This is a genomic window from Microbispora rosea (assembly GCF_900156315.1).
GTDB lineage: Bacteria > Actinomycetota > Actinomycetes > Streptosporangiales > Streptosporangiaceae > Microbispora > Microbispora rosea.
In genome coordinates this window covers 1-106,643 of the sequence record NZ_FTNI01000034.1, presented here as the reverse complement: position 1 = coordinate 106,643, position 106,643 = coordinate 1, and the positions used below count along the sequence as shown (strand labels likewise).

General features: G+C 71.7%; 96 protein-coding genes, 2 rRNA genes and 1 pseudogene. 68 read left to right on the top strand and 31 right to left on the bottom strand.

The annotated features are described in order from the left end of the window. From BXA11_RS35070 to BXA11_RS42680, 3 genes are all read left to right on the top strand, one after another. Positions 1 to 159, top strand: a 23S ribosomal RNA gene (locus tag BXA11_RS35070); the annotation flags it as partial. Positions 160 to 224: 65 nt separating this feature from the next. Beyond that, positions 225 to 341, top strand: a 5S ribosomal RNA gene (rrf, locus tag BXA11_RS35065). 1,848 nt (positions 342 to 2,189) lie between these two features. Next, positions 2,190 to 3,254: a tetratricopeptide repeat protein gene (locus tag BXA11_RS42680; protein ID WP_204053646.1), complete on the top strand. Its 1,065-nt coding sequence runs from the start codon at positions 2,190 to 2,192 to the stop codon at positions 3,252 to 3,254. Positions 3,255 to 3,375: 121 nt separating this feature from the next. Here BXA11_RS42680 and BXA11_RS35055 read toward each other — a convergent pair whose 3' ends face one another. Continuing rightward, positions 3,376 to 4,302, bottom strand: a complete 927-nt coding sequence (locus tag BXA11_RS35055) for an MBL fold metallo-hydrolase (protein ID WP_076441520.1) — start codon at positions 4,300 to 4,302, stop codon at positions 3,376 to 3,378. Between the two features lie 104 nt (positions 4,303 to 4,406). Here BXA11_RS35055 and BXA11_RS35050 point away from each other — a divergent pair, with 104 nt between their 5' ends. Then, positions 4,407 to 4,946, top strand: coding sequence for a single stranded DNA-binding domain-containing protein (locus BXA11_RS35050; protein WP_076441518.1), 540 nt, complete (start codon positions 4,407 to 4,409; stop codon positions 4,944 to 4,946). Here BXA11_RS35050 and BXA11_RS35045 read toward each other — a convergent pair. Then, positions 4,921 to 6,147 carry a DUF1015 family protein gene (locus tag BXA11_RS35045; protein ID WP_231513830.1) on the bottom strand — a complete coding sequence of 409 codons (1,227 nt, stop codon included), beginning with the start codon at positions 6,145 to 6,147 and terminating at the stop codon, positions 4,921 to 4,923. The genes BXA11_RS35050 and BXA11_RS35045 overlap by 26 nt on opposite strands. Before the next feature lie 177 nt (positions 6,148 to 6,324). On the opposite strand from BXA11_RS35045, the gene BXA11_RS35040 reads away from it, so the two are divergent. Together BXA11_RS35040 and BXA11_RS35035 are read left to right on the top strand one after the other, a co-directional pair. Further along, entirely contained in the window at positions 6,325 to 6,666 is a 342-nt protein-coding gene (locus BXA11_RS35040; RefSeq protein WP_231513829.1) for a tetratricopeptide repeat protein, read from the top strand. Between the two features lie 20 nt (positions 6,667 to 6,686). Continuing rightward, positions 6,687 to 7,691 (top strand): HAD-IIA family hydrolase, encoded by a 1,005-nt coding sequence (locus BXA11_RS35035; protein ID WP_076441516.1) that lies wholly within the window; start codon positions 6,687 to 6,689, stop codon positions 7,689 to 7,691. A gap of 279 nt (positions 7,692 to 7,970) precedes the next feature. Here the strand turns inward: BXA11_RS35035 and BXA11_RS35030 are convergent, their stop codons facing one another. Beyond that, on the bottom strand, positions 7,971 to 8,318 hold the full coding sequence (locus tag BXA11_RS35030; RefSeq protein WP_030507352.1) for an SCP2 sterol-binding domain-containing protein: 348 nt from the start codon (positions 8,316 to 8,318) through the stop codon (positions 7,971 to 7,973). 515 nt (positions 8,319 to 8,833) lie between these two features. On the opposite strand from BXA11_RS35030, the gene BXA11_RS35025 reads away from it, so the two are divergent. The 13 genes from BXA11_RS35025 (at position 8,834) to BXA11_RS34965 (ending at position 22,857) form a co-directional block, all read left to right on the top strand. Next, positions 8,834 to 9,055 (top strand): hypothetical protein, encoded by a 222-nt coding sequence (locus tag BXA11_RS35025; RefSeq protein ID WP_076441514.1) that lies wholly within the window; start codon positions 8,834 to 8,836, stop codon positions 9,053 to 9,055. A 166-nt stretch (positions 9,056 to 9,221) separates the two neighbouring features. Further along, a complete protein-coding gene (locus tag BXA11_RS35020) occupies positions 9,222 to 10,031 on the top strand; it encodes a TlyA family RNA methyltransferase (RefSeq protein ID WP_076441512.1) in 810 nt (269 codons plus the stop codon). A gap of 34 nt (positions 10,032 to 10,065) precedes the next feature. Next, positions 10,066 to 11,004, top strand: coding sequence for an NAD kinase (locus BXA11_RS35015; RefSeq protein ID WP_076441510.1), 939 nt, complete (start codon positions 10,066 to 10,068; stop codon positions 11,002 to 11,004). Between the two features lie 182 nt (positions 11,005 to 11,186). Beyond that, complete coding sequence (recN, locus tag BXA11_RS35010) at positions 11,187 to 12,956, top strand: DNA repair protein RecN (RefSeq protein ID WP_076441508.1); 1,770 nt, start codon at positions 11,187 to 11,189, stop codon at positions 12,954 to 12,956. Between the two features lie 481 nt (positions 12,957 to 13,437). Beyond that, positions 13,438 to 14,634: a putative cytokinetic ring protein SteA gene (gene steA, locus BXA11_RS35005; RefSeq protein WP_076441536.1), complete on the top strand. Its 1,197-nt coding sequence runs from the start codon at positions 13,438 to 13,440 to the stop codon at positions 14,632 to 14,634. Beyond that, a complete protein-coding gene (locus BXA11_RS35000; RefSeq protein WP_076441506.1) occupies positions 14,631 to 15,608 on the top strand; it encodes a copper transporter in 978 nt (325 codons plus the stop codon). Before steA ends, BXA11_RS35000 begins: the two co-directional genes overlap by 4 nt. 52 nt (positions 15,609 to 15,660) lie before the next feature. Next, positions 15,661 to 16,614, top strand: a complete 954-nt coding sequence (locus BXA11_RS34995; RefSeq protein ID WP_076441504.1) for a hypothetical protein — start codon at positions 15,661 to 15,663, stop codon at positions 16,612 to 16,614. Positions 16,615 to 16,708: 94 nt separating this feature from the next. Beyond that, positions 16,709 to 18,367: a murein biosynthesis integral membrane protein MurJ gene (murJ, locus tag BXA11_RS34990; RefSeq protein WP_076441502.1), complete on the top strand. Its 1,659-nt coding sequence runs from the start codon at positions 16,709 to 16,711 to the stop codon at positions 18,365 to 18,367. Between the two features lie 46 nt (positions 18,368 to 18,413). After that, complete coding sequence (locus BXA11_RS34985) at positions 18,414 to 19,526, top strand: glycosyltransferase family 4 protein (RefSeq protein WP_076441500.1); 1,113 nt, start codon at positions 18,414 to 18,416, stop codon at positions 19,524 to 19,526. 295 nt (positions 19,527 to 19,821) lie between these two features. Then, complete coding sequence (locus tag BXA11_RS34980; protein WP_063754591.1) at positions 19,822 to 20,835, top strand: TerC family protein; 1,014 nt, start codon at positions 19,822 to 19,824, stop codon at positions 20,833 to 20,835. A gap of 138 nt (positions 20,836 to 20,973) precedes the next feature. Then, positions 20,974 to 21,633 (top strand): phosphatidylserine decarboxylase, encoded by a 660-nt coding sequence (locus BXA11_RS34975; protein ID WP_076441498.1) that lies wholly within the window; start codon positions 20,974 to 20,976, stop codon positions 21,631 to 21,633. Then, complete coding sequence (gene pssA / locus BXA11_RS34970; RefSeq protein ID WP_076441496.1) at positions 21,620 to 22,459, top strand: CDP-diacylglycerol--serine O-phosphatidyltransferase; 840 nt, start codon at positions 21,620 to 21,622, stop codon at positions 22,457 to 22,459. Before BXA11_RS34975 ends, pssA begins: the two co-directional genes overlap by 14 nt. A 101-nt stretch (positions 22,460 to 22,560) precedes the next feature. Continuing rightward, complete coding sequence (locus BXA11_RS34965) at positions 22,561 to 22,857, top strand: hypothetical protein (RefSeq protein ID WP_030507339.1); 297 nt, start codon at positions 22,561 to 22,563, stop codon at positions 22,855 to 22,857. A gap of 63 nt (positions 22,858 to 22,920) precedes the next feature. Here BXA11_RS34965 and menC read toward each other — a convergent pair whose 3' ends face one another. The 4 genes from menC to BXA11_RS34945 all read right to left on the bottom strand — a co-directional run bounded on the left by menC (position 22,921) and on the right by BXA11_RS34945 (position 27,310). Beyond that, on the bottom strand, positions 22,921 to 24,021 hold the full coding sequence (gene menC, locus BXA11_RS34960) for an o-succinylbenzoate synthase (protein ID WP_076441494.1): 1,101 nt from the start codon (positions 24,019 to 24,021) through the stop codon (positions 22,921 to 22,923). 67 nt (positions 24,022 to 24,088) lie between these two features. Continuing rightward, on the bottom strand, positions 24,089 to 25,495 hold the full coding sequence (locus tag BXA11_RS34955; RefSeq protein ID WP_076441492.1) for a GntT/GntP/DsdX family permease: 1,407 nt from the start codon (positions 25,493 to 25,495) through the stop codon (positions 24,089 to 24,091). A gap of 297 nt (positions 25,496 to 25,792) precedes the next feature. Beyond that, positions 25,793 to 26,437 (bottom strand): MBL fold metallo-hydrolase, encoded by a 645-nt coding sequence (locus BXA11_RS34950; protein ID WP_076441489.1) that lies wholly within the window; start codon positions 26,435 to 26,437, stop codon positions 25,793 to 25,795. A 12-nt stretch (positions 26,438 to 26,449) separates the two neighbouring features. Then, on the bottom strand, positions 26,450 to 27,310 hold the full coding sequence (locus tag BXA11_RS34945; protein WP_076441487.1) for a maleylpyruvate isomerase family mycothiol-dependent enzyme: 861 nt from the start codon (positions 27,308 to 27,310) through the stop codon (positions 26,450 to 26,452). A gap of 272 nt (positions 27,311 to 27,582) precedes the next feature. Here BXA11_RS34945 and uvrA point away from each other — a divergent pair, with 272 nt between their 5' ends. Then, positions 27,583 to 30,423 (top strand): excinuclease ABC subunit UvrA, encoded by a 2,841-nt coding sequence (gene uvrA / locus BXA11_RS34940; protein ID WP_030507334.1) that lies wholly within the window; start codon positions 27,583 to 27,585, stop codon positions 30,421 to 30,423. Positions 30,424 to 30,588: 165 nt separating this feature from the next. Further along, positions 30,589 to 31,029: a Rieske (2Fe-2S) protein gene (locus BXA11_RS34935; protein ID WP_143734697.1), complete on the top strand. Its 441-nt coding sequence runs from the start codon at positions 30,589 to 30,591 to the stop codon at positions 31,027 to 31,029. A 155-nt stretch (positions 31,030 to 31,184) separates the two neighbouring features. Here the strand turns inward: BXA11_RS34935 and BXA11_RS34930 are convergent, their stop codons facing one another. Continuing rightward, on the bottom strand, positions 31,185 to 31,898 hold the full coding sequence (locus BXA11_RS34930) for a TetR/AcrR family transcriptional regulator (protein ID WP_076441483.1): 714 nt from the start codon (positions 31,896 to 31,898) through the stop codon (positions 31,185 to 31,187). 53 nt (positions 31,899 to 31,951) lie between these two features. On the opposite strand from BXA11_RS34930, the gene BXA11_RS34925 reads away from it, so the two are divergent. The 10 genes from BXA11_RS34925 to BXA11_RS34880 all read left to right on the top strand — a co-directional run bounded on the left by BXA11_RS34925 (position 31,952) and on the right by BXA11_RS34880 (position 42,905). Continuing rightward, on the top strand, positions 31,952 to 33,160 hold the full coding sequence (locus BXA11_RS34925; protein ID WP_076441481.1) for an FAD-dependent oxidoreductase: 1,209 nt from the start codon (positions 31,952 to 31,954) through the stop codon (positions 33,158 to 33,160). A 203-nt stretch (positions 33,161 to 33,363) separates the two neighbouring features. Continuing rightward, the gene (uvrC, locus tag BXA11_RS34920; protein ID WP_076441479.1) at positions 33,364 to 35,400 is read left to right on the top strand and encodes an excinuclease ABC subunit UvrC; all 2,037 of its coding nucleotides are present in this window, start codon (positions 33,364 to 33,366) and stop codon (positions 35,398 to 35,400) included. 314 nt (positions 35,401 to 35,714) lie between these two features. Then, on the top strand, positions 35,715 to 36,584 hold the full coding sequence (gene rapZ, locus BXA11_RS34915) for an RNase adapter RapZ (RefSeq protein ID WP_030507329.1): 870 nt from the start codon (positions 35,715 to 35,717) through the stop codon (positions 36,582 to 36,584). Between the two features lie 222 nt (positions 36,585 to 36,806). Then, entirely contained in the window at positions 36,807 to 37,766 is a 960-nt protein-coding gene (locus tag BXA11_RS34910) for a gluconeogenesis factor YvcK family protein (RefSeq protein WP_076441476.1), read from the top strand. Positions 37,767 to 37,829: 63 nt separating this feature from the next. Next, complete coding sequence (gene whiA, locus BXA11_RS34905) at positions 37,830 to 38,810, top strand: DNA-binding protein WhiA (protein ID WP_030507327.1); 981 nt, start codon at positions 37,830 to 37,832, stop codon at positions 38,808 to 38,810. A 346-nt stretch (positions 38,811 to 39,156) separates the two neighbouring features. Beyond that, positions 39,157 to 40,161 carry a type I glyceraldehyde-3-phosphate dehydrogenase gene (gene gap, locus BXA11_RS34900; protein WP_030507326.1) on the top strand — a complete coding sequence of 335 codons (1,005 nt, stop codon included), beginning with the start codon at positions 39,157 to 39,159 and terminating at the stop codon, positions 40,159 to 40,161. Further along, a complete protein-coding gene (locus BXA11_RS45080) occupies positions 40,161 to 41,348 on the top strand; it encodes a phosphoglycerate kinase (RefSeq protein WP_030507325.1) in 1,188 nt (395 codons plus the stop codon). The genes gap and BXA11_RS45080 overlap by 1 nt, the downstream gene beginning before the upstream one ends. Then, the gene (gene tpiA, locus BXA11_RS45075; protein WP_076441474.1) at positions 41,349 to 42,128 is read left to right on the top strand and encodes a triose-phosphate isomerase; all 780 of its coding nucleotides are present in this window, start codon (positions 41,349 to 41,351) and stop codon (positions 42,126 to 42,128) included. A 123-nt stretch (positions 42,129 to 42,251) separates the two neighbouring features. Further along, on the top strand, positions 42,252 to 42,482 hold the full coding sequence (secG, locus tag BXA11_RS34885; RefSeq protein ID WP_076441471.1) for a preprotein translocase subunit SecG: 231 nt from the start codon (positions 42,252 to 42,254) through the stop codon (positions 42,480 to 42,482). 75 nt (positions 42,483 to 42,557) lie between these two features. After that, positions 42,558 to 42,905 (top strand): RNA polymerase-binding protein RbpA, encoded by a 348-nt coding sequence (locus tag BXA11_RS34880; protein ID WP_076441469.1) that lies wholly within the window; start codon positions 42,558 to 42,560, stop codon positions 42,903 to 42,905. Positions 42,906 to 43,089: 184 nt separating this feature from the next. Here BXA11_RS34880 and BXA11_RS34875 read toward each other — a convergent pair whose 3' ends face one another. Continuing rightward, on the bottom strand, positions 43,090 to 43,977 hold the full coding sequence (locus tag BXA11_RS34875) for a LysR family transcriptional regulator (RefSeq protein WP_076441466.1): 888 nt from the start codon (positions 43,975 to 43,977) through the stop codon (positions 43,090 to 43,092). A gap of 116 nt (positions 43,978 to 44,093) precedes the next feature. Between BXA11_RS34875 and BXA11_RS34870 the strand changes: the two genes are divergently transcribed. Further along, positions 44,094 to 44,987: an MBL fold metallo-hydrolase gene (locus BXA11_RS34870; protein WP_076441463.1), complete on the top strand. Its 894-nt coding sequence runs from the start codon at positions 44,094 to 44,096 to the stop codon at positions 44,985 to 44,987. Between the two features lie 48 nt (positions 44,988 to 45,035). Here BXA11_RS34870 and BXA11_RS34865 read toward each other — a convergent pair whose 3' ends face one another. Further along, the gene (locus BXA11_RS34865; protein WP_076441460.1) at positions 45,036 to 46,640 is read right to left on the bottom strand and encodes an amidohydrolase; all 1,605 of its coding nucleotides are present in this window, start codon (positions 46,638 to 46,640) and stop codon (positions 45,036 to 45,038) included. Positions 46,641 to 46,651: 11 nt separating this feature from the next. Then, entirely contained in the window at positions 46,652 to 48,049 is a 1,398-nt protein-coding gene (locus BXA11_RS34860; RefSeq protein ID WP_076441457.1) for an NAD(P)/FAD-dependent oxidoreductase, read from the bottom strand. Between the two features lie 197 nt (positions 48,050 to 48,246). On the opposite strand from BXA11_RS34860, the gene BXA11_RS34855 reads away from it, so the two are divergent. Continuing rightward, positions 48,247 to 49,323 carry a GNAT family N-acetyltransferase gene (locus BXA11_RS34855; RefSeq protein ID WP_076441454.1) on the top strand — a complete coding sequence of 359 codons (1,077 nt, stop codon included), beginning with the start codon at positions 48,247 to 48,249 and terminating at the stop codon, positions 49,321 to 49,323. A gap of 78 nt (positions 49,324 to 49,401) precedes the next feature. Here BXA11_RS34855 and BXA11_RS34850 read toward each other — a convergent pair whose 3' ends face one another. Beyond that, positions 49,402 to 49,863, bottom strand: a complete 462-nt coding sequence (locus tag BXA11_RS34850) for an Lrp/AsnC family transcriptional regulator (RefSeq protein ID WP_030507316.1) — start codon at positions 49,861 to 49,863, stop codon at positions 49,402 to 49,404. A 108-nt stretch (positions 49,864 to 49,971) separates the two neighbouring features. Here BXA11_RS34850 and BXA11_RS34845 point away from each other — a divergent pair, with 108 nt between their 5' ends. Further along, complete coding sequence (locus BXA11_RS34845; protein ID WP_076441452.1) at positions 49,972 to 50,598, top strand: LysE family translocator; 627 nt, start codon at positions 49,972 to 49,974, stop codon at positions 50,596 to 50,598. A 54-nt stretch (positions 50,599 to 50,652) separates the two neighbouring features. After that, on the top strand, positions 50,653 to 51,597 hold the full coding sequence (locus BXA11_RS34840) for a hypothetical protein (protein ID WP_076441449.1): 945 nt from the start codon (positions 50,653 to 50,655) through the stop codon (positions 51,595 to 51,597). Between the two features lie 210 nt (positions 51,598 to 51,807). Here BXA11_RS34840 and pgl read toward each other — a convergent pair whose 3' ends face one another. The 6 genes from pgl to tkt all read right to left on the bottom strand — a co-directional run bounded on the left by pgl (position 51,808) and on the right by tkt (position 60,175). Continuing rightward, on the bottom strand, positions 51,808 to 52,587 hold the full coding sequence (gene pgl, locus BXA11_RS34835) for a 6-phosphogluconolactonase (RefSeq protein ID WP_030507313.1): 780 nt from the start codon (positions 52,585 to 52,587) through the stop codon (positions 51,808 to 51,810). Further along, the gene (locus tag BXA11_RS34830) at positions 52,584 to 53,507 is read right to left on the bottom strand and encodes a glucose-6-phosphate dehydrogenase assembly protein OpcA (RefSeq protein WP_076441447.1); all 924 of its coding nucleotides are present in this window, start codon (positions 53,505 to 53,507) and stop codon (positions 52,584 to 52,586) included. Before BXA11_RS34830 ends, pgl begins: the two co-directional genes overlap by 4 nt. A 61-nt stretch (positions 53,508 to 53,568) precedes the next feature. Next, entirely contained in the window at positions 53,569 to 55,242 is a 1,674-nt protein-coding gene (gene zwf / locus BXA11_RS34825; protein WP_083744797.1) for a glucose-6-phosphate dehydrogenase, read from the bottom strand. Between the two features lie 46 nt (positions 55,243 to 55,288). Beyond that, the gene (locus BXA11_RS34820) at positions 55,289 to 56,914 is read right to left on the bottom strand and encodes a glucose-6-phosphate isomerase (RefSeq protein ID WP_076441445.1); all 1,626 of its coding nucleotides are present in this window, start codon (positions 56,912 to 56,914) and stop codon (positions 55,289 to 55,291) included. Between the two features lie 5 nt (positions 56,915 to 56,919). After that, positions 56,920 to 58,023: a transaldolase gene (gene tal / locus BXA11_RS34815; RefSeq protein WP_076441443.1), complete on the bottom strand. Its 1,104-nt coding sequence runs from the start codon at positions 58,021 to 58,023 to the stop codon at positions 56,920 to 56,922. Between the two features lie 10 nt (positions 58,024 to 58,033). Next, positions 58,034 to 60,175: a transketolase gene (tkt, locus tag BXA11_RS34810; RefSeq protein ID WP_076441440.1), complete on the bottom strand. Its 2,142-nt coding sequence runs from the start codon at positions 60,173 to 60,175 to the stop codon at positions 58,034 to 58,036. A 213-nt stretch (positions 60,176 to 60,388) separates the two neighbouring features. On the opposite strand from tkt, the gene BXA11_RS34805 reads away from it, so the two are divergent. Next, the gene (locus BXA11_RS34805) at positions 60,389 to 61,342 is read left to right on the top strand and encodes a heme o synthase (protein ID WP_030507307.1); all 954 of its coding nucleotides are present in this window, start codon (positions 60,389 to 60,391) and stop codon (positions 61,340 to 61,342) included. Positions 61,343 to 61,753: 411 nt separating this feature from the next. Here the strand turns inward: BXA11_RS34805 and BXA11_RS45855 are convergent. Continuing rightward, a pseudogene (locus tag BXA11_RS45855) lies at positions 61,754 to 62,237 on the bottom strand (MMPL family transporter). Positions 62,238 to 62,452: 215 nt separating this feature from the next. After that, on the bottom strand, positions 62,453 to 62,953 hold the full coding sequence (locus tag BXA11_RS34790; RefSeq protein WP_143734696.1) for a hypothetical protein: 501 nt from the start codon (positions 62,951 to 62,953) through the stop codon (positions 62,453 to 62,455). Positions 62,954 to 63,331: 378 nt separating this feature from the next. Between BXA11_RS34790 and BXA11_RS34785 the strand changes: the two genes are divergently transcribed. Genes BXA11_RS34785 through BXA11_RS45545 form a run of 3 tightly spaced genes read left to right on the top strand, consistent with a single transcriptional unit; the run spans position 63,332 to position 64,606 of the window. Continuing rightward, entirely contained in the window at positions 63,332 to 64,240 is a 909-nt protein-coding gene (locus BXA11_RS34785) for a LysR family transcriptional regulator (RefSeq protein WP_076441434.1), read from the top strand. Between the two features lie 10 nt (positions 64,241 to 64,250). Beyond that, complete coding sequence (locus tag BXA11_RS42675) at positions 64,251 to 64,472, top strand: hypothetical protein (RefSeq protein ID WP_143734695.1); 222 nt, start codon at positions 64,251 to 64,253, stop codon at positions 64,470 to 64,472. A gap of 5 nt (positions 64,473 to 64,477) precedes the next feature. Continuing rightward, on the top strand, positions 64,478 to 64,606 hold the full coding sequence (locus BXA11_RS45545) for a hypothetical protein (RefSeq protein ID WP_275409700.1): 129 nt from the start codon (positions 64,478 to 64,480) through the stop codon (positions 64,604 to 64,606). Positions 64,607 to 65,246: 640 nt separating this feature from the next. Here BXA11_RS45545 and BXA11_RS34780 read toward each other — a convergent pair. The 3 genes from BXA11_RS34780 to BXA11_RS34770 form a co-directional block, all read right to left on the bottom strand. Next, positions 65,247 to 66,248, bottom strand: a complete 1,002-nt coding sequence (locus BXA11_RS34780; protein WP_076441432.1) for a zinc-dependent alcohol dehydrogenase family protein — start codon at positions 66,246 to 66,248, stop codon at positions 65,247 to 65,249. 2 nt (positions 66,249 to 66,250) lie between these two features. Next, on the bottom strand, positions 66,251 to 66,649 hold the full coding sequence (locus tag BXA11_RS34775; protein WP_076441430.1) for a nuclear transport factor 2 family protein: 399 nt from the start codon (positions 66,647 to 66,649) through the stop codon (positions 66,251 to 66,253). A gap of 137 nt (positions 66,650 to 66,786) precedes the next feature. Next, the gene (locus BXA11_RS34770; protein WP_204053648.1) at positions 66,787 to 68,337 is read right to left on the bottom strand and encodes a N,N-dimethylformamidase beta subunit family domain-containing protein; all 1,551 of its coding nucleotides are present in this window, start codon (positions 68,335 to 68,337) and stop codon (positions 66,787 to 66,789) included. Between the two features lie 140 nt (positions 68,338 to 68,477). Here BXA11_RS34770 and BXA11_RS34765 point away from each other — a divergent pair, with 140 nt between their 5' ends. Together BXA11_RS34765 and BXA11_RS34760 are read left to right on the top strand one after the other, a co-directional pair. Beyond that, a complete protein-coding gene (locus BXA11_RS34765) occupies positions 68,478 to 69,956 on the top strand; it encodes a PrsW family intramembrane metalloprotease (protein WP_204053649.1) in 1,479 nt (492 codons plus the stop codon). 201 nt (positions 69,957 to 70,157) lie between these two features. After that, positions 70,158 to 71,249, top strand: coding sequence for a lytic polysaccharide monooxygenase auxiliary activity family 9 protein (locus BXA11_RS34760; protein WP_083744794.1), 1,092 nt, complete (start codon positions 70,158 to 70,160; stop codon positions 71,247 to 71,249). A 383-nt stretch (positions 71,250 to 71,632) separates the two neighbouring features. On the opposite strand, the gene BXA11_RS34755 is transcribed toward BXA11_RS34760, so the two are convergent. Then, positions 71,633 to 72,361, bottom strand: a complete 729-nt coding sequence (locus tag BXA11_RS34755; protein ID WP_239104980.1) for a SanA/YdcF family protein — start codon at positions 72,359 to 72,361, stop codon at positions 71,633 to 71,635. Positions 72,362 to 72,367: 6 nt separating this feature from the next. Continuing rightward, positions 72,368 to 73,375 (bottom strand): COX15/CtaA family protein, encoded by a 1,008-nt coding sequence (locus BXA11_RS34750; RefSeq protein ID WP_076441428.1) that lies wholly within the window; start codon positions 73,373 to 73,375, stop codon positions 72,368 to 72,370. 163 nt (positions 73,376 to 73,538) lie between these two features. Between BXA11_RS34750 and BXA11_RS34745 the strand changes: the two genes are divergently transcribed. Continuing rightward, on the top strand, positions 73,539 to 74,246 hold the full coding sequence (locus BXA11_RS34745; RefSeq protein WP_076441426.1) for a GntR family transcriptional regulator: 708 nt from the start codon (positions 73,539 to 73,541) through the stop codon (positions 74,244 to 74,246). 10 nt (positions 74,247 to 74,256) lie between these two features. On the opposite strand, the gene BXA11_RS34740 is transcribed toward BXA11_RS34745, so the two are convergent. The 3 genes from BXA11_RS34740 to BXA11_RS34730 form a co-directional block, all read right to left on the bottom strand. Beyond that, positions 74,257 to 75,168 (bottom strand): EamA family transporter, encoded by a 912-nt coding sequence (locus tag BXA11_RS34740; protein WP_076441424.1) that lies wholly within the window; start codon positions 75,166 to 75,168, stop codon positions 74,257 to 74,259. Between the two features lie 151 nt (positions 75,169 to 75,319). Further along, on the bottom strand, positions 75,320 to 76,033 hold the full coding sequence (locus tag BXA11_RS34735; RefSeq protein ID WP_083744801.1) for an ABC transporter permease: 714 nt from the start codon (positions 76,031 to 76,033) through the stop codon (positions 75,320 to 75,322). 56 nt (positions 76,034 to 76,089) lie between these two features. Further along, positions 76,090 to 77,046, bottom strand: coding sequence for an ABC transporter ATP-binding protein (locus tag BXA11_RS34730; RefSeq protein ID WP_076441422.1), 957 nt, complete (start codon positions 77,044 to 77,046; stop codon positions 76,090 to 76,092). Positions 77,047 to 77,384: 338 nt separating this feature from the next. Here BXA11_RS34730 and BXA11_RS45540 point away from each other — a divergent pair, with 338 nt between their 5' ends. The 18 genes from BXA11_RS45540 to BXA11_RS34640 all read left to right on the top strand — a co-directional run bounded on the left by BXA11_RS45540 (position 77,385) and on the right by BXA11_RS34640 (position 94,965). Then, positions 77,385 to 78,140 (top strand): helix-turn-helix transcriptional regulator, encoded by a 756-nt coding sequence (locus BXA11_RS45540; protein ID WP_083744800.1) that lies wholly within the window; start codon positions 77,385 to 77,387, stop codon positions 78,138 to 78,140. Continuing rightward, a complete protein-coding gene (gene sufB, locus BXA11_RS34720; RefSeq protein WP_030507291.1) occupies positions 78,137 to 79,549 on the top strand; it encodes a Fe-S cluster assembly protein SufB in 1,413 nt (470 codons plus the stop codon). The genes BXA11_RS45540 and sufB overlap by 4 nt, the downstream gene beginning before the upstream one ends. Then, on the top strand, positions 79,549 to 80,673 hold the full coding sequence (sufD, locus tag BXA11_RS34715; RefSeq protein ID WP_076441418.1) for a Fe-S cluster assembly protein SufD: 1,125 nt from the start codon (positions 79,549 to 79,551) through the stop codon (positions 80,671 to 80,673). The genes sufB and sufD overlap by 1 nt, the downstream gene beginning before the upstream one ends. Continuing rightward, positions 80,670 to 80,999, top strand: a complete 330-nt coding sequence (locus tag BXA11_RS34710) for a non-heme iron oxygenase ferredoxin subunit (protein ID WP_030507289.1) — start codon at positions 80,670 to 80,672, stop codon at positions 80,997 to 80,999. Before sufD ends, BXA11_RS34710 begins: the two co-directional genes overlap by 4 nt. A 6-nt stretch (positions 81,000 to 81,005) precedes the next feature. Then, a complete protein-coding gene (gene sufC / locus BXA11_RS34705; protein WP_076441416.1) occupies positions 81,006 to 81,758 on the top strand; it encodes a Fe-S cluster assembly ATPase SufC in 753 nt (250 codons plus the stop codon). Continuing rightward, positions 81,758 to 83,020: a cysteine desulfurase gene (locus BXA11_RS34700; RefSeq protein ID WP_076441414.1), complete on the top strand. Its 1,263-nt coding sequence runs from the start codon at positions 81,758 to 81,760 to the stop codon at positions 83,018 to 83,020. Before sufC ends, BXA11_RS34700 begins: the two co-directional genes overlap by 1 nt. A 3-nt stretch (positions 83,021 to 83,023) precedes the next feature. Further along, the gene (sufU, locus tag BXA11_RS34695; protein ID WP_030507286.1) at positions 83,024 to 83,461 is read left to right on the top strand and encodes a Fe-S cluster assembly sulfur transfer protein SufU; all 438 of its coding nucleotides are present in this window, start codon (positions 83,024 to 83,026) and stop codon (positions 83,459 to 83,461) included. A gap of 67 nt (positions 83,462 to 83,528) precedes the next feature. Further along, a complete protein-coding gene (locus BXA11_RS34690; RefSeq protein WP_030507285.1) occupies positions 83,529 to 83,918 on the top strand; it encodes a metal-sulfur cluster assembly factor in 390 nt (129 codons plus the stop codon). A 485-nt stretch (positions 83,919 to 84,403) separates the two neighbouring features. Continuing rightward, positions 84,404 to 86,065: a DEAD/DEAH box helicase gene (locus BXA11_RS34685; protein ID WP_076441412.1), complete on the top strand. Its 1,662-nt coding sequence runs from the start codon at positions 84,404 to 84,406 to the stop codon at positions 86,063 to 86,065. Between the two features lie 246 nt (positions 86,066 to 86,311). Then, on the top strand, positions 86,312 to 88,135 hold the full coding sequence (locus tag BXA11_RS34680; protein WP_076441410.1) for an alpha/beta fold hydrolase: 1,824 nt from the start codon (positions 86,312 to 86,314) through the stop codon (positions 88,133 to 88,135). A gap of 289 nt (positions 88,136 to 88,424) precedes the next feature. Next, entirely contained in the window at positions 88,425 to 89,390 is a 966-nt protein-coding gene (locus BXA11_RS34675; protein ID WP_030507282.1) for an acetylxylan esterase, read from the top strand. A gap of 161 nt (positions 89,391 to 89,551) precedes the next feature. Continuing rightward, positions 89,552 to 89,815, top strand: a complete 264-nt coding sequence (locus tag BXA11_RS34670; protein WP_030507281.1) for a phosphoribosyl-ATP diphosphatase — start codon at positions 89,552 to 89,554, stop codon at positions 89,813 to 89,815. A 61-nt stretch (positions 89,816 to 89,876) separates the two neighbouring features. Continuing rightward, positions 89,877 to 90,722, top strand: a complete 846-nt coding sequence (gene hisG, locus BXA11_RS34665; RefSeq protein ID WP_030507280.1) for an ATP phosphoribosyltransferase — start codon at positions 89,877 to 89,879, stop codon at positions 90,720 to 90,722. 55 nt (positions 90,723 to 90,777) lie between these two features. Beyond that, positions 90,778 to 91,344, top strand: a complete 567-nt coding sequence (locus BXA11_RS34660; protein ID WP_143734694.1) for a hypothetical protein — start codon at positions 90,778 to 90,780, stop codon at positions 91,342 to 91,344. A 121-nt stretch (positions 91,345 to 91,465) separates the two neighbouring features. Then, on the top strand, positions 91,466 to 92,350 hold the full coding sequence (locus BXA11_RS34655) for an ABC transporter ATP-binding protein (protein WP_030507278.1): 885 nt from the start codon (positions 91,466 to 91,468) through the stop codon (positions 92,348 to 92,350). Positions 92,351 to 92,352: 2 nt separating this feature from the next. After that, positions 92,353 to 93,090, top strand: coding sequence for an ABC transporter permease (locus tag BXA11_RS34650; protein ID WP_076441408.1), 738 nt, complete (start codon positions 92,353 to 92,355; stop codon positions 93,088 to 93,090). Positions 93,091 to 93,196: 106 nt separating this feature from the next. After that, positions 93,197 to 94,363 (top strand): sensor histidine kinase, encoded by a 1,167-nt coding sequence (locus BXA11_RS34645; protein WP_076441406.1) that lies wholly within the window; start codon positions 93,197 to 93,199, stop codon positions 94,361 to 94,363. Beyond that, positions 94,360 to 94,965, top strand: coding sequence for a response regulator transcription factor (locus BXA11_RS34640; RefSeq protein WP_030507275.1), 606 nt, complete (start codon positions 94,360 to 94,362; stop codon positions 94,963 to 94,965). Before BXA11_RS34645 ends, BXA11_RS34640 begins: the two co-directional genes overlap by 4 nt. A 13-nt stretch (positions 94,966 to 94,978) precedes the next feature. Here the strand turns inward: BXA11_RS34640 and BXA11_RS34635 are convergent, their stop codons facing one another. Next, positions 94,979 to 96,316, bottom strand: coding sequence for an EAL domain-containing protein (locus tag BXA11_RS34635; RefSeq protein ID WP_239104981.1), 1,338 nt, complete (start codon positions 96,314 to 96,316; stop codon positions 94,979 to 94,981). Between the two features lie 118 nt (positions 96,317 to 96,434). Here BXA11_RS34635 and BXA11_RS34630 point away from each other — a divergent pair, with 118 nt between their 5' ends. From BXA11_RS34630 to BXA11_RS34610, 5 genes are all read left to right on the top strand, one after another. After that, a complete protein-coding gene (locus BXA11_RS34630; protein WP_076441404.1) occupies positions 96,435 to 97,142 on the top strand; it encodes an acVLRF1 family peptidyl-tRNA hydrolase in 708 nt (235 codons plus the stop codon). A 149-nt stretch (positions 97,143 to 97,291) separates the two neighbouring features. Then, the gene (locus BXA11_RS34625; RefSeq protein ID WP_030507272.1) at positions 97,292 to 98,890 is read left to right on the top strand and encodes an ABC-F family ATP-binding cassette domain-containing protein; all 1,599 of its coding nucleotides are present in this window, start codon (positions 97,292 to 97,294) and stop codon (positions 98,888 to 98,890) included. A gap of 115 nt (positions 98,891 to 99,005) precedes the next feature. Continuing rightward, the gene (locus BXA11_RS34620; protein WP_030507271.1) at positions 99,006 to 99,221 is read left to right on the top strand and encodes a helix-turn-helix domain-containing protein; all 216 of its coding nucleotides are present in this window, start codon (positions 99,006 to 99,008) and stop codon (positions 99,219 to 99,221) included. Between the two features lie 201 nt (positions 99,222 to 99,422). Next, positions 99,423 to 100,277, top strand: a complete 855-nt coding sequence (locus BXA11_RS34615) for an enoyl-CoA hydratase/isomerase family protein (protein WP_083744798.1) — start codon at positions 99,423 to 99,425, stop codon at positions 100,275 to 100,277. Positions 100,278 to 100,499: 222 nt separating this feature from the next. Further along, positions 100,500 to 102,386, top strand: a complete 1,887-nt coding sequence (locus tag BXA11_RS34610; RefSeq protein WP_076441401.1) for an ABC transporter ATP-binding protein — start codon at positions 100,500 to 100,502, stop codon at positions 102,384 to 102,386. A 28-nt stretch (positions 102,387 to 102,414) separates the two neighbouring features. Here BXA11_RS34610 and BXA11_RS34605 read toward each other — a convergent pair whose 3' ends face one another. Then, the gene (locus BXA11_RS34605) at positions 102,415 to 103,293 is read right to left on the bottom strand and encodes a sulfotransferase family protein (protein ID WP_076441399.1); all 879 of its coding nucleotides are present in this window, start codon (positions 103,291 to 103,293) and stop codon (positions 102,415 to 102,417) included. 31 nt (positions 103,294 to 103,324) lie between these two features. Here BXA11_RS34605 and BXA11_RS34600 point away from each other — a divergent pair, with 31 nt between their 5' ends. From BXA11_RS34600 to BXA11_RS34590, 3 genes are all read left to right on the top strand, one after another. Then, positions 103,325 to 104,287, top strand: a complete 963-nt coding sequence (locus BXA11_RS34600) for a S66 peptidase family protein (protein WP_083744792.1) — start codon at positions 103,325 to 103,327, stop codon at positions 104,285 to 104,287. Between the two features lie 44 nt (positions 104,288 to 104,331). Beyond that, positions 104,332 to 105,237 carry a hypothetical protein gene (locus tag BXA11_RS34595; RefSeq protein WP_239104982.1) on the top strand — a complete coding sequence of 302 codons (906 nt, stop codon included), beginning with the start codon at positions 104,332 to 104,334 and terminating at the stop codon, positions 105,235 to 105,237. Positions 105,238 to 105,305: 68 nt separating this feature from the next. Then, positions 105,306 to 106,196 (top strand): GNAT family N-acetyltransferase, encoded by an 891-nt coding sequence (locus BXA11_RS34590; RefSeq protein WP_076441397.1) that lies wholly within the window; start codon positions 105,306 to 105,308, stop codon positions 106,194 to 106,196. On the opposite strand, the gene BXA11_RS34585 is transcribed toward BXA11_RS34590, so the two are convergent. Then, the coding region (locus BXA11_RS34585; protein ID WP_143734693.1) for a glycoside hydrolase family 15 protein at positions 106,181 to 106,643 on the bottom strand (463 nt) is incomplete at its 5' end. The two genes, BXA11_RS34590 and BXA11_RS34585, sit on opposite strands and share 16 nt — an antisense overlap.

Genomic DNA, 106,643 nt, shown 5'->3' with positions numbered 1-106,643 from the left:
CCGCTGAAAGCATCTAAGCGGGAAGCTCGCCTCAAGATGAGGTCTCCCACCACCTTGTGTGGGTAAGGCCCCCTAGAGATGATGGGGTTGATAGGCCGGAAGTGGAAGCGCAGTAATGTGTGGAGCTGACCGGTACTAATAGGCCGAGGACTTGACCATATTATGCTCGCGTTCACTATGTGATCTCAGAGACAGCAACCGTGTGGTTGTGTGTTTCGTGGGGTTACGGCGGTTATGGCGGTAGGGAAACACCCGGTTACATTCCGAACCCGGAAGTTAAGCCTGCCAGCGCCGATGGTACTGCACCGGGGACGGTGTGGGAGAGTAGGACGCCGCCGGACAATCTTTTGGAAGGGCCGCCCTGATTAGGGCGGCCCTTCTGCATTTATAGGGCGATGTCTTCACCACGCCGAACCCGTGTCCACGAGAGACGAACGCTCCGGTCGGGGCCCGGGCGGTGGTGACGGCGCGCTAGGCTGGCAATGCCGGGCCACCCCACGGGTGGCCTTCGTCGCTTCGGACGAGAAGCGAAGGCTGCGGCGGACGCGATCCCAGCGGACCTGCGGCGTCAACAACATGTCTTCCCTGGAACTCATCGGGCATGGGGCGGATCCCCAATAGTCAGGACAGCGGGAAGACGGAGCCCTGCGGCCGGCGAACCGGACGCGGTGAGCAAGCAACAGAGGACAGAAGTGAACAGAGAAGACGGGCGCGACGGCGCGGGCCGTGGCGAAGACAACCGCGAAGAGAACAGAAACCGGGCTGAGCGCGCCGGAGGATTCCGCGGTAATGGAGGAAGCGGCGGCTTCGGCGGTCGTTATGGACAGCGGCGAGAAGGCTTCCGAAGCGATCGCGGCGAGCGCGGCGAGCGCCCGTTCCAGTCCGACAGGCGCGGCTACCGCGATCAGGGTGGACCGTCCGGGGGGCGCTCCGGCTCGCGTGATCGTGACGACAGGCCGACCGGCTCGTATGGGGATCGCGACAGGCGCGGCGGCTACCGTGACCGGGATGACCGCGGTCGCCGTCCTTTCGGCAGCGGGGATCGCGCCGGTGGCCGTACCGACGATCGCGGCGGATACCGCGACCGCGACGGGGGCCGGAGCTTCGAGCGCGGTGGTGAGCGGCCGCGTGGGGCCGGCGGCTCCGAGGGGCGCAGGGAAACCGGGGGCGGCGAAGGACGCAGGGAACGCGTCTATCAGGACCGCGACTCCTTCCGCACCGATCGGCCGCGCCGCTCCTTCGGGGAGCGCGACGGCTTCCGAGGCGGACAGGGCTCCCGGGATCGCGAGGATCGTGGCGGACGTCCGTTCCGCTCCGACGACCGCGGCAGCCGGCCCTACGGTGAGCGCCGCACCGATCGGCGGGAAGGCGGCGGCGGGTACGGAGACCGCCCGCAGCGCCAGGGCGGCGGTTTCGGCGGGCGCTACGGCTCCCGCGAACGCGACGGCCGCGAGGGCCGAGAGAATCGGGAGGGCCGGGAGGGCCGCTCGTTCACGCCTCGGAACGACCGCGACGACCGGGGCGGCTTCGGCAGTCGTCCGCCGCGGCGTACGGACCAGGAGCGCGGTTACGGCCGTGACGACAGAGGCGGAAGCGGGTTCGGGCAGGATCGTCCCCGGCGTCCGTATGGAGATCGAGGCGGCGATCGGGGTGCCGATCGGGGCTTCGGGGGCCAGGAGCGGCCGCGGCGTTCGTTCGGCGACCGCGACGGCAGAGGCGACCGCGACGGCAGAGGCGGCGAGGACAGGCCCAGGCGTCCCTACGGAGACCGGCAGGACACCGGTGGCGACCGCTACCGCGATCGGGACTCGTTCCGGGACGGGCCGCGCCGTACGCCGGGGGACAGGCCCGGAGGATCCTCCCGGGACCGCGACGACAGGCGTTCGGGCCGCGACCGTGAGGAAGGGCCTCGGACGTTCCGCGGGCGTGAGTCGGGCTCCGGCGACCGGCCACGGCGCCAGTTCGGCGGCGACCGCGGCGACCGCCCGTTCGGCAGGGATCGTGACGAGTCCAGGCCGTTCAGCGGCGACCGCGGCGCGGCGCGTCCCTTCAGCCGCGACGATCGGGGCGGCAGCCGTAGCCGCTACGGCAGGCCGGACGAGCCGAGGACGCGGGAGGAGATTCCGCCCCTCGACCCCGACATCACCCCGGACGAGCTGGACCGGGAGGCGCGTGCGGAGCTTCGCTCGTTGCCGAACGACCTGGCGGACCTCGTGGCGAGCCACCTCGTGGCGGCCGCCCGTGCGCTGAGCGCGGAGGACCCGGAGAAGGCCTACGAGCACGCCAAGGTGGCGCGTCGCTTCGCGGGCAGGATCGGCGTGGTCCGCGAGGCCACCGGGATCGCCGCCTACCACGCGGGTCAGTACGCGGAGGCGCTGGGCGACCTGCGGGCCGCCCGGCGGATCACCGGTTCGGACGAGTACCTGCCGATCATGGCGGACTGCGAGCGTGGGCTCGGGCGTCCCGAGCGGGCGCTCGACCTCGTCCGGTCGCGTGAGGCCGAACGGCTGGACCGCGCGGGCAGGATCGAACTGGCCATCGTGGAGTCCGGGGCCCGTCGTGACCTCGGGCAGCACGACGCCGCAGTGATCACGCTGCAGCGGGTTCCTGAGTTGCGCGACCCTCAGCCGAAGCCGTGGTCGGCGCGGCTCGCCTTCGCGTACGCGGACGCCCTGGCCGACGCGGGGCACGAAGAAGCGGCGACCGACTGGTTCGCCCGTGCCATGGGATTCGACGAGGACGGCGAGACCGACGCGGCCGAGCGCTACGCCGAGCTGACCGGCGGACTGATCGAGGACCTGGAGGAGGATTTCGACGAGTCCGGTGACGAGCCCGGTGACCTCCTGGACGACCTCGCCGACGATGAAGAGGAAATCGGAGACGAGGCCATCCGAGAGGCGGTCAAGGACGAGGACGAAGACGAGGCGCAGCCCGCCGGCGATCCCCGGGACGACGACCTCTCGGACGAGGACGATCTGACCGACGGTCAGGCGGACGGCGGTCCCACGGGCGACGACGTGGCTGCGACGCCCGCCGTCGGCGAGGCGCCCGCACCGGTGGCACTTGTGGCGGCACCCGCACCGGGTGGTGAGGAGACGCGCGACGCCGATGACGCGGCCGAGCGGCCCTCCGCCACGAGCGGGCCGTCCTACGGCCCCGCGTTCATAGAGCCGGACTTCGGCGACGCGCTCGACGGCTCCGAGGACGCCGAGGATGCCGAGGACGCCGAGGATCGGACGAAGCGCCAGCCCTGATGTCTCGAACGGGCGCCGCGTCGGCGGCGCCCGTTCACTTTTTCCCCGGGGAAGGCCCCCCGGGGGAAGACCACGCCGCAGAGTCGGCCTCTCCGGAATCGCGTTCCGAGGGGGTCGGGAGTCAGCGCGGGGCGCGATCCAGCCAGTGCATGATCCCCGCGACGTTCGACGGCGCGCCGCTCAGCAGCTCGAACTGCTCGGCGGTGGCCTCGTCGGCGCGCAGCGCGGCGTACCGCTCCCGCGTCCGGTCGCGCACCATGGCGACAGCGTGATCGAGGTCGAGTCCCTCCGCCCTTGCCCGCTTGGTGAGGTCCACCCAGATCCGGAGCTCCTCAGCCGACCGTTCGAGGGTCGAGGGCACGTCCTCCACCGGTCCGTAGTGGCTGAACAGCAGCCGCTGCGGTTTCAGGGCCGTGAACAGCGCGATCGAGCCGAGGGCGACGTCGAGATCGAAGTCCGGCGGCGGCGTTGCGGGCCGCAGGTCCCCGGTCTCGGGCAGATACACCCCGGCGGCGTCGCCCACGTACAGGTCACCGGTGAGCGAGTCGAGCAGGCCCACGTGGTGTTTGGCGTGGCCGGGGGAGTAGTGGCTCGCCAGGGTGCGGCCGTTGCCCAGATCGATCGTCCCGGTGTCGCCCAGGGCCCTGATGCGGGCCGCGTCGGTCGGCGCCAGGGTGCCGAACAGCACGTCGAGCTTGTCGCCCCAGACCATCTTGGCGCTCGCCATGAGCCGGGAGGGGTCGGCGAGATGGCGGGCGCCCTTCTCGTGGACGACGATCTCCGCGGACGGGTAGTAGTTCGCGATGTCGCCCACGCCGCCGGCGTGATCCAGGTGGATGTGGGTGACCACGACGGTCGCGAGGTCGTCCGGTCCCACCCCGAGGGAGGACAGGGCGTCCCTGACCACGGGGGCCGAGGTCGAGGTGCCCGTCTCGACGAGGCAGGGGCGGTCGCCGAGGATCAGATAGCCCGCGGTGATGCCGGAGTAGCCCGCCATCCGCGTGTCGATCTCGTAGACGTCGCCGCCGAGCGGAGTCACGTTGTCCACAGGACACTCCTGAAACTAGAACCGGTATTCACAGAATGGCATTCAGCACCGCACCGGCCCAACCTGGTCACGCATAGTGATCTCCACGGCAGAGAGGAGTTCACATGCACCGCAACGAGGTGGTGCTGGCCGGGCGGCTGTCCATGGAGCCGGCACATCGGGAACTGCCGAGCGGAGCCCTGCTGACGCAGTGGCGGCTCGCGGTCCGCAGACCGGCAGGCCGCTCGGGCCGTCAGCGGTCGGACGCGATCGAATGCGCGACGATCGACGACGGCGTGCGCGGCATGCTGGCCGGATGGCAACTCGATGATCTGGTCGAGGTGGAGGGCGCGCTGCGCCGCCGCTGGTGGCGTGGCGGCAGCCGCTACGAGATCGAGGTCCGTACGGCACGCCGCGTCGAGCCGGCCGCGCCCCGCGGCAGGCCACCACGCAGGACAACGCCGCACGCCGACGACGGCGCCGCCGCCGGGGTTCGGGAGGCCGTTGATGCCGCTGAGGCGGTCGATGCCGTCAAGCCCGAAGCGGTGTCCTCCGGCGACGGCGCCGTCGGCTCCCCGGCGGCGTCGTCCTGCGACCACCAGGGCGACGCCGTTTCGGCGGAGCCCGCCGACGAGGTGGTCAGTCAGTGGCGAAGGTCCGCATGACCAGGCCGGTGCGGGGCTTGGGGCCGAACGAGGTCGACTTGCGGGGCACCCGCTCGCCCTGCGACGCGACCGTGAGGACGTCTTCCGTGGACAGCGGATTGAGCAGCACCGCCGTCCCGCCGAGCCGGCGCGCCCTCTCCACGGCGGCGAGCGGGTCGTGGTGCACGACCATCACCGACTGCTCGCTGTCGGTGATCCCCCACACCCTTGGCAGGAGGAACGTCGTGAGGACCGAGGTGTCGAGCATCCGCCACCGTGGGGACTGCTCGGGCGGCATGGCGTGCTCGACCTGCATCGGGTCGGGATCCGTCAGCAGATGGGCGGGTCCGTCGCCGGCGAGCACGAAGGCGGGGCCGGTCGCGGTGGCGAGCCCTGCCAGGGCGTCCTCGACCAGGGGGAACTCCTGGACCTGCCACGCGCCCTTGGCCCGGGCGGCGGCCTCCTGCAGGGGCAGCCCCGGGATGACCCGGTGGATGGCCCTGAGGTCGGGCGGGTATGCCGTGGAGTCGACCAGGTACGCCAGGCCGTAGTCCCAGGGACCGGGTCCGATGTGGTCCTTCTGCAGCGCCTGATAAGTGGCGTAACGATGGTGGCCATCGGCGATCAGCGCCTGACGATCGCGCAGGTCCTCCGCGACGGCTTCGATCTCATGGGGGTCGGTCACCGCCCAGAGCCGGTGGTGCACGCCCTCACGGGTCCGGACGTCCATGAGGGGGAAACGCTGTGTGGCCACGTCGTCGACGAGCCGGGAGGCGGTGCCGCCGCCTTCGTACAGCAGGAAGATCGGTTCGAGGTTGGCCTGCGTCGCCCGCATCAGGGCGAGCCGGTCGGCGACGGGCTCCGGCAGGACGTTCTCATGTGGAAGGATCGCGGTCGACCCGACCCCGACGCATCCGATCAGGCCCCGCTGCAGAAAACCGACCCCGCTCTGCTCGTACACGTACAGCCCGGGCAGGGAGTCGACCGTCAGCACTCCATCGGCAAGCCACTCGCTCAACGCGGCGCTCGCCTCACCGTAGTGGCTGATCCCGGGAAGGATCAGGCGCACTGCGTTGTTCGGATGACGACTGAGCAGTTCCCGCAGTTCTTCAGGGGAGATGAGATCGTACGGCGGGGAGGTGACAGCGCCCAGGTCGTCCACCGCGTAACGGACGCCGTGGAACGGACGTAGCACCAGTCCCGCCCGTTCAGAACTCTCCATACCGGGCATGTTGCCATAAGTGCCCGGACTCCCCGACGCTGCGGTGCCCGGTTGCTTGTGAAATCGGAGTGCAGGAGGGCTTACCCCATGATCGAAGGACGAAACGAGGCCTCTGCTTCTTCCAATGATCCGGGCGGTACGCCTTCCGGCGGTGTCTATGAGTGGTTCAAGCGTGGCATGAAACTGCTCGAGGAGGGCAGTCCGGCCGCCGCGGCGGCGATCCTGGAGCACGCCGTGCGGGCCGAACCCGACTCGCGCAGCCTCCGCGAGGCACTCGCCCGGGCCCAGTTCAACTCGAAGCGCTACGACGAGGCCGCCGGCAGCTTCCGCTGGATCGTCGACGCCAACCCCGCCGAGGACTACGCCTACTTCGGTCTCGGCTTGTCACTGTGGCGCAGCGGAGACATCGAGGGGGCGCAGGAGCCCCTCGCGGTGGCGGTGGCGATGCGCCCCGACCTGCGGCACTACGTGTCCGCACTGAAGCAGGTCAGGGCCACGCTGCGGGCGAGGCAGGCGTGACCGTAGGACATACTTCCGCCATGTCAGAAACCACCGGCGTGCTCGTTGACGCCTACGACACGCTGCTGCTCGACCTCGACGGCGTCGTCTACCTCGGCAAACACGCGGTCCCCCAAGCGCCGGAGGCGCTGGTGAAGGCCCGGGACCTGGGCGTGCGGCTCGCGTTCGTGACGAACAACGCGTCCCGCACGCCGGGGGCGATCGCCCAGCACCTCAGCCATCTGGGCATTCCGGCGGCCCCGCAGGACGTGGTGACCTCCGCGCAGGCGGCGGCCCGGCTGGTCGCCGAGCACGTGCCGGCGGGCTCCGCCGTCCTGGTGGTGGGCGGCATGGGACTGCGGATGGCCCTGCGCGAGCACGGCCTGCGCCCTGTGACCACGGCCCTGGACGCACCCGCCGCCGTGGTGCAGGGCATCGCCGACAACCTGTCCTACGGGCTGCTCTGCGAAGGGGCGCTCGCCGTACGTCAGGGGGCGTGGTTCGTCGCGGCCAACGGCGACACGACCATGCCGACGGGCCGGGGCGAGCAGCCCGGGAACGGCTCGATGAGCCGCGTGATCGCCACCGCGGCCGGCGTCGAGCCCGTGGTCGCGGGCAAGCCCGAGCCGCCGCTGCACCGTGAGTCGATGATCCGCACCCGCGCCGAGAGGCCGCTGATCGTCGGCGACCGGCTCGACACCGACATCGAGGGCGCGACCCGGGCCGGTGTCGACAGCCTGCTCGTGCTGACCGGTGTCGCCACTCCTCTCGACGTGCTCACCGCCGCGCCCCATCACCGTCCCACCCACATCGCCGCCGACCTGTCCGGCTTGCACGCCCCCGTGGTCCCCGTAGTGCGTGGCTCAGGCGGATGGACCTGCGGCGGATGGACAGCCGTGTGGCAGGACGGCGAGCTCACGCTCACCGGGGAGGGCGACCCCGTCGAGGGGCTGCGTGCGGCGAGCGCCGCCACCTGGGACGCGGTGGGGGACGGCCAAGCGGACGAGGGCGCGGTGAAGGCCGCCCTGGCGGCGCTCGGCCGCTGATGATCGGCACGGGTGGCCGCCCTCGGGCTCACGCGCCGGACCACGGCGTGACGCCGGGGTGGCCGCCACGATCTGGTAACGCGTTTCGAGGTCCGTACCCCCGCATGGCGTGCGGCGGCGGCCCGGCGTGGCATGTCGCCGAAGGGCCGGCGTCGCATGCGACTCCGGACCCGGCACGGCGTGCGGCGAGGGCTCGGCGAGGCTGGCGTGGCCTGAGGTAGAGGGCCCGGTGCGGTGGCGCGTCGCCGGGTTCCGGTGGGAGTGGTCAGATGAGAGCGGTCAGAGGAGTTTGCGCAGGCGTAGCAGGTCGCCGAGGCTCGCGTCGATCTTGACCCGGCCGCCTAGCAGCGCGCGGCCCATGTCGAGTTCGCCGTTGACCATCGAGACCAGGTCCTCGCTCTTGAGCGTCAGCTTGACCTCGGCGGGCCGGCCGTCATCCGGGGGCACCTCGTCGAATTGGTCGAGCCCACCGCGGTGGATGCGGCCGTAGAAGGTCACGCCGAGGTCGGAGATCCGGCAGGCCAGCCGGCGTTCGACCACGTGCTTGGCACGGTCCTCCTCGCTCACCTCGTCGAACTGCTCGACGAGTTTGTCCAGCGCCGCCCGGCATTCCTCGACGGTCGCCATGCGCCTGCCTTTCTCCTCGCGGACCGTGTCTTCTCGCGGACCGGGTCTCCTTGTGAACCGCGCACGGATCATCGGTCGACGATGTGATTCCCCTGTACCTACCGACAGTAGCTTTCCACGGACGGCCTGCGCGAAATCCGCTTCGGGTCATGGGACGGCAACAGCACGAGTTCGGCGGTCCGCGAGCCGTAGATTTCGCGACCAAAGGGACGGCGAGCTGAGCAGGGCCCTCCTCCGGGCACGTGAGGCGAGATCATGCGGCGGAACGTTCGCGGCCCTGCGGAACGGGCGGACGGCGCACGACCGTCGGTGGGGTCCGATAGCGTCGAGGCGACCAGCGCCGCAGGGGCTCGTACGGGTGGGCCGCGCGGCATGGCCGCGTGCGCCGTCCGTGCGACGTCCGGGGCCCGGGCCGGCGGAAGCCGGGCCGAAGCCCGGGCGCGAGCGTGGGGCCGCGCACGGGGAAGCGCGACTGTGAAGCGTGACGGGGCAGCTGATCGGAGCAGGAAGGGACCATGACGGACAGCGGGATCGCGGCCGGGGAACATTACGCCTCGGGCGCCGACGGCGTGCAGGCCGCGTTGTCGCCACTCGGACGGCTGGCTCACGCGCCGGTGTCCGAGCACGTGGGCGTCTTCGAACAGGTCCTCGCCGGCCTCGAGGCGGTGCTTGCGTCCGTGGAGGATGCCGGCGAGCGGCAGCCCGAGGCACACGGCGGCCGGGACGGCGATCAGTGAGCGCCATGGCAGCGCCCACGGGCGCCGCGGGCCGGGCGTGGACGCGGGTCCGCACGGCTGAGGGCACAGGCCGGGCTTGGGCGCGGGTTCGTACGGCTGGCGATGGCGCGGGCCCGGCGCGGGCGCGGGTCCATACGGCTGGGGACGCCGCGGCGGGGCGGGCCCGGTGAAGCGCGTCCGGCTGGACAGCGAGCTCGTGCGCCGCGGGCTCGCCCGGTCCAGGGAGCAGGCGGCCCAGCTCATCGAGGCGGGCCGGGTCAGCGTCGGAGGCCGGGTGGCGGGCAAGGCGGCCACCCAGGTGGACACCGCGGCCCCCATCGTGGTCGCCGAGACGGCCGAGGGCCCCGATTACGTGTCCAGAGGCGCCCACAAGCTGCTCGGCGCACTGGACGCGTTCGAAGGGCTCCGCGTCGTGGGGCGCCGGTGCCTCGACGCGGGCGCCTCGACCGGCGGCTTCACCGACGTGCTGCTCAGGCACGGCGCCGCCCACGTGCTCGCGGTCGACGTGGGATACGGCCAGCTCGCCTGGTCGCTGCGTACGGACGAGCGGGTCACGGTGATGGAGCGGGTGAACGTCCGCGACCTGACGCCGGAGATGGTGGGTGAGCCGCCGACGCTGATCGTCGGGGACCTGTCCTTCATCTCCCTCCGGCTCGTCCTCCCGGCCCTGGTGCGCTGTGCGGCGGAGGTGGCGGAGTTCGCCATGCTGGTCAAACCGCAGTTCGAGGTCGGCAAGGAGCGTGTGGGCTCGGGAGGCGTCGTACGCGACCCGGCTCTGCGGGCACAGGCGGTGCGGGACGTCGCGGCGGCGGCGAGCTCGCTCGGCCTGACGGTGAAGGGCGTGACGGCGAGCCCGCTGCCGGGGCCGTCGGGGAACGTGGAATACGTTCTGTGGCTCGGGAAGGGACCGGGACACGATCCCGTTGCCGATGTGGACGCGGCCGTCGACACGGCGGTGGCGGAGGGGCCCCGGTGAGCGCGGGCGGCGAGGCGTGGAGACGATGAGCACGATGAGCACGGGCGGCACGGCGGGCGACCGGGCGGATGCCAAGAGGACCGTCCTGGTGACGGCGCACACGGGCCGGGAGGCGGCCGTGCGCAGCGCCCGCCTGGTCATGGAACGGCTGATCGAGGCGGGCATCAACGTCCGGGTGCTCGACGAGGAAGCCGAGGAGCTGGGTTGCGCCCATGTCGAGGTGGTCCCGGAGAACGCTGCGGCGCTGGAGGGAGCCGAGCTGATCATCGTCCTCGGGGGTGACGGCACGCTGCTGCGCGCCGCCGAACTGGCCCGCCCGGCAGCGGTGCCGCTGCTCGGCGTGAACCTGGGGCACGTGGGCTTCCTCGCCGAGGCCGAGGTGGAGGACCTGGCGTCCGTGGTGGACCTGGTGGCCGAGGGCCGCTACGAGGTCGAGGAGCGCATGACGATCGAGGTCGTCGTGCGCCTGAACGGGTCGGTTCTCGCGCGGACCTGGGCGCTCAATGAGGCGTCGGTCGAGAAGAAGGACCGCATGCTGGAGGTCGTCGCGGAGATCGACGGCCGCCCGCTGTCGCGCTGGGGGTGCGACGGCGTGATCTGCGCGACCCCCACCGGATCGACCGCGTACGCCTTCTCGGCCGGAGGGCCCGTCGTCTGGCCCGAGGTGGAGGCGCTGCTCCTGGTGCCCAACAGCGCTCACGCCCTGTTCGCCCGGCCGATGGTGGTGTCGCCGAAGTCCACGCTCGCGCTGGAGATCCTCCCTGACACCAGCGCCGGTGTGCTGTGGTGCGACGGCCGCCGCCGCTTCGACATCCCGCCCGGCGCCCGGGTGGAGGTCCGCAGGGGCGAGGCGCCCGTAGGGCTGGCCCGCCTGCTCGGTGTGGAGACCACCGGGGCGCCCTTCACCGACCGCCTGGTCGCGAAGTTCGGCCTGCCGGTGCAGGGCTGGCGGGGCCGCGTCCGCTCCGGCTGACCCTGGAGACGCCGCGATCCACAGCGGGTTGTGGCGGTTGGTGGTGATATGCCGGATGAGCTGGGCTTTCGCGTCCACAGATTCTCGTTCGGGTCGCGGCCCGGACACGCTGTCCTCGAAAATCTTGACGAGTTACGCGTAGGATCTCTGGCGAGTTCGGTCGGCGAAAACGGGAGGGACCAGTGCGGCCACGGGTCGAGGAGGTCCGCATCCAGGGGCTCGGCGTGATCGACGAGGCCGTACTGGAGCTGTCACCGGGATTCACCGTCGTCACGGGTGAGACCGGGGCCGGCAAGACGATGGTCGTCACCGGTCTCGGCCTGCTGTTCGGAGGGCGGGCCGACCCGGCCAGGGTCAGGCCGGGCGCCGACAAGGCGCTGATCGAGGGCACGCTCGTGATCGAGCCCGGCGGTCGCGTAGCCCAGCAGGTCGCCGACGTCGGCGGCGAGGTCGAAGACGGGCAGCTCATCATCTCCCGGTCGGTCTCCGCGGAGGGCCGCTCCCGCGCCTGGCTGGGCGGCCGTGCCGTGCCGGTGGGCACGTTGACGTACATCGCCGACGACCTCGTGGCCGTGCACGGGCAGATGGACCAGCAGCGGCTGCTGCAGCCCGGCAGGCAGCGCGCGGCGCTCGACCGATACGCCGGCGACGAGCTGGTCAAGCCCCTTCGGGCCTACGAGCAGGCATACAAGCGGCACAAGCAGGTGGGGGAGCTGCTCCATGAGCTGACCGTCAAGGCCAGGGAGCGGGCGCAGGAGGCCGACGTGCTGCGGTTCGGCCTCGAGGAGATCGAGAAGGTCGAGCCCAGGCCAGGCGAGGACGCCGAGCTGAAGGAGGAGGCCGAGCGGCTCTCCCACGCCGACGCGTTGCGCACCGCCGCCACGACCGCGCATGCGGCGCTGCTCGGGGATCCGATGTCGAGCGCGCAGGACGTGCAGGACGCCGTGTCGCTGCTCGGTCACGCGAAGACGGCCGTGGAGTCCGTACGCGACTTCGATCCCGCGCTCGCCGGGCTCGCCGATCGCCTGGCCGAGGCCGGTTATCTGGTCTCCGACGTGGCGACCGAGCTGGCCGCGTACGCCGAGTCGGTCGAGGCCGATCCGGCGCGGCTGGCCGCGGTGCAGGAGCGCAGGGCGGCGCTGAACGGGCTCATGCGCAAGTACGGCGAGGACGTCAGGGCCGTGATCGCATGGGCGCAGCGGGCCGCCGAGCGGCTGACGGAGCTCGAAGGCGACGACGAGCGCATCGAGGAGCTGACGCGGGAGCACGGCGAGCTCACCGAGCGGCTGGGCGAGCTGGCCGGTGAGCTGACCGCCATCCGCACCGTCGCCGCCGACCGGTTCGGCCAGGCGGTGACCGAGGAGCTGACCGCGCTCGCCATGCCGCACGCCCGGGTGAGCGTGGCGATCACCGCCACCGACGGCTTCGGCCCGCACGGTGTGGACGAGGTCGAGCTGCGGCTGGCATCCCATCCCGGTGCGCCACCACTGCCGCTGACCAAGGGCGCCTCCGGCGGCGAGCTGAGCCGGGTGATGCTCGCCATCGAGGTGGTCTTCGCCGGTGCCGACCCCGTTCCGACGTTCGTGTTCGACGAGGTCGACGCGGGCGTGGGCGGCAAGGCGGCCGTGGAGATCGGCAGGCGGCTGGCCAAGCTCGCCAGGACGGCGCAGGTCATCGTGGTGACCCATCTGCCGCAGGTGGCGGCCTTCGCCGACCAGCATCTCGTGGTCGAGAAGGCGAGCGACGGCAGGGTCGTCCGCAGCGGCGTCGTGACCCTCGACCGGGAGGGCCGCGAGCGGGAGCTGTCGCGGATGCTCGCCGGGCTGGAGGACTCGGAGCTCGGCCGGGCGCACGCCGCCGAGTTGCTGTCCATCGCCGCCGCCGACAAGGCCGCCTGGGAGAAGGCGTCCTCGGGGACGGCCAGGCGCTCGGGCCGCCGCGCCGCAGGCTGAGGCTCCGGGTCCGCCGGCCGAGGGCCGCGGTGCTCTGTGCCGTGCTGAGGCTTTGAATCCGCCGGGCTGAGGCTTCGGGTCCGCCGGCCGCGGGCCGAGGGCCGCGGTGCTCTGTGCCGTGCTGAGGCTTTGAATCCGCCGGGCTGGGGCCGCGGATCTGCCGGGCCGCGGGCCGTCCAGTGCCGGCTGGGGGCCCCGCCGTGGGCGGACCTGCCGTCTCTCCCACCGCCGGCCCGCCCAGCGCGTACACTCGGCGGGGCGCGCGCGGGGGTGACGTTTGGAGCAGGGCGCGGCGGGAAGCAGTCAAGCCCCGGAACGAGGGGGCGGAGGAACAGGGGGCGACGGCGTCGCGGAAGGTGTGCGTTGACTCGGCTGCCCTCGGTCGGCGCACCTCGGCAACATCCCTGACTTGCAGTGACAATTCAGACGAGCCGTGGGGTGTGGAAGCGTGGCGGTCGCCGCCTCTGGCAGGATGGTCATGATGAAGGTCCCGAGCTTGAACGTTCCGGGCCTCCGCCGCAGGAAGGCTGACGGCCTTCCCGGGGTGACGGCAGTGGCGAGAATCGACAGACGGACGAAGAGGCTGACCAAGCGCCTCAAGCCCGGAGAAATCGCGATTATCGATCACGTCGACATCGACCGGGTCAGCGGGGAGGCTCTCGTCGCGTGCGGTGTGGCGGCCGTGGTCAACGTCGCCGCGAGCATCAGCGGGCGTTACCCCAACCTCGGGCCGCAGATCCTGATCGACGCGGGCATCCCCCTCATCGACAACGCGTCGCCGGAACTGTTCGAGCGCATCGCCGACGGCGACGTGATCCGCGTCCACGACGGCATGGTCTACCTCGGCGAGGAACTGGTCGGAAAGGGGCAGCCGCAGACCGCCGAGAGCGTCGAGGCGGCCATGACCGAGGCTCGCGCGGGCCTCGCCGTCCAGATCGAGGCCTTCGCCGCCAACACGATGGAGTACGTCCGGCGCGAGCGCGACCTCCTGATCGACGGGGTCGGCGTGCCCGATATCCGCACCTCCCTGGAGAACCGCCACGCCCTCATCGTGGTGCGGGGTTACCACTACAAGGAGGACATCGCCACGCTCCGGCCGTACATCCGCGAGTACCGTCCGGTGCTGATCGGTGTGGACGGCGGGGCGGACGCGCTCCTCGACGCCGGGTACGTGCCCGACATCATCGTGGGCGACTTCGACTCCGTCTCGGAGAAGGCGCTGTGCTGCGGCGCCGAACTCGTCGTCCACGCCTACCGCGACGGGCGGGCGCCGGGGCTCGAGCGGGTGCGCAAGCTGGGCCAGGAGGCGGTCGTGTTCCCCGCGACCGGGACGAGCGAGGACATCGCGATGCTCCTGTCCGACGACAAGGGCGCCACGCTGATCGTCGCGGTCGGCACCCACTGGACGCTCGACGAGTTCCTGGACAAGGGCAGGTCGGGCGCGGCGAGCACCTTCCTCACCCGGCTGCGGGTGGGCAGCAAGCTCGTGGACGCCAAGGGCGTGAGCAGGCTCTACCGGAGCCGGATCTCCACGTCCTCCCTTTTGCTGCTCGTGGCCACCACGCTGGTCACGATCGGTGTGGTGCTCTCGGTATCGCCGATCGGCCAGGTGTGGCTGAACGGCCTGCGCGTGGCCTGGAACGGCTTCATCTTCTGGCTGGTCGGACTCTTCTCGTGATCGATTTCCGTTATCACCTCGTCTCGATCGTGGCGATCTTCCTCGCGCTCACGGTCGGCATCGTGCTGGGCAGCACCGTGCTCGAGCCCACGTTCTTCAAGTCGGCCGAGGAGATGACCGCGTCGCTGCGGCAGGCCAACGAGAAGTACCTGACGCAGATATCGCAGCTGCAGACGCGTGAGGAGGGCGGCGACTCGCTGGTCACGACCCACCTGCCGGACCTCGTGCGCGGCCAGCTCGCGGGGGAGCGCGTCGTGCTCGTCGAGGCTCCGGGCGCGTCGGCCGCCCTGCGCGACCCGATCGAGAAGCTCGTCACGAGCGCGGGCGCCGTCTACAGCGGCAGGATCAGCCTGACCGACAAGTTCGTCGACGCCGAGCAGGCGAGCGTGCTCGACGGGCTGGCGACCAACCTCGCCCAGGCCGGCACCACGTTCCCCGACGGGGCCACACCGTACGACAAGGCCGCCGCGATGCTCGCGGGCGCGATCGTGACCAACGACCGCACGCAGGCGGGCCGGGCCAATCCCGCCGCCACCGGCGTGCTGGAGGCGTTCCAGGCGGGCGACTTCCTCACCCTCAACGGCGACCCCGGGCGGCGGGCCACGCTGGCCATCGTGCTCGCGCCCACCCAGCCGTACGAGGGGGAGGACGCCGACCGGCAGACGAACGCGCTGGTCTCGGTCGCCGCCGGCCTCGACGGCGGCGCTCTCGGCACGGTCCTGGCGGGCACCGTCACCGCCTCCGCCAACGGCGGCGTCATCGCGGCGCTGCACGACACCGGCGGCGTGGCCTCGGCGGTCTCCACCGTTGACACGGTCGATTTCGCCGCGGGCCGTGTCGTGGTGGTCTACGCTCTGCGGGAGCAACTGGCCGGCCGTTCGGGCTCGTACGGCGTCGGCAGCGGTGCGACGGCGTTCGAGCCCGCGGTGACCGCGCCCAGCCAGACCCCCACCCCCGCGGCGGGCCGGGGCTGAGCCGCCGGTCGGCGCATCACGCCTGACGAACACGTAGAGAAGGGCAACAGCCGTGGCCAGAGGTCCCCAGGCAGGCACCCGCGCCGCCGCGGTGCTCGGAGCCGCCGTCGGCGCCGCGCTCGGCGCGGTCGCCGCGCGCGCCGCCTTCGCCGCTTTCCGGCGCCGTCCGCCGATCGGCGACGAGAAGACCGCAGACGAGTACTGGACCCGGGTCAACCACCGGGGCGAGCCGGTCACGCTGCTGGAGGGTCCCGCGTTCGCCGCGGGCGCCGTCGCCGCCTCCGCTCTCGCCCCCGGCCTCCCCGCGCGGGCCCGCGCGGCCGCCGTGCTCGCCGGAGCGGGCAGCGGCGTCCTCGGCGCGTACGACGACCTGTTCGGCACGACCTCCTCGAAGGGCTTCAAAGGCCACCTGGCGGCACTGGCGCGCGGCGAGGTGACCAGCGGAGCGGTCAAGATCCTCGGCATCGGCGCGACCGGGCTCGCCGCGGCGGCGCTCTCCCCTCGTGACGTCCGGAGCGGGAACGTTCTGGCGCGGTCCCTCGACACGCTCGTCGACGGGGCGCTGATCGCCGGCAGCGCCAACCTGGCCAACCTGTTCGACCTGCGACCCGGTCGCGCGATCAAGGTGGGGCTGCTCGCCGGGGCTCCCCTGCTGGCCGCCTCGATCGCCGGCCCGTACGGCCCGCGCTCCCGTCAGGCCGCCGCGCTGACCGCCGTCCCGCTGGGCGCGGCGGCGGCGCTGCTGCCCGAGGACCTGGGCGAGCGGGCGATGTTGGGCGACGCCGGGGCGAACGCGCTCGGCGCGCTGCTCGGCCTGGCGGCCACGGCCCGGCTGGGCAGGGCCGGCCGGATCGCCGCCCTCGGTTTCGTCGCCGCTCTCACCGCCGCCTCGGAGAAGGTCAGCTTCACCAAGGTCATCGCCGGCAACCGGGTGCTCAACCGCCTGGACATGCTCGGCCGCCGCGCTCCGCAGACCACCCCAGGAACGCCGGGGTCGCGTGGGTGACCTGCACGACCAGGGCCGCCCGCGGAGCCGTACGGCATCGGCATGGGTGAGCGGCGTGGATGAGTGGCATCGGTAAGCGGCATGGGTAAGCGGCATGGTTAGACGGCTCGGGGCGGGGATCGCGGGGGCGGCGGTCCTCATCGGGGTCATCACGGTCCTGGCGCGGGTGACCGGCTTCGCCAAGCAGTTGGCGTTCGCGCGCACGGTCGGCACGAACTGCCTGGCCACCGCCTACTACACGGCCAACAACGTGCCGAACATCGTCTTCGAGGTCGTGGTGGGCGGCGCGCTCGCCGGGATGGTCGTCCCGGTGCTCGCCGGCGCCGCCGCCAGAGCGGACGGCGAGGCGCGTGCGGAGGTCGGCCGGATCGCCTCCGCGCTGCTGACCTGGGTGGTCGTGCTGCTGGTGCCGCTCGCGGCGCTGACCGCCGTGGTCGCGGCGCCGGTGGCGCGGATGCTGGTCGGCTCCGAGATGAGGGGATGCGACATCGGCCAGGTCGCCGCCGTGGCCGCGCGCATGCTGGTCGTCTTCGCCCCGCAGATCCCGTTGTACGGCATGGCCGTGGTGCTCTACGGCGTGCTGCAGGCCCATCGACGGTTCTCGGGGCCGGCGCTGGCGCCGCTCGTGTCGAGCGTGGTGGTCATCGTCGCCTACCTGGCCTTCGGGCCGCTCAGCGGCGGCCACAGGGACCCCGCGACCGTGCCCGCGCCGGCCGAGATCGCGCTGTCGGCGGGAACGACGCTCGGCGTGCTGGCCCTGGTCGTCACCGTGGTGGGGCCGGCGTGGCGGCTCGGCCTGCGGTGGCGGCCCACGCTCCGCTTTCCCGAGGGCGTCGCCGTACAGGTGCGGCGGCTCGCCCTGGCCGGGCTGAGCGCGCTGGTCGCCCAGCAGGCCGCGGCGGCGATCCTGATTCCCGTCGCCAACCGCGTCGGCGGGGGCGCGTTGCCCGCCTACAACTACGCGTGGGCGATCTACCAGGTGCCGTACGCCGTGCTCGCGGTGCCCATCGCGACCAGCGCCTTCCCCGCGCTCGCCGCGCGGGCGCAGGCCGGCGACGAGGGCGAGGGCTTCGCGGCGCTGGCGGCGCGGACGACCCGCGCGGTCGTGCTGGTCTGCGGCCTGGCGGCCGGCGCGCTCGCCGCGGTCGCGGTGCCGGTCGCGCACGTCTTCCTCGCCCAGGCCGACACCGAGGTCGCCGCGGCGGAGTTCGCCCGGGGGATCGCGCTGTTCGCGCCGGGGCTCATCGGGTATGGCCTGGTGGCCCACCTGAGCCGGGTGCTGTACGCCGCGGGACAGGGCAGGGCGGCGGCCAGGGGACAGGTCGCCGGGTGGCTGGTCGTGGCCGTGGCTCAGGTGGCGTTCGTCCTCGTGCTGCCGGACGGCTGGGGCCTGGGCGGGCTCGCGCTCGGCCAGGCGACCGGCATGACGGTGGGGGCCGGGCTGCTGCTGGCCTCGGTCGTGCGGGCGCGAGGGGCGCGGGCCGTCCAGGGCGTCCCGCGGGCTGTCCTGGGCGCCCTGCTGGGCGGCGGTGCGGGTTTCCTCGCGGGCGTGGCGGCCGCCCGGCTTCCCCTGTCGGGCGAGGGCCCGTGGGGCGGACTCCTGACGGCCGCCGTGGCCGGTCTGGCGGCCGTGGTCGCGGGGGTCCTCGTCACCGCGCTCGTGGACCGCCGGGACCTGACCGCCGCCCTGTCCGGAGTGAGGCGCGGCAGAGGCGCGAGCCCGGCGGCCCCGCCCGCCGAGGAGTCGGTATGAGCGAGCGGACCCGTAGACCGCTGCGAGCCGGAGGTGAGGAGAGGGCATGAGTCGCATCGTGCTCGTGCTGGGATCGAGCGTGGGCGGCGTGGCCCGGCACGTGCGGATGCTCGCCGGCGGGCTCGTCACACGGGGGCACCGGGTGCTGGTCGCGGGTCCCGGCGACACCGAGGAGACGTTCTCCTTCACCGCCACCGGCGCGGGCTTCGCCGAGGTGGACATCGCCGACAGGCCGCACCCCGCGCACGACCTGCGGACCGCCCTGCGCCTGCGCAGGCTCGCCCGCGGCGCGGACGTAGTCCACGCCCACGGCCTGCGGGCGGGCGCGCTGGCCGCACTCGCCCTCGTCGGGGCGCGGGGATGGCCGCGACTCGTGGTCACCCTGCACAACGCGGTCACGGCGGGCGGCGCGATCGGCGCGGTCTACCGGCTGCTGGAACGGATCGTCGCCCGGCGGGCGGACCGCGTTCTGGCGATCTCGCCGGACGTCGCGGAGCGCATGCGGGCCAGAGGCGCCAGGGGAGTGGACCTCGCGGTGGTGCCCGCGCCGCCGCTCGCCGAACCCGCCCGCCCGGCCGAGGACGTGCGGGCCGAGATCGCGGCCCGGCTGCCCGGCGCCGCGGACGCGCCGCGGACGCTGCAGGAACGGCCGATCGTGCTCACGGTCGCCCGCCTGGCCCAGCAGAAGGGCCTGGAGACGCTGCTCGACGCGGCGGCCGGGCCCTACAAGGGGGACCCGGTCTTCGTGATCGCGGGCGACGGGCCGCTGCGCGAGGAGCTGCAGGCCCGCGTCGAGGCCGAGGAACTGCCCGTGGTCCTGTACGGCTGGGCCGAGCCGGCCGACCTGCTCCAGGTCGCGACGGCGGTGATCGTGCCCAGCAGATGGGAGGGGCAGCCGCTGAGCGTCCAGGAGGCGCTGCGGGCGGGCAGGCCGATCATCGCGACGCGGGTGGGCGGCGTGCCCCGGATGGTGGGCGAGGCGGCCCTGCTGGTGCCCCCACAGGACCCCGGCGCACTGAGCCGCGAGATCGGCCGCCTGCTCGGTGATCCCGCTCTGGCCGCCCGCCTCGCGGAGGCGTCCGTACGGCGCGGCCGGGAACTGCCCGACGAGGACGCGGCGCTGCGTGCGGTGCTCGCGGCGTACGGGCTGGCGTCGTAGCGGCGACTTCGTGATGGCGACCATGGGTACCGGGAGGGTGCGACCACCCTCTCGCGCCGGTGACACAAGACCGTCGGGCTGGTGAGTCGCCTCCTGTTCTCGCCGATGACCGCCGATGTTCCGGCGAGGATTAGGTGAGGCTAAGCCTGATCCATATACTGGACGGGTTGGGGGGGAGTATCCCTTCGCGGCGGTTCCGTCATCACGGTGTCAGCACCCGGGGCCGTCGGTCCGCCGTGCGCGTACGGGCGGGAGAGACCTCCGGCAGTGTGTTCAGCGCGCGCCGGAGGTAGTCGTGGTACATGCGCCCTTGTGGTTGTGGGCCCTGGTCATCGTTGGTCTCGTCATCGTGGTCGCCGTTGATCTGTGGATCGTCGATCGTGGTGAACCACGTGAGTTCTCGATGCGGCAGGCGGGCATCTGGGTGGGCTTCTACGTCTGCCTGGCCGTGTTGTTCGGCATCGGGTTAACGATTTGGGCCGGAGCCGGGACAGGCGGGGAGTTCTTCGCGGGCTATCTGACGGAATACAGCCTCAGCGTCGACAACCTGTTCATCTTCTACATCATCATGACCCGCTTCGGGGTGCCCCGGATCTACCAGCACAAGGTCCTGCTGGTCGGCATCGTCCTGGCGCTCGTCATGCGTGGGATCTTCATCGCCATCGGCGCCGCCGCGCTGAGCCGCTTCGGCTGGCTGCTGTACGCGTTCGGGGCCTTCCTCATCTACACGGCGTACACGCTGGTCAGGGACCACAACAAGCAGGACGAGGAGTTCAACGAGAACATCCTCCTGCGCTGGGCCCGGCGGGTCTTCCCGACCACCCCCGACTACGTCGGCTCCCGGGTGACCGTTCGGGTGGACGGCAGGCGCATGGTGACGCCGATGCTGATCGTGATGATCGCCATCGGCACCACGGATCTGTTGTTCGCCCTCGACTCGATTCCCGCCATCTTCGGGCTCACGAAGGCGGCCTTCATCGTGTTCTCCGCGAACGCGTTCGCCCTGATGGGACTGCGTCAGCTCTACTTCCTGCTCGGCGGACTGCTGCAGCGGCTGGTCTACATCAGCTACGGATTGGCGTTCATCCTCGGTTTCATCGGGGTTAAGCTGATTCTTGAAGCACTTCACGAGAACGAGGTCTCCTGGGCCCCGCAGGTCCCCATCTGGGTATCGCTGGCGGTCATCGGGGTGACCATGGCCGTGACCACCGTCGCCAGTCTCATCAAGGCTCGCCGCGACGACAGGACCATTACTCCGGCAGAAGCCTCTCAGACGGAGGCGTCTCAGGCGGAAGCCCCGCAGGGCTAGCGAAACGGGCACTCACCCTGTTTGCTTGTTCTCGTTGTGCCACGCATTGACTGCCGGATCGGTAATATCGATCGCTAGCTCGCATGCCGGTCCATAGTCGCCAGAAGAGTACAAAGGTCATCTGTGTCCAACGAATCGTTGCCCCGCGGCCCTGAATCCGGGATCGCGGGAAGTGCCCGGGGCCGGGTCAGGCTCGCGCGCGGGGTGTCCCCGTGGCTGGCTCCGACCGCCGCGGCGGCAGCCGTCACCGCCGTTCTCACCCGCAGGTCGCCCCGGTGGGCGCTGGCCGCGGCGCCGCTCGCCGCCCTCACCGGCGGGATGCTGTGGTTCTTCCGCGACCCCGAGCGCGCGCTGGGCGAGGGCAGGCTCATCTCGCCCGCCGACGGCGTCGTGCAGAGCATCGACCCGTGGCCGGACGGCCGCACCCGGGTAGCGATCTTCATGAGCCCGCTCAACGTGCACGTCAACCGGGCGCCCGCCGACGGCATGATCACCTCGGTCGAGCACGTGCCCGGCGGCTTCGTGCCCGCGTTCAACAAGGACAGCGACAAGAACGAGCGCGTCGTCTGGCATTTCGACACCGCGCTCGGGGACATCGAGATGGTGCAGATCGCCGGCGCCGTCGCGCGCCGCATCGTGCCGTACCTGTTCGCGGGCGCCAAGGTCGCCCAGGGCGAGCGGGTCGGACTGATCCGTTTCGGCTCCCGGGTGGACCTCTACCTGCCCGAGGGCATCAGGCCGGCGGTCACCGTCGGCACCCGGACCGTCGCGGGGGTGACGCGCCTTGACCACGTCTGACCTCGGAGCCGAGGCCTCCTGGCCGGTGGAGGGGGTGGATGAGGAGCCGCGCGGGCCCGTAGGCAAGGCCTTCCGCCTGTCGGCCGCCGACTCCCTCTCGCTCGGCAACGCACTCAGTGGGTTCCTCGCCGTCTGTGTGCTCGCCTGGTCGGCGATCAGCGACCTGCAGGCCAGCGGCAAGTTCGCCCCCGACCCGCGCTTCTTCGGCACGGCCGTGGTGCTGCTGCTCATCGGCGCGACCTGCGACCTGTTCGACGGCCTGGTGGCCAGGAAGTTCCGCGCGTCCGCGATGGGCGCCGAGCTGGACAACCTCGCCGACGTGATCAGCTTCGGCTTCGCGCCCGCCTTCATGGTGGTGATCTGGGCCGGCTTCTCCGGCAAGCTCCCGCTGTGGCTGGTGCTGTGCGCGGCCGGGTCCGTGCTGCTCGCCGGCGTCGTACGGCTGGCCCGCTTCGCCTGCGTGAAGACCAAGAGCGGCGACTTCATGGGCCTGCCGATCCCCATGGGCGCGATGACCGTGGTGTCGATCGTGCTGCTCTTCCAGCCGAACTACGTCACGCTCGCCGCCATCTTCGGCGTGGCCTGGCTCATGGTGAGCCGCATCGAGTACCCCAAGCCCAAGGGCAATCTGGCCGCCGTCGTGCTGGCCTGGATGCTGATCAACGTCGCCTGCCTGATGATCTGGGCGGCCGGTCTCGCGGGCGGCGACCAGCTCATCAAGGTGGGCGCCACGATGCAGATCGCGATCGTGTCCGCCATTCCGCTTCGCGTTCTCATGTTCAAACAGCAGCAGCGCAGGGAACGACGCTCGGAGAACGCGGGCTGACGTCGTCGCACGGACAGGGCCCCGGTCGGCTGGGGCCCGCCACCTTGGGCCCGGGCCAATCACGTGGAGAAAACGCCTAGTCCAATGGAGCCCTGGTCGCCATGCCTCGTGAGCACACCCGGACGTACTTCCTCGGCAAACTAGCCCGGGAGCTTGAGCTGCGCGGCCTGGAGGCGTCCCTGCGCCCCGACCCGCCGTCGCTCAAGGTCCGCGACCCGGACGCGGCGCTGTTCACCGAGACCGTGGACTGCGTCGCGATGTCGGACGGCTGGTTCTACCGCTGGTCCTGGGGCGACGTGGTGGAGAGCGCGGAGGAGCCCGCGCTCGCGGCCGACCGCATCGTGAAGGTCTTCACCACCGGCGAGCCCCGGCCGCACCCTGCTCTCGGCGACGCCTGACGGGTCGCAGCCTGCTCTGGGCGACGTGCCCTGGCCTCGGCGACGTCTGACCGGTTCTGGGCGTCACAGCCGGATCCACTCCGTCGCCGTGGTGACCTCGTCCAGAATGTCCGGTACGGGGTCCACGCCCAGCCCCGGGCCGTCGGGAACGTCGAGGTGCCCGCCGTCCAGCTCGAACGGCGGCGTCACGTCGGTGTGGAAATAGCGCCGCGAGGCGGAGGTGTCGCCCGGAAGCGTGAAGCCGGGCAGCGCGGCCAGCGCGACGTTGCCCGCCCGTCCGATCCCGGTCTCCAGCATGCCGCCGCACCAGACCACGACGCCGTGTGCGCGGCACAGGTCGTGGATGCGCCGGGCCTCCAGATAACCGCCCACCCGCCCCGGCTTGATGTTGACCACCGAGCACGCGCCGAGGCTGACGGCCGCCGCCGCGTGGGCGGCCGACTCGATGGACTCGTCCAGGCAGATCGGCGTGCGAATCGACCGGGCGAGCCGGGCGTGCTGCACCAGGTCGTCGTCGGCCAGCGGCTGCTCGATGAGCAGGAGGTCGAAGTCGTCCAGCCGGGCCAGATGACGGGCGTCCGCGAGCGTGTAGGCCGCGTTGGCGTCCACCTGGAGCAGCAGCTCCTCCCCGAACCGCTCCCGGACGGCGCGGACCGGTGTCACGTCCCACCCCGGCCCGATCTTCAGCTTGACCCGTACGTACCCCTCCTCGACGTACGCCCCGACGGTGTCGAGCAGTTCGGCCACCGAGCCCATGATCCCGACAGAGACGCCGCAGGGGACGCGGTCGCGGGTGGCGCCCAGGTAGCGCGCGAAGGACTCACCGGTGATCCGGAGCGACGCGTCGAGCACCGCGGCCTCCAGCGCCGCCTTGGCCATCCGGTGGCCCTTGAACGGCGCGAGGGCGGGACCGACGGCCTGGGGGTCCAGGTCGCGAGGGAGCGCGGGGATCAGGAAACGCCGCAGCACGTCGGCCGCCGCGTCCACGTACTCCGACGAGTACAGCGGCTCGGACATCGCCACGCACTCGCCCCAGCCCTCGGCCTCCGGCGTCACGACCCGCACCAGTAGGACGTCGCGGCTGGTCTCGGTGCCGAACGACGTCCGGAACGGCGCGACGAGCGGCATCGCGATCCGGCGCAGTTCGATTCCAGTGATCTCCATGAGGTGCCCGGGCTCCAGGGGTAGGACGGTGTGCGCCGACCACTATACGGACGCCCTTTCGCGGTCCTCAGATCACCAGCCCGAGCAGGAGCACGCAGCAGAACGACACCACCGAGATGATCGCCTCCATGACCGACCAGCTCCTGATCGTCTCGCCCACGGACATCCCGAGGTACTCCTTGACCAGCCAGAACCCGGCGTCGTTCACATGGGAGAAGAACAGCGACCCGGCGCCGATGGCGAGCACGAGCAGAGCGACGTGGGCGGGGGAGAGCCCGGCCGCCAGCGGAGCGGCGATCCCGGCGGCGGAGATCGTGGCGACCGTGGCCGAACCGGTGGCCAGCCGGATCCCGACGGCGATCAGCCAGCCGAGCACGAGAACGGGCACGTTCGCGCCCTGCGCGGCCTCGCCGATGACCTTCCCGACGCCTGAGTCGACCAGGGTCTGCTTGAATCCTCCGCCCGCGCCCACGATGAGCAGGATCCCGGCGATCGGCGGCAGCGAGTCGGCGATCGCCGAGGAGATCCGGGCCCGGCCGAAGCCGGCGGCGCGGCCCAGCGTGAACATCGCCACGATCACGCCGATCAGCAGGGCGATCAGGGGAGTGCCGAGGACCTCGAACACGGTCCGTACGACGTGGCCCTCCGGCAGGACGATCTCCACGACGGCCCGGCCCAGCATCAGCAGGACCGGCAGCAGGATCGTGGCCACCGTGACGCCGAACCCCGGCCGGGGCCGGTCTCGGTCCTCCGGTTCCGTGTCCTCGGAATCCTGAACCTGCTCGCGTTCGAGGCGTTCTGGCGGTGCCGGCCGCACCCATCGGGCGGCGAACCTGGCGAACAGCGGGCCGGACACGATCACCGTCGGGATCGCCACCAGCAGGCCCAGCCCGAGCGTGAGCCCGAGGTCGGCCTTGAGCGTGTCGATCGCGACCAGCGGCCCGGGGTGCGGAGGCACCAGGCCGTGCAGGACGGACAGGCCCGCCAGGGCGGGCATCGCGATCAGCAGCAGCGGACGGCCACTGCGCCGGGCCACCAGCAGGATGACGGGGATCAGCAGGACCAGTCCGATCTCGAAGAACATCGGCAGCCCGATGAGCACCGCGATGAGCGTCATCGCCCACGGCAGGGCGCGGTCGCTGCTGCGCCGCAGGATGCCGTCCACGATCTCCTCGGCCCCGCCCGAGTCGGCCAGCAGCTTGCCCAGCATCGCCCCGAGGGCGATGAGCACGCCGACGCCGGCCACGGTCGAGCCGAGCCCGGCGGAGAAGCTGTCGATCAGCTTCTCGGGGGCCATCCCGGCCACGAGGCCGAGCACGCCCGAGCCGAGCGCGAGGGCGAGGAACGGGTGGGTCCGCAGCTTCGTGATCAGCAGCACGATGACCGCGATGCCGGCCAGGGCGGCCACGATGAGGCGGGTGTCGTGACCGCTCCACGCGGCCGCGCTCGCGAGGGGGGTCACGAGGGGGGTCATCCGGGGCTCCTCCGACGGTCCGTACGGTAGCCGCTGCCCCGCAGGAGCTCCCCGAATCATCCGAACGAAATCATGCCGCCCCGGATCATGTGCTGCCCGACCCCACGGCCCCGGGATCGCGGGGGTCTGGGCTCACGTGGTTCCGGAGCGCGGGACGGTCAGGCGGCGTGGTTCGCGCGGTCGCGGCTCGCGGGGGTCCCGGCTCGCGCGGTCCCGGAGCGAGGCAACCGCGGGGCGCGGGGACGAGCCGGCGCCCGCGCTGGGCCGCCGGTCGTCCGGGTGTGCGTCAGGCGTACGTCACCAGCCGCGGGCCTTCCATTCGGGCAGATGCGGCCGCTCGGCGCCGAGCGTGGTGTCCTTGCCGTGGCCGGGGTAGACCCACGTCTCGTCGGGAAGCCGGTCGAAGATCCGTTCCACCACGTCCGTGAACAACTGCTCGAACCGCGCCGGGTCCTTCTGCGTGTTGCCGACGCCGCCGGGGAACAGGGAGTCGCCGGTGAACAGGTGGCGGTCCTGGTAGAGCAGCGCGATCGAGCCGGGGGTGTGGCCGCGCAGGTGGATGACGTCCAGCGTCACCACGCCGACGGTCACCCGGTCGCCGTGCTCGACCTCCCTGGTGACCTCGACCGGCAGCTCGGGGGCGTCGAGAGGGTGGGCGACCGTCTGCGCGCCGGTGGCGCGGGCGACCTCCTTCAGGGCGCCCCAGTGGTCGGGGTGCCGGTGGGTGGTCACGATCGAGCTGATCGGCATGTCGCCGATCAGCTCGATCAGCCGGTCGGGCTCGGCCGCCGCGTCGATCAGCAGCCCGTCGCCGGTCTCGGTGCACCGGAGCAGGTAGGCGTTGTTGCCGAAGCCGCCGACCTCGATCTTCGAGATCGTCAGCCCGGGGACCTCGCGTACGTCGGCGGGTCCGCCCTTGGTGACGTTTCCGGTATAGGTCATGATCGTTCCTCTCTAGTTCCCGGCGGGCGGCCAGGACGACGGTGGTTCGGCGGGCAGTCCCGCCGGGGACGTTCTCGGCCAGGGCGGCGGGGAGGGCAGCTTCCCGGCGGCGTCGCGCCGGACGCCGGCATCGGGAGCGTCGTGCCGGAGGCGGGCATCGGGGGCGTCGTGCCGGATGTGTCCGCGCGGCGCGGCGAGTCGCAGGCCCGTGCCGTCGGTCCTGCCCGCGAACCAGGCCAGCAGCTCACGCGGTGTGCCCTCCACGGCCGGTCCTTCGCCGAGGCCGGTCCACGTTCTCAGGACCTCGCCGGTGCCCGGATCGAGGGCGACGACTTCGCCCACCGGGCTCTCGTCGCCGAGCCAGAGCATCGTGTCGTACAGCTCTCGTCTCACGTACGTCTCGGGCCAGTCGGCCCATCCGTAGCCTGCCCCGAGGTCGGCGTGGTGCACCTCGACCTCCCTGAGCCGGCGGATCGGGACGTACCAGGCGGGGTGGTCGGGCGGGTGCATTCCCGAGACCGGCGTGGTCCACGCCTGAGCGGGCGTCTGCCTGAGGGCCGCGGCGAACCGCTCCGCGCTGTCGCGGAGGTCGGCGAGCTGTTCACCGGCCGGTCGGCCGGCGCCCGCCTCGATGCCGGCCTCGCGGGCCCGCGCCGATGCGTACTGCGGCGTCCGCACGCCCGTCCGTGCCCAGGTCAGCAGGTTGACGCAGCTGTCGGCGTTGCGGGCGACGTGCGTGAGCACGTGTCCCCTCGTCCACCCGGGCAGCAGGGACGGCGCGCGGAGATCCTCGTCGGTGAGGCGGGCGACGGTCGCCAGCAGGCGTTCGGTCGCCTCGGCCAGCTCCCGCTCGGTCTCGTCGATAACGGACATGGGAAGAATGATGGACCCTGGAGTCCCGTGCCGCCGTCCTCCTAACCGCGCGGGAAGAGGACGGCGTGACCGGCGGTTGTATGAGCAGGGGTTTCGCGCGGATGCCGGGCGCGGGTTTGACGAAGCTCATACCCTGGTTCACGGAGCGTGTCCCACGGAAGCACGCGGGGCCGCCCTCTCCGGCCGCCGGACGATGCCCCCCGAAATTGTCGGTGGCTCTGGATAGCCTGCCCGTGCACCTCCATTCACCTCATCGACCTATCGGGACCACCGTGGCTGACCGCCTGATCGTGCGTGGCGCACGCGAACACAACCTCAAAGACGTCTCGCTCGACCTCCCGCGAGACGCTCTGATCGTCTTCACGGGGCTCTCGGGCTCCGGCAAGTCCAGCCTGGCCTTCGACACGATCTTCGCCGAGGGGCAGCGCCGGTACGTGGAGTCCCTGTCCGCGTACGCCCGGCAGTTCCTGGGTCAGATGGACAAGCCCGATGTTGACTTCATCGAGGGCCTTTCCCCGGCCGTCTCCATCGACCAGAAGTCCACCAGCCGCAACCCCCGTTCGACCGTCGGCACGATCACCGAGGTCTACGACTACCTGCGTCTGCTCTGGGCGCGCATCGGCAAGCCGCACTGCCCGCAGTGCGGACGCCCGATCGCCCGCCAGACGCCGCAGCAGATCGTGGACCGTGTGCTCGAACTGGAGGAGGGCACCCGCTTCCAGGTCCTCGCCCCGATCATCCGCGGCCGCAAGGGCGAGTACGCCGAGCTGTTCCGCGAGCTGCAGACCAAGGGCTACGCCCGCGCCCGCGTGGACGGCACGATCGTGCGCCTGGAGGAGCCGCCCACCCTCAAGAAGTACGAGAAGCACGACATCGAAGTGATCGTCGACCGGCTGTCGGTCAAGGAGAGCGCGCGGCGCAGGCTCACCGACTCGGTGGAGACCGCGCTGCAGCTGTCCGGCGGCACGATCACGCTCGACTTCGTCGACCTCCCCGACGACGACCCCAACCGTGAGCGTTTCTATTCCGAGCACCTCTACTGCCCCTACGACGACCTGTCGTTCGAGGAGCTGGAGCCCCGGTCGTTCTCGTTCAACTCGCCCTTCGGAGCCTGCCCGGAGTGCACCGGCCTCGGCACCCGCATGGAGGTCGACCCCGACCTCCTCGTGCCCGACCCCGAGCGCACGCTCGGCGACGGCGCGATCAGCCCGTGGGCGAACGGCCACACCAGCGACTACTTCGTACGGCTCCTGGAGGCGCTGGGCAACGCGCTCGGCTTCGACCTCGACACCCCGTGGGAGCGGCTGCCGAAGAAGGCGCAGAAGGCGATCCTGCACGGCCACGACGAGCAGGTCCACATCCGCTACAGCAACCGGTACGGCAGGCAGCGGTCCTACTACACCGAGTTCGAGGGCGTGATCCCCTGGGTCCAGCGCCGGCACGCCGAGTCGGAGAGCGACGCAAGCCGTGAGCGGTTCGAGGGCTTCATGCGCGAGGTGCCCTGCCCGGCGTGCAAGGGCCGCCGCCTCAAGCCGGTCTCGCTGGCCGTGACCGTGGGGGACGCCTCGATCGCCGAGGTCTCGGGGATGTCGATCGCCGACTGCGCCAAGTTCCTGTCCGGCCTGCGGCTGTCCGAGCGGGACATGCACATCGCCGAGCGGGTGGTCAAGGAGATCAACGCCCGGCTGGGCTTCCTGCTCGACGTCGGCCTCGACTACCTCACGCTCGACCGGGCGGCCGGCACGCTGGCGGGCGGCGAGGCGCAGCGGATCCGCCTGGCCACCCAGATCGGCTCCGGCCTGGTCGGCGTGCTGTACGTGCTGGACGAGCCGTCCATCGGCCTGCACCAGCGGGACAACCAGCGCCTGCTCGAGACGCTGATCCGGCTGCGCGATATGGGTAACACGCTGATCGTGGTCGAGCACGACGAGGACACGATCGCCGCCGCCGACTGGGTGGTCGACATCGGCCCCGGCGCGGGCGAGCACGGCGGCCAGGTCGTCGTGTCCGGCACCGTGCAGGACCTGCTCGCCAGCGAGGAGTCGCTGACCGGTGCGTACCTGTCGGGCCGCAAGGCGATCACCGCGCCGGAGATCCGGCGCCCGCGGGACAAGAAGCGGCAACTCGTCGTGAAGGGCGCCCGTGAGCACAACCTGAAGGGGGTGGACGTCGAGTTCCCGCTCGGCGTCTTCACCGCGGTCACCGGCGTCTCGGGGTCCGGCAAGTCCACGCTGGTCAACGACATCCTTTACGCCGCGCTGGCCAAGGAGCTGAACGGCGCGAAGACCGTGCCGGGACGGCACTCCCGGGTCGTCGGCACCGATCTGGTGGACAAGGTCGTCCACGTCGACCAGTCGCCGATCGGCCGCACGCCGAGGTCCAACCCGGCGACGTACACGGGTGTGTTCGACCACGTGCGCAAGCTGTTCGCGGCCACGACCGAGGCGAAGGTCCGCGGTTATCTGCAGGGCCGGTTCAGCTTCAACGTCAAGGGCGGGCGCTGCGAGGCGTGCTCCGGCGACGGCACCATCAAGATCGAGATGAACTTCCTGCCGGACGTCTACGTCCCCTGTGAGGTCTGCCACGGCGCCCGGTACAACCGGGAGACGCTGGAGGTCCACTACAAGGGCAAGACGATCTCCGAGGTCCTCGACATGCCGATCGAGGAGGCGCTGGAGTTCTTCGAGGCGATCCCCGCGATCCGCCGTCACCTGCAGACGCTGAACGACGTCGGTCTCGGTTACGTACGGCTGGGCCAGCCCGCGACCACGCTGTCCGGCGGCGAGGCGCAGCGGGTGAAGCTCGCCTCCGAGTTGCAGCGGCGTTCGACCGGCCGCACGGTGTACGTGCTGGACGAGCCCACCACCGGCCTGCACTTCGAGGACATCAGGCGGCTTCTCGGCGTGCTCAACCGGCTCGTGGACGCCGGCAACACGGTGATCGTGATCGAGCACAACCTCGACGTCATCAAGACCGCCGACTGGATCGTCGACATGGGACCCGAGGGCGGGTCCGGCGGCGGCAAGGTGATCGCCGCCGGCACGCCCGAGGCGATCGCCCGGGTCGAGGAGAGCCACACCGGCACGTTCCTGCGCAAGATCTTGGGCGTATGAGTATTCGTCTCATTATTTCTCCCTACTCTTCTCCTTCCGACCGCGTCACTCTGAACCGGCCACGGGGTGATGGCCGTACCTGAGGACACACGGGGTGACGCGTCGCGCAGGGGAAGGACCCGGGGCCGTGGACGTCCCGGGCCGCCGCATCAGGGAAGGATGAGCATGACGGATACGACACGCCGGGCCGTGATCTTCGGTGCCGGAGGCGCCGGGCTGGCCGTGGCGCTGAGCGCGTGCGGCGCCTCCGACGGGGACATGACGGCGTCGGCGGACCAGGACGGGTCCCAGGGCGGCCAGTCTCAGGCGGCGCAGGGCGGGGGCGAGCTCGCGAAGACCTCCGACATTCCCGAGGGCGGCGGCAAGGTCTTCAAGGACCAGGATGTCGTCGTCACCCAGCCGGCGGCCGGCGAGTTCAAGGCGTTCAGCGCGACCTGCACCCACCAGGGCTGTCCGGTCGGCAGCGTCTCGAACAATGAGATCGTCTGCCCGTGCCACGGCAGCAGGTTCAGCGCCAAGGACGGCTCCGTGACGAACGGCCCGGCGGCCAGGCCGCTCGCCGAGAAGAAGATCACGGTGAGCGGCGACAGCATCACCCTCGCTTGACGGCTTGACGGCTTGACGGGTCCGCCGTCTGGGCAGGTCCGGTGCCCGCCCGGCGGGTGACGGGGAGAGCACCTCTCGCCTGAGGGCGCCGAGGGACACCGCCGTCCGTCATCGCGCGGAAGCGTGCGCGATGGCGGGCGGCCGCCCCTCGAATGTCAGCCGGAAATCCGGAACGTCACGCCGGCCGGCCGGGCGAGTCTGGCGGCCACCGCGTCGAGGACCCAGTCCAGCCCGGTGGCGAAGGACACCTCGGCATCCACCTCGTTGCCATCGTGCACGAACCTGGCCAGCGCCGGGAAGCGGCCCGTGGCCAGCAACCTCCTCACATGCGGGCCGGAGGCGTGCTGCCACTCGCGTTCCGACAGGCCCGAGGCACGCTCGGCCCGCAGGTTCGCTATCTCGCGCCTGATCGCGCCGGTGAAGTAGGCGTTGACGGTCTCCACGGCGCGCATGACGGTATCGAGGTCGGTGAGGCCGTCGAAGACGGCCAGCGTGGCCTCGGTCACCGCGAGGGCGTTCGGGCCCAGGGCCGGACGCCCGCCGAGCAGGTCGGCCAGCCATTCGTGACGGAGACAGGCCTGCCTGGTGCGGTGGGCGAGGACGCGCAGCACCTCTCGCCAGTCGCCGGGCTGTTCCTCGGGGAGGATCTCGGCGTAGACCTCGTCCACCATGAGGTCGAACAGCTCCTCCTTGGTGGAGATGTATCCGTACAGCCGCATCGGGCCGACGTCCAGCCGGGCGGCGACCTTGCGCAACGACACCGCTTCCAGCCCGCCCTCGTCGGCCAGCGCGACGGCGGCGGCGACAATGCGCTCCCGGTCGAGCGGCGCGGGGCGAGTCGGCGGCTCCGGCCGGTCCCACACAGTCATGCGTACATCGTACTGTTGCGATACAGCGTCTCGTCAAAATACAGTGTATCGACATGAGACATCGTATCGCCGTGATCGGAGCCGGCCCCGCCGGCCTCACCTTCGCCCGCGTCCTGCACCGCCACGGTCACTCCGTCACGGTCTTCGAACGCGATCCCGCCCCCGACGCCCGTCCTCCGGGCGGCACGCTGGACCTGCACGAGCGGCTCGGCCAGCTCGCGCTGAGCAAGGCGGGGCTGCTGGCGGAGTTCCAGGCGCTGTCCCGTCCCGAGGGGCAGGCCATGCGCATCCTGGACACGGACGGGTCCGTCCTCCGTGACTGGCAACCCCGTCCTGATGACCACGCCAATCCCGAGATCGACCGCGGGCAACTCCGTGACCTGCTGCTCGGCCCCCTGGACGTCCAGTGGGGGCGGGGCGTGACGGAGGTGGTGCCGGGGGTTCCAGGCGGCGTGCTGGTCCGTTTCGCGGACGGGCGACAGGAGACCTTCGACCTCGTGGTCGGCGCGGACGGCGCCTGGTCCCGGGTCCGCCCGGCGGTCTCGTCCGTGACGCCGCACTACACCGGCGTCACCTTTGTCGAGACCTCCCTGGACGACGTCGACACCCGTCACCCCGACCTCGCCCGGTTGATCGGCGACGGTTCCATGGCCGTGTACGGCGTGAACCGCGGCCTCGTCGCCCAGCGCAACAGCGGCGGCCACGTCAAGGTGTACGCCCAGTTCCGCGCGCCGCTGGACTGGCACGCGAACCCGGACCGGCATCCGAGCCCGGACCGGCGCGCGGACACGGACGCGGACTTTGACGCGGACACGGGCGCGGGCCTGGAGGCGGGACCGGATCCGGTCGGCGCGGAGGCCGTGCGAGCACGTTTGCTGGCGCTGTTCGAGGGCTGGGCCGCTCCGGTCCTCGACCTCCTCCGCCGCGGCGCCGCATTCGTCCAACGCCCCCTATATGTCCTGCCCGTGTCCCACACCTGGGCCCACGTCCGAGGGGTGACGCTCCTGGGCGACGCCGCCCACCTGATGCCCCCGTTGGGGCTGGGCGCGAACCTTGCGATGCTGGAGGGCGCCGAACTCGCCGAGTCCGTCGCCGCCGCCTCCGGCTCCGGCGATCTGGACGAGGTCGTCCGCGCCTTCGAGGAACAGATGTGGGCGCGGGCCGGCAGGTGGGCGAAGATGACGACCGCCGGTCTGGAACGCCTCGTGAGCCCGGACCCCGCCGAAGCCGTCGCCCTATTCGACGAAGTCCACGCATCCTGACCGCCGGCCGGCCGCGAGAGGACCCGCACCGGTGGCTCGTCACGGCTTCACCGGCTCACCGGGCAGACCCTCGACGAGGTCGTCGCCGGAGTCGGCTGACGCCTCCTCCTTGATCTACAACGTAAAGGCCGCGGGTCGCGTCACCGTGACCCGGCTCCGTCGGCGACGGCGGGATTGTCGGTGTAGGCCAGTAGTCTTTGGGTGTGGCGGATCCGGCAACTTATCGACCGGCGCCCGGATCGATCCCTGAGTCGCCAGGCGTCTATCGCTTCCGCGACCCGGCCGGCCGGGTGATCTACGTGGGCAAGGCGAAGAGCCTGCGGCAGCGGCTCAACTCGTACTTCGCGGACTTCGCCGGACTGCACCCGCGGACGCAGACCATGCTGACGACCGCGGCGTCCGTGGACTGGACGGTGGTCGGCACCGAGGTCGAGGCGCTCCAGCTCGAATACTCCTGGATCAAGGAGTTCGACCCCCGGTTCAACGTCAAGTACCGCGACGACAAGTCGTACCCGTACCTGGCCGTGACGATGGGGGAGGACTTCCCCCGGGTGCAGGTGCTGCGCGGGGCCAAGCGGAAGGGCACCCGCTACTTCGGCCCCTACTCGCATGCCTGGGCCATCCGGGAGACCGTCGACCTGCTGCTGCGCGTCTTCCCCGTGCGGACGTGCTCGGCGGGGGTCTTCAAGCGGGCGGGGCAGATCGGGCGGCCCTGCCTGCTGGGATACATCGACAAGTGCTCCGCGCCCTGCGTGGGCCGGGTCACCCCCGAGGAGCACCGCGCCCTCGCCGAGGACTTCTGCGACTTCATGGCCGGCAACACCGGCCGCTTCATCAAGCGGCTGGAGCGCGAGATGCGCGAGGCGGCGGCCGTGGAGGAGTACGAGCGGGCCGCGCGGCTCCGCGACGACGTCCAGGCGCTGCAGCGGGCCCTGGAGAAGCAGACGGTCGTGCTCGGCGACGGCACCGACTGCGACGTGATCGCCCTCGCCGAAGACCCGCTCGAGGCGGCGATCCAGGTCTTCTACGTGCGTGGCGGCCGGATCCGCGGGCAGCGCGGCTGGGTGGTCGACAAGGTCGAGGAGGCCACCCCCGGCGAGCTGGTGGAGCAGTTCCTGCTCCAGATGTACGGCGAGGCGACGATCCCCCGCGAGATCCTCGTCCCGGCGCGGCCCCCGGACGAGGCCGCGCTGATCGAGCTGCTGAGTGAGCAGCGGGGTTCCCGCGTCGACCTGCGCGTTCCCCAGCGCGGTGACAAGAAGAGCCTCATGGAGACGGTGGAGCGCAACGCCAAGGAGTCGCTCGCCCAGCACAAGCTGCGCCGCGCGAGCGACCTGACCACGCGCAGCCGGGCTCTGCAGGAGATCGCCGACGCCCTCGATCTCGACCAGGCGCCGCTGCGGATCGAGTGCTACGACGTGTCGCACATCCAGGGCGAGAACGTCGTCGCCTCGATGGTGGTCTTCGAGGACGGCCTGGCCCGCAAGAGCGAGTATCGCCGCTTCTCCATCAGGACCGGGGAAGGCGACGTCGCTTCGATATACGAGGTCATCTGCCGGCGCTTCAAGCGCTACCTGGAGGAGCGGGCCGCGACGGGCGAGCTGGACGCGGGGACGGACGACGAGGCAGGGCGCGACGCGACAGGGCACGGCGGAGACGGGTACGACGCGAACGGGCACGGCGGAGACGGGTACGACGCGAACGGTTACGGCGCGGCCGGGCGCGGCGGCGCGGCGACGCCGATCGACCCGGAGACCGGCAGGCCCCGCAAGTTCGCCTACCCGCCCAACCTCGTGGTGGTGGACGGCGGCCCGGCGCAGGCGGCGGCGGCCCAGCGTGCCCTGGACGAGCTCGGGATCGACGACATCGCGGTGTGCGGGCTGGCCAAGCGGCTGGAGGAGGTCTGGCTGCCCGGCGACGACCAGCCGGTGATCCTGCCGCGCAGCAGCGAGGGGCTTTACCTGTTACAGCGCGTCCGTGACGAAGCACATAGGTTCGCCATCACCTACCATCGGACGAAGAGGTCGAAATCGCTCAAGGAGAGCGCGCTCGACCACGTGCCGGGTTTGGGCCCGGCACGCCGTCAGGCCCTGCTGCGGCACTTCGGCTCGGTGAAGCGGCTGCGGGAGGCGAGCGCGGAGGAGATCCGTGAGGTCCCCGGCATCGGCCGCGCGACCGCCGAGGCGATCGTCGCGGCACTGCGCGGTGAGAGCCCGTCCCCCGCGGGGCAGGGGTCGTGAGGTGCTCGCGCGAGCACCTCGGCAGGTCCCGCCCCGGCCCCGGCCAGAAGGCAGGGCGCAGAAGGCAGGGCGCAGCGGGCAGGGTGCGGTGGGCAGGGTGCGGTGGGCAGGGTGCGGTGGGCAGGGCGCCGTGGGAGTCGCCCGGCGTGGCGGTGGCGCGATCAGATGAAGAGGTGTCATGCTCCGGCACCAGAGGCCCCTCCCGCGGGGAAGCGGCCCGACCCCCGGCGGGCGGGCCGGCCATCCCCGCGCGGGATGGCGGACGGGGCTGACATTGGGTGAGCGGACATGGGCGGCAAGGCGGTGAGCGGGCGATGAGCACGACTGAGCCGGCATTCGTGGTGATCACCGGAATGTCGGGGGCGGGGCGCAGCACCGCTGCGAAGGCTCTGGAGGACCTCGGCTGGTTCGTGATCGACAATCTGCCGCCGGGGCTGCTGTCCTCACTCGCCGAGGAGGCGGGCCGGGTGAACATGGCGACCGACCGCGTCGCCGCCGTGGTCGACGTGCGCAGCCTCGCCTTCACCACCGACCTGAACGCGGCGATCGAGGAGCTCGACGGGCGCGGTGTCGGCGTCCGGGTGGTGTTCCTTGAGGCCAGCGACGAGGAACTGGTCCGCAGGTTCGAGAACGTCCGGCGTCCCCACCCCCTCCAGGGCGACGGGCGCCTCGTCGACGGCATCGACCGCGAGCGCGGCATCCTGCGCGAGGTCCGTGCCAACGCCGACCTCGTCCTCGACACGTCCCTGCTGAACGTCCACGAGCTCCGCAAGAAGATCGTCTCGTTCTTCGGCGGCGAGGACCGCCCGGGGCTGAAGGTGAACGTGGTGTCCTTCGGCTACAAGTACGGTCTGCCGGTCGACGCCGACCTCGTCGTGGACTGCCGGTTCCTGCCCAATCCCCATTGGGTGCCGGAACTGCGGCCCTTGAACGGGCTCGACGCTCCCGTGCGCGACTACGTGCTCAGCCAGCCCGGGGCCAAGGAGTTCCTCGACGGATACGAGGAGGTCTTCGGCGTCGTGGCCGCCGGATACGCGCGAGAGGGCAAGGGGTACGTCACTCTCGCGGTGGGCTGCACCGGAGGCAAGCACCGCAGCGTCGCGATGGCCGAGCAGCTCGGCGCGCGCCTGCGCGAGCGCGGCATGGACGTCCAGGTCAGCCACCGGGACACGGGCCGCGAGTGAGGGCCCCCGCCCGGGCCGCCGACGGGCGCGCGGACGCGACCGCGTCCGGCGAGTGCCGGCAGGCGCCGGGGCCGGGCCGATCGGCACGACATGAGCGCCACGGCTCCGCAGAGCGGTGCTCGCGGCGAGGCGAGGAGGACGATGAAGGACCCCGCCCCGGAAGAACCCGCAGACCCCTCCGTCCCCGATCCCCCGCGGAAGTCCCCTACCCCCGGCCAATCGATGCCTCCTCCCAACCTCGAGACCGCCGCGAGGGGCCCCAAAGTCGTCGCGCTCGGCGGCGGCCACGGCCTGTACGCCTCCCTGTCGGCCCTCAGGACCGTCACCGACGACCTGACGGCGGTGGTCACGGTCGCCGACGACGGCGGCTCCAGCGGGCGTCTCAGACGCGAGCTGGGGGTTCTGCCGCCCGGTGACCTGCGGATGGCGCTCGCGGCCCTGTGCGGCGACGACGAGTGGGGTCAGACCTGGAGCGAGGTCGTCCAGCACCGTTTCAGGAGCGAGGGCGAACTGCACGGCCACGCCGTCGGCAACCTCCTCATCGTCGCGCTCTGGGAGCTTCTCGAAGACCCCGTGGTGGGCCTGGATTGGGTGGGCCGGCTGCTCGGCGCGCACGGCCGCGTGCTGCCCATGGCCTCCGTGCCGCTCGACATCCAGGCGGAGGTCGAGCTGGACGGGACGGTCACGACGGTGCGCGGGCAGGTCGCCTGCGCGCTGACGCCCGGACGGGTGCGCTCGATCTCGCTGCTGCCATCCGACCCGCCCGCCTGCCCCCAGGCGGTCGAGGCGATCGAGACGGCCGACTGGGTGGTGTTCGGGCCGGGCTCCTGGTTCACCAGCGTGCTGCCGCACCTGAAGGTGCCCGAGCTCGCCCGGGCGCTGCACGAGACGAGCGCGAGGCGGCTGGTGATCCTCAACCTCGCGCCGCAGGCGGGGGAGACCGACGGCTTCTCGCCGGAGCGGCACCTGGAGGTGCTCGGCGAGCACGCCCCCGCACTGGTCGTCGACGCGGTGATCGCCGACGGCGGTGTGGTGGCCGACCCGGGGGCGCTGGAGAAGGCGGCCGGGTCGATGGGCGGGCGAGTCGTTTTGGCCGATGTGGCCGCCCATGACGGATCTGCGCGGCACGACGGACCACGTCTTGCCGCTGTCCTGGATGAGATTTTCCGTGAGAAGCGGTGATTGCGTACTCACTCGGTGCGAGAGACTGACGGGCAGAGTCTGTCTGGGGGAGGACACGAGCTGATGGCCATGACGGGTGTGGTGAAAGACGAGCTGAGCCGCCTTCCGGTGCTCAAGCCCTGCTGCCGCAAGGCGGAGGTCTCGACGCTGCTGCGGTTCGCCAGCGGGCTGCACCTGGTGGGCGGGCGCATCGTGATCGAGGCCGAGCTCGACACCAACGCCACCGCTCGCAGGCTGATCAAGGACATCGGCGAGGTCTTCGGGCACAAGGCCGAGGTGCTGGTCCTGGCCCCCGCCGGTCTCCGCAAGGGCTCGCGCTACGTCGTGCGCGTCTACAAGGACGGCGAGGCGCTGGCCCGGCAGACCGGCCTCATCGACAACCACGGCCGGCCCGTACGCGGTCTGCCCCGGCAGGTCGTCTCCGGGGCCACCTGCGACGCAGAGGCGGCGTGGCGGGGCGCGTTCCTCGCGCACGGCTCGCTGACCGAGCCCGGCCGGTCGATGTCGCTGGAGGTGACCTGTCCCGGGCCGGAGGCGGCGCTGGCCCTGGTCGGCTCGGCTCGGCGGCTCAAGATCCACGCCAAGGCCCGCGAGGTGCGCGGCGTCGACCGCGTGGTCGTGCGCGACGGCGACGCGATCAGCGCGCTGCTGACCCGGCTCGGCGCCCACGACAGCGTGCTGGCCTGGGAGGAGCGGCGGATGCGCCGCGAGGTGCGGGCCACCGCCAACCGCCTGGCGAACTTCGACGACGCCAACCTGCGCAGGTCGGCCAGGGCCGCCGTCGCCGCCGGCGCGAGGGTGCAGCGGGCGCTGGAGATCCTCGGCGACGAGGCCCCCGAGCACCTGGTGATCGCCGGCCGGCTGCGGGTGGAGCACAAGCAGGCGTCGCTGGAGGAGCTCGGCCAGATCGCCGACCCGCCGCTGACCAAGGACGCCATCGCCGGGCGCATCCGGCGGCTGCTCGCGATGGCCGACAAGCGCGCCCAGGACCTCGGCATCGCCAACACCGAGGCGAACCTCACCGCGGACATGCTGGCGCAGTAGCGACCCGCTCGCCCGTCCCGGCCGCCGGGACCGCGCGCCGTGGCCGCCCTTCCTGCCGCGCCGCTCCTCCCGCAGCCCGGCCCACCGCCTGATCGTGCGGCCGGGGGAGGGCCCGCGGAAGGAGTGCGGCGGCCGCGCCGCCACGGTCCGGGGAGGGCCGCGGAAGGGGTGTGACGGGGCCGCCGCGGCACGGGAAGGACCCGCTCACCGGCTCGTCCGGCCTTACACGCCGTCAAAGCGTGGCCCGGTGGTCTACACCAATTTGGGTCCGATAAGGTCTGTCATTGAGGTTTAACACAGCCCTGGCGCCGGTACCCGGCGCACGACGTACGAGGAGATCGGATCCGTGAGCATCCGCGTAGGCGTCAACGGCTTCGGCCGTATCGGCCGCAACTTCTGGCGCGCTGTGGCGGCCAGCGGCAAGGACATCGAGGTCGTCGCCGTCAACGACCTCACCGACAACGCCACGCTGGCCCACCTGCTGAAGTACGACAGCATCCTGGGCCGCCTGCCGTACGAGGTGAAGGCCTCGGCGGACGAGATCACCGTTGACGGCAAGGCGATCAAGGCGTTCGCCGAGCGCGACCCCGCCAAGCTGCCCTGGGGCGACCTCGGCGTGGACGTCGTCGTCGAGTCGACCGGTCTGTTCACCGACGCCACCAAGGCCAAGGTGCACGCCGACAACGGCGCGAAGAAGGTCATCATCTCCGCTCCGGCGAAGAACGAAGACGTCACGATCGTCATGGGCGTGAACCACGAGAAGTACGACGCGGCCGCTCACACGATCATCTCCAACGCCTCCTGCACCACCAACTGCCTGGCCCCGATGGCCAAGGTCATCAACGACACCTTCGGTATCGAGAAGGGTCTGATGACCACCATCCACGCCTACACGCAGGACCAGAACCTGCAGGACGGCCCGCACAAGGACCTGCGCCGCGCCCGCGCCGCCGCGCTGAACATCGTCCCGACCTCCACCGGCGCCGCCAAGGCCATCGGCCTGGTCCTGCCGGAGCTGAAGGGCAAGCTCGACGGCTACGCGCTGCGCGTGCCGATCCCGACGGGCTCGGCCACCGACCTCACGGTCGAGGTCGGCCGCGAGACCACCGTCGAGGAGGTCAACGCCGCGCTCAAGGCCGCCGCCGAGGGCTACCTCAAGGGCTACCTCAGCTACACCGAGGACGAGATCGTCTCCAGCGACATCGTCACCGACCCGTCGTCCTGCATCTTCGACGCCGGCCTCACCAAGGTCATCGGCAACCAGGTCAAGGTCGTCGGCTGGTACGACAACGAGTGGGGCTACTCCAACCGCCTCGTCGACCTCATCGAGTACGTGGGCGCCTCCCTCTGATGATCGGGATCGACGAGCTCGACGTGAAGGGCCGGCGCGTGTTCGTGCGCGCCGACCTCAACGTCCCCCTCGACGGGGAGACGATCACCGACGACGGTCGCATTCGCGCGTCGGTGCCCACGATCAAGAAGCTGGTCGAGCGCGGCGCGAAGGTCGTCGTCGCCGCCCACCTCGGCCGTCCCAAGGGCTCCGTCACGCCGAAGTACTCGCTCGCCCCGGTCTCCCGGCGGCTGGCCGAGCTGCTCGGCGAGGACGTGGCGTTCGCCACCGACGTGGTCGGCGAGTCCGCGCAGAGCGTGGTGGCGGGCCTGCAGGACGGGCAGGTCGCCCTCCTGGAGAACCTGCGCTTCGAGCCGGGCGAGGAGTCCAAGGACGACGCGGTCAGGAGCGAGTTCGCCGGCAAGCTGGCCGCCCTCGCCGAGCTCTACGTCGGCGACGGCTTCGGCGCGGTGCACCGCAAGCACGCCAGCGTCTACGACCTGCCCAAGCGGCTGCCGCACGCGGCGGGCGACCTGGTCCTCGCCGAGGTCGAGGTGCTGCGCAAGCTCACCGAGGACCCGGCCAGGCCGTACGTCGTCGTGCTGGGCGGCGCGAAGGTCTCCGACAAGCTCGGCGTGATCGCGAACCTGCTGTCCAAGGTGGACCGCCTGCTCATCGGCGGCGGCATGGCCTACACGTTCCTGAAGTCCCAGGGGCACGAGGTCGGCAAGTCGCTGCTGCAGGAGGACCAGATCGACCAGGTCAAGGGCTTCCTCGAAGAGGCGGCCTCGCGCGGGGTCGAGCTGGTGCTGCCGGTGGACGTGCTGGCCGCCACCGAGTTCGGCGCCGACGCGCCATACGAGGTCGTGGACACCACCGCGATCCCGGCCGACCGCGAGGGCCTGGACATCGGCCCCCGCACCCGGGAGCTGTTCGCCTCGAAGCTGGCCGACGCCCAGACCGTGTTCTGGAACGGCCCGATGGGCGTGTTCGAGTTCGACGCGTTCTCCGGCGGCACCCGTGCGGTGGCCGAGGCGCTGGTGAACTCCAAGGCGTTCACCGTGGTCGGCGGCGGCGACTCGGCGGCGGCCGTGCGCAGGCTCGGCCTGCCCGAGGACGGCTTCTCGCACATTTCCACCGGTGGCGGCGCGAGCCTCGAGTACCTCGAAGGCAAGACGCTGCCCGGACTCGCGGCGCTGGAGGAGTAGATGGCTCGCAAGCCGCTGTTCGCCGGCAACTGGAAGATGAACCTCAACCACCTCGAGGCCATCAACCTGGTGCAGAAGCTGGCGTTCACGCTGACCGACCGCGACTACGACAAGGCGGATGTCGCGGTCATCCCGCCGTTCACCGACCTGCGCAGCGTGCAGACGCTCGTGGACGCCGACAAGCTCCGCATCGTCTACGGCGCGCAGGACCTGTCGGCGCATGACTCCGGGGCGTACACCGGGGAGATCTGCGGGAGCATGCTGAGCAAGCTCGGCTGCACGTACGTGCTGGTGGGGCACTCGGAGCGGCGGGAGTACCACGGCGAGGCCGAGGCGCTGTGCAACGCCAAAGTCAAGGCCGCCTTCCGGCACTCGCTGACGCCCATCCTGTGCATCGGCGAGGGGCTGCCGGTGCGCCAGGAGGGCCGCCACGTCGAGCACACGCTGGCGCAGCTCGACGGTGCGCTGGAGGGCGTGCCCGCCGAGCAGGTGAAGACCATCGTGATCGCTTATGAGCCGGTCTGGGCGATCGGCACCGGCGAGGTCGCCACGCCGAAGGACGCCCAGGAGGTGTGCGGCGCAATCAGGACGCGACTCGCCGAGCTTTACGGTGACGATGTGGCCTCTGTTGTCCGTATCCTTTACGGTGGCTCGGTGAAGTCGGGCAACGTCGCCGGCATCATGGCGGAGGCCGACATCGACGGCGCTCTCGTGGGAGGGGCCAGCCTCGACGCGGGAGAATTCGCCAAGATCTGCCGATTTGGCGAGACCGCCGGCTAGCTGAGCCGTTTAGGGGGTGCGACTTGACACCAGGACGTACCCTCGAAGAACACAATTGAATCGTCACGCCGATGGCATCGTGCACACGCGTCGTGCACGCCCGGACATAGGAACAGGTCTACGGTGACAATCGGAATCTCCATCGCCCTCATCCTGTCGAGCGCTCTGATGGTGCTGCTCGTCCTGCTCCACAAGGGCAAGGGCGGCGGCCTGTCCGACCTGTTCGGAGGCGGGTTCTCGTCCTCCTTCGGCGGTTCGTCGGTGGTGGAGCGCAACCTGGACCGCCTCACCATCATCACCGGCATCGTCTGGTTCGTCTGCATCATCGCGCTGGGCCTGCTGCTCAAGCCGTAGCGGACGGCCTCCGGCCACGCGTGACAGAGATTCACCTCCCCCCGTCCGCGGGGCGATCGAGCAAGGAGTTCATCGGTGGGTAGTGGCAACGCGATCCGTGGCAGCCGAGTCGGCGCCGGCCCCATGGGAGAGGCCGAACGCGGCGAGGCCGCCCCCCGTGTGCGGGTCTCGTTCTGGTGCGCGAACATGCACGAGACGCGCCCGAGCTTCGCCAGCGACGCGGCCGTCCCCGAGTTCTGGGACTGCCCGCGGTGCGGGCTGCCGGCCGGGCAGGACCAGTCGAGCCCGCCTGCTCCGCCGAAGAACGAGCCGTACAAGACGCACCTCGCGTACGTGAAGGAGCGTCGCAGCGACAAGGACGGCGCGCAGATCCTCGCCGAGGCGCTGGAGCGGCTGCGCTCCTCCTCCCGCCCGATCTACTGAGGGCTTCTCGGTCAGGGCCCTTCCCCGCTGCCGGCGGGGAAGGGCCCTGACGTTTTTCCCGCGTCGGTCGTGCCGTGGACATCGGCGAGTGTGAGCGGGGCGCGATGCACTGCGTCCGTCTTCACGCCATGTGCGCCTGGACGTGCCTCGGCTGCGCACCCGCCGCTCAGGGCCCGCAGGGCCGTCACGGATGCGCCGGCTCCCGGTTCGCGGAGCGGTACACAGCCGTGGCGATGTGGGTGAACGAGCGGATCAGCGGGTTGGCGTCGGCGCTGTTCCAGGCGAGGACGAGGCGGCTGGGCGGCATGTCGGCCAGCGGCACCGACGTGAGCCCCTCGGGCAGCGCGTGGGCCGCCGGCGCCAGCCCGACCGTGCCGTTCCACAAGACGGCCTGCAGGCACTCGTGGACGGTGCGCACCACCGGGCCGTCCCTGAGCTCGCCGCCGGGCGTGACGGCGTTCCAGTAGGCGCGCCAGACGGGATCGGTGCCGTCGGGCAGGCGGAACCAGGGGCGATCGGCGAGATCGCTCAGCCGCAGCATCTCGCGGCGGGCGAGCGGATCGTCGGCCCGCAGGACCACCCCCATGGGGTCGGAGCGCAGCAGGCGGGTGGTGATCCCGGTGTCGTCGAACGGCTCCCTGGTGAGCGCGACGTCGACGAGGCCGGCCCGAAGGCCCGTGGTCGGATCGGTGAAGTCGGCCTCACGGACGCGGACCCGGACTGCGGGATGACGCCGGCGGAAGGCCGCGGCGATCTGGGCTCCGGCTTGTTCGGCGCTGTCCGCGAGAGTGCCGATGGTCAGGGTGGCGGCGCCGGCCGCGGCGGCGACCCGGGCGCGCACCCGTTCGGCCTGCTCCAGCAGTGCGCGTGCCTCGTCGTAGAGCGCGGCGCCGGCGGCGGTCGGCGTGACGCCGGTGGGCGACCGGTGCAGCAGGAGGGCGCCGAGGTCGGTCTCCAGTTGCCGGACGGCGCGGCTCAGCGGCGGCTGGGTCATGTGGAGGCGTGCGGCGGCCCGCCCGAAGTGACGCTCCTCGGCGACCGCCACGAAGTAGCGCAGCGAGCGTAGATCCATCACCGGCGACGATACCGGCACGGTATCGGGCGTGCGCAACCGGTGTTGGACGCTGCGGAACATCCCGTAATGGACTGGAGCGGCCCGATTGTCAGTCTTTCCGAGGAGCGGACGTCATGTCGGAACACGTGCTGCCCGAGCCCGTCGTACGGATCGAGGAGGTGCGGGAGCTCGCCCGCGACCTGGTGGTGATCCCCAATCGCCGGGTGCAGCTGGTGCCCAACATCGGGGTCATCGGCGGCACGCACTCCGTGCTGGTCGTCGAGACCGGAATGGGCCCGCGCAACGCCGAGACCGTGCTCGGGTTCGCGGCGGAGTACGCGGCGGGCCGCAGGCTGTACCTGACCACGACGCACTTCCACCCCGAGCACGCGTTCGGGGCGCAGGTGTTCGCCGGGCAGGCGACGTTCCTGGTCAACCGGGCGCAGGCCGAGGACCTGGCGGCGAAGGGGGCCGCCTACCTCGACATGTTCAGAGGGCTCGGCGAACCGGTCGCGCGACAGCTGGAGGGCGTCGAGATCGCCACCCCGGACGTCGTCTACGACGACGCGTACGACCTCGACCTGGGCGGCCGGGTGGTGCGGCTGCTCGCCACGGGCCGGGCGCACAGCAGGGGCGACCAGGTGATCACCGTCCCCGACGCCGGGGTGATGTTCACCGGCGATCTCGTGGAGGCCGGGCAGTTCGCCATCTTCCCCTGGTTCCCCCCGCACGACACCGACGTGTCCGGCACCCGGTGGATCAGCGTGATGCGGCGGCTGGCCGGCGCGTCGCCGCGGGTGGTGGTGCCGGGCCACGGCGACGTCGGCGGCCCGCAGCTGCTCGCCGACGTCCGCGACTACCTCGAACTGCTGCGCGACGAGACCTGGGCGCGGCGGGACTCGGCCGTGGGCGAGCAGACGATCGTCGAAGAGGTCAGGGCCGTCATGATCGAGCGGCACCCGGAGTGGGCCGGCCGGGAATGGATCGAGAAGGGCGTCGGCTGCCTGTGCGCCGAGCACCCCGCATGACGCGGGCGGCCGGCCCGCCTGAGGTTCACCCGGAGGCGTTCGTCCCGGTCACCCGTGCACCGGCTCGCCGTCGAGGAACGTCATGACGACCTCGGTCGTCCAGATGTCCTTGGGATCGAGGGCGAAGGGGTCGCGGTCGAGCACGACGAGGTCGGCCGGGCGGCCCTCCTCGATCACCCCGGCGGGGGAGCGGTTGATCCAGGCCGAGCCCTCGGTGTAGGCCGTCATGATGGTCCGCAGGTCGAGGCTCTGCTCGGGCAGGAACGGGGTCTGGGCCGTGGGGTACGTCGCGTGGACGGAACCGCCCGGCTCGGTGCGGTTGACCGCCACGTGCATGGCCTCCAGGGGGTTCGCCGAGGAGACCGGCCAGTCCGAGCCCCCGGCGAAGCGGGTGCCGTGCCGTACGAGGTCGGCGAAGGGGTACTGCCAGGAGGCGCGCTCCTCGCCGAGGTAGGGGATGCAGAGCTCGTCCATCTGCAGGTGGTGGGTGGCCCACAGTGCCTGGAGGTTGGCCGTCACGCCGAGCTCGGCGAAGCGGGGCACGTCCTGCGGCGTGATGATCTGCACGTGTGCGATGTGGTGCCGGTTGGCGGGGTCGGTGCCGGTCAGCGCGTCGAGCGCCTCGCGCACGGCCCGCTCGCCGATGGCGTGGAAGTGCACCTGGAAGCCCAGGGCGTCGAGCTCCTTGACGTATCCGCCGAGCAGGGCCGGGTCGATGTACGACAGGCCGGTGCCGCCGCAGCGGCAGTAGGGCTCGATGACGGCGGCGGTGAAGTTCTCCGGGATGCCGTCCTGCATGATCTTGATCGAGGTGGCGCGGAACCGGTCCAGGCCCGCGGCGGACGCGCGCCGTTCGACCAGGCTCGGGATCTGCTCGGCGCCCTGCGCGCGGTCCCACCACAGGGCGCCGACCACGCGCGCCTTCAGCCGCCCGGAGGAGGCCGCGGAGATGTAGGTGGGCAGCTGGTCGTCCGACCCGGCGTACGACCCGACGATGGCGTCCTGCCAGCCGGTGATGCCCAGAGAGAACAGGTGGGCCTGCGCGTCCATCAAGGCGGCGTCGACGTCCGCCGGGGTCGGGCGGGGGGTGAGCAGGCCCACGAGGTCCATGGCTCCCTCGTGCAGCACGCCGCTCGGCGTGCCGTCCGGGTCGCGCTCGATGCGACCGTCCGCGGGGTCGGGGGTGTCCTTCGTGATGCCGGCGAGCTCCAGAGCCCGCGTGTTGACCCAGGCGGCGTGGTGGTCGCGCTGCACGAAGTACGCCGGCCGGTCGAGGAAGTCGAGCTGGGACCGGTGGGGGAGGCCGCCGGGGAAGGCCGACATGTCCCAGCCGCCGCCGTCGATCCACTCCTTGCCCGGATTCCCGGCGGCATAGGCGGCGATCTTCGCGGTGTAGGCGTCGAGCCCGTACACCTCGGCCAGGTCGCACTTGGCCCGCTCCAGCCCCGCCTGCACGGGGTGGATGTGGGCGTCGGTGAACCCCGGCGTCAGCAGGCCGCCGCCGAGGTCCACCGGCTCGGCGTCCGGCGCCAGCCGTACGAGGTCGGATTCGGCGCCCACGGCGGCGATGACGCCGTCGCGGACGAGGACCGCCTCGGCGAACCCGCCGGGGACGAAGGCGCGGCCGCCGCGGAACAGGAGGGAGGAGCTCACAAATCAGCCTTTCAGTGCCCAGTGATCTTGTCGGCGATCCTGGCCAGTACGGACGTCCTGGTCATGCCCCTGCGCTCCCGGGCGTCGGCCAGGCGGTAGAGACGGTACATCGAGTGGACGCCGAGCCAGCGCAGGGGCTCGGGCTCCCAGGCGCGCACCCGCCGGTCCACCCACGGCATCCGGGTCAGCTCGGTGTCGCGGCGCAGCACCAGGTCGCACAGCGTGCGCCCGGCGAGGTTGGTGGTGGTGACGCCGTGGCCCGTGTAGCCGCCCGCCCAGCCGAGACCGGTCGCCGGGTCCACGTGGACGGCCGAGCACCAGTCGCGCGGCACGCCGAGCACGCCCGACCAGGCGTGCTCCACCCTCGACCCCGCGACGGCGGGGAAGAAGGAGACCAGCAGGTCCCACAGGGCGTCCACGGTCCAGTCGTGCGTGCGCCCCCGCTCGTCGACCCTCGACCCGTACAGGTAGGGCCGGCCGCGCCCGCCGAAGGCGATGCGGTCGTCGGCCGTCCGCTGGGCGTACATGTAGTAGTGCGCCATGTCGCCGAGCAGCTCACGGCCCTGCCAGCCGATCTCCGCCCAGACCCCCTCGGGCAGCGGCTCGGTGACGATCATGGAGCTGTTCATGGGCAGCCAGTCGCGGTGGTGACCGGCGATGGTGGCCGTGAATCCCTCGGTGCAGCGCAGCACGTGGTCCGCCCGCACGGTCCCGTACGGCGTGACGGCCCGGCCGGGCGCGATCTCGGTGACGGGGGTCTGTTCGCAGATCTCGACGCCCAGGTCCCGTACGGCCCGCGCGAGGCCGCGGACGAGCTTGGCCGGCTGGATCCTGGCGCAGTGCGGGCTCCAGGTGGCCCCGGTTGCTCCCGCGACCCGCAGCCGGTCGTCCATCTCGTCGCGGGTCAGCAGCCGGACGTCGGCGGCGTCCCAGCCCCAGGCGCGCTGGCCCGTCAGCTCCTCGCGCAGCCGCAGGTCCTGCGCCGGGCCGCGGGCGACGGTGAGCAGGCCGCCCTTGACGATGTCCGCGTCGATGCCCTCTTCGCCGGCGACGCGGATGACCTCGTCGACGGCCTCGAACATGGCGCGCTGCAGCCGCCTGGCCCCGTCCCGTCCGTGGGTCTTCGCGTACCGCTCGGGTGAACCGGCCAGCGCGCCGGTCAGCCAGCCGCCGTTGCGTCCCGACGCGCCGAACCCGGCGAACTGCTTCTCCAGCACGACGACCCGCAGCGACGGGTCGGCCTTCTTCAGGTAGTAGGCGGTCCACAGCCCGGTGTAGCCCGCGCCGACCACGGCCACGTCGGCCTGCAGGTCGCCGCCCAGGGGCTCTCCGGGCGCGGGCACCCCCAGTGACCGATACCAGAAGGACACCTCACCGTTGACGAAACCGGGGGACAGAGGAGCGGTCATGGCGCACATCCTGCTATATCCGTGCTTGCCTCGCCATTCGGCGACGGATGCCGTGGAGATTCAGCGGAACACATGCGGATAACCGTAGTCGTAACATGGCGCATCGACAGGAAACGATCGGCTCACCGCCGTGTAGCAGGCGTGTAACAGCGCTCCGGCACGCTGAAGACCAGCGCAACGGAGGGGAGCGGGTAGCGATGGGATTCTTCCGGATCCGTACGACCGTGGACGAGCGGCCCGGGCGGCTGGCGTCGCTGGCGACCGCCCTGGCCGACAAGGGAGGCAACATCCTGGGCCTGTCGGTGCAGCCCGACACCGACGGCACGGTCGACGAGTTCGTCACGGACATCCCCGCCTCCCCCGAGGCCGTACGCGAGGCGCTGGAGGCCGCGGGCGGGCGGCGGGTGCGGATCGTGCCCGCCACCGCCCACGAACTGACCGACGAGCCGACGCGTACGCTGCTGCTCGCCGCCCGGCTGCGCTCGGCCCCCTGGCGCCTGCCGGAGATCCTGGGCGAACTGCTGCGCGCCGACGACGCCCGCTGGGTGTACGGCGCGAGCGCAGCACAGTCGCGTAGCGAGGACGGCGACCGAATCGAGGGGGAGGCTCTGGAACTGCCCGACCCGACCCTGCTCGTGGTTCCCGTGGCGCCGCGGCGGTCGATCCGGCTGCGCCGCTCCGGGCTCCCGTTCACCCTGACCGAGGCGGCCCGCGCCGCCGCGATGGTGAGGCTGGCACAGCCGCCGGCGGAGCCGTCCGCGGCCGAGGGGCCGGTGCGGCTCGCCGACGGCGCTGAGGTGCAGGTCAAGCCGCTCACCTCGCTCTACCGCGAGGCGCTGCGCGACCTGCACGAGCGCTGCTCACCCGAGACCCGCAGGTTCCGCTACTTCACCGCCAACCCCACCCTGCCGCCGCGCATGTTCGACCGGTTGTGCGACCGGGCCCGCGGCCACTCGCTCGTCGCGGGGCACGACGGCCAGGTCGTCGCGCTCGCATCGTTGATGTTCACCGCGGACCCGGGCATCGCGGAGATCGCCTTCCTCGTGGAGGACCGCTGGCAGGGCCGGGGGCTCGGCGGCCGGCTGGCCCGCATGCTCCTCGCCCAGGCCAGGGACCTCGGCTTCGCCGAGGTGCGGGCGACCCTCCTGTACGACAACACGCGCATGCGCAGGCTCTTGAGCTCCCTCGGCGCGACGCTCTCCCACACCGAGGACCCCGGTGTGATGGAGGGGCGGATCGCCGTGGGCGTGATGGCGACGGCATCCCCGAGCTGACGTCCTCACGGGTGATCCTCCTGGTCCGGTGTAGCTCAGGGCATCGGACCAGGACGGGTCGCCGTGGCCGGCCCTCGCTCACCGTCCGGGACCGAGCACCGGGCGGCTGCCGACGACCTGTTTCATGACGAGGGTGGATGTCAGCCGCTGGATGCCGGGAAGCGTGGCGAGGTGGTCGTCTTCCAGGCGTTGATAGGCGGCGAGGTCGGCGGTGAGGACGCGGAGAAGGTAGTCGGGGTCGCCGAACAGGCGTTGCGCCTGGACGACCTCGGGGATCTCGGCGACGGCCTTCTCGAAGCCCAGGAGAGTGTCGCGGTCTTCCTGCCGCATCGTCACGAAGACGAGAGCCTGGAAGGGCAGCCCGACGGCTTCGGGGTCGACGATCGCCCGGTAGCCGCGGATGATCTTGGCGCGCTCCAGTTCGCGAAGCCTGCGGTGGCAGGGCGACACGCTCAGCCCGACGCGTGCGGCGAGTTCGGTGACAGTGAGGCGGCCGTCTTCCTGCAGCACGGCAAGGATTTTCCGGTCGATGGCGTCCACGAGGTGGATCCTTCTATTCCGGTGCCGGTACGTGCAAGAAGTCGGCACCATTTCCCGGCTGTTCGCAGGTAGTTTCCTCGCAGAATTCGTTCTCCGAGGAGAGATCCCATGCCCGTCGGCTCCATCGCCGCTTTCTTCGGCGTCGCCCTGCTGCTCATCGTCGTGCCGGGAGCGGACTGGGCGTTCACTCTCGGCGCGGGACTGCGCGGCGAATCCGTCGCCCCGGCCGTGGCCGGCCTCGTGCTCGGCTACGCGGGCATGACCGTCGTCGTCGCGGCCGGCGTCGGCGCCCTGGTCGCGGAGAATCCCGCGGCGCTCACGGCGCTGACCGTCCTCGGCGGCGGCTACCTGGTGTGGCAGGGCGCACGGGCGGCCGCCTCGCCTTCCGGGCCCGTCGTCACGCCTGTGGAGTCGCGGGCACGGGCGAAGACGGGCTGGGCGACGCTCGCGCGGGGCGCCGGAGTCAGCGGACTCAACCCCAAGGGCCTGCTCATATTCGTCGCCCTGCTCCCGCAGTTCACCAGCCCTGACCGAGACTGGCCGATGCCCGTCCAGATGGGTGTCCTGGGCCTGGTGTTCATGGTCACCTGCGCCGTGTTCTATTTCGCCCTCGGCTCGGTGACACGGACGATTCTGATTTCCCGGCCCGTGACGGCACGGGCCGTGGGACGGCTGTCCGGCGCCGGAATGGTCATCGTCGGCGTTCTCCTGGTTGTGGAGAGGATCGGCGGTTGAAAGACATCGCCGGTGGCGGTGGAGCGTGGCGGGGAATTCAGGTACAGGTGGTCTGTGGATTTCGACGAGGCGGCCGACCGGCTCTACGGCGTGATACCCGAGGAGTTCACCGCGGCCCGCGACGCGCTCGCCAAGGAGGCGAAAGCCGGCGGTGACGGCGCGCTGGCCAAGCGGATCAAGGCGCTGCGCAAGCCCACCGTGGTCGCCTGGGCGATCAACCAGTCGTCCCGGCGTGAAGGGGAACTGGATCCGCTGCTCGATCTGGGCCGGCGGCTGCGGGAGGCGTGGCAGGCCCAGGACGCCGACGCGCTGGCCGAGGCGGGCCGCGGACGCACCCCGCTCATCTCCCGCCTCATCCGGGCCGTACGGGAGGCCGCCGAGGCGGCAGGGCATCCGTTGTCCCCGTCCGCCGACCTGGAGATCGAGCAGACCCTCGACGCCGCCGTGGTGGACGAGGACGCGGCCGAGCAGGTGCGCCGGGGCCGCCTGACCCGCCCCCTCAGTTACAGCGGCTTCACCCCCGCCCCCGTCGTACGGCCCGCCCCCGCCCGGACCGCGAAGGCCGAGCCCAAGCCGCGTGCGGCGAAGGGCGGCGGGAAGACCGTCGCGGCGCCGTCCGAGGCCGGGCGCGAGCCCGAACGCCGGGCCGCCGAGGAGGAACGCGAGAAGGCCCGCAAGGCGGAGCGCGAACGCCGCATCGCGGAACTGCAGAACGCCCTCGCCGAGGCCGAGCGGGCCGCGCAGGTGGCGCAGCGGGGCCGTGCCGACTGGGAGGCCGAGCGGACGGAGGCCGAACGCGAGCACGAGCGGCGCACGGCCAAGGTCGAGGCGCTGACGGCCAAGCTGGCCAAGGCCAAGGACAGGCTGAACGCGGCCGTACACCGGCTGGAGGTCGCCCGCCGGGAGGAGGCGAACGCCGAACGCGCCGCCCGCTCGGCGCGCGCACGCGTGGACGAGGCCCGCGCCGCCCTCGACGAGGCCCGATCAGGCCCCCGGTAGTGAAGGCCCGGTGGGGAGGAGCGGAGCGGGCGGGAGGGAGGGAGGCCCGCAGCGAACGCCCGGCGGAGCGGGCTTCGCGAGGACCGGAGCGTCCGGCCGGCGCGGTGACGTCTCACAAGGGGCGACGCTGCCTCACCGTGGTGACATCTCATACCGGAACGGCCGGGCGGGGCGTGTGCCCCGGCCCGGCCGTTCCGTCGTGATCTTCCGTCAGGGGGAGGCGATCCGCCCCAGCGACGGCGGGATCTTGTGCGCGGCGGCGCGGTCGAGCAGGAACAGCGTGCCCTGCCGCCCGCGCGCGCCCGCGGCCGGCACCTGGAACGGTCCGGCGTCGGACAGCGCCATCCTGACCGCCTGCGCCTTCTCCTCGCCCGCCGCGACGACCCAGACCTCCCTGGCGGCCCGCAGGGCGGGGAACGTCAGCGACACCCGGGTCGGCGGCGGCTTGGGGGAGCCGTGCACGGACACGACCGGCCGCTCCTCCTCGTAGACGGCCGGCTGGCCGGGGAACAGCGAGGCCACGTGGCCGTCGGGCCCCATGCCGAGCAGCAGCACGTCGAACGAGGGCACCGGCCCGTGGTCCTCCGGCCTGGCCGCCTTGGCCAGCTCCACCGCGTAGGCGTCGGCGGCCTCCTCGGCGGTCATCCCCGAGTCGGGGCCGGGCATCGGGTGCACCCGGGCCGGGTCCACGTCGACGTGGTCGAGCAGGGCCTGCCGCGCCCCGGTCTCGTTGCGCTCGGGATGACCGGCCGGCAGGAACCGCTCGTCGCCCCACCAGATGTCGAGCGCCCGCCAGTCGATGGCGTCGTGCGCCGCCGTCCCCGCGAGGGCGGCCAGCGTCGCGATGCCCACGGTGCCGCCGGTCAGCACCAGGTGCGCGGAACCGCGGGCCGCCTGCGTGTCCACCAGCCGCGTGATGAGGCGGGCGGCCACGGCCTGGGCCAGCAGTTCGGCGTCGCGGTGGACGATGACGGTGGGAACACCGGTCACGACCGTCCCCGCCCCTTCATCTCCGCCAGGCGGCGGATCGAGGCGGCGTAGATGTCGTCGGGGTCGAGCCTGCGCAGTTCCTCGGCCAGCAGCTCCGAGGTCGGCCTGCGGGCCAGGGCGACCCGCCGGTCGGGGTTGCCGGGCCGCGACAGCGTGGCGAGCCTGGCGTCGGTCCTGCTCACCGTCAGCTCGCCGCCGCCTTCGATCGACAGCCGCACGCCCGTCAGGCCGGGACCGCCGGACTCGGCGATCTGGATCGGCGCCTCCAGCCGGTCGCACAGCCAGGCGGCCAGCAGCGGCGCGCTAGGGTTGCCCGGCGCGGCCTCCACCACACCCCCGGTGATCTTCCCCATGGGCTGGTCGAAGGCGGCGGCCAGCAGGCTGCGCCACGGCGTGAGCCGGGTCCAGGCCAGGTCGGTGTCGCCGGGGACGTAGGTACCGGCCCGCGAGGAGATCGCGGCGACCGCGTCCGCGGCCGACCTGGCGTCCATGATCCGGCGGCTGCCCAGATGCCCGACCGGGTGCTTGGCGGGAATCTCCGGGCATTCGCCCGGCCACCACACCACCACCGGCGTGTCGGTGAGCAGCAGCGGCGTGATCACCGAGTCGGCGTGCTGGGTCAGCTCGCCGTACAGGCGCAGCAGCACGACCTCGCCCGGGGCCGACTCGCCCACGCGGATCTCCGCGTCCAGCCGGTTGGGCTCGGCCGGGTCGCGGTTGATCACTATCAGGATGCGCGAGGGGTGCTCGCGCGCCGCGTCGGTGGCCGCGCGCAGGGCGTCGTACTGCCCCGCCTCGTCCACCACCACCACGAGGGTCAGCACCATGCCGACGGCGGGCGCGCCCATCTGGTGCCGCAGGCGGGTGAGCGTCGAGGAGATCTTCGACGCGGTCGTCTCGGTCAGGTTGAAGGTCGTCACACCGCTCTCCGCTCGCTCCACCCCAGACGCGCCGCGCTGACGGGCGCGCTCTCAGCCACGCTCACAGCCGCCTCCAGGCGCGTCCGTCCCTGGCCAGCATGGCGTCGGCCGAGGCGGGACCCCAGGAGCCGGACGCGTACCCCTCGGGCTGGCCCTGGGAGGCCCAGAACTCCTCGATCGGGTCGAGGATGTTCCACGACAGCTCCACCTCCCGCTGGTGCGGGAACAGCGGCGGATCGCCGATGAGCACGTCGAGCAGCAGCCGCTCGTACGCCTCGGGGGAGGACTCCATGAACGACTCGCCGTAGGCGAAGTCCATGTTGACGTCCCTGACCTCCATGGCCGTGCCCGGCACCTTGGAGCCGAAGCGCACCGTGATGCCCTCGTCCGGCTGGACACGGATGACCAGCGCGTTGTGCCCGAGGATCTCGGTGTCGTCCTTGCTGAACGGCAGGTGCGGCGCCCGCTGGAAGACGACGGCCACCTCGGTCATGCGGCGGCTGAGCCGCTTGCCGGTACGCAGGTAGAACGGCACCCCGGCCCACCGGCGGTTGGCCACCTCGAGCTTCACCGCGGCGTACGTCTCCGTGGCGGAGTCGGGGGAGATGCCCTGCTCCTCCAGGTAGCCGACGACGGGCTCGCCGCCCTGCCAGCCCCGGACGTACTGACCGCGGGCGGTGCCGGTGGCCAGGTCGGCGGGCAGCTTGACGGCCCGCAGCACCTTCTCCTTCTCCCGGCGCAGCGCGTCGGCGTCGAAGGACGTGGGGTCCTCCATCGCGACCAGCGCGAGGAGCTGGAGCAGGTGGTTCTGGATCACGTCACGGGCCGCGCCGATGCCGTCGTAGTAGCCGGCCCGGCCGCCGATGCCGATGTCCTCGGCCATCGTGATCTGCACGTGGTCGACGTAGCCGCGGTTCCAGATCGGCTCGTACAGGGTGTTGGCGAAGCGGAGCGCCAGGATGTTCTGGACGGTCTCCTTGCCGAGGTAGTGGTCGATCCGGAAGACCGAGCTCTCGGGGAACACCGCGCTGGTGATCGCGTTGAGCTCCTGGGCGCTCTTCAGGTCGTGCCCGAACGGCTTCTCGATGACGACCCGGCGCCAGGAGCCATCGGGGGCCTTGGCCAGGTTCGTCCGCTTGAGCTGCTCGATCACGAGCGGGAAGAACTTCGGCGGGACCGAGAGGTAGAAGGCGTAGTTGCCGCCCGTGCCCCGGGTCTCGTCGATCTCCTTCAGCATCATGGCGAGCACGTCGAAGGCGCCGTCGTCGCCGAACTCGCCCGGGCAGAAGTGGATGCCCTCGCTGAGCTGCTTCCAGACCTCCTCGCGGAACGGCGTCCGCGCGTGCTCCTTGACCGCCTCGTACGTGACCTGGGCGAAGTCCTCGTGCGCCCAGTCGCGGCGGGCGAAACCGACCAGGGAGAAGCCCGGGGGCAGCAGCCCCCGGTTCCCCAGGTCGTAGATCGCCGGCAGCAGCTTGCGCTTGGCGAGGTCGCCGGTGACGCCGAACAGCACGAGCACGCACGGCCCGGCGACGCGAGGCAGGCGCCGGTCGCGCGGGTCGCGCAGCGGGTTGGCGGCCACGGTCAGCTCGGTGGTCGCGGTCGTGGCGGCCTGAGCGGCGGCCAGGACCGCCCGCTCGGCGGCCGTCAGATCCTCCACGACCTGCTGCGGCAGCTCGTCTCCCGCCTGCCGGGCGTCGTCGGCGGGGGCCTGCGGCTCCTGTTGCTCCGTCATGTGTCCTCCTTGCGGACGGGCCCTTCGCCAGTAACGCATCGCATGGTCAGAGCTCCTCCGCCACGGAGAGCAGGTGCCTGACCCCGGCGACGCGATCGGTGAGGTGCAGGCGCACGGCCGGCCTGCCACGGGACGTCAGGGCTCCCAGGTCGCCCAGCGCCTGCGCGAGCTGCAGCCTGCCCAGAGTGTAGGGCTTGCCGGGAACCTCGACGTCGTCGGTCACCGCCCCGGTGATCTGCAGGAACACGCCCGAGGCCGGACCGCCCTTGTGGTACTGGCCGGTGGAGTGCAGGAAGCGCGGGCCCCAGCCGAACGTGACCGCGTGGTCGGTGCGGTAGTCGAGCAGCGCCCGCAGCGTCGCGACGTCGGCGCTCGCCCAGGTGTCGGTCATCTCCTCGAAGGACGCCTCGCCGACGACCGCCGCGTCGAACGCGGCCTCGCGGTCGAGGTACGCCATGATCGCCAGGTAGCCGCGCTCGGGGATCGCGCGCAGCAGCCAGGTGAGGACGTCGGCCAGGTTCTTCAGGTCGCCCGGCAGGTCGCCGTACACCTCGACCGGGCCGTCGGTGAGCATCGGGGTGCCGGTCGGCAGCGGGCCGTCCCCGGCCTCCTGCAGAATCCGGGTGGTGTTCTCCTTCGACTCGGCGACGTTCGGCTGGTCGAACGGGTTGATCCCGAGCACCCGGCCGGCGACCGCCGTGGCGTACTCCCAGACGAGGAACTGCGCGCCCAGCGGGCCGTCGACGGTCGTGCCGCTGTCGGACCCGATCGTGACGAGGAACTGGTCGTCCGCCTCGGCCGCCTCGGCGCCGACGACGGGCAGGATGCCCTTGCCCTCCTTGCCGGTCGACTCGGCGATTAGCTGCTCGATCCAGTCGGGCAGGCCGGTGATGTCGGACGGCGAGTCGCGCAGGATCAGCTTGTCGCGCCCGTGCAGCGCCCGCGCGCCGAGCAGCGCGCCGAGCTCCAGGCCCGGGTTGCCCTCGTCCTGCGCGAGCAGCGGCGCCACGGCGGAGGCGTCGTCGAGCAGCTTGGCCACGTCGGCGCCCGCCAGGGCGCTCGGCACCAGGCCGAACGCGGTGAGCGCGCTGTAGCGGCCGCCCACGTTCGGGTCGGCGAGCACGACCGGATATCCGGCCTCGATCGCCGTCTGCTCCAGCGGCGAGCCGGGGTCGGTGACGACCACGATCCGCTCGGCCGGGTCGATCCCCGCGTCGCGGAACGCCTGCTCGTAGACGCGCCGGTGGCTGTCGGTCTCGATCGTGCCGCCGCTCTTGCTGGCCACCACCACGATCGTGCGGTCGAGCCGGTCGGCGAGCGCGCGCCGCACCTGGTGCGGGTCGGTCGTGTCGAGGACGGTCAGCGGCACGTCCTCGGTGGCGCAGATCACCTCGGGGGCCAGGGAGGAGCCGCCCATGCCGGCGAGCACCACGTGGTCGAGGCCCGCGGCGCGGGCCCGCTCCACCAGCGTGGCGATCTCCGGCAGCAGCTCCCTGCTGGCGCGGTGCAGGCCGAGCCAGCCCAGCCGGATCGCGGCCTCGGACTGCGCCTGCGGACCCCAGAGGGCGGGGTCGCCCGCGGCGAGGGCCGCGGGCACCCCCTCGGCCACGAGCTTGTCCCTGACCGCCTGGACGGCGTCCGCCTCGTCGCCGAGGGTCACCTCGATTGTCATGAAGCTCAGGCCTTCCGCAGCTCGCCGTCGACGGTTTCGAGAAGCTCGTTCCAGGACGTCTCGAACTTCTCGACGCCCTCCTCCTCCAGCGCGCGGACGACGTCGTCGTAGTCGATGCCGGCCTGCTTGAGCGAGGCCATGACGTCCCACGCCTGCTGGTAGAAGGGGCGGATCGTGTCGCCCGAGATCCGGCCGTGGTCGGCCGAGGAGTCCAGGGTCTTCTCCGGCATGGTGTTGACGATCCCGGCCGTGACCAGCTGCTCCACGTACAGGGTGTCGGGGTAGTCGGGGTTCTTCACGCCGGTGGAGGCCCACAGCGGGCGCTGCGGGTGCGCGCCGGCCGCGCGCAGCGCCTGCCAGCGCGGCGAGTTCATGACCTCCTCGTACGCGGCGAACGCCAGGCGGGCGTTGGCCACGCCGGCCTTGCCCTTCAGCTCGGCGGCCTCCGGCGTGCCGATCTTGTCGAGGCGCTTGTCGACCTCGGTGTCGACGCGGCTGACGAAGAACGACGCGACCGACTCGATCGTGGCCAGGTTGAGGCCGTTGGCCTTCGCCTTCTCCAGCCCGCTCAGCCAGGCGTCCATCACCTGGCGGTACCGCTCCAGCGAGAAGATCAGCGTGACGTTGACGCTGATGCCCTCGGAGATGGCCTGGGTGATCGCCGGCAGGCCCTCGACGGTCGCCGGGATCTTGATGTGCACGTTGGGCCGGTCGACCAGCCACCACAGCGCGCGGGCCTCGGCGATCGTCGCCTCGGTCTTGCGGGCCAGGCGCGGGTCCACCTCGATCGACACGCGCCCGTCGACGCCGCGGGTGGCGTCGAAGACCGGACGCAGCACGTCGGCCGCCCAGCGGATGTCGAACGTGGTGATCGCCCGCACGGCCTCCTCGACCGTCACGCCGCGGGTGGCGAGGTCGCGCAGCTGCGCGTCGTAGGCGTCGCCCTTGCTCAGCGCGGAGGCGAAGATCGTGGGGTTGGAGGTGACTCCTGTCACGTTCTTGTCGCGGATCAGGGCGGCGAGGTTGCCGGTGCGCAGCCGCTCCCGGCTGATGTCGTCGAGCCAGATGGAGACTCCGGCGTCCGTCAGCCGCTTCAGATTCTCATTCATCCTTCGTCCCTCAGTTTCCGGTCGTCTCGCCCTTGTCGGCGCCCGTCTTGGCCAGGCTGGCCTTGGCGGCGGCGACGACGCGCTCGGCGGTGAGGCCGAACTGCTCGTAGATCGTCTTGTACGGGGCGGAGGCGCCGAAGTGCTCGAGACCCAGGACCTCGCCCGCATCTCCCACGAACTCGCGCCAGCCCATCGTGATTCCCGCCTCTACCGCGACCCGGGCCTTGACGGCGGGGGGCAGCACGGTCTGCTTGTAGGCGGCGTCCTGCTCGCGGAACCACTCCACGCACGGCATCGAGACCACGCGGGTCGGAATGCCCTGCGACTCCAGGATCGTGCGGGCCTCGACGGCGAGCTGGACCTCGCTGCCGGTGCCGATGATCACGACCTCGGGCTGGCCGTTGGACGCGTCCTGCAGGACGTAACCGCCCCGCGCGACGGCGTCCGGGTCGCCCGCGCCGTCCAGGGTGGGGACGTTCTGCCGGGTCAGGGCGAGGCCCGCCGGGCGGTCGTCGTGCTCGAGGACGGCCTTCCACGCGGACGCCGTCTCGTTGGCGTCGGCCGGACGGACGACGTCCAGGCCGGGGATCGCGCGCAGCGCCCACAGGTGCTCGATGGGCTGGTGCGTCGGGCCGTCCTCGCCGAGACCGATCGAGTCGTGCGTCCAGACGTAGGTCACCGGCAGCTTCATCAGCGCGGCGAGCCGCACCGACGGCCGCATGTAGTCGCTGAACACCAGGAACGTGCCGCCGTAGGGGCGGGTGCCGTTGTGCAGCGCGATGCCGTTCAGGATCGCGCCCATGCCGTGCTCGCGGATGCCGAAGTGCAGCGTCCGGCCGTACCGGTTCCCAGGGAACTCCTTGGTCTGGTACTCGTCCGGGATGAAGGACGGCTCGCCCTTCATGGTGGTGTTGTTGGACTCCGCGAGGTCGGCCGAGCCGCCCCACAGCTCCGGCAGCACCGGCGCGAGCGCGCTCAACACCTCGCCGGACGCCTTGCGGGTGGCGACCTGCGAGCCGATCTCGTACGTCGGCAGCGCCTTGTCCCAGCCCTCCGGCAGCTTGCGCTTGGAGATCCGGTCGAACAGCTCCGCCCGCTCGGGGTTGGCCTCGCGCCAGCTCTGGTAGCCCTTGTCCCACTCCGCGCGCAGGGCCCGGCCGCGCTCGACGACCTCACGCGCGTGGTCGAGCACCTCGGAGGGGACCGCGAAGCTCTTGTCGGGGTCCATGCCGAGGACGCGCTTGGTCGCGGCGACCTCGTCGGCGCCCAGGGCCGAGCCGTGGATCTTGCCGGTGTTCTGCTTGTTCGGCGCCGGCCAGCCGATGATCGTGCGGAGCTTGATGAACGTCGGCCGGTCGGTCTCGGCGCGGGCCGCCTCAAGCGCGGCGTACAGCGCCTGGACGTCCTCCTTGTACTCCCCGGTGGTGGTCCAGTCGACCTCCAGGACGTGCCAGCCGTACGCCTCGTAGCGCTTGACGATGTCCTCCGACAGGGCGATCTGGGTGTCGTCCTCGATGGAGATGTGGTTGGAGTCGAAGACCACGGCCAGGTTGCCGAGCTTCTGGTGACCCGCGAGCGCGCTGACCTCGTGGCTGATGCCCTCCTCGAGGTCGCCCTCGGAGGCGAAGCACCAGATCATGTGGTCGAACGGCGAGGCGCCGGGCGCGGCGTCCGGGTCGAACAGGCCGCGCTCGCGGCGGGCCGCCATGGCCATGCCGACCGCGTTGCCGACGCCCTGGCCGAGCGGACCCGTGGTGGTCTCCACGCCGGCCGTGTGCCCGTATTCGGGGTGGCCCGGGGTGAGGCTGCCCCACTGCCGGAGCGCCTTGAGATCGTCCAGGGTCAGGCCGTAGCCGGACAGGTAGAGCTGAATGTAGAGCGTCAGACTCGAATGCCCGCAGGAAAGGACGAACCTGTCTCGTCCCGTCCACTTGGGATCCGAGGGGTCATGACGCAGGACCCGCTGGAAAAGAAGGTAGGCAGCGGGGGCGAGGCTCATCGCGGTGCCGGGGTGACCCGAGCCCGCCTTCTCCACGGCGTCCATCGCCAGGGCTCGCACGACGTCGACCGCCTGCCGGTCAAGATCACTCCACTCAAGGCTTGCGCTGCTCAACTGCTCGATCCCCTCTAGTTTTCGCGCCGGTTCTGGCATTTCCCGCCCACAGGGGACCCTAACGGGTTCCCCGTAATACCGTTTGGTAGCCACCTCGGTAGCGGCACCAGCGGCTTCGGCCCCGGTTCGGGGACCACCTGCGGTGGCGACTACAGTGATTTCGCAAGTGCCGGCTGCCGCCCGGAGACAGGCTGCCCGGAGATCCGCCCTAATCAGAGGTTACGCGTTGACCCCGCACGTGTTGGAAGCGCCTTGACGGTCCTGACGAACAAGCAGACGGTGACCCCCCTCGGGTCCGCCGCGACGGCCACGGCCCCCCGCTCTATCGGGGCGCTCGTGAAGGCCTACGTGGCGCTCACCAAGCCGCGGATCATCGAGCTGCTGCTGATCACGACCCTGCCGGTCATGTTCCTCGCGGCGCACGGCCTGCCCGACCTGTGGACCGCGACCGCCACCATGGTGTTCGGCACGCTGTCGGCGGGCAGCGCGAACGTCCTGAACTGCTACATCGACCGGGACATCGACCGGACGATGCGGCGCACCCGCAGGCGTCCGCTCGCCAAGCACGACGTGTCGCCGATGGGCGCGCTGATTTTCGGTGTGATTCTCGGCACTCTTTCGACGCTCGGGCTCGCGCTCACGGTCAACGGCTTGGCGGCTGTGCTGTCGCTGGGCGCGATCCTGTTCTACGTCTTCGTGTACTCGCTGGTGCTCAAGCGGCGTACGTCGCAGAACATCGTGTGGGGCGGCATCGCCGGCTGCATGCCGGTGCTGATCGGCTGGGCCGGCATCACCGGCGGGCTGTCGTGGGCCCCGGTCGTGCTGTTCGGCGTCGTGTTCTTCTGGACGCCGCCGCACACCTGGACGCTCGCCATGCGCTACCGCGAGGACTACGCGGCGGCCGAAGTGCCCATGCTGCCGGTGGTCGCCACCGAGCGCCGGGTCGTCCGGCAGGTCGTCGCCTACACCTGGGCCACCGTGCTCTGCTCGCTGCTGCTGTGGCCGATCGCCGGCACCTCCCTGATCTACCCGGCCGCGGCGCTCGTGCTCGGCGCGGTCTGCCTGGTGGAGGTCTACCGCCTGCTCGGCCGGGTGAACGCCGGCAAGACCGGCGTCGACCTGCGCCCGATGCGGTTCTTCCACTGGTCGAACATCTACCTGGCGCTGCTGTTCCTCGCCGTCGCGATCGACTCCCTGGTCGCCTGAGCCGGTCCGCCACCGGCTCGGCCGGAAGACGGCTACGGCCGGTGTGTCCATGGGACAGGTCGCAGCGCTGATGCCACCCGGCGCACTCTTGCGCACGTTCGAGCCATGGAACGGGTGGCGGCGTGGCCGCTCGTGGGCCTCACGGTCACCTTCGCGGCCACGATCGCCTTCCTGGCCCGGGGTTATCCGTACGCCCCGGTGCTCGCACTGACGTGGGTGGCTGTGTACTCCGCCGCCGCCTGGCGCCCGGAACGGGTGTCCGCGGCGGCGCTGGCGGCGGTGACCCCCGCCTACCTGTCGTTCTCGTCCCTGACGGCGGTGCCGGACGCGCCGGAGATGGGCGTGCCCGCGCCGGCCGTGCTGTGGCTCCTCGCGCCGGTTTCGGGCGGGTGCTTCGGGCTTCTTCCGAAGCTAGGCGTGCGGGACCGGCCCCAGCTCGTCGTGTTCGCCTACCATGGCGGGCTGCCGATCCCGAGGGGTGACACGGCCGCGGCGCGGGCGTGGGACGGGCGGGCCACAGGTCGCGGGGCCGATGTCGAGCGCCAGGGCGGGGACCAGGACCGTGCGCACCGCGAACGCGTCGACGAGCACGCCGAGCGCGACCAGCAGGCCGAACTGGATGTTGAGGACCACCGGGGTGATGGTCAGCACCATGAACGTCCCGGCGAGCACGACGCGCGGACACCTGCCTGACCCGGGCCATGAGGAAGATCGCGTAGTCCACGCCCAGCGCCACCAGGAACAGGAACCCGAGCGTGAGCACCGTCTGGTCGGTGCGGGCGAATCCGAGGGCGTGGAACAGCAGCGCGGACAGGCCGAGAGCGGCGCCGGACGAGAGCAGGGCGCAGCCGAGCAGCAGCAGGGGCGATCGGGGACGTGGCGACTGCCCCGACATCCCTGTCTTCTTGATCTCCCGGACCGACGAGGCGGACGACTGGACAGAGTCGCTGGCACGGCATCAGGGGGAGGGAGCCGGCGGTTGCGAAGCGGCACCAAGTTACGTCACAAGCTGACCCAGCGGGCAACAAGGGAGAACCCCAGGGCAGGCTCTGGGCCCCCGGCAGGGGGCCAGAGGAATTCACGGGATGTCGCACAGCTGAGTCGAGCAGGCTACGGCAGGAGTTTGTTCGAAAGCGAGGATGCCTGGATGGCCGTAATCTTGATCATGCTCAGCTCTGTGGTGGCTGACGAAATAAGGCTTCCGCAGCTCAGTAGCACTTGGCCGCCTGCCGTGAAGGTGTGCACGACGTTCAAGGACATGGGAACCGACGCAAGGACCGGATCCTGGGTGGCGACAGCGTAATCGTTGTCGTCTCCAGCCCGAAGGTAGCACTTAACGATCGCGGGGTAGCCTTCGGTAACTGGCGGCTCCAGATTGAGCTTGGCGAACACGGTGTAGCTGCCCGCTGGTAGAAAGAGCCTGGCGACCTGCTTCTGCTGGCCGGGCGCGGTCTTCCCAGTCGAGAAGTTGTTCTTCCATCCGCTGTACACGGCGGCCGGGCCTGGCGTGGCGCTCTCGGCTGTGCCCGAAGCGGCGACGAATGCCGCACCTGCCATCGCGATGAGCGTCCCCAGCATGGACAGTGTTCGACGTCCAGTGCGTATGGCCATTTAAGCCTCCTTGTGTGGACCTTCGCTGAATTGTCACAACTGCGGCCACACGGAATGGACGCTAGCTGCGACGGTCCTATCCCTCAACGGCGAGTTCGAGACGAGGTCAGAGGAGTACGTCCGCGCGCCGGCCGCTACGACGCCTTGTCGTTTTCGCCATCTCCCCTACCGACCTTGCTTTCGGACCAATGCGCGCGGGCGCGTCTGGATCAATGCCGTATTGGGTGAATTTCTACGCGCATTGGTGGGGTGTGACACGCCCTCGTTCCAATGCGGAATCGGGTCTTGACAGTGCCGGAGACTTCGGCAGCGACCGCTGATCGATGTCCCTAATCCGGCATCTTGGATCGGTCGCCGGGTTCAAGCACAATGCGGCGTATGGACCTAGATCTGGGTTTGGTCGCCAACTTCTTGGTCCTCGTGGAGGAGATGCACTATGGGCGTGCGGCCGTGCGGCTGCACATGAGCTCATCTGCGTTGACGAAGCGGGTCCAACGTCTGGAACGACAACTCGGTGTCCCCCTCGTCGAGCGGGACTCTACGGGTGTGCTCGCCGTTACGTCCGCAGGCCGACGGTTCGCGATCGCCGCCGAACCCTTGATGGCTCAGGCCGTCGCCGCCCGTGAGAGTGCCCGGGCGGCACCCGCCCGCTACACGCTGCGGGTCGGTATGCCCGCCGGCGGCGGCGCGATCCTTGGGCAATTCGACATGACCCGCATCGCACGGCACGTCCGCCGTAGCTTCCCCGAGACCCGGCTGGTGCTTCAGGACGTTCCCTTTTCCGAGCTAACTCGCTGCCTGCCCGAGCATGGGGTGGACGTGCTGTGGAACATAGCGCCCATCCACCATCCCGCCGTGGAGTCGTTCCCCCTGACCATCACGAGCGCTCGCATCGGCGTGGTCGCCGCCCGGCATCCCCTCGCCGACGCCGGAACGATGAAGGTGGAGGACTTTATCGAACAGCCAATGTTGTATATCCCGGCCGTCGCCGAGGAGTGGATGAACCAGTTCTGGCTCGCAGACGTGCGGTCCCGCCGCGAGGCGCGCCTGGTCGAGGTCGAGTCCGAGGATGTCATAGGCGTCTTGCGGCGCATCGTCGAGGGCAAGGCCGTGATCGCCGCGGTCGCGCACATCGCTCCACTCTTAGGGTCTAGCCTGCGGTCGGTGACGCTGACCGGCGCTGCGCCCCTGGTCTACTACGTCGCGTGCCGGCGCACCGACCGGCGTGCCGCCGTTCATGCCCTGGTGGAGGCATTTCAGGCTGTCGGCCCCCGCCGCCTGCTGTAGGCCCGATGCGATGGCCGCGCCCATGCGCACGCCGTCGCCGGCATCATCACCAACCGCATCGAGCAGTTCGCCGCAGCCCACCCCACCCGCCCGGCCTGCGCGGTACAAGCTCCCGCGAGGCGGCAAGCGATCGATCGAAACGGCGCTGGCCGTGGACGGCAACCTCGACGAAGACACCCTCGATGAGTTCCTCGACAAGGTGCTGATCCCATCGGAGAAGGGGAGCAGGTAACCCCCATGGCGGACACCAGTGTCAGGATCGCCCGGGAAAAGCTCGCTGCGGTGCGCGTACAGCTCAACGACCACACGCCCCCCGAGCTCCGCCTCCAGATCGGCATGCTCGCCGCCCAGATCGCGATGGTTTAACACCTCGACGGCATCGAGAAGAACATCGACTTCGGATTGTCGTGCGTCCCGGATGATTCTCTGCCCCTGAGCACACTCGAAAGCCCCGGACGAACCTCGTGCGTGGGGCTACACTCCTATACGGGGGAACTCCCGCCGGGCGAGTTCCACGGCCCGGGGTCGACTGGGCCCCCGATGGCATCCAGCTGGTCTCGTCGTTGTCCTGCACCTGCCCGATCCCCGCGGCCAGCGCGCCGGGGGGCGAGCACCACCAGCCAGGCGGCGATCACCACGCACTTGCCGATCCGTCCCGCGGGCAGACCGGCCAGGCGTCGCAACGTCTCCATTCCGCACCTCTCGTCGTCTTCGAAGAGAGGCCCAACGGTGGCGCGGAGGGCGTCGCGGGCGTCCCCCGTGGACGTCACCCCTGGCTACGGCCGCGCGTACGCCCACGACCCGGCCGGTGCCGGGGCGGCGTACGGATCAGGGGAGTAGGTGCAGCGGTGCCGCGACGCTTCCGGTCGGCTTGAACACATCGCCGCACGAGCCGCGGCGCCCTCGTGAACCAGGAGAGGCCCCGCCCGGGGGAGCCCGGACGGACCTCTCTTCGCGCTGATCCGGTGCGGTCGCCACCAGGGTGCCGCTGACGTCCGCGCCGAGGTCAGATGGTGATGACGACCTTGCCGAACGCCTTGCCCGAGGCGTAACGGTCATAGGCGTCGCGAGCCTGGTCGAAGGGGAACGCGCGGTCGATGACCGGGCGAAGGCCGTTGACCTCGATGGCTCGGTTCATGGCGAGGAACTGGGCGCGGCTGCCGACCGCGACGGCGCGCACGGTGGCGCCGGAGGCGAAGAGCGTGCGCGTGTCGACCGGGGGCGCGGTGTCGGAGACGAAGCCCACGCACGCGACGTGGCCTGCCATCGCCACCGCCTTGAGGGACTGTTCCAGCAGGCCGGCCACGTCGATGACGCGGTCGGCGCCCCGCCCGCCGGTGAGTTCCCGCACCCTCGCCGGCCAGTCGGGGACGGCACGGTAGTCGATGACATCGTCCGCGCCGAGATCGAGCAGGCGGGCCGCCTTCCCGGGCGCGCTGGTGGTGGCGATCACCCGGGCGCCGAGCGTCTTGGCGAACTGCAGGGCGAACAGCGACACCCCGCCCGATCCCTGCGTCACCACCGTCTGGCCCGGACGCAGACCGTCCGCGCCGGTCACGGCGTTCCAGGCGGTGACCGCGGCGCACGGGAGCGTCGCCGCCTCCTCGTAGGACAAGTGGCCGGGAACCGGCACCAGAGCGTCCTCGGCGACCACGGCGCGTTCCGTGAGCATGCCGTCCAGCGAGCCGCCTCGCTGCGGCAGGTGCTCGATGCCGAACGGGCCGTCCTGCCAGCTGGGGAAGAGGGTGGCGGCGACCCGCTCGCCGATCCGCCGCGGGTCGACCCCGGGCCCGACCGACACGATGTCTCCGGCCCCGTCGGACAGCGGGACCACGTCCGGCTTCACCGGCAGGACGTAGTCGCCGCGGGCGATCATCAGTTCCCGGAAGCTCAGAGACGCCGCGCGTACGGCGACGACGACCTGACCGGGGCCGGGGACCGGGTCGGGATGGTCTCTGATCGTCAGACCCGCGATTCCGGCGCCGCTGTCGAGGTGGTAGCTGCGCATGGTCAGGCCCGGGCGTCGGAGTCGGTGGCGAGCGGGACGGGGGCGCCGGTCTTGCTGTAGCCGAGGGCCGCGACGATTCTCCCGTCCCGGACCCGCATGAGGTTCACTCCGCGCACCGAGTCGCCGGGGCCGTCGCCGAAGCGGTAGCGCCACGTGATCGTCGCGCGGTCGCCGTCGACCCAGACGTCCTCCGGCCCGAACTGGGTGGTGCGGTCGCCGGCGAGCGTCCGCCAGAACGTCAGGCACGCCTGGCGTCCCTCGACGCGCTCCCCGTCCGGAGCCGGCTGGACGGCCTCCATCACGCAGTCCTCGGCGACCAGGTCGTCGAGAATCGCGGGGTCGTGGTGGACGAACGCGTGGTTGAAGCGGTCGATGACCTCGGCCGTGGTCAGTTGCGGCACATCGGCTCCCTGAGCGAGATAGAACGTTCGGTCTATAGGGTTATATCGACCAGTCGATCTACTAGTCAAGGGCGGGCCTGCGCGCGCGACGCCGTACGGCAGGCGGGGAGGGCGCCCGTCCGCGACGGGCCGCGGCGTCAGGCGCGGTAGACGCGGCGGACGTTGTCGTCGGGGGCGGGCAGGCGCTCGGCGGCGGGTCCTTCGGCGAAACCCTTGAGCAGGTTGGTCGTCGTGGCGGTGACGAAGGCCCGCGTACGCGCATCGATCCCGTGCGCCCGCGGCAGGTCGCGGGTGCGTGCCATGAGCGTCTCGGCCCACCGCATGGTTCCCGAGGCGAACACCCCGGCCCCGCTCGGGGCGGTGTAGTAGGCCGCGTCGGCGAAGCTGGGCCGTCCCACGCAGGTGACCGGCGAGTGGGCGAGGATCTGCAGCGGCCTGGGCGTCGGCACGTCCGTGTTCACCCGGTCGTACTCCACGCCCACGAGGTGGGGGAACGCGTCGCCGCGGCGCACGCCGGTGCCCGCGAAGATCCAGTGGCGGGGCTCGTGCACCACGAACGGCGCGTCCACGGGATAGCCGTCGTAGTAGACCCCGATGAGCGACGACTCGGGATCGGCCTTCGGCGCCGCCCGGAAGTCGGTCGTCGCCAGCGACGGGCGCGTGCGGACCAGCGGGTCGCGGTCCACCGCGGTCTTGTAGCAGACCACCAGCTTGCCGTCCTCCTCCATCCGGACGCGGCGGAAGCAGGTGTTGGCGCCCAGGAAGGCCAGGTTGGCGCCGGCGTCGCGGGCCTCGGTCACCGTGCGGCGCACCCCGGGCGTCCAGTACTCGTCGTGCCCGAGGAAGATGACCGCGGAGGCGCCGGTGAGCACGTCGTCGCCGGCCTCCAGGTCGCCGCCCGTCGTGTACGCCAGGGGCAGGCCGAGCCGTTCGGCGAGGGCCACCACCGGCCGCTCGTGGATGAGGAACTTCTCCATCCCGGTGCTGTCGTAGGGCCGGTCGAAGCTGACCGCGAGCGAGCGGCTCTCGTAGCGGCCGTCCTCGCCGTAGTAGAGGCTGTAGCCGCCCCACCGGTTGTACGCCTGCCAGGTGGGGGTGGCGTGCACGAGGACCGTGCGGCCGGCCCCGGAGGCCGAGCGCACGACCAGCGGCACGTACCGCTGGTGGCCGCGCTCGGTGTCAAGGCGCAGCAGGTAGGCCCCCTCCGGCCAGCCCTCCGTGGACACGGTCAGGGAGCGCCGCCACCGGGCCCGTACGGTGCGGGTGTCGCCGGCGAGCCGTCCGCGGCCCTGGTCGCGCCCCTTCATCCACCCCGAGCGCCACACCCGGCGGGCGAGCGTGCCGCCGTACCAGCCCATCCGGTAGGCCGTGACCCGGTAGCGGCCCTCGGTGGTGGAGACGTGCAGCCCGAACGACTCCCCGGGCAGCACGCTCGCGCGGTCGCCGTAGCCCTCGATCGCCTCGTCGGAGCCGCGCTCGCGCACCCGCCAGTCCGGGTCGCCGGGCAGCAGCCGTTCCGCCACCGGCTTCCTGGACGGCGACGGAGAGGCGGGGGAGGGCGAGGAGGAGGCGGGCGTGGAGCCTTCCCGGGACCCGGGCGCGCATGCGGCCACCGAGCCGACGGCGGCGGCGCACGCGATACGGAGGAACCCCCGTCGTCCGAGCCCGTCACGTGGTGCGACATCCATGATCGCCCATTGTGCCCGCAACCGGGACGTGTTCGGGACGACCGGCGCGCCTGCGAGATACTTGCCCCGGCACGGAATGCATGAGGATCTTTTGGGGCCGGAGGAGGACCGCGGCGGGCGTGGTCGGTTACAGTCGCACAGTGGCAGGCCTCGACCCCCGCGCCGTTCTCAGGGAGCGTCCGTCCATCGGCCTCATCGTGGGTCTGGTCGTCGCCGGAATCTGCGCCCTGGTGTCGTTCTCCTTCGACATCATCAACGGCGAGCCGGTCCAGTTCTTCATCGCGCTCGGGCTCGCGGTGGCCCCCGTGCCGCTCCTGCTCGCGGGCGTGCTCGCCCTCGACCGCATGGAGCCGGAGCCGCGCACCAACCTTATCTTCGCGTTCGCCTGGGGCGCGGGCATCGCCGTGCTGCTCGCGGGCGTGCTCAACTCGCTCAACCTCGTCTACGTGGCCCATCAGCTCGGGGACGCGACCAGCGCGCGCAACCTCGTCGCCACCTTCGGCGCCCCGCCCGTGGAGGAGACGGCCAAGGGGCTGGTCCTGCTCGGGCTGCTGTGGTTCCGGCGGCAGGAGCTGGACGGGCCCACCGACGGGATCATCTACGCCAGCATGGTCGGGCTCGGCTTCGCCATGTCGGAGAACGTCAGCTACTACCTGGCCGCGCTGGAGGAGAACGGCGCGCAGGGGCTGGCCGCCACGCTCGTGCTGCGGGCCGTGCTGTCGCCGTTCGCCCATCCGCTGTTCACCTCGCTGATCGGCATCGCCGTCGCGTACGCCGCGCAGCGCGGGGGCGCGGTGGGGGTCGTCGTCATCGTCATCGGGTGGATCGGGGCCATGCTGCTGCACGGCCTCTGGAACGGCTTCGCCACCTTCGGCGGCCTCGGCGGGCTCGCCATCGCCTACCTGCTGCTGATGATCCTGCTCATCGTCGAGCTCATCGTGATCTTCCGGGACAGACGGCGGATCGTCGGCCTGATCCACCACTACCTGCCGCCGTACGAGCGCAACGGGCTGATCAACCAGGCCGACATCTTCATGCTGTCGTCCCTGCGCCGCCGCCGGCAGGCCAGGGTGTGGGCCAAGGCCCACGGCGGCAGGGCCGGGGCACGGGCGATGATCGACTATCAGGTCGCCTCCACCGAGCTCGGGCTGCTGCACGCCCGCGCGGCCAGGGGCGGGGTGGACGAGGAGACCTTCCGCGCCCAGCAGCGGGCGCTCGCGGACCTCATGGCCTACGCCCGGCTGTCGTTCCCGCTGCCGGAACGCCACCAGGCGAACGCCGCGCGGGGGGTGCCCCCGCCGGGGTACGCGCCGGGCGCCCCACCCCCGGGCCGGTGGCCCGGCGGCGGTCCTCACGTGCCGCCCTGGTACGGACAGCGACCAGGCGGGCCGGGAGACCGGCGGCAACCGGGCGGGCCGGGCCACGGCCCGCCGCCGGAAGGGCCGCCTCCCGGGTACGGGCACCCGCTGGGCGGTCCCGGGCAGCCGCCGGGCCCGCCACAGGGTCCGCCACAGGGTCCGCCACCCGGGCTGCCACCAGGGCCGCCGCAGAACCCGCCGCAGGGGGGCCCCGGTCCGGGCGCCGGGCCGGATCCCGGGCTCGGCGACCCGCGGCGCTGATCCGCCGCGCGGCAAGATCGCGGCGGCGCTTGGCCCGGACGGCCGGTGCGTGTTTCAATCACTGTGCGCGGTGGCCACTTGATGGGTGGGCTCCAGGAGGGCGTGCGGCGATGCCGCATGCGTTCTTCTCGTACGACAGCCCGAGACGGCGCGGCCTTCTCCGGAAGGCGTGCCCGCCCACCATGAGGAGAACCCCCAGCCATGAGCACCACAGCGCAATCCCCGCGTTGGAGATCGCTGTCCCTGAGGCCCGGGCGAAAACTCGCCGTGCTCGCCGCGGTGGCGGCCGTGCTCGCCGGCCTCGTCGCGGTCCTGACGCAGACCGCGGCCGAGGCGCACGGCGCCCTGCAGGCCCCCGCGAGCCGCACGTACGCGTGCTACACCGACGGCCTCACCGGCGGCCAGATCATCCCCAACAACCCCGCATGCAAGGACGCCGTGGCGGCCGGCGGCACCCAGCCCCTCTACGACTGGTACGGCGTGCTCCGCTCCGACGGAGGCGGCCGCACCCGGGGCTTCATCCCCGACGGCCAGCTGTGCAGCGGCGGTTTCAGCAAGTACGCCGCCTACGACGCGCCGAGGACAGACTGGCCGACCACCACGCTGAAGGCCAACAGCACCTACAACTTCGTCTACGGCGCATGGGTGCCGCACCCCGGTGGCTTCAAGCTCTACGTCACCAAGGACGGCTGGAACCCGACCCGGCCGCTCACGTGGGACGACATGGAGGAGCAGCCGTTCCTCACGGCCGACCCCGAGCCTGAGGTCAGCAACGGCGCCTACCGCTTCTCCGGCAAGCTGCCCGACAAGAGCGGCCGGCACATCATCTACGCCGTCTGGTACCGCTCGGACAGCCAGGAGACCTTCTACGGCTGCTCGGACGTGAACTTCCTCCGCGACGGCGTCTCGCCGAGCCCCTCGCCGAGCGCCTCACCCACCAGGAGCCCGTCGCCGAGCCCGTCGCCCAGCCCCTCGGCCTCCCCGACGGCCGGAAACCCGGCCTGCACGGCCACGGTGAAGCTGACCAACACCTGGCAGGGCGGCTTCCAGGGCGAGGTCACCATCAAGAACACCGGCACGGGACCGCTCAACGGCTGGTACGTGCAGTGGCAGATGTCGAACGGCGCGACGATCACGCAGGCGTGGAACGGCACGTCCATGCAGAGCGGGCCGTTCGCGATGATCCACGCCCCGGAGTGGAACTCCTCGCTGGCCCCGGGGGCCTCGGCAACGGCCGGGTTCCTCGGCAGTGGGCCGGCCACACCGTCGATCAGCGACATCAGCTGCGGCTGAGCGGGGCCTGATCCCGCGCGGCACGGCCCGGCGCCGGAGTCCGCGGGAGACGCCCGGGAAGCCGTCACGGCGGCTCCCCGGGCGTTGCGCGATGGGTGGGCGGAGGAGGATCCGCTCGTACCCGCGGTGCGATAGCCACTGTGGGTGTGGCCTCACCTCCCTCGGGGGATGGTGGGAGCGCTCCCACGTGGCCGGACCCTAACGCGCGGGGCCGTCACCGGCCAGTAGACGCGCCTCCGCCCGTCACGTCCGCCCAGTTCAGGGCGTGTGGCCCGATGAAAGTTTCGCCGCCCGGCTCGTCACGCTCGCCGCCTCGCCGTCACGCCGCCTGCCGCTCCGCGCGCCGCCCCGCCCGTCACGCGCCACGCGCCGGGCTCGTGCGCTCAGCCGGTCAGCGCGCGGTCGAGCGCGGTCTCGCGGCGGCCGAGGAAACGCGGCGAGGAGTGCAGGACCAGGCTGTCCACCAGGGCCTTGGCACAGGCGGGGAACTCCCTGACGGCGTAGGCCAGCGTCTCCACCGGCCAGTCGTGGCTGGAGTCGTCGCCGACGCCGAACGCGTCCAGCCCCGCCGCACGGCACAGCGCGACGGCCCGGGGGAGGTGGAACACCTGGGTCACGACGACGAGACGGGACGCGCCGAAGATCTCCTTGGCCCGCACGCAGGAGTCCCACGTGTCGAACCCGGCGTAGTCGAGCACGATCTTCCCGGCCGGGACGCCGTGCGCGATCAGGTAGTCACGCATGATCGAGGGCTCGTCGTAGTCCCTGCGGCTGTTGTCGCCGGACAGCAGCAGGGCCCGCACCTTGCCCGTGCGGTACAGCTCGGTGGCGATGTCGAGCCGGGCGCCCAGCATCGCACTGGGCTTCCCGTTCCAGACGCCCGCGCCCAGCACGAGCGCGGCCGGCATCGCGGGCACCTCGGCGGTCCAGTTCGTGCCCGGCTCGGCGGTCACCCGGTGGGCGGAGCTCGTCAGCCAGGCCCAGGTCATCGGCACCAGCGGCAGCACGCTCAGGGCCACCAGGCCCTGGAAACCCCGGCGCAGTGCCGTACGCGACCAGGTCCAGGGGCGGACGACCCGGGACAGGACGCCCCCGGGGGATAGCCCCTCCACCTCGGGTCACACCCCCGCGTGGTGGAGCTCCGGCTGCTCGTGGGCGGGGGCGGGCGCGGGACCCCGGGTCCGCATGAAGAACACGACGCGCAGCGCGCAGACCCACACGAGCGTGGCGCCCAGCACGTGCAGGAGCACCAGGGCGGCGGGGACGGCGAGGAAGTACTGCACATACCCGATCACGCCCTGGGACAGCTCCACCCCGAGCAGCACGATCGCGGCGCGCCGGGCGCGGCCGGGGGCGCCGGAGACGTGCAGGGCGAACAGCAGGGCGAACGTCAGCCCGACGACGACGTAGGCGATGTCGGTGTGCAGCCGCACCACGCTCTGGATGTCGAAGCCGAAGCGGGAGGCCGCCTCGTCCCCCGAGTGCGGCCCGGTGCCGGTCACCACCACTCCGGCCAGCAGCAGCGCGAAGGCCGCCGCGGACAGCGCGTACGCGAGCGTGCGAATGTCCCTGTGGACCAGCCGCTCCGCCGGGGCGTCACCCTCGCCCGCCCGGGCGAACAGCACGACGGCGGCGGCGGTCATGCCGATGGACAGCAGGAAGTGGACGCTGACGGTCACAGGGTTGAGCAGCGTGTGCACAACGACACCGCCCCACAGGGCCTGGACGAGGACGCCGGCCGGCTGCACCAGCGCGAGCCGCAGCAGGACCGGGCGGCCGCGCTCGCCCCTCGACAGCTGCCAGGCGGCGATCACACACGCGGCCGCGACCGCGAGCACGAGGAACGACAGCAGGCGGTTGCCGAACTCGATCGCCATGTTCACCGGCGCGTGCGTGTCGATCCTCGCCGGGACGAAGCTGTCCGGCGTGCAGCGCGGCCAGGTCGGGCAGCCGAGGCCGGAGCCGGTGACGCGGACGGCCGCGCCGGTGACGGTGATGCCGACGTTGACCACGATCGCCGCCAGGGCCCACCGCCGCATCGACTCGTTCGTGGGAAACCTCAACGAGCGATACAGGGCGAGCAGCGTGCCGCGGATCCGGTCAGTCGTGGGATTCACGGAATTCATCGTAGGCGGCCATGGGGGTGGTCCCTTCTCCGGGCCGCGCGCCGTCCGGCCAGGCCCGCGCCGTCCCCGCTCCCTCGGGCCCGTCCGGGTACGCACTGATCGTTTTCCCCGGCAGGGCCGGTACGATCGGCCGTGCGGGACCGAGGAGGGCGGTGGCCGGTCGATGGGCGGGGCGTGGAACGGACCGGCGAGCCGTGAGCGTGACGACCTCCGCGCGGCGGGCGCCGGAACGCGGCAGAACCTGCGCGAGCAGGTGGCGCAGGCGCTGCGCGACGCGCTGGTGGCCGGGGAGATGCGGCCCGGCGTCGTCTACTCGGCCCCCGCGCTGGCGGCCAGGTTCGGGGTCTCGGCCACACCGGTGCGGGAGGCGATGCTCGACCTCGCCAAGGAGGGCCTGTTCGAGGCCCTGCGCAACAAGGGCTTCCGGGTCGCCGAGGTGTCCGAGCGCGACCTCGACGAGATCATCGAGATCAGGCGGCTGATCGAGGTGCCCACGGTGACCCGGCTCGCCGGAGAGTCCCTGGGCGCGCGGGCCGAGGCGCTGCGCCCGATCGCCGAGGAGATCGTCTCCGCCGCCGGACGAGGCGACCTGCTCGCCTACGTGGCGGCCGACCAGCGATTCCACCTCGCGCTGCTGGCGTTGTCGGGCAACGCCCGGCTGGTCGAGACGGTCAGGGACCTGCGCGCCCGGGCCCGGCTCTACGGGCTGCGCGGGCTGCCCGACGCGCAGATGCTGGCGTCCTCGGCGCGCGAGCACCTCGATCTCCTCGACGCCCTCGTACGCGGCGACGCCCACGCGGCCGAGCGCCTGATGAACCACCATCTCCAGCACGTGCGCGCGATCTGGTCGGCCGACCCGCCCCCGGCCTGAGCGGCGCGGCTCAGCCGTCGCCCGCCCGGGTGGCGCCGATCGAGGCGACGACCACGCAGCCGATGGCCGCCCACTCGCGGACCTGGAGCACCTCGTGTAGGACGAAGAGGCCGACGAGCGCGGCGGCGGCGGGCTCCAGGCTCATCAGGATGCCGAAGACCCGCTTGGGCATCCGGCGCAGGGCCTCGAGTTCCAGCGAGTAGGGGATGACGGAGGAGAGCAGGCCCACCCCCGCGCCGACCAGCAGGATCTCGGGCCGCAGCAGATCGCTCCCGCCCGCGGTGACCCCGATGGGCGCGACGACGATCGTGGACACGATCATGGCGAACGACAGCCCGCTAGCGCCGGGGAAGCGGGCGCCGGTGGCCGCGGAGAACACGATGTAGGCGGCCCAGAACGTCCCCGCCAGCGCCGCGAACCCGATGCCGATCCAGCTCGCGGTCCCCGCGTCTCCCCAGGGGGCGAGCAGGATCACGCCCGCGGCGGCCAGTCCCACCCACAGCAGGTCGAGCCGGCGGCGGGAGGACACCACGGCCAGGGTGAGCGGCCCGATGAACTCGATGGCCACCGTGATCCCGATCGGCAGCCGGGCGAGGGCCTCGTAGAACGACAGGTTCATCAGGCCGAGGCTGAGCCCGAACGCGACGCCGACGGCGAGGTCGCGCCGCGACAGTCCGCGCACCTTGGGCCGGACGACGGCCAGCAGCATGACGGCGCTGGTGGCGATGCGCAGGAAGACCACGGCCGAAGGGGACAGCTGCGTGAACAGGTTCTTGGCCAGTCCGGCGCCGACCTGGACCGACAGGATTCCCAGCAGCACCAGCCCCGAGGGCGGTATCGCGTCGGAGGCGGCCCGCAGCGCCCTGCTCGGCGACCGCCACCCGCGATACGACTCGGCGTCCGGAAGGGATTCAGCGGTCATGCCGGCAACCCCACAAAAGGCATTGATCAGAGACAAACGCCCGCAATCATATGCGCCGGCCGTCAGGCCGCAGGTAGGGGCCCCGGCGTCGTCACTCCCCGCGGGCCCGTGTCACTCCCGGTGGGCCCGTGTCACTCGCCGCGGGCCCGGGTCATTCCCAGCGGAACGTGCGGGCGGCAAGGGCGAGCGCGGCCACCGTCCAGCACAGCAGCACGAGCAGCGCGCCGCCGGGGAAGCCGCCGGTGCTCAGGGCGGTCCGCAGCCCGGAGGTGAGCGCGCTGATCGGCAGCAGCCCGAGCACGTGTTGCACCCCGGCCGGGAACCGGTCCAGCGGGAACAGCACGCCGCCGAGCCCGAGCAGCACCAGGTAGACGAGGTTGGCGCCGGCCAGCGTGGCCTCCGCCCGCAGCGTGCCGGCCATGAGCAGGCCGAGGCCGCTGAAGGCCGCCGTGCCCAGCAGGAGGAGCGGCACGCCCCACAGCGGGTCGCCGTGCGGCGACCAGCCGAGCGCCAGCGCCACCGCGACGATCACTACGACCTGCAGCACCTCCACGGCGACGACCGCGACGGTCTTGGCCAGCAGCAGCCCGGTCCGTGACAGCGGGGTCGCGCCCAGGCGCTTCAGCACGCCGTACCTGCGCTCGAAGCCGGTGGCGATCGCCTGCCCGGTGAACGCGGTCGACATGACCGCGAGCGCGAGGATGCCGGGGGCGACGAAGTCGACGCGCGCGCCGCCGCCGACGTCCACCAGCGGGGCCGTGGAGAAACCGACGAGCAGCAGGATCGGGATGATCATCGTGAGCAGGAGCTGCTCGCCGTTGCGCAGCATGGCCCGGATCTCCGCGCCCGCCTGGGCGAGGACCATCCGGTGCAGCGGCGCGGCCCCGGGCCGCGGCGTGAGGTCCAGCGTGGCGATCGTGGTCACCGCAGCTCCCTGCCGGTCAGTTCGAGGAAGACGTCCTCCAGCGTGCGCCGCTCGATGCGCAGGTCCTCGGTGGTGACGCCCTCGGTGGCGCACCAGGCCGTGACGGTGGCGAGCAGCTGCGGGCCGACCTGCCCCTCGATGATGTAGTGCCCCGAGGGCGACTCCTTGGCGGCGCTGCCCGGCGGCAGCGCGGCCAGCAGTTCCTCCAGGTCGAGCCCCGGGCGGGCACGGAACCTGAGCTGGCGCTCGGCGCCGGTCAGCGACTCGGGCGTGCCCTCGGCCACCACCCGGCCGTGGTCGATGACCACCACGTGGTCGGAGAGCTTCTCGGCCTCGTCCATCTGGTGGGTCGTGAGCACCACCGAGACCCCGGCGGCGCGCAGCGCGGCGACCAGGTCCCAGCAGGCGTGCCGCGCCTGCGGGTCGAGACCGGCGGTCGGCTCGTCGAGGAAGACCAGTTCCGGCCGCCCGATCACCGCGGCCGCGAGCGACAGGCGCTGCTGCTGGCCGCCCGACAGCCGCCGGTACGGCGTGCGCGTGTGGTCGGTCAGACCGAGCAGGCCGAGCAGGGAGTCGGGGTCGAGCGGGTGGGCGTAGAACCGGGAGACCACCCGCAGCCACTCGCCCGCGCGGGCGGCGGGAGGCACCCCTCCCGTCTGCGGCATGATCCCCAGGCGCGGCTTCAGGGCGGGGTCGGCCGGGTCCAGGCCGAGCACGCGCACGGTCCCGCCGTCCGGCCGCCGGAAGCCCTCGCAGATCTCGATCGTCGAGGTCTTGCCCGCGCCGTTGGGCCCGAGGATCGCCGTGACGGCGCCCCGCGCGCAGGTGAGGGTCAGCCCGTCGACGGCCGTGGTGCCGCCGTAGCGCTTGACCAGCCCGTCGATCTCTACCGCCGGCGCGGCGTCGCCCGCGCTGCCGAGCGTGCTCTCGAACGTGCTGTCAACCCCCGGCACTCCCACCGGCCTCCCCTCGCAGCACCGACCGCCGGAGCCGGCCGGATGCGGGCCGCCCTGGTCAATCGTCGACGGCATCGAGTCTAGGGAGCGGGAGGCGCGCTCTCGTCGGCGAGTGCCGCCATTCCAGTCCAGGGAGGTAAAGGATGCGGAAAAGTCGCGTTGTCGCAGGTTAGGTAAGGCTTACCTGCGTGAGAAATTGCATCCCCGCCGACCTCGCCTTGGGTTTGTCGCCGGGGAAGGAATTACGGCACACTGATGTTGTGAAAAACGTGCAGGGGAAGCAGAGCGCCGAGAAGGCCGTGGTGACACGGCCCGTTTCGGCGTCCCCTGTGCACATGGACATCACCGCCGAGCGCGGCACCCGCGCCAGGGTGGCGCGGCTCATCCTGGAGCACGGCCCGGTGACGGCGGCGGCGCTCGGCGAGCGGCTCGGGCTTACCCCGGCCGCGGTGCGCCGCCATCTCGACGCGTTGCTGGCCGAGGGCATGATAGAGCCCCGTACGGCGCGCCCGCGCGGCCAGCGGGGGCGCGGCAGGCCGGCGAAGATGTTCGCGATCACCGATGCGGGCCGCAGCGCCTTCGTGCACGCCTACGACGACCTCGCGGGCAGCGCGCTGCGCTTCCTGGCCGAGCGGCTCGGCGGCGAGGCGGTGTCGGAGTTCGCGCGGGCGCAGGTGTCCGGGCTGGTGGGCCGGCTTGACGCGCTGATGCGTGAGGTCCCCGCCGAGCAGCGGGTCCGCGTGCTGGCCGAGGCGCTGTCCGCCGAGGGCTACGCGGCGTCGGCGTCCGCGACGGGCAAGGGCGGCGAGCAGCTGTGCCAGCACCACTGCCCGGTCGCGCACGTCGCGGCGCAGTTTCCGCAGCTGTGCGAGGCGGAGACCGAGGCGTTCGCCCGGCTGCTGGGCACGCCGGTGCAGCGCCTGGCCACGATCGCCAACGGCGACGGGGTCTGCACCACCCACGTGAGTTCACACGCGCTGGCCGCACGGCACGCGCGTCCCGATTCGACGACCGCCGATCCATCGACCACCACCGGTCTATCGGCCGCACATCTATCGAGCACATCGACGAGCAAGGAGTCCGGAAGGTGACTGTCACCGACCGCCCGGAGCTGGAAGGCCTCGGGAATTACAAGTTCGGCTGGGCCGACACGGACGTGGCGGGGGCCACGGCCCGTCGTGGGCTGTCCGAAGAGGTCGTCCGCAACATCTCCGCGCTCAAGAACGAGCCGGAGTGGATGCTCGACCTGCGCCTCAAGGGCCTTCGGCTGTTCGGGAAGAAGCCGCTGCCGACCTGGGGCTCCGACCTCACGGGCATCGACTTCGACAACATCAAGTACTTCGTCCGCTCGACGGAGAAGCAGGCGGCGTCCTGGGACGAGCTGCCCCCCGACATCAAGAACACCTACGACAAGCTCGGCATCCCGGAGGCGGAGAAGCAGCGCCTCATCGCCGGCGTCGCCGCCCAGTACGAGTCCGAGGTCGTCTATCACAAGATCCGTGAGGACCTCGAGGAGAAGGGCGTCATCTTCGTCGACACCGACACGGGCCTGCGTGAGCACGAGGAGCTCTTCAAGGAGTACTTCGGCACGGTGATCCCGGTGGGCGACAACAAGTTCGCCGCGCTCAACACCGCCGTGTGGTCGGGCGGCTCGTTCATCTACGTGCCGCCGAACGTGAACGTCGAGATCCCGCTGCAGGCCTACTTCCGGATCAACACCGAGAACATGGGCCAGTTCGAGCGGACCCTGATCGTGGTGGACGAGAACTCCTACGTCCACTACGTCGAGGGCTGCACCGCGCCGATCTACTCGTCCGACTCGCTGCACTCGGCGGTCGTCGAGATCGTCGTGAAGAAGGGCGCCCGCTGCCGCTACACGACGATCCAGAACTGGTCGAACAACGTCTACAACCTGGTCACCAAGCGCGCCGTGGCGTACGAGGGCGCGACCATGGAGTGGATCGACGGCAACATCGGCTCCAAGGTCACGATGAAGTACCCGGCCGTCTACCTGATGGGCGAGCACGCCAAGGGCGAGACGCTGTCGGTCGCCTTCGCCGGCGAGGGCCAGCACCAGGACGCGGGCGCCAAGATGGTGCACCTCGCGCCCAAGACGTCCTCGACGATCATCTCCAAGTCCGTGGCGCGCGGCGGCGGCCGCACCTCCTACCGGGGCCTGGTGCAGATCGAGGAGGGCGCGGCCGGCTCGGCCTCGACCGTCAAGTGCGACGCGCTGCTGGTCGACCAGATCAGCCGGTCCGACACCTACCCCTACGTGGACGTCCGCGAGGACGACGTGTCGATGGGCCACGAGGCCACGGTCTCCAAGGTGTCGGAGGACCAGCTCTTCTATCTGATGAGCCGCGGCCTCGGCGAGGACGAGGCGATGGCCATGATCGTGCGCGGCTTCGTCGAGCCGATCGCCCGCGAGCTGCCCATGGAGTACGCCCTGGAGCTCAACCGCCTGATCGAGCTGCAGATGGAAGGAGCGGTCGGCTGATGGGCCTGGAGACCAAGCCGCTGTCGACGCTGCACGAGAAGTCGTCGTACGACGTGGCCGACTTCGCCGTGCCGACGGGCCGCGAGGAGGAGTGGCGCTTCACGCCGCTGTCGCGGCTGAAGGGGCTGCACAACGGCACGGCCGCCGTCACCGGCGGCGTCGTGGTCGACGTCGAGGCCGCGCCCGAGGTGCGTGTCGAGACCGTCGGCCGCGACGACGCCCGGCTCGGCAAGGCCTACACGCCGGCCGACCGGGTCAGCGCGCAGGCCTACTCGTCGTTCGAGAAGGCCACCGTCGTCACGGTGCCGAAGCTGACGGCCGCCTCCCGGCCCACCGTGATCACGCTGCGGGGGTCCGGGGCGGGCGCCGCCGCCTACGGGCACATCCTCGTGTCGGTGGAGCCGATGGCCGAGGCCATGCTGGTCCTCGACCACCGCGGCAGCGCCGTCTACGCCGACAACGTCGAGTTCGACGTGGCCGAGGGCGCGACGCTCAAGGTCGTCAGCCTGCAGGACTGGGACGACGACGCCGTGCACGTCTCGCACCACCACGCGCGGCTCGGCAAGGACGCGACGTTCCGCTCGTTCGTGGTCACCCTCGGCGGCGACCTCGTACGGCTGTCGCCCTCGGTGTCGTACACCGCCCCGGGCGGCGACGCCGACCTGACCGGGCTGTACTTCGTGGACGCGGGACAGCACCTGGAGCACCGCCTGCTGGTGGACCACAGCGTGCCCAACTGCCGCAGCAACGTGACCTACAAGGGCGCGCTGCAGGGCGACGCCGCCCACGCGGTCTGGATCGGCGACGTGATCATCCGGGCCGAGGCCGAGGGCACCGACACCTACGAGCTGAACCGCAACCTCATCCTCACCGACGGCGCCCGCGCCGACTCGGTGCCGAACCTGGAGATTCTCACCGGCGAGGTCGCGGGAGCGGGCCACGCGTCCGCCTCCGGCCGCCTCGACGACGAGCACATCTTCTACCTGCAGGCCCGCGGCATCCCGTTCGACGAGGCCCGCCGCCTGGTCATCCACGGCTTCTTCGCCCAGCTGCTGGAGAAGATCGAGGTGCCGGAGATCCGCGAGCGCGTCCTGTCCGCGGTCGAGGCGGAGCTGGCCCGATGAACGCCGAGACCGCCCACTGGGAGAAGGTCTGCCAGGTCGGCGACATCCCGGACGGCGGCGTCCTCGGCCTGGAGGTCGGGGAGACGCCCGTCGCGCTGGTGCGGACCGCCGGTGAGGTCTTCGCCCTGCATGACGTGTGCTCCCACGCCGAGGTCCGCCTCAGCGAGGGCGAGGTCTACGACCACACGCTGGAGTGCTGGCTGCACGGCTCCTGCTTCGACCTGCGCACCGGCAAGCCCACCGGGCCGCCGGCGACCAGGCCCGTCAACGTCTACCGAGTCAAGATCGAAGGCGACGACGTGTACGTCTCGCTCTCGAAGGAGTAAATACAAGTGTCCACCCTTGAGATTCGTGACCTGCACGTCGCCGTGGGCGACAAGGAGATCCTTCGCGGCGTCGACCTGACGGTCCGCAGCGGCGAGACGCACGCCATCATGGGCCCGAACGGCTCGGGCAAGTCCACGCTGGCGTACGCCGTCGCGGGGCACCCCAAGTACACCGTCACCTCCGGCTCCGTGCTGCTCGACGGCGAGGACCTGCTGGAGATGTCGGTGGACGAGCGCGCCCGCGCTGGCCTGTTCCTCGCCATGCAGTACCCGGTCGAGGTGCCCGGCGTCAGCGTGTCGAACTTCCTGCGCTCGGCGATCACCGCGGTCCGCGGCGAGGCGCCCAAGCTGCGGGAGTTCGCCAAGGAGCTGAAGTCGGGCATGGACGCGCTGTCCATCGACCCGGCCTTCGCCCAGCGCAACACCAACGAGGGCTTCTCCGGCGGCGAGAAGAAGCGCCACGAGATCCTCCAGCTGGAGCTGCTCAAGCCCAAGATCGCCGTACTGGACGAGACCGACTCCGGCCTCGACGTCGACGCCCTGCGCGTCGTGTCCGAGGGCATCAACCGGTTCCGCGCGAGCGGCGACACCGGCGTGCTGCTGATCACCCACTACACCCGCATCCTGCGTTACGTGAAGCCGGACTTCGTCCACGTCTTCGCCGGCGGGCGCGTGGTGGAGGAGGGCGGTCCCGAGCTGGCCGACAAGCTGGAGAACGAGGGCTACGAGGCCTACACCTCGAAGGCGGCGTCCGCCTGATGAGTGCGCCCGGCTTCGACGTGGAGAGGATCAGGAAGGACTTCCCGGTCCTCGGCCGCGAACTTCCCGGAGGCAGGTCGCTGGTCTACCTCGACTCCGGCAACTCCTCCCAGAAGCCGACCCAGGTGGTCGAGACCATGCGCGACCACCTGACCTGGCATTACGGCAACGTCGGCCGGGCGCTGCACGTGCTGGGCAGCGAGTCGACCGAGGCGTACGAGGCCGCGCGCGACAAGATCGCCGCCTTCGTCAAGGCCCCGTCGCGCGACGAGATCGTGTTCACCAAGAACGCCTCCGAGGCCCTCAACCTCGTGGCGTACGCCTTCGGCAACCCCGTCGGCGAGGACGAGCGGTTCCGGATCGGCCCCGGCGACGAGATCGTCATCTCGGAGATGGAGCACCACTCCAACATCGTGCCGTGGCAGCTGCTCGCGCAGCGGACCGGCGCGACGCTGCGCTGGTTCCCGGTGACCGACGAGGGCCGCCTCGACATCGACGGCCTGGACGAGCTGGTCAACGAACGCACGAAGATCGTCTCGATTACGCACCAGTCGAACGTGCTCGGCACGGTCAACTCGGTCTCGCCGATCGTGGCCCGCGTGCGCGAGGTCGGCGCGCTGATGATGCTCGACGCGTCGCAGTCGGTGCCCCACCAGCCCGTGGACGTGACCGAGCTGGGCGTCGACTTCGTCGCGTTCACCGGGCACAAGATGGTCGGGCCGTCCGGCATCGGCGTGCTGTGGGGCCGCCGCGAGCTGCTCGACGCCATGCCCCCGTTCCTCGGCGGCGGCGAGATGATCGAGGCGGTCTGGATGGACCACTCGACGTACGCGCCGGTGCCGCACAAGTTCGAGGCGGGCACGCCGCCCATCGTCGAGGCGATCGGCCTCGGCGCCGCGGCCGACTACCTGACCGCCGTCGGTATGGACCAGATCAAGGCGCACGAGAAGGAACTGGTCGCGTACGCGCTGGAGGCGCTGCCGGAGGTCCCCGGGCTGAGGATCATCGGCCCGCGCACGCCCATCGCCCGTGGCGGCACGATCTCGTTCACCCTGGAGGGGATCCACCCGCACGACGTGGGGCAGATCCTCGACGACGTGTACGGGATCGCGGTGCGGGTAGGTCACCACTGCGCCCGGCCGCTCCACCTCAGGTTCGGAATTCCGGCGACCACGCGGGCGTCTTTCTACCTGTACAACACGACGGCCGAGATCGACGCACTGGTCCGCGGCCTCCACCACGTGCAGAAGGTGTTCGGCTGACCCATGATCGGTGAATCCATGTACCAGGAGCTGATCCTGGAACACTACAAGCATCCCCAGGGGCGGGGACTGCGTGATCCGTACGACGCGGAGGTGCACCACGTCAACCCGACCTGCGGCGACGAGGTGACGCTGCGCGTGAAGGTGGCCGACGGCGGCAAGGTGCTCGACGTGTCCTACGACGGTCAGGGCTGCTCCATCAGCCAGGCCGCCGCCTCGGTGCTGCACGAGCTCGCCACCGGCTCCACGGTGGAGGAGTCGCTGTCGGTGGTGGAGGAGTTCACCCGGCTCATGCAGGGCAGGGGCCAGGTGGATCCCGACGAGGACGTGCTGGGCGACGCGGTGGCCTTCGCCGGTGTGGCGAAGTTCCCCGCCCGCGTCAAGTGCGCGCTGCTGGCCTGGATGGCCTACAAGGACGCGCTGATGAGGAGCCAGGGATGACCGGCCGCCCCGGCCGCGTTGGGAAGTACGGCGCCGCGCCGCGGGCGCCGCGAGGTGAGGAGACGACGTGAGCAAGCCGACCGAGACCCCGACGGGCACCGTGACCGAGGCGCCGACCGGGACCTACGACGGGGAGACCTCCCTCGACGACGTGGTCGAGGCGCTGAGGGACGTGGTGGACCCCGAGCTGGGGATCAACGTGGTGGACCTCGGCCTCGTGTACGGCGTCAACCTCGACCCGGCCGGCGAGGGCGAGCGCCCGATCGCCACCATCGACATGACGCTGACCAGCGCCGCCTGCCCGCTGACCGACGTGATCGAGGACCAGGCCAACTCGGCGCTCGCCGACATGGTCTCCAACGTGGTCATCAACTGGGTGTGGCTGCCGCCGTGGGGCCCCGACAAGATCACCGACGAGGGCCGCGACCAGCTTCGCATGCTCGGTTTCAACGTCTGACCGGCCGGACCGGGTCCGGTCCTGCCACCCGTGTGTCCGGGGCCTCGCGCCCCGGACACACGCGTTCCGCCGGTCGTCCCCCCGGGTGCTCACGGTGCGGTGCTCACGATGGGGTGCTCACGATCCGGCGTTCGGTACGCGGCGGTCGCGATGCGGTGCGGTGACACGGCGCCCGTGACACGGCGCCCCGCCGCCGTCCGCCCGCGGAATCGCCGTCGCGGAGCGGGAATGCCGTACAGTTGTTCTTTGCTTTGCATTGTGCGACGTGAGTGTCGGGCGTCCGTGGGATGCCGCCACCCGGCGGTCTCCACTTCTGCGGGACGCGCTCACGGCATCACCCGGGCGTAGGCCGCTCACTTTCCGGCCCTCGGCGCCCCGATCGGTACGGCTCGCTCGCCGTATGTGTAACGGCTCGTCCTTTCGCAGAAGTGACGCGCCCACGTGTTCCGGCACGTTCTTTCTACGAAAGGCACGATTTCGTGACCATGCTTGACCTCGGTGAGGGCACCGAGACCCGCGCCGAGTTCGCACTGCTGGGTCTGCCCAAGCCGCTCGTGGCGGGGCTGGCCCGGCAGGGCATCACTGAGCCGTTCCCCATCCAGCGGGCGGCCATTCCCGACATCCTCGCCGGCTATGACGTCCTCGGCCGGGGCCAGACCGGCTCCGGCAAGACGCTCGCCTTCGGCCTGCCCACCCTGACCAGGATCGCGGGGGAGAAGGCGCGCCCCGGCCGGCCTCGGGCCCTCGTCCTGGTGCCCACCCGCGAACTGGCCCTGCAGGTGGCCGACACCCTCGAACCGCTCGGCCGCGGGCTGTCGCTGCGCACCCGCACGGTCGTCGGCGGCATGTCCATGGGCCGCCAGATCGACGACCTGCGCCGGGGGGTCGACATCGTCGTCGCCACGCCCGGCCGGCTGACCGACCTCATCGAGCAGGGCGAGTGCGCGCTGGACGACGTCCAGATCACCGTCCTCGACGAGGCCGACCACATGTGCGACCTCGGGTTCCTGCCCGTGGTCAGCGCGCTGCTCGCCCGTACGCCTTCGGACGGGCAGCGCCTGCTGTTCTCCGCGACGCTCGACGGCGACGTGGACACGCTGGTCACGCGCTTCCTGACCGACCCGGTGATCCACTCCCTGGATCCGGCCACCTCCTCGGTGGAGACGATGGAGCACCACCTGCTCCAGGTGCACCGTGACGACAAGGTGGACGTGACGGCGGAGATCGCCAACCGGGACGGCCGCACGATCCTGTTCGTCCGCACCCAGCACGGCGTGGACCGCATCGTGAAGCAACTCGCCCGGTCGGGGGTCCGCGCGGGCGGCCTGCACGGCGGCAAGCGGCAGAACCAGCGCACCCGCATCCTCGACGGGTTCCGCGAGGGCAGGATCGGGGTGCTGGTCTGCACCGACGTCGCCGCCCGCGGCATCCACGTGGACGACGTGAGCCTCGTGCTGCACGTGGACCCGCCGGCCGACCACAAGAGCTACCTCCACCGCGGCGGCCGTACGGCCCGCGCGGGGGAGCGCGGCGTGGTGCTGACGCTGGTCCTGCCGAGCGAGCGCCGCGCCGCCGAGTCGATGACCCGAAAGGCGGGGGTGACCCCGTCCCGTCACCGGGTGGCGCCGGGCGACCCGATCCTGGCCGAGATCGCCGGGGCCAGGCGGCCGAGCGGCGAGGCCGTTCCGGTGTGGGAGCCCGACGTGCGCAGGCCGCTGCGGCCCGCGCGGGACGACCGGGCGCCGGGCCGCAGGCGGCACGGCGGCGACCGTGTTCGCGGCACCGACCGCCCCGGTGACGGGGACGGCCGGCGCAGGCGGTCCGACCAGGGTGAGCGGTCCCGCGGTCCCCGGACCGGCGACGGCTGGGCCGAGGGCCGCACCGAGTCGCGCGGCGGCCACCACCGTGGCCGCACGGGTGGGTACGGTGGCCAGTCCGGACACGGCCAGGCCGGTGGATACAGCGGCGACGGCGGTCAGGGCGGCCAGGGCGGCCAGAGCGGCCAGAGCGGCCAGAGCGGGCGCGGAGGCTACGGCGGTTACAGTGGCCAGGGTGGTTACGGTGGCCAGGGCGGACGCGGAGGCTACGGCGGCGACGGCGGCCGTGGCGGACGCCGCGGCCGTGGCAGCCGCTTCACCGGCCGCTGAGTCGTCATCACCATGATTGCCTGAAACACCGCACCTCCACCGGGCCGTCCTTATGGGCGGCCCGGTGGCGTATGGGGCGGCGCTTGACGCAAACTATGTAGACCGGTCTAGTGTGGCATGCGTGATCGGAATCATGGCACACGGGACCAGCGTCCAGTCGGCATCCCGCGGCAACGGTGCATCCCACGGCAGGCGGGCGCCCCTGGACGGCGAGGCGACCCGGGCAGAGCGTACGGAGGTGTCGCCGTGAGCGCCGGGGAGCGGCACGCGCTGGTCCTGGGCGCGACCGGCTTCGTCGGGCGCCATCTGGTCCTCGCGCTCGGGCATGCGGGCGTCCGGGTGAGCACGGCGAATCGGAGCCGCGAGTCCTACCGGCGGCTCGCCCGCTGGCTGGCCGAGCACGGGCATGACGAGGCTCCGGCCGACCTCCGGGTGGATTTCACCAAGGCGTCGCCGGTCGAGGGGGAGCTCGGCGACGTCACGGAGGTCTACAACTGCGCCGGCGCCTACCGGTTCGGCATGACGGCGGACGAGGCGCGCCGCGCCAACGTCGACAGCGTCCGCGCGCTCGTCGCCTTCGCGGCGCGACTGCCGCGGCTGCGCCGCCTCGTCCACGTCTCCGGGTATCGGGTGGGCGGGCAGGATCCCCGCCCCTGGAGCGAGGAGCGGCGGCGGGCGACCTACCGGGCCCTGGGCGCGTACGAGGCGTCCAAGGTGGAGGCGGACGCCGTCTTCCGGTCCGAGGCCGAGCGGCTGGGCGTGCCCTGGTCGGTGGTCAATCCGGCCAGCGTGATCGGCGACAGCGTCACCGGCGAGGCCGGCCAGTACCTCGGGCTCGCGTCGACCCTGCGCGACCTCTGGCAGGGCGGTCTCCCGGCGGTGCCCGGAGACGCGCGCACGTTCGTGCCCGTGGTCGCGGTCGACTACCTCGCCCGGTTCATGACCCTGCTGCCGGTGGACGAGGCCGCCGAGCGCGCCTCCTACTGGCTGCTGGACGACGAGACGCCCACGCTGCCCGGCCTGATCGCGCTCGTCGCGGAGCATTACCGGGTCACGGCGCCCCGGGCGCGGGTTCCGGTGGCCGTGGTGAAGCGCCTGCCCCGCCGGCTCACGAAGGCCGATCCGGAGACGCTGACGTTCCTGTCGAGCGACCGCTATCCCACCGCCTCGGCGCGCGGCTTCGCCGATCGCCACGGCCTGACCATGCCGGACACCCACACGACGATCCGCCGCTGGGCCGACCACCTGGCGGCGAGCCGGTTCGGGGACGCCCCCGCCGGCGGCAGACGGTTCACCGCTCCGGGTGGGGTGCGGACGTTCGAGCTCGGCGAGCCGGGCGCGCCCACGGTGGTGCTGCCGGGTCTGCCGGTCAACGCCGACACCTGGGCGCCGGTCGTCGCGGCGCTGGGCCGGGCCCGCGCCGCCGACCTGCCGGGGCTGGGGATGAGCGCGGGGGATCGCGACGACTGGCCGTCCTGGCTGACGGCCCTCGTCACCGAGACCGGCGCGCGTCACATCGTCGGTCACTCCATCGGCGCCGCGGCGGCGGTGGAGGCCGCGTCCGCCCGTCCGGACGCGGTGGAGCGGCTCACGCTCGTGGCCCCCTTCTTCCTCCAGGCGCGCCCGGCCTCCACCCCCCGGCTTCTGGCCCGCCGGTATCTCGGCCGGGTCTCGCCCAGGGCGCTGGCCGAGCGGCTCACCGGAGACCCGGCGCTCGCGGCCGCCCTCGAATCGAGCGTGGCGGATCTGCGCCGCGGCGCCGCCGCCACCGCGGCCCGGCTCCTGACCGCCGCGGCGTCGCCCCGGTGGCGGGCGGACCTCCGTGCCGAGCTGGCACGTCACCCGGGGCACGTGCATGTCGTGGTGGGCTCCCGCGACCCTCTCAGCCCGGAAGGACGGGCCCTTCTGGACACGCTCCCGCGGGCCGCCGTGACGGTGATCCCGGAGGCCGGTCATCACCCCCAGCTGACGCACCCGCAGGAGGTCGCCCGAGCCGTCGGCGCGGGGAACCGATCCCCGGGCGCATCGGCCGTCGGCCCTTCAGGCCGCGCAACACGATCCCGCGGGTGAAACAGCGCCGGAAGGCGAGGAAGAAGGCGATCGGAAGGCCGCGCTCTCGTCGCCGCCGGTGGGCCACGTGCAGAGTCGGCACTGAACCGGATGAGTTTCGACAGGGTGTTTCATCCCGTCAATCCGGGCGTCACGCCGTTCAGGGCGTGATCACGCAGGTGAACGGCGGGAAAGATGGTGAGCCGGATTCCGGCGAACGGCTCTTAATCGGATCAGAAGTCTGAAACAGGGCACTTGTGTAACCTTGCGGCGTACACGAGCCCAGGCCCACCACCTCACGGGAGCCCCCATGTTCGTCGACATGCCCCTTGACCAGTTGCGCGCGTACCTGCCCGAGCGCCGGGAGCCCGCCGACTTCGACGCTTTCTGGGACCGCACGCTGGCCGAGGCCCGCACGCACGACCTGAACCCCGTCTTCGAGCCGTACGAGGCCGACCTCGCGCTGGTCGACGTGGCCGACGTGACGTTCTCGGGATTCGGCGGGCATCCGATCAAGGGATGGTTCATCGCGCCCGCGGGCGCGTCTGGCCCGCTGCCGTGCGTGGTGGAGTTCATCGGGTACGGCGGCGGCCGCGGCCGGCCGCACGACTGGCTGCTGTGGCCGGCCGCGGGATACGCGACCTTTGTGATGGACACGCGCGGGCAGGGCGGCACCTGGCGCTCGGGCGACACCCCCGATCCGGTGGGCGGCAACGGCGCGCAGATCCCCGGCAAGCTCACCCAGGGCGTGTTCGACCGGGACGACTACTACTACCGGCGGCTCTACACCGACGTGGTACGCGCGGTCGAGGCGGCCAGGTCGCACCCCCTGGTGGACGCCGCGCGGGTCGTGGTGACCGGAGGCAGCCAGGGCGGCGGCATGGCGCTGGCCGCCTCCGCGCTCGTGCCGGACCTCGCCTACGCGTTCGTCAACGTGCCGTTCATGTGCGACATCCGGCGCGCCGTCGAGATCACCGACGAGGAGCCGTACGGCGAGCTGGGCCGGTTCTGCGGCATCCACAGGACCCGGGTCGAGGACATCTTCGCGACCATCGACTACTTCGACGGGCTTCACTTCGCCGCGCGGGCCCGCACGCCCGCCCGGTTCTCCGTGGCCCTGCGCGACGGCGTGACCCCGGCCTCGACCGTGTTCGCGGCCTACAACCACTACGCCGGTCCCAAGGACATCACGGTCTGGCCGTTCAACGGTCATGAGGGCGGGGAGTCGCAGCAGGCGCTCGAGCAGCTCAGGCTGGCCAGGAAGATCCTGGGCTGAGCCCGATCACCGAGGCCCGATCCCCGGGGCCCGATCTCCCGGGAATCGAGCCCGGGAGTGGGGCCGATCTCGCAGGGTGGACGCGGGGAGCGGCGGCCCGCCCCCGCGACTACCCTGGGGCCGATACCCTGAAGGCGCACGTCCACGATCCGAGAGAGACCATGAAGACCTTCGAAGAGCTGTACGCCGAGCTGGCAGAGAAGGCGCGCACCCGGCCCGCGGGGTCGGGCACCGTGGCCGCCCTGGACGCCGGCGTCCATGCCATCGGCAAGAAGGTCGTCGAGGAGGCCGCGGAGAGCTGGATGGCGGCCGAGCACGAGTCGGCGGACCGGGCGGCCGAGGAGATCTCGCAGCTGCTCTATCACGTCCAGGTCCTGATGCTGGCGCGCGGAATCGGGCTGGACGAGGTCTACAAGCATCTGTAGCCGCCACGGCGGCCGCAGATCGTCCATCGACCTCGTTCTTGCCTGAAAGGATCTTCCACCCATGCTGCGCATCGCCGTACCGAACAAGGGCGCGCTCTCCGAGGCCGCCCAGACCATGCTGAAAGAGGCGGGCTACCGCCAGCGCAGGGACAGCAAGGAGCTCGTGGTCGTCGACTCCGAGAACTCCTGCGAGCTGTTCTTCCTCCGCCCGCGCGACATCGCCGTCTACGTCGGCGAGGGCACCCTGGACGCCGGCATCACCGGGCGCGACATGCTGTTCGACTCCGGCGCCCCCGCCGAGGAGGTCATGCCGCTCGGGTTCGGCCGGTCGACGTTCCGCTTCGCCTCCGCGCCGGGCGCCCACTCCGGTGTGACCGACCTGTCCGGGCTGCGCATCGCCACCTCGTACGCCGGGCTGCTCGGCAAGCACCTCGCCGACCAGGGCGTGGACGCCCGGGTCATCAAGCTCGACGGCGCGGTCGAGACGGCGATCAGGCTCGGCGTCGCCGACGCGGTCGCCGACGTGGTGGAGACCGGCACGACGCTGCGCAACGTCGGCCTCGAGGTGTTCGGCGAGCCGATCGCGCACTCCGAGGCCATCTTGATCAAGCGGGCCGGCGCCCCCGAGGCCAACGGCTTCCAGCAGCTCATCCGGCGCCTGCAGGGCGTGCTCGTGGCCCGCGACTTCGTGATGATCGACTACGACATCCGGGCCGAGCGCATCGACGAGGCCATCGCCATCACCCCGGGCATGGAGGGGCCGACCGTCTCCCCGCTCCACCGCGAGGGCTGGGTGGCCGTGCGGGCGATGGTCCCGCGCAAGGGCCACCAGCAGGTGATGGACCAGCTCTGGGAGATCGGCGCCAAGGCGATCCTGGTCACCGCGATCTTCGCCTGCCGTCTCTGAATCAGGCTGTTCCGGCCCGCTGTCACCGGGGCGCGCCGTGTGTCAAGATCGCGTCATGATGCGATTACATCGTCTGCTGGTGCCGTTGATGTGCGCGCTCACCCTCGCGGCGGGCGCGCCCGCCGTCGCGGCGGAGCGTTCGGCGACCAGCGCGGGGGCGGCGGACGTCCCCGCGACGCAACTCGACGCGATCCGCAGGCTCGACTTCATGGTCGGGAAATGGGCCGGCTCGGGATGGGTCGACACCGCCACCGGCCGGCAGGAGTTCCTCCAGACCGAGAAGGTCGCCTACAAGGCGGGCGGCCAGGTGCTCACGGTGGAGGGCGAAGGGCGGGACAAGGCCGATCCGCGCAGGATCGTGGACACCGCGCTCGCGGTCGTCAGCTACAGCGACGCGACCGGGCAGTACCGGTGGGAGGCGTTCTCCCAGGGGCACGTCACCGAGTCCGTGCCCGTGGTCGGCGACCACACCTTCCAATGGAGCCTCCAGACCGGGGGGCCCACCATCCGCTACACCCTGAGCTTCACCGGCAGAACGTGGCACGAGGTCGGTGAGTACACCCTCGACGGCGGCGCCACCTGGCGGCAGAACTTCCAGATGGACCTGAGACGAGTGGCCTGACGATCCCGGCGTTCCCTCCCTCCCCTCTCGTGTGGGGGAGGGAGGCGGGTGACAAATGTCATCGCGAAGGCCGGAGACGCGGCACTGATGATCGGGCACGCCCGATCCCTACCGTGAAGGCATGAACGCCATCGCCTTCACCGGCGTCACGAAGAGATACGGGGACGTCCTCGCGGTCGACGGCCTCGACCTGGAGATCCCGGCCGGCGCCACGGTCGCCCTCCTCGGGCCGAACGGGGCCGGGAAGTCCACCTCCATCAACATGCTGCTGGGCCTGCTGCGGCCCAGCTCCGGGGAGATCCGGGTCTTCGGCTCGCCGCCCGAGACGGCGGTCGCCGACGGGGAGATCGGCGCGATGCTCCAGGAGGGCGCGCTGATCCCCGAGCTGACCGTGGCCGAGACCGTGGACTTCGTCCGGCGGCTCTACCCCCGTCCGCTGCCGCTGGAGGAGATCCTCCGGCTCGCCGACCTCACCGAGCTCGCCCGGCGGCGGGCCGACCGGCTGTCCGGCGGCCAGACCCAGCGGGTCCGGTTCGCGCTGGCCATCGCGGGCGGGCCGAGACTGCTGCTGCTCGACGAGCCCACCGCGGCCATGGACGTCGAGTCCCGCCGCACGTTCTGGGACAACATGCGGGCGTACGCCGCGGGGGGCCGGACGATCCTGTTCGCCACCCACTATCTGGAGGAGGCCGACGAGAACGCCGACCGGGTCGTCGTGATCGCCCGCGGCCGGGTCGTCGCCGACGGCAGCGCCGCCGAGATCAAGGCCGGGGTCGCCGGTCAGGCGGTGAGCTTCCTGCTGGGCGACCAGCCGGTCGCCGGGCTCGACGCCCTGCCCGGGACGACCGGCGTGGAACTCCAGGGCGGCCGGGTCACGCTGCGCACCACCGACCTCGACGCCACCGTCGCCGCCCTGTATCGCAAGACCACCCTCGACGTCCGCGACCTCCAGGTCCACGGGGCCGACCTGGAGGACGCCTTCCTCGCCCTCACCAAGGAGGCCTGACGATGCGGCACTACATCAAGGTCGAAATGCTGCGGATGCTGCGCAACAAGCGCTACATCATCTTCGTGGTGGCCTTCCCCGTCGGGTTCTACCTCCTCTACTCCAACCTCTGGGGGTCGGAGTCCGACCAGGCGACGGGGCTGCGCGGCAGCGTCCTGCTGATGGTCTCGATGGCCGCGTACGGCGCGCTGGCCGCCGCCATGATGTCGACGGCCGTGCCCTGGTCGCAGGAGCGGCACAGCGGCTGGCTGCGGCAGCTCCAGATCACCCCGCTGCCGGGCCGGGCGATCATCCTGACGAAGCTGGCCTCCTCGATGCTGCTGGTGCTGCCGTCGCTGCTGCTGGTCGGCCTGGCCGCGGTGCTGACCCAGCACGTCTCGCTGCCGCCGCTGCAGTGGGCGGAGCTGATCCTGGCGATGTGGGCCGGCACGATCCCGTTCGCGGCGCTGGGTCTGGCGATCGGATCCCTGCTGCCGCCCGACACCGCGCAGCCCGTCGCGATGATCGGCATGTTCGGGCTGGCTCTTCTCGGCGGGCTCTGGTTCCCCGAGAGCATGATGCCCGCGGCCATGAAGAGCATCGCCCACGTGACCCCGTCGTACGACTACGCGCGCGTCGGATGGCAGATCGCGGCGGGCGAGGCCCCGCACGCGGCCGACGCGGCCGGCATCCTCGCCTGGGGGGTGGCCTTGGTGGCGCTGGCGCTCGTCGCCTACCGTCGTGCAACGGTGCGCGCCTAAGGAACAGTGCGACGGTGCGCGCCTAAGGAACAGTGCGACGGTGCGCGCCTAAGGAACAGTGCGACGGTGCGCGCCTGACATCCACCATGTTCGGAGGGACAGCGGGATGAGCCGGCTGGCCAACGTGTTCACCTTCGGCGGGATCGACGAGCGTCCCTCCCGCCTGAGGCGCCTGATGGGCATGTCGCTGGGCCTGATCTACCTCTTCTACCCGGTGTCCGAGGTGATCGACGGCACCGTGAGCGGCGCGCGGGCGGTCTGGTGGATGGGCGCGCTCGCGGCCTTCGTGGCCGTCTACCTGGCGGTCGTGCTGGGGCCGCGCGATCTCGATCACCACCCCCGGTGGATGTTCCCCCTGCTCGGCGTCGTGACGACGATGGCGGCCGTCTTCCCGTTGATCTTCCGGAGCCCCTCCTGGCTGACCCTGCTGGTCTACATGGTGGTCGTCTACGCGATGGGCCTGCAGCCCCGCCGCGCCCTGCTGGGGATCGCGGCGATGGCCGGGCTCGTCCTCGCCGAGGGCAAGGTCATGGGCGCCGACGACGGCACGGTGTGGGCGCTCGTGCTGCAGATCATCACGCTCGGCGTGCTGTTCGTGAGCGTCCGCAACACCCGCGTCCTCGTCGTCCAGCTCAGGCAGGCGCAGAGCGAGGTCGCCAGGCTGGCCGCCACGGAGGAGCGGCTGCGGATCGCCAGGGACCTGCACGACCTGCTGGGACACAGCCTCTCGCTCATCGTGCTCAAGAGCGAGCTGGCCCGCCGCCTGGGCGAGCAGGGCTCGAAGAAGGCCGCCGGAGAGGTGGCGGACATCGAGTCGGTGGCGCGGCAGGCGCTGGCCCAGGTGCGCGAGGCCGTCAGCGAATACCGCCGGCGCCGCCTGTCGGAGGAGATCGACGGCGCCAGGTCGGCGCTGGGCGCCGCCGACGTCGCCCTCACCGTGCGCACCCGCGGCACCCCGCTGCCCGAGGACCTCGACGGCCTGTTCGCCTGGGCCGTGCGCGAGGCCACCACCAACGTGGTCCGGCATTCCGGGGCCACCCGCTGCGAGATCGACGTGTCGTACGGCGAGGAGGGCGCGGTGCTGGAGATCGCCGACAACGGCGGCGGCGCGTACGAGCCGGGCAACGGCCTCACCGGGCTCGGCGAGCGGGTGCGTGCGGCGGGCGGGAGCCTGAAGGTCGAGGCCGGCAAGCATGGGTTCAGGGTGCGGGTGGCGGTTCCGCCGCCCCTGGACCGTACGGCCGAGGTGATCGCGGATAGGTTGGGCCAGTGATCAGGGTCGTGCTGGCGGAAGACCAGAGCATGGTGCGGGGAGCGCTCGCCTCCCTGCTCGGCCTGGAGCCCGACATCGAGGTGGTCGGAGAGGCGTCGGACGGCGACGAGGTGATCGGCGTCGCCGAGGCGACCAAGCCGGACGTCGCGCTGCTCGACATCGAGATGCCCGGCAGGGACGGGATCTCTGCGGCCGAGGAGCTGCGCCGCCGGGTCCCCGGGTGCCGGGTGGTGATCCTCACGACCTTCGGCAGGCCCGGCTACCTGCGCCGCGCGATGGAGGCGGGGGCGGTGGCCTTCCTGGTGAAGGACAGCCCGGCGAGCGAACTCGCCGCCGCGATCAGGCGGGTGCTGCGGGGCGAGCGCGTGATCGATCCGGGACTGGCCGCCGCCGCGCTCAGCGCCGGGCCGAACCCCCTGTCGCCGCGCGAGCGCGACGTGCTGTCCGCCGCCGCGGACGGCTCGACGATCAACGACATCGCGCTGCGGCTGCACCTGTCGGAGGGCACGGTGCGCAACTACCTGTCGGCGGCCATCCACAAGACCGGCGCGCGCAACCGGATCGAGGCCGTCCAGAAGGCCCAGGCGCAGGGCTGGCTCTGACCGCGAGGCGGGCTCAGCGGGCCGACCGCGACTGGAGGTCGGCGGCGTGCCGCAGCAGGTCGCCGACCCGCACCACGCCCATGCACCTGCCGACTTCGTCGACCACCACGAGGTCGTCGTACACGCGGGTGTTGTCCCGCCCCGCCACCTGCATGGCCGCGATCACCGGGGTCGTCTTCGCCACGATCTTCGCCGTGTCCGCCAGGCGGCCGGCCGCCTTCTTCGCGTGCAGCGCGTGGCCGTACGCCCCGGCCATGAAGAGCAGGAACCGGCTGCGGTCGATGCTGCCCTGCGGCCGCTGGTATTCGTCCACCAGGATCACGCTCGTGATCGAGGGCTCGGCGCTCAGCACGGCGACCACCTCCTCGGCCGTCGACTCGGCCGGCAGCGTGACCGCGGGGAGCAGGAGCTCCTGCACCCTGGGGCCCAGCGACGCGGTGGCGGCGGTCGCCTCCGGCACCGGCAGCGGCACGTGGACCCGGTTGTACCCGTGGGAGGGCCGCCAGTCGAACGGCGCGAGCAGGGGACCCTGCGCGAGCCGGATCCCCCAGCCGCGTACGGCCGCGAGCTGTGTCTCGTCCCGCACGCCCGGGGCGAGCACGTGCGCGCCGACGCCGCGCGCGAGCCGGACCAGCGACTCCGCGAGCGCGCCGCGCCGGGGATCGCGCGGCCCTCGTGCCACCACGTCGGGGGACAGCGCGATCATGTACGGCGAGGCGTCGGCGAGCAGGTCGAGAGGCAGCGCGGCGGTGCCGATCCCGCCGAACGCGATGAGGTAACCCACCGCCCGCAGCCCGTCGATCCCGGACAGCAGGGCGGTGCGCTCCACGGACGCGGAGCCGCCCTCGATCACGAGGATGACCTCGCGGGGACGCCGGTTGCACACGCGCATGGCCTCGTGCAGCGACGCGAGGCCGGCCGAGCCGCCGGCCACGGCGGCGGCGGAGATCGGCAGGACCAGCGGCAGCAGGGCCTCCTCGCGGGCGGCGGCCAGCAGACCGTTCACCGTGCTCGCCATGCCCGGGCCGCCGTAGGAGGCGCCCTCGCTGATCACCTCGACGGCCACGGCGCCGCCGGTGTCGAGATCGACCACCGGGAGGAAGACCGGGGCGGCCGGGCCGGGGAGGCCGGACGCGGAGGGCGCGTGCGCGCGCTGGTCGTATGGCTGGGCGGGGGCCGCGGGGGTGTATCTCCGCACCATGGTGGCCGGGTCGTGCTCCCGCGCGACGTCGGCCGTCGGATGTTCCCACCCGCTGTCCGGGGGGAACGGGGTCGCCGGGGCCGCGCCGGGCGCCGGGACGCGTTGAGAGGTCGCGGCGGGCGGCGCCGCCGGGTGGACGGGGAGCGACACGATTGAATTCTGGGACACCCGAGCTGCGGTGTTGCCGTTCGCGGGGGGAAATTCACCTATATTTCCCTGTCAGTTGGACGGAATCCTACAGACGGGTGTCCGGGTAGCCTGATCAGCCATGACGGCAGGGCCGGCCGCGGGAGGCGGCAGACGGATCTCGGTCGCCCCCGAGCGGCTCGCCGGATGGATCGCGCGTTTCGCCGAGCGGCACGGCGCGATCGAGGCCGTCGTCCTGCCCGGCCTGGTCCGTCTCGACGCCGCCGACGGCGCGGTCGCCGAGTGCCAGGTGCCGTTCCCGCCGCTGCGCCCCTCCCGCGGGGACGAGAGCGACGGCGGGGACGACAACGGAGACGAGGGTGAGTTCCGGCTTCCCCCGGCCGCGGCGGCGCTGGTGGCCCACGTATGCCGGGAGCGGACCGTCGGCGTGCTGCTGGCCCGGCTCGGCGGGCACGCCGCCGGCGTCTTCACCGGCGCCCGCCTCGTCACGGGCAAGGCCGGCTCGCGTCAGGTCCACGGGCGCAGCGCGGCGGGCGGATGGTCGCAGCAGCGCTTCGCCCGGCGCAGGGACAAGCAGTCGGCCGAGGCGCTGCGGGCCGCCGCCGACGTGGCCGCCCGGGTGCTCCTGCCGAGGCTCGCGGATCTGGAGGCCGTCGTGCTCGGCGGGGACCGGCGCTCGATCGACGAGATCAGGCGCGACCGGCGCCTCGCGCCGCTGTTCGCCCTGGAGTCCGGCCCCTTCCTCACCGTCCCCGACCCCCGGCCGGCGGTCCTGGAGGGCGCGCCCGCGCTCTTCCGCGCGGTACGCGTCCGCCTGCTCGACCCCTGACCGGCCGCGCGACGGAGGGGCACGGGCCGGGGTTTCGGCGCAGGCGCTGACGGACGGGGCGGCACTACACTTGAGCCCATGCGCACTCCCGATTGATCGCTCCCGATGCCGATCCTGACCTCATCACCCACGGGAGTGTCCCCTAAATCATGATCATCGCAACAGACATCGAACTTCGCGCCGGCTCGCGCCTGCTCATCGAGGGCGCCTCGTTCCGGGTGAACCCCGGCGACAAGATCGGCCTGGTCGGCCGCAACGGGGCCGGCAAGACCACCCTCACCAAGGTCCTGGCGGGAGAGGGTCTGCCCGCCGCGGGCACGGTCACGATCTCCGGCAGCGTCGGCTACCTGCCGCAGGACCCCCGCACCGGCGACCTGAGCGTGCTGGCGCGCGACCGGATCCTGTCGGCCCGCGGCCTCGACGAGGTGCTCCGCGAACTGCGCGAGGCCGAGACCGGGATGGCGGCCGACGACCAGCGCGTGCGCGACCGGGCGGTGCGCGCCTACGGCCGCCTGGAGGACCGCCTGCACGTCCTCGGCGGCTACGCGGCGGAGTCGGAGGCGGCCTCGATCGCATCGAGCCTCGGGCTGCCCGACCGCGTCCTCGGCCAGCCGCTGGCGACCCTGTCCGGTGGTCAGCGACGACGGGTCGAGCTGGCCCGCATTCTGTTCTCCGGAGCGGAGACTCTCCTGCTTGACGAGCCGACAAACCACCTCGATGCGGACTCGATCGGCTGGCTTCGTGAGTTTTTGCGCTCGCACCAGGGCGGCTTGGTGATCATCAGCCATGACGTAAACCTTCTTGATGCGACGGTAAACCGGGTGCTCCATCTCGACGCCAACCGCTGCGTGATCGACACCTACAACGTTGGCTGGAAGGCCTACCTCGCCCAGCGGGAGACCGACGAGAAGCGGCGCAAGCGCGAGCGGGCCAACGCCGAGCGGCAGGCGTCCGCGCTGCTGTCCCAGGCCGACCGCATGCGGGCGAAGGCCACCAAGGCCAAGGCGGCCCAGGACATGGAGCGGCGCGCCCGGCGGCTGCTGTCCGGCGTCGAGGGGGAGCGGCGCTCCGACCGCGTCGCCAAGCTGCGCTTCCCCGACCCCGCGCCCTGCGGGAAGACCCCGCTGACGGCCCGCGGCCTGTCCAAGTCGTACGGCTCGCTGGAGGTGTTCACCGACGTCGACGCCGCGGTCGACCGGGGCTCCCGGATCGTCATCCTGGGCCTGAACGGCGCGGGCAAGACCACCCTGCTGCGCCTGTTCGCGGGCATCGAGAAGCCCGACACCGGCGAGGTCATGCCGGGCCACGGGCTCAAGCTCGGCTACTACGCGCAGGAGCACGAGACGCTCGACTCCGGACGCACGGTCCTGGAGAACATGCGGTCGGCCGGGCCCGACCTGGCCGACGTCGACCTGCGCAAGGTGCTGGGGTCGTTCCTGTTCACCGGCGACGACGTGGACAAGCCCGCGGGGGTCCTGTCCGGCGGCGAGAAGACCCGTCTCGCCCTCGCGACGCTGGTGCTGTCGAGTGCCAACGTGCTGCTGCTCGACGAGCCCACCAACAACCTCGATCCGGCCTCCCGCGACCAGGTGCTGACCGCCCTCGGCTCCTACACGGGCGCGATTGTGCTGGTCACGCACGACGAGGGGGCGGTGGAGGCGCTGAAGCCGGATAGGGTGATTCTGTTGCCAGACGGAGTAGAAGACGCATGGAGCGACGAATTTTCCGATCTTGTGGCGCTTGCCTGATCTTAATTTGAGCGGGTAGGGATCTTTTCCCGCGGAGTAGGTAGCCGATCCCGTCGAAATGACTGATCATGGGCTGAGGTAACGCTGCGGAAGTCTGGCACTACAGGAGGTACTCGTGGCCGAGACTCTGAAGAAGGGCACCCGGGTGACCGGGGCCGACCGGGAAAAGCTGGCCGCTGATCTCAAGAAGCGCTATTCCGCGGGTGAGAGCATCCGCGCTCTGGCTGCTTCCACCGGCCGGTCGTACGGGTTCATCCACCGCATCCTGAGCGAGTCCGGGGTGACTCTGCGCGGGCGCGGCGGCGCGACCCGGGGCAAGTCCAAGCGCTAGAGATCCACCTCAAGACGCGCGACCGCAGCCGCTCGTTCCTGCAAGGAGGAGCGGTCGCGTCCGACTCGCCAGAACGATATTCGGTAAGCTCGGGCGCGACCGCGGGATGAACAGGAGGGCGGACGCCCGGCACGGACGGTGCGCCGCACCGGACCGGCCGTGCGAGGCGACGTCGCTCCGCACCGGACGCAGGAGCAGGGCATGGCGGAAGCGGCAATGGGGGGGAATCTGGAGCACGCCCGTGGGAGGGGCGAGGGCTCCGATGTGTCGACGATCTCGGCGGCCGAGCCGGCCGGGGTCGGACTGCGCTTCGAGGTGGACGGCGAGATCGCGACCGTCACTTTGGACCGGCCGGACAAGCGCAACGCTCAGACGTTCGCGATGTGGTCGGCCCTGGCCCGGATCGGGGAAACCCTTCCGGAGCAGGTGAGAGTGGTCGTGGTCAAAGGCGAGGGGCCGTCCTTCTCAGCCGGAATCGACCTGCGCATGTTCACGCCCGAGGGGGTGCCCGGGCAGGAATCGTTCGCGAGCGCCGCGACGCTCGGCGACACCGAGTTCGAGCAGCGGATCGCGGAGGCCCAGAAGGGCTTCCTGTGGCTGCGCAGGCCGGAGATCGTGTCGATCGCGGCCGTGCAGGGCCATGCGATCGGGGCGGGCTTCCAGCTCGCACTCGCGTGCGACCTGCGTGTCGTCGCCGACGACGTGAAGTTCTGCATGAAGGAGCCCGCGCTGGGGCTGGTTCCCGACCTGACCGGGACCAAGCCCCTGGCCGACATCGTGGGGGTTCCCCGGGCCATCGAGATGTGCCTGACCGCGCGCACCGTGGGGGCCGCCGAGGCCGTACGGCTCGGCCTGGCCGAGATCGCGGTGCCCACGTCCGAGCTGGCCCAGGCCGTGCAGGATCTGGCCGCCGCGCTGCTGGCGACCGACCGCGCCGCCGCGGCCGCCACCAAGAGGCTGCTGCAGGCCGCGCCGGGGCGCACGCTGGAGGAGCAGGCCGCCGCCGAGCGGGTCGAGCAGGTGGCGCGCATCCGGGCGCTGTTCGGGGCGAGCTGAAGGGCGCCGCTCAGGCCGAGCTGAAGGGCGCTGTTCGAGCCGAGCTGATGGGCGGTGTTCGGGGCGGACTTATGGGCAGTGTTCAGGCCGGGCTCATGGGCACTGCTCCGGGCGAACTAGGGTCGATGTCCGAGGCGAACGGATACGTGCTGTTCGCTTCGAGCTGACGGCGGAATCGGGGGAGTCCTCCCACTGCTGCACGGCTGGGAGGATGTACGGCATATGTCGATGATGAACGGGGGCTACGGCTTCCAGGTGATGCGGTCCTTACGGCGTGACAGCTCCGTGACGAAGGAGCGGATCGCGCCGGGGACCGTCCGGCGCATCGCCGGCTACGCCCGGCCGTTCCGCGCCCAGATCGCCGGTTTCCTCGCGCTGGTCGTGGTCGACGCGGTCATCGTGGTCGCCAACCCGCTGCTGATGAAGGCGATCATCGATTACGGCATCACCCCCAAGCGGGTCGACGTGGTGGTGTGGCTCGCCGTGGCGATCGCGGGGCTCGCGGTGCTGGACGCCGGGCTCGGCCTGCTGCAGCGGTGGTATTCCTCACGCATCGGCGAGGGCCTGATCTACAACCTGCGCACCGAGGTCTTCGACCACGTGCAGCGCATGCCGGTCGCGTTCTTCATGCGGGCCCAGACCGGCGCACTGGTCTCCCGCCTGAACACCGACGTCATCGGAGCGCAGCGGGCCATCACCAGCACGCTGTCGTCGGTGGTGTCCAACGTCATCAGCCTGGTCATGGTGCTCGGCACCATGCTCGTGCTGTCGTGGCAGGTCACGCTGGTCGCGCTGGTCCTGTTGCCGATCTTCATCTTCCCGGCGAAGTGGGTCGGCCGCCGGATGTCCGCGCTGACCCGCGAGCAGATGCAGCTCGACGCCGAGATGAGCTCGGTGATGACCGAGCGGTTCAACGTGGCCGGGGCCATGGTCGCCAAGCTGTACGGCAGGCCGGACGACGAGGCGCTCCACTTCGCGGAGCGCGCGGGCCGGGTCCGCGACGTGGGCGTGATCGTCGCCATGTACGGCACGGTGTTCCGCATCGCGCTCGGCCTGGTCGCCGCGCTGGCGACCGCGCTCGTCTACGGCCTCGGCGGCGTGCTGGCGATCTCCGGGGCCTTCGCGCTCGGCACCCTGGTCGCCCAGTCGTCCCTGCTCATGCGCCTGTACGGCCCGCTGACCAGCCTGTCGAACGTCCACGTGGACGTGATGACCGCGCTGGTGAGCTTCGACCGGGTCTTCGAGGTGCTCGACCTCAAGCCGATGGTCGCCGAGAAGCCGGATGCGCGGCCGGTCCCCGAGGGGCCGGTCACGATCGAGTTCGACGACGTCCGCTTCCGCTACCCGGCCGCCTCCGATGTCTCGCTGGCATCGCTGGAGTCGGTGGCCCGCCCGGACACCGGGCCCTCCCAGGAGGTGCTCAAGGGCGTGTCGTTCACCGCGCACCCGGGCGAGCTGGTGGCGCTCGTCGGCCACTCGGGCGCGGGCAAGACGACCATCACCTCACTGGTGTCCCGGCTGTACGACGTGGACGAGGGGGCCGTCCGGATCAACGGCATGGACGTCCGCGACGCCACCCTGGACGGCATCAGGGACACGGTGGGAGTGGTCATGCAGGACGCCCACCTGTTCCACGACACGATCGGCAGCAACCTCCGCTACGCCCGTCCGGAGGCGACCGACGAGGAGGTCTGGGAGGCCCTGCGCGCGGCCCAGATCGCCGACCTGGTCAAGAACCTGCCGGAGGAGCTGGAGACGGTCGTCGGCGACCGCGGCTACCGGCTTTCCGGAGGGGAGAAACAGCGCATCGCCCTGGCCCGGCTCCTGCTGAAGGCGCCGCGGGTGGTGGTGCTGGACGAGGCCACCGCCCACCTGGACTCCGAATCCGAGGCCGCGGTGCAGCAGGCGCTGAAGACCGCGCTGCGCGGGAGGACGTCGCTGGTGATCGCCCACCGGTTGTCGACCATCCGCGAGGCCGACACGATCCTGGTGGTCGAGGACGGCCGGGTCGTCGAGCGCGGCCGGCACGAGGAGCTGCTGGAGCGGGGCGGCGCCTACGCCGAGCTGTACCGCACCCAGTTCACCGCGTCAGGGCAGAGCGGTTCCTGAGGCCCACGGCGGGCTGTGGGATGACGGCTCAGCGGTAGCCGAGGCGGGCGAGCTCCTCCCTGGCCACCTTCTCCACGAGCTCGGCGTCCTCGGCCGGCAGCCGCCTGCGCCAGCTCCCCGGCCGGGGGATCGCCGCGCCGTACAGCGCGATCGTGGAGATCTTGGCCTCCAGGAACGACGACACCGCGTCGATCGCGTCTCCCGGCGAGGCCACCACGTCCTCGTACCGCAGGGTGAGCAGGTGCTCGGCGGGCAGCTCGTGGCGCAGGGCGGCGCTCAGCCGTACGGCGCCGCGCCAGCGCAGGGCGCACTTGCCCGCGGGCGGCATCGCGGCCCAGCGCTCGCGGTGCTCGGCCGAGCGCACGCCGAGGAACGGATTGGGAAACTCGGCGTCCTCGCTCAGCATGTGGGGCTTGACCCAGGTCATGCAGGCGGGGTCGGCGAGCATGTCGGCGACGACGTCACGGCCGTCGCGGATGATCTGGATGAGCCGGGCGTCGGGGAATGCCTGCAGCAGCACCGGCGCGCTGTAGAGCAGGTCGGGGCTGGCGTCGCCGAACCGGGACAGCGAGCCCGGCCCGACGCAGGGCCCCGCCCCGACGATGCCGCCCGCCTCCCGGCAGGTGGCCGTGCACTCCGCGCACGCCGCCGGGACCACCTGCCACGCCTCCGCGAGCACGTCGCGCAGCACCTGCGGGGCGCCGCCGCTGCGGGCGATCGACGGCCTCCTGGCGAAGGCGTAGACGACCCGGGCCACCGGGCCCCTGCCCATGGTCACGTGGAAGCCGGGCGAGCGCTTGAGGGCACGGCCCAGCAGGTCCACGCCGGAGTGCGGCGCCGCGACAACGAACACCGGACGGCGGACCTTGACACCGTTGACCACGAGGATGTGCGTCGGAGGTCGCATAGATACCGCTAAGTCTGACACCCTTTGAAGGGTGAGCGAGCGCTTCCCGGGCGGGGCGGGCGGTGACGCCTCGGTAACGGTCCGGAGCCTGCCGCGGCGGCTGCGGCCGGGTGACACCGTCGCGCTGGTCGCGCCGGCCGGTCCCGTCGACCCCGTACTGCTCGAGCACGGCACCGAGCTCCTGACCGGGCTCGGGCTGCGGGTCGTGCACGGGGCGTCGATCCTCGCGCGGGAGGGCTACCTGGCCGGGCCGGACGCCGCGCGGGCGGCCGACCTCCAGGACGCGTGGTGCGATCCCGGGGTGGCGGCGGTCGTCTGCGCCAGGGGCGGCTACGGCACCACCCGGCTGCTCGGGCTGCTGGACTGGGACGCCATGGCGGCGGCCGGTCCGAAGATCCTGCTCGGGTCGAGCGACATCACCGCGCTGCACCGGGCCTTCGCCGACCGGCTGGGCCTGGCGACGCTGTTCGGGCCGATGCCGGCGACGGCGACGATCGGCGGCCCGGAGGGGCCCGAGCCGGCCACCTTCGCCCACCTGCGGGAGGCCCTGTTCGAGGGCGGCACGCCCGCGCCGGTCACGGGCGACCGGGTGATCGTGCCGGGCCGGGCCGAGGGCCCGCTCACGGGAGGCAACCTCGCCCTGCTCGCCGCCCTGTGCGGCACGCCGTACGCGCTGCGCGGGCGGGGCCGCATCGTGCTGCTGGAGGACGTCACCGAGGAGCCGTACCGGATCGACCGCATGGTGACGCAACTACTGCAGGCCGGGTGTCTCGACGGGGCGGCGGGCATCGTGCTGGGATCGTGGGTGGACTGCGGCGACCCGCTGCCCATGCTGGCCGAACGCCTGGCCCCGCTGGGCGTCCCGGTGCTGGCGGGGCTGCCTGTGGGCCACGGCACACCACAGATGAGTGTGTGGTTGGAGACGAATGTGGCTATTGTTGCCGAATCGTGTTCTCTCCTGGGCATGTTCCGCGACTCGGACGCGGCAACCTGAGACCCGCCCCGGAGGCATCCGGGCGGCGGCGAAGGGATGGTGCGTTGGGACTCTTGCGGCGACTGCTCAGCCGGACGCGGCCGGACCATCCCGCCCCGAGAGCTGTCGAGGACGTCGATCTCGACTCCCTGCTGGCCCTGGTCGCCGAGACCATGGGCTATACCTGCGCGTTCGCGGCCGACGGCACCTTCCTGCGGCTGACCTCGCCCGAGCGTGAGCGGGAGGTGAACCTCGTCGGCCTGCGCCGGGAGGCCGGTCGCCGTGCCCGCGAGGACTGGCCGATGCTGGTCTCCGAGCACCTGGCGCACGCCGTGTCGGGCGAGCCGTTCGACGCCTGCAACCTCACGCCCATCAAGCCGCTGCTGCGCACGCGGGTCCACGCCGCCGACGACCCGGCCTTCCCCGACCCCTCCCGGATCATCGGCCGCCACCTCAGCGCCGACCTGATCGAGGTGCTGACCGTCGGCGCCCGTCCGGTGCGGCCGGAGGAGGCCTTCTGCTGGCCCATCCCGCCGGCCGAGGCGCTCGACGTGGCCGTCGGCAACGCCCTGACCGACGAGCGGCCCACCGTGTCGCGGCTCGACCTCGCCGGGACCGAGGTGTCGCTGCTGACCGCGCCCAGCGCGGCGGCCCACCTGCGCCGCCTGACGGCGTACATGGACGTGCCCGAGGACGGCATGCTCGCCGTGCTGCCGCACCGGGGGATGGTCGCGGTGCACCCGGTGGCCGGCATCGGCGTGGTCCGCGCGATCGAGCGCCTGCGCATCTTCGCCCACCGGGAGCACGCCGGCCGGGCCGACGGGCTGAGCCCCCACGTGTACTGGTGGCGCAGGGGCAAGCTGACCCGCATCCAGGCCGACCTCATCAGCCACGACGGGCAGACCAGGCTGGTCGTCGCGCCGCCGCCGGAGTTCGCCCGGCTCCTCGCCCGCATCGCCGGCCAGAAGTAGCCGCGCCGGAAGTAGCCGCACCGGAAATCGCGTGCGGGGGGACGCCGGCCGGGGTGAGACTGGCCGGCATGACGACCGCGCGCTTCGACCGCAGACCGTACGCCGGGGCGGACGACCTGCGGGCGATGCAGCACCTCGCCGCCCGGTTGTGGTCGCCCGGGGCGACCTGGCACGTCGGCGACCTGGCGTGGGAACGCTTCCAGCACACGGGCAGGGAGCACGAGTGGCCGACCATGCTCTGGGACGCCGGTGACGCGACCGCGGCCTGGGGATGGGCCGATTCCGGCCACCTCGGTCTGGCGGCCGACCCGCGCCACCCCGCGCTGGCCGGCGAGGTCCTGGGCTGGTTCGCGGCGACGGTGCCCGCGACAGCGCCCGGGCAGGTCCGTTCGGTCACGGTCTCCAGCACCGAGACGCACCTGTTCCCGGCGCTCGAACGGCACGGCTATCGGCGTGCCGGCGACGGGCCCTTCTTCCTGCACATGGTCATGGACTTGGACGACGGCCTGCCCGCCCCGCGCCCGCCCGCCGGATACCGCCTGCGCGCGGTGGGCGACGCCGACGTCCCGCGACGCGCCGCCGCGCACCGGGCGGCGTTCCACCCGTCGCGCGTGACCGAGGAGAGCTACCAAGCGGTCCGGCGGGCCTGGCCGTATCGGCCGGACCTGGACTGGATCGCCGAGGCGCCGGACGGGAGCGCCGCGGCGTTCTGCCTGGTGTGGCTGGACGAGGCCAACCGGGCCGCCCGGATCGAGCCGGCCGGCACCGCGCCGGGCCACCGCGGGCGCGGCCTCGCGCGGGCCGTCTGCCTGGCCGCGCTGGATGCGGCGCGGCGGGCGGGCGCACGGCGGGCGGTGGTGAGCCCGCGCGGCGACGACGCCTATCCGGCGCCCGCCCGGCTCTACCGGTCGCTCGGGTTCCGGGAGTGCGCCAGGAGCCTCGGCTACCGCCCGGCGTAGCGGGTCAGCGCCCGGGCCGTACGGATCAGGTGGATGTGGCTGAAGGCTTGGGGGAAGTTGCCGAGTTGGCGGTCTGTTGTGGGGTCGTATTCCTCGGCGAGGAGGCCGACGTCGTTGGTGAGGGCGATGAGGTGTTGGAAGAGTTCGACGGCGTCGTTGTGGCGGCCGATCATTGCGCGGGCTTCGGCGAGCCAGAAGCTGCAGGCGAGGAAGGCGCCTTCGCGGCCGGGGAGGCCATCGACGGGGTTGTCTTCGGCGAGGGGGTAGCGCAGGACGAAGCCGTCGGTCATGAGTTCGCGTTCGATGGCTTCGACGGTGCCGATGACGCGGGGGTCGTCGGGGGGGAGGAAGCCGACGATGGGGATCTGGAGGAGTGCGGCGTCCAGTTCGCGGGAGCCGTAGGACTGGGTGAAGGTGTTGCGTACGGGGTCGTAGCCCTTGTCGCAG

Bases quoted from the DNA above. Each gene is read 5' to 3' on its own strand.
- BXA11_RS35050 (WP_076441518.1), top strand. From the start codon at position 4,407: ATGCACCGCAACGAGGTGGTGCTGGCCGGGCGGCTGTCCATGGAGCCG.
- BXA11_RS35045 (WP_231513830.1), bottom strand. From the start codon at position 6,147: ATGGAGAGTTCTGAACGGGCGGGACTGGTGCTACGTCCGTTCCACGGC.
- BXA11_RS35040 (WP_231513829.1), top strand. From the start codon at position 6,325: ATGAAACTGCTCGAGGAGGGCAGTCCGGCCGCCGCGGCGGCGATCCTG.
- BXA11_RS35035 (WP_076441516.1), top strand. From the start codon at position 6,687: ATGTCAGAAACCACCGGCGTGCTCGTTGACGCCTACGACACGCTGCTG.
- BXA11_RS35030 (WP_030507352.1), bottom strand. From the start codon at position 8,318: ATGGCGACCGTCGAGGAATGCCGGGCGGCGCTGGACAAACTCGTCGAG.
- BXA11_RS35025 (WP_076441514.1), top strand. From the start codon at position 8,834: ATGACGGACAGCGGGATCGCGGCCGGGGAACATTACGCCTCGGGCGCC.
- BXA11_RS35015 (WP_076441510.1), top strand. From the start codon at position 10,066: ATGAGCACGGGCGGCACGGCGGGCGACCGGGCGGATGCCAAGAGGACC.
- steA (WP_076441536.1), top strand. From the start codon at position 13,438: ATGAAGGTCCCGAGCTTGAACGTTCCGGGCCTCCGCCGCAGGAAGGCT.
- murJ (WP_076441502.1), top strand. From the start codon at position 16,709: ATGGTTAGACGGCTCGGGGCGGGGATCGCGGGGGCGGCGGTCCTCATC.
- BXA11_RS34985 (WP_076441500.1), top strand. From the start codon at position 18,414: ATGAGTCGCATCGTGCTCGTGCTGGGATCGAGCGTGGGCGGCGTGGCC.
- BXA11_RS34965 (WP_030507339.1), top strand. From the start codon at position 22,561: ATGCCTCGTGAGCACACCCGGACGTACTTCCTCGGCAAACTAGCCCGG.
- menC (WP_076441494.1), bottom strand. From the start codon at position 24,021: ATGGAGATCACTGGAATCGAACTGCGCCGGATCGCGATGCCGCTCGTC.
- BXA11_RS34955 (WP_076441492.1), bottom strand. From the start codon at position 25,495: ATGACCCCCCTCGTGACCCCCCTCGCGAGCGCGGCCGCGTGGAGCGGT.
- BXA11_RS34950 (WP_076441489.1), bottom strand. From the start codon at position 26,437: ATGACCTATACCGGAAACGTCACCAAGGGCGGACCCGCCGACGTACGC.
- BXA11_RS34945 (WP_076441487.1), bottom strand. From the start codon at position 27,310: ATGTCCGTTATCGACGAGACCGAGCGGGAGCTGGCCGAGGCGACCGAA.
- BXA11_RS34935 (WP_143734697.1), top strand. From the start codon at position 30,589: ATGACGGATACGACACGCCGGGCCGTGATCTTCGGTGCCGGAGGCGCC.
- BXA11_RS34930 (WP_076441483.1), bottom strand. From the start codon at position 31,898: ATGACTGTGTGGGACCGGCCGGAGCCGCCGACTCGCCCCGCGCCGCTC.
- BXA11_RS34925 (WP_076441481.1), top strand. From the start codon at position 31,952: ATGAGACATCGTATCGCCGTGATCGGAGCCGGCCCCGCCGGCCTCACC.
- rapZ (WP_030507329.1), top strand. From the start codon at position 35,715: ATGAGCACGACTGAGCCGGCATTCGTGGTGATCACCGGAATGTCGGGG.
- BXA11_RS34910 (WP_076441476.1), top strand. From the start codon at position 36,807: ATGCCTCCTCCCAACCTCGAGACCGCCGCGAGGGGCCCCAAAGTCGTC.
- whiA (WP_030507327.1), top strand. From the start codon at position 37,830: ATGGCCATGACGGGTGTGGTGAAAGACGAGCTGAGCCGCCTTCCGGTG.
- BXA11_RS45080 (WP_030507325.1), top strand. From the start codon at position 40,161: ATGATCGGGATCGACGAGCTCGACGTGAAGGGCCGGCGCGTGTTCGTG.
- tpiA (WP_076441474.1), top strand. From the start codon at position 41,349: ATGGCTCGCAAGCCGCTGTTCGCCGGCAACTGGAAGATGAACCTCAAC.
- BXA11_RS34875 (WP_076441466.1), bottom strand. From the start codon at position 43,977: ATGGATCTACGCTCGCTGCGCTACTTCGTGGCGGTCGCCGAGGAGCGT.
- BXA11_RS34870 (WP_076441463.1), top strand. From the start codon at position 44,094: ATGTCGGAACACGTGCTGCCCGAGCCCGTCGTACGGATCGAGGAGGTG.
- BXA11_RS34860 (WP_076441457.1), bottom strand. From the start codon at position 48,049: ATGACCGCTCCTCTGTCCCCCGGTTTCGTCAACGGTGAGGTGTCCTTC.
- BXA11_RS34855 (WP_076441454.1), top strand. From the start codon at position 48,247: ATGGGATTCTTCCGGATCCGTACGACCGTGGACGAGCGGCCCGGGCGG.
- BXA11_RS34845 (WP_076441452.1), top strand. From the start codon at position 49,972: ATGCCCGTCGGCTCCATCGCCGCTTTCTTCGGCGTCGCCCTGCTGCTC.
- zwf (WP_083744797.1), bottom strand. From the start codon at position 55,242: ATGACGGAGCAACAGGAGCCGCAGGCCCCCGCCGACGACGCCCGGCAG.
- BXA11_RS34820 (WP_076441445.1), bottom strand. From the start codon at position 56,914: ATGACAATCGAGGTGACCCTCGGCGACGAGGCGGACGCCGTCCAGGCG.
- tal (WP_076441443.1), bottom strand. From the start codon at position 58,023: ATGAATGAGAATCTGAAGCGGCTGACGGACGCCGGAGTCTCCATCTGG.
- tkt (WP_076441440.1), bottom strand. From the start codon at position 60,175: ATGCCAGAACCGGCGCGAAAACTAGAGGGGATCGAGCAGTTGAGCAGC.
- BXA11_RS34790 (WP_143734696.1), bottom strand. From the start codon at position 62,953: ATGGCCATACGCACTGGACGTCGAACACTGTCCATGCTGGGGACGCTC.
- BXA11_RS34785 (WP_076441434.1), top strand. From the start codon at position 63,332: ATGGACCTAGATCTGGGTTTGGTCGCCAACTTCTTGGTCCTCGTGGAG.
- BXA11_RS42675 (WP_143734695.1), top strand. From the start codon at position 64,251: ATGGCCGCGCCCATGCGCACGCCGTCGCCGGCATCATCACCAACCGCA.
- BXA11_RS45545 (WP_275409700.1), top strand. From the start codon at position 64,478: ATGGCGGACACCAGTGTCAGGATCGCCCGGGAAAAGCTCGCTGCGGTG.
- BXA11_RS34780 (WP_076441432.1), bottom strand. From the start codon at position 66,248: ATGCGCAGCTACCACCTCGACAGCGGCGCCGGAATCGCGGGTCTGACG.
- BXA11_RS34770 (WP_204053648.1), bottom strand. From the start codon at position 68,337: ATGGATGTCGCACCACGTGACGGGCTCGGACGACGGGGGTTCCTCCGT.
- BXA11_RS34760 (WP_083744794.1), top strand. From the start codon at position 70,158: ATGAGCACCACAGCGCAATCCCCGCGTTGGAGATCGCTGTCCCTGAGG.
- BXA11_RS34750 (WP_076441428.1), bottom strand. From the start codon at position 73,375: ATGAATTCCGTGAATCCCACGACTGACCGGATCCGCGGCACGCTGCTC.
- BXA11_RS34745 (WP_076441426.1), top strand. From the start codon at position 73,539: ATGGGCGGGGCGTGGAACGGACCGGCGAGCCGTGAGCGTGACGACCTC.
- BXA11_RS34740 (WP_076441424.1), bottom strand. From the start codon at position 75,168: ATGACCGCTGAATCCCTTCCGGACGCCGAGTCGTATCGCGGGTGGCGG.
- BXA11_RS34735 (WP_083744801.1), bottom strand. From the start codon at position 76,033: ATGGTCCTCGCCCAGGCGGGCGCGGAGATCCGGGCCATGCTGCGCAAC.
- BXA11_RS45540 (WP_083744800.1), top strand. From the start codon at position 77,385: ATGGACATCACCGCCGAGCGCGGCACCCGCGCCAGGGTGGCGCGGCTC.
- sufD (WP_076441418.1), top strand. From the start codon at position 79,549: ATGGGCCTGGAGACCAAGCCGCTGTCGACGCTGCACGAGAAGTCGTCG.
- BXA11_RS34710 (WP_030507289.1), top strand. From the start codon at position 80,670: ATGAACGCCGAGACCGCCCACTGGGAGAAGGTCTGCCAGGTCGGCGAC.
- BXA11_RS34700 (WP_076441414.1), top strand. From the start codon at position 81,758: ATGAGTGCGCCCGGCTTCGACGTGGAGAGGATCAGGAAGGACTTCCCG.
- sufU (WP_030507286.1), top strand. From the start codon at position 83,024: ATGATCGGTGAATCCATGTACCAGGAGCTGATCCTGGAACACTACAAG.
- BXA11_RS34685 (WP_076441412.1), top strand. From the start codon at position 84,404: ATGCTTGACCTCGGTGAGGGCACCGAGACCCGCGCCGAGTTCGCACTG.
- BXA11_RS34675 (WP_030507282.1), top strand. From the start codon at position 88,425: ATGTTCGTCGACATGCCCCTTGACCAGTTGCGCGCGTACCTGCCCGAG.
- BXA11_RS34670 (WP_030507281.1), top strand. From the start codon at position 89,552: ATGAAGACCTTCGAAGAGCTGTACGCCGAGCTGGCAGAGAAGGCGCGC.
- hisG (WP_030507280.1), top strand. From the start codon at position 89,877: ATGCTGCGCATCGCCGTACCGAACAAGGGCGCGCTCTCCGAGGCCGCC.
- BXA11_RS34660 (WP_143734694.1), top strand. From the start codon at position 90,778: ATGATGCGATTACATCGTCTGCTGGTGCCGTTGATGTGCGCGCTCACC.
- BXA11_RS34655 (WP_030507278.1), top strand. From the start codon at position 91,466: ATGAACGCCATCGCCTTCACCGGCGTCACGAAGAGATACGGGGACGTC.
- BXA11_RS34650 (WP_076441408.1), top strand. From the start codon at position 92,353: ATGCGGCACTACATCAAGGTCGAAATGCTGCGGATGCTGCGCAACAAG.
- BXA11_RS34645 (WP_076441406.1), top strand. From the start codon at position 93,197: ATGAGCCGGCTGGCCAACGTGTTCACCTTCGGCGGGATCGACGAGCGT.
- BXA11_RS34630 (WP_076441404.1), top strand. From the start codon at position 96,435: ATGACGGCAGGGCCGGCCGCGGGAGGCGGCAGACGGATCTCGGTCGCC.
- BXA11_RS34625 (WP_030507272.1), top strand. From the start codon at position 97,292: ATGATCATCGCAACAGACATCGAACTTCGCGCCGGCTCGCGCCTGCTC.
- BXA11_RS34615 (WP_083744798.1), top strand. From the start codon at position 99,423: ATGGCGGAAGCGGCAATGGGGGGGAATCTGGAGCACGCCCGTGGGAGG.
- BXA11_RS34610 (WP_076441401.1), top strand. From the start codon at position 100,500: ATGTCGATGATGAACGGGGGCTACGGCTTCCAGGTGATGCGGTCCTTA.
- BXA11_RS34605 (WP_076441399.1), bottom strand. From the start codon at position 103,293: ATGCGACCTCCGACGCACATCCTCGTGGTCAACGGTGTCAAGGTCCGC.
- BXA11_RS34590 (WP_076441397.1), top strand. From the start codon at position 105,306: ATGACGACCGCGCGCTTCGACCGCAGACCGTACGCCGGGGCGGACGAC.